The sequence below is a fragment of the Citrobacter sp. Ce129 genome, assembly GCF_030334545.1.
Lineage (GTDB): Bacteria > Pseudomonadota > Gammaproteobacteria > Enterobacterales > Enterobacteriaceae > Citrobacter > Citrobacter europaeus.
The window spans coordinates 115,344-230,686 of record NZ_JAOWDS010000059.1 but is presented as its reverse complement, the minus strand read 5'-3'; the positions used below and the strand labels follow the sequence as shown (position 1 = coordinate 230,686).

At 53.4% G+C, this 115,343-nt stretch carries 101 protein-coding genes and 1 riboswitch (1 of these 102 only partly in view); of the genes, 44 read left to right on the top strand and 57 right to left on the bottom strand.

What is annotated here, in order from left to right; translation table 11 throughout:
* Both OGV77_RS10685 and OGV77_RS10680 read left to right on the top strand, forming a co-directional pair.
* Window positions 1-1,268 carry the 3' portion of a glycoside-pentoside-hexuronide (GPH):cation symporter gene (locus OGV77_RS10685; RefSeq protein WP_047406163.1) on the top strand. Its footprint begins 139 nt before the window's first position, so only the last 1,268 of its 1,407 coding nucleotides appear in the window; its start codon lies beyond the left edge, outside the window; it ends in the stop codon at window positions 1,266-1,268.
* The gene (locus OGV77_RS10680) at window positions 1,268-2,218 is read left to right on the top strand and encodes a glycoside hydrolase family 43 protein (RefSeq protein WP_087051019.1); all 951 of its coding nucleotides are present in this window, start codon (window positions 1,268-1,270) and stop codon (window positions 2,216-2,218) included. The genes OGV77_RS10685 and OGV77_RS10680 overlap by 1 nt, the downstream gene beginning before the upstream one ends.
* Window positions 2,219-2,293: 75 nt before the next feature.
* On the opposite strand, the gene ampE is transcribed toward OGV77_RS10680, so the two are convergent.
* Both ampE and ampD read right to left on the bottom strand, forming a co-directional pair.
* Complete coding sequence (gene ampE, locus OGV77_RS10675) at window positions 2,294-3,148, bottom strand: beta-lactamase regulator AmpE (RefSeq protein WP_043018439.1); 855 nt, start codon at window positions 3,146-3,148, stop codon at window positions 2,294-2,296.
* Window positions 3,145-3,708, bottom strand: a complete 564-nt coding sequence (gene ampD / locus OGV77_RS10670) for a 1,6-anhydro-N-acetylmuramyl-L-alanine amidase AmpD (RefSeq protein WP_087051018.1) — start codon at window positions 3,706-3,708, stop codon at window positions 3,145-3,147. The genes ampE and ampD overlap by 4 nt, the downstream gene beginning before the upstream one ends.
* Window positions 3,709-3,795: 87 nt before the next feature.
* On the opposite strand from ampD, the gene nadC reads away from it, so the two are divergent.
* The 4 genes from nadC (at window position 3,796) to hofC (ending at window position 7,944) form a co-directional block, all read left to right on the top strand.
* Window positions 3,796-4,689, top strand: coding sequence for a carboxylating nicotinate-nucleotide diphosphorylase (gene nadC, locus OGV77_RS10665; protein ID WP_075146341.1), 894 nt, complete (start codon window positions 3,796-3,798; stop codon window positions 4,687-4,689).
* A 230-nt stretch (window positions 4,690-4,919) separates the two neighbouring features.
* A complete protein-coding gene (gene ppdD, locus OGV77_RS10660) occupies window positions 4,920-5,357 on the top strand; it encodes a prepilin peptidase-dependent pilin (protein WP_087051017.1) in 438 nt (145 codons plus the stop codon).
* Window positions 5,358-5,366: 9 nt separating this feature from the next.
* The gene (gspE, locus tag OGV77_RS10655; RefSeq protein ID WP_087052180.1) at window positions 5,367-6,752 is read left to right on the top strand and encodes a type II secretion system protein GspE; all 1,386 of its coding nucleotides are present in this window, start codon (window positions 5,367-5,369) and stop codon (window positions 6,750-6,752) included.
* Window positions 6,742-7,944, top strand: coding sequence for a protein transport protein HofC (gene hofC, locus OGV77_RS10650; RefSeq protein ID WP_087051015.1), 1,203 nt, complete (start codon window positions 6,742-6,744; stop codon window positions 7,942-7,944). The genes gspE and hofC overlap by 11 nt, the downstream gene beginning before the upstream one ends.
* A 57-nt stretch (window positions 7,945-8,001) precedes the next feature.
* On the opposite strand, the gene OGV77_RS10645 is transcribed toward hofC, so the two are convergent.
* Window positions 8,002-9,045, bottom strand: coding sequence for a GMP reductase (locus tag OGV77_RS10645; protein ID WP_047406183.1), 1,044 nt, complete (start codon window positions 9,043-9,045; stop codon window positions 8,002-8,004).
* Between the two features lie 225 nt (window positions 9,046-9,270).
* On the opposite strand from OGV77_RS10645, the gene coaE reads away from it, so the two are divergent.
* Genes coaE through yacG form a run of 3 tightly spaced genes read left to right on the top strand, consistent with a single transcriptional unit; the run spans window position 9,271 to window position 10,838 of the window.
* The gene (coaE, locus tag OGV77_RS10640) at window positions 9,271-9,891 is read left to right on the top strand and encodes a dephospho-CoA kinase (RefSeq protein ID WP_043018432.1); all 621 of its coding nucleotides are present in this window, start codon (window positions 9,271-9,273) and stop codon (window positions 9,889-9,891) included.
* The gene (gene zapD, locus OGV77_RS10635; protein ID WP_087051014.1) at window positions 9,891-10,634 is read left to right on the top strand and encodes a cell division protein ZapD; all 744 of its coding nucleotides are present in this window, start codon (window positions 9,891-9,893) and stop codon (window positions 10,632-10,634) included. Before coaE ends, zapD begins: the two co-directional genes overlap by 1 nt.
* A gap of 9 nt (window positions 10,635-10,643) precedes the next feature.
* Complete coding sequence (gene yacG, locus OGV77_RS10630; RefSeq protein ID WP_087051013.1) at window positions 10,644-10,838, top strand: DNA gyrase inhibitor YacG; 195 nt, start codon at window positions 10,644-10,646, stop codon at window positions 10,836-10,838.
* Between the two features lie 88 nt (window positions 10,839-10,926).
* On the opposite strand, the gene mutT is transcribed toward yacG, so the two are convergent.
* From mutT to leuO, 23 genes are all read right to left on the bottom strand, one after another.
* Window positions 10,927-11,316 carry an 8-oxo-dGTP diphosphatase MutT gene (gene mutT, locus OGV77_RS10625; RefSeq protein WP_043018429.1) on the bottom strand — a complete coding sequence of 130 codons (390 nt, stop codon included), beginning with the start codon at window positions 11,314-11,316 and terminating at the stop codon, window positions 10,927-10,929.
* Window positions 11,317-11,372: 56 nt separating this feature from the next.
* Entirely contained in the window at window positions 11,373-14,078 is a 2,706-nt protein-coding gene (gene secA, locus OGV77_RS10620; protein WP_043018428.1) for a preprotein translocase subunit SecA, read from the bottom strand.
* 60 nt (window positions 14,079-14,138) lie between these two features.
* A complete protein-coding gene (gene secM / locus OGV77_RS10615) occupies window positions 14,139-14,645 on the bottom strand; it encodes a secA translation cis-regulator SecM (protein ID WP_047406191.1) in 507 nt (168 codons plus the stop codon).
* Between the two features lie 403 nt (window positions 14,646-15,048).
* Complete coding sequence (lpxC, locus tag OGV77_RS10610; RefSeq protein WP_006686706.1) at window positions 15,049-15,966, bottom strand: UDP-3-O-acyl-N-acetylglucosamine deacetylase; 918 nt, start codon at window positions 15,964-15,966, stop codon at window positions 15,049-15,051.
* 100 nt (window positions 15,967-16,066) lie between these two features.
* Window positions 16,067-17,218, bottom strand: a complete 1,152-nt coding sequence (ftsZ, locus tag OGV77_RS10605) for a cell division protein FtsZ (protein ID WP_003018753.1) — start codon at window positions 17,216-17,218, stop codon at window positions 16,067-16,069.
* 62 nt (window positions 17,219-17,280) lie between these two features.
* A complete protein-coding gene (gene ftsA, locus OGV77_RS10600) occupies window positions 17,281-18,543 on the bottom strand; it encodes a cell division protein FtsA (RefSeq protein WP_003018755.1) in 1,263 nt (420 codons plus the stop codon).
* Window positions 18,540-19,373: a cell division protein FtsQ gene (gene ftsQ / locus OGV77_RS10595; RefSeq protein WP_003018758.1), complete on the bottom strand. Its 834-nt coding sequence runs from the start codon at window positions 19,371-19,373 to the stop codon at window positions 18,540-18,542. The genes ftsA and ftsQ overlap by 4 nt, the downstream gene beginning before the upstream one ends.
* A gap of 1 nt (window position 19,374) precedes the next feature.
* Window positions 19,375-20,295, bottom strand: coding sequence for a D-alanine--D-alanine ligase (locus tag OGV77_RS10590; RefSeq protein ID WP_043018426.1), 921 nt, complete (start codon window positions 20,293-20,295; stop codon window positions 19,375-19,377).
* Entirely contained in the window at window positions 20,288-21,763 is a 1,476-nt protein-coding gene (murC, locus tag OGV77_RS10585) for a UDP-N-acetylmuramate--L-alanine ligase (protein ID WP_043018425.1), read from the bottom strand. Before murC ends, OGV77_RS10590 begins: the two co-directional genes overlap by 8 nt.
* Window positions 21,764-21,814: 51 nt before the next feature.
* Window positions 21,815-22,882, bottom strand: a complete 1,068-nt coding sequence (gene murG / locus OGV77_RS10580; RefSeq protein ID WP_181634071.1) for an undecaprenyldiphospho-muramoylpentapeptide beta-N-acetylglucosaminyltransferase — start codon at window positions 22,880-22,882, stop codon at window positions 21,815-21,817.
* On the bottom strand, window positions 22,879-24,123 hold the full coding sequence (gene ftsW, locus OGV77_RS10575) for a cell division protein FtsW (RefSeq protein WP_019078372.1): 1,245 nt from the start codon (window positions 24,121-24,123) through the stop codon (window positions 22,879-22,881). Before ftsW ends, murG begins: the two co-directional genes overlap by 4 nt.
* A complete protein-coding gene (gene murD / locus OGV77_RS10570; protein ID WP_087051010.1) occupies window positions 24,123-25,439 on the bottom strand; it encodes a UDP-N-acetylmuramoyl-L-alanine--D-glutamate ligase in 1,317 nt (438 codons plus the stop codon). The genes ftsW and murD overlap by 1 nt, the downstream gene beginning before the upstream one ends.
* A gap of 2 nt (window positions 25,440-25,441) precedes the next feature.
* Entirely contained in the window at window positions 25,442-26,524 is a 1,083-nt protein-coding gene (gene mraY, locus OGV77_RS10565; RefSeq protein WP_016151694.1) for a phospho-N-acetylmuramoyl-pentapeptide-transferase, read from the bottom strand.
* The gene (murF, locus tag OGV77_RS10560; RefSeq protein WP_047406203.1) at window positions 26,518-27,876 is read right to left on the bottom strand and encodes a UDP-N-acetylmuramoyl-tripeptide--D-alanyl-D-alanine ligase; all 1,359 of its coding nucleotides are present in this window, start codon (window positions 27,874-27,876) and stop codon (window positions 26,518-26,520) included. Before murF ends, mraY begins: the two co-directional genes overlap by 7 nt.
* Window positions 27,873-29,360, bottom strand: coding sequence for a UDP-N-acetylmuramoyl-L-alanyl-D-glutamate--2,6-diaminopimelate ligase (gene murE, locus OGV77_RS10555; protein WP_043018421.1), 1,488 nt, complete (start codon window positions 29,358-29,360; stop codon window positions 27,873-27,875). The genes murF and murE overlap by 4 nt, the downstream gene beginning before the upstream one ends.
* A complete protein-coding gene (ftsI, locus tag OGV77_RS10550; protein ID WP_016151691.1) occupies window positions 29,347-31,113 on the bottom strand; it encodes a peptidoglycan glycosyltransferase FtsI in 1,767 nt (588 codons plus the stop codon). Before ftsI ends, murE begins: the two co-directional genes overlap by 14 nt.
* Window positions 31,114-31,128: 15 nt before the next feature.
* Window positions 31,129-31,494 carry a cell division protein FtsL gene (ftsL, locus tag OGV77_RS10545; protein ID WP_006686695.1) on the bottom strand — a complete coding sequence of 122 codons (366 nt, stop codon included), beginning with the start codon at window positions 31,492-31,494 and terminating at the stop codon, window positions 31,129-31,131.
* Complete coding sequence (rsmH, locus tag OGV77_RS10540) at window positions 31,491-32,432, bottom strand: 16S rRNA (cytosine(1402)-N(4))-methyltransferase RsmH (RefSeq protein WP_042312345.1); 942 nt, start codon at window positions 32,430-32,432, stop codon at window positions 31,491-31,493. The genes ftsL and rsmH overlap by 4 nt, the downstream gene beginning before the upstream one ends.
* Before the next feature lies 1 nt (window position 32,433).
* On the bottom strand, window positions 32,434-32,892 hold the full coding sequence (gene mraZ, locus OGV77_RS10535; RefSeq protein WP_005124560.1) for a division/cell wall cluster transcriptional repressor MraZ: 459 nt from the start codon (window positions 32,890-32,892) through the stop codon (window positions 32,434-32,436).
* A 612-nt stretch (window positions 32,893-33,504) separates the two neighbouring features.
* Window positions 33,505-34,509, bottom strand: coding sequence for a catabolite repressor/activator (cra, locus tag OGV77_RS10530; protein WP_016151689.1), 1,005 nt, complete (start codon window positions 34,507-34,509; stop codon window positions 33,505-33,507).
* A gap of 252 nt (window positions 34,510-34,761) precedes the next feature.
* The gene (ilvN, locus tag OGV77_RS10525) at window positions 34,762-35,253 is read right to left on the bottom strand and encodes an acetolactate synthase small subunit (RefSeq protein WP_003829566.1); all 492 of its coding nucleotides are present in this window, start codon (window positions 35,251-35,253) and stop codon (window positions 34,762-34,764) included.
* Window positions 35,254-35,255: 2 nt separating this feature from the next.
* Complete coding sequence (gene ilvI / locus OGV77_RS10520; protein WP_087051009.1) at window positions 35,256-36,980, bottom strand: acetolactate synthase 3 large subunit; 1,725 nt, start codon at window positions 36,978-36,980, stop codon at window positions 35,256-35,258.
* 318 nt (window positions 36,981-37,298) lie between these two features.
* The gene (leuO, locus tag OGV77_RS10515; RefSeq protein WP_043018419.1) at window positions 37,299-38,246 is read right to left on the bottom strand and encodes a transcriptional regulator LeuO; all 948 of its coding nucleotides are present in this window, start codon (window positions 38,244-38,246) and stop codon (window positions 37,299-37,301) included.
* Window positions 38,247-38,900: 654 nt separating this feature from the next.
* Here leuO and leuL point away from each other — a divergent pair.
* The 5 genes from leuL to leuD all read left to right on the top strand — a co-directional run bounded on the left by leuL (window position 38,901) and on the right by leuD (window position 43,759).
* Window positions 38,901-38,987 (top strand): leu operon leader peptide, encoded by an 87-nt coding sequence (gene leuL / locus OGV77_RS24735; RefSeq protein ID WP_100193950.1) that lies wholly within the window; start codon window positions 38,901-38,903, stop codon window positions 38,985-38,987.
* 90 nt (window positions 38,988-39,077) lie between these two features.
* Entirely contained in the window at window positions 39,078-40,649 is a 1,572-nt protein-coding gene (gene leuA, locus OGV77_RS10510) for a 2-isopropylmalate synthase (protein ID WP_003829569.1), read from the top strand.
* The gene (gene leuB / locus OGV77_RS10505) at window positions 40,649-41,740 is read left to right on the top strand and encodes a 3-isopropylmalate dehydrogenase (protein WP_016155686.1); all 1,092 of its coding nucleotides are present in this window, start codon (window positions 40,649-40,651) and stop codon (window positions 41,738-41,740) included. The genes leuA and leuB overlap by 1 nt, the downstream gene beginning before the upstream one ends.
* Window positions 41,741-41,742: 2 nt before the next feature.
* Entirely contained in the window at window positions 41,743-43,143 is a 1,401-nt protein-coding gene (leuC, locus tag OGV77_RS10500) for a 3-isopropylmalate dehydratase large subunit (protein ID WP_043018417.1), read from the top strand.
* A gap of 10 nt (window positions 43,144-43,153) precedes the next feature.
* Window positions 43,154-43,759, top strand: coding sequence for a 3-isopropylmalate dehydratase small subunit (leuD, locus tag OGV77_RS10495; protein ID WP_043018416.1), 606 nt, complete (start codon window positions 43,154-43,156; stop codon window positions 43,757-43,759).
* Between the two features lie 75 nt (window positions 43,760-43,834).
* On the opposite strand, the gene OGV77_RS10490 is transcribed toward leuD, so the two are convergent.
* Together OGV77_RS10490 and sgrT are read right to left on the bottom strand one after the other, a co-directional pair.
* Window positions 43,835-45,013, bottom strand: coding sequence for a sugar efflux transporter (locus tag OGV77_RS10490; RefSeq protein WP_043018415.1), 1,179 nt, complete (start codon window positions 45,011-45,013; stop codon window positions 43,835-43,837).
* 115 nt (window positions 45,014-45,128) lie between these two features.
* Window positions 45,129-45,251, bottom strand: coding sequence for a glucose uptake inhibitor SgrT (gene sgrT / locus OGV77_RS10485; protein ID WP_043018414.1), 123 nt, complete (start codon window positions 45,249-45,251; stop codon window positions 45,129-45,131).
* 99 nt (window positions 45,252-45,350) lie between these two features.
* Here sgrT and sgrR point away from each other — a divergent pair, with 99 nt between their 5' ends.
* The 4 genes from sgrR (at window position 45,351) to thiQ (ending at window position 50,456) form a co-directional block, all read left to right on the top strand.
* On the top strand, window positions 45,351-47,006 hold the full coding sequence (gene sgrR, locus OGV77_RS10480; protein WP_075145209.1) for an HTH-type transcriptional regulator SgrR: 1,656 nt from the start codon (window positions 45,351-45,353) through the stop codon (window positions 47,004-47,006).
* Between the two features lie 33 nt (window positions 47,007-47,039).
* A riboswitch (TPP riboswitch) is annotated at window positions 47,040-47,164 on the top strand.
* Window positions 47,165-47,195: 31 nt separating this feature from the next.
* A complete protein-coding gene (gene thiB / locus OGV77_RS10475) occupies window positions 47,196-48,179 on the top strand; it encodes a thiamine ABC transporter substrate binding subunit (RefSeq protein WP_075145210.1) in 984 nt (327 codons plus the stop codon).
* The gene (gene thiP, locus OGV77_RS10470) at window positions 48,155-49,765 is read left to right on the top strand and encodes a thiamine/thiamine pyrophosphate ABC transporter permease ThiP (protein ID WP_075145211.1); all 1,611 of its coding nucleotides are present in this window, start codon (window positions 48,155-48,157) and stop codon (window positions 49,763-49,765) included. The genes thiB and thiP overlap by 25 nt, the downstream gene beginning before the upstream one ends.
* Window positions 49,749-50,456 carry a thiamine ABC transporter ATP-binding protein ThiQ gene (gene thiQ / locus OGV77_RS10465; protein WP_087051008.1) on the top strand — a complete coding sequence of 236 codons (708 nt, stop codon included), beginning with the start codon at window positions 49,749-49,751 and terminating at the stop codon, window positions 50,454-50,456. The genes thiP and thiQ overlap by 17 nt, the downstream gene beginning before the upstream one ends.
* Window positions 50,457-50,494: 38 nt before the next feature.
* Here the strand turns inward: thiQ and OGV77_RS10460 are convergent, their stop codons facing one another.
* Complete coding sequence (locus OGV77_RS10460) at window positions 50,495-51,262, bottom strand: DedA family protein (RefSeq protein WP_087051007.1); 768 nt, start codon at window positions 51,260-51,262, stop codon at window positions 50,495-50,497.
* Between the two features lie 119 nt (window positions 51,263-51,381).
* On the bottom strand, window positions 51,382-52,227 hold the full coding sequence (gene araC, locus OGV77_RS10455; protein ID WP_006686679.1) for an arabinose operon transcriptional regulator AraC: 846 nt from the start codon (window positions 52,225-52,227) through the stop codon (window positions 51,382-51,384).
* A gap of 339 nt (window positions 52,228-52,566) precedes the next feature.
* Between araC and araB the strand changes: the two genes are divergently transcribed.
* From araB to araD, 3 genes are all read left to right on the top strand, one after another.
* On the top strand, window positions 52,567-54,276 hold the full coding sequence (gene araB / locus OGV77_RS10450; RefSeq protein ID WP_087051006.1) for a ribulokinase: 1,710 nt from the start codon (window positions 52,567-52,569) through the stop codon (window positions 54,274-54,276).
* Window positions 54,277-54,286: 10 nt separating this feature from the next.
* Window positions 54,287-55,789 carry an L-arabinose isomerase gene (gene araA, locus OGV77_RS10445; RefSeq protein WP_087051005.1) on the top strand — a complete coding sequence of 501 codons (1,503 nt, stop codon included), beginning with the start codon at window positions 54,287-54,289 and terminating at the stop codon, window positions 55,787-55,789.
* Window positions 55,790-55,893: 104 nt separating this feature from the next.
* Window positions 55,894-56,589: an L-ribulose-5-phosphate 4-epimerase gene (araD, locus tag OGV77_RS10440; RefSeq protein ID WP_043018406.1), complete on the top strand. Its 696-nt coding sequence runs from the start codon at window positions 55,894-55,896 to the stop codon at window positions 56,587-56,589.
* 42 nt (window positions 56,590-56,631) lie between these two features.
* On the opposite strand, the gene OGV77_RS10435 is transcribed toward araD, so the two are convergent.
* Entirely contained in the window at window positions 56,632-57,015 is a 384-nt protein-coding gene (locus OGV77_RS10435) for a DUF4751 family protein (RefSeq protein WP_043018405.1), read from the bottom strand.
* A 600-nt stretch (window positions 57,016-57,615) separates the two neighbouring features.
* Between OGV77_RS10435 and polB the strand changes: the two genes are divergently transcribed.
* The 3 genes from polB (at window position 57,616) to rluA (ending at window position 63,722) form a co-directional block, all read left to right on the top strand.
* Window positions 57,616-59,967 carry a DNA polymerase II gene (polB, locus tag OGV77_RS10430; protein ID WP_043018403.1) on the top strand — a complete coding sequence of 784 codons (2,352 nt, stop codon included), beginning with the start codon at window positions 57,616-57,618 and terminating at the stop codon, window positions 59,965-59,967.
* Window positions 59,968-60,144: 177 nt separating this feature from the next.
* Window positions 60,145-63,051, top strand: a complete 2,907-nt coding sequence (gene rapA, locus OGV77_RS10425) for an RNA polymerase-associated protein RapA (RefSeq protein WP_087051004.1) — start codon at window positions 60,145-60,147, stop codon at window positions 63,049-63,051.
* Window positions 63,052-63,062: 11 nt separating this feature from the next.
* On the top strand, window positions 63,063-63,722 hold the full coding sequence (gene rluA / locus OGV77_RS10420) for a bifunctional tRNA pseudouridine(32) synthase/23S rRNA pseudouridine(746) synthase RluA (RefSeq protein WP_042312382.1): 660 nt from the start codon (window positions 63,063-63,065) through the stop codon (window positions 63,720-63,722).
* A gap of 95 nt (window positions 63,723-63,817) precedes the next feature.
* Here the strand turns inward: rluA and djlA are convergent, their stop codons facing one another.
* Complete coding sequence (gene djlA / locus OGV77_RS10415; protein WP_043018400.1) at window positions 63,818-64,633, bottom strand: co-chaperone DjlA; 816 nt, start codon at window positions 64,631-64,633, stop codon at window positions 63,818-63,820.
* 379 nt (window positions 64,634-65,012) lie between these two features.
* On the opposite strand from djlA, the gene lptD reads away from it, so the two are divergent.
* The 6 genes from lptD to apaH are packed head-to-tail and all read left to right on the top strand — an operon-like array spanning window position 65,013 to window position 71,758.
* On the top strand, window positions 65,013-67,373 hold the full coding sequence (gene lptD, locus OGV77_RS10410) for an LPS assembly protein LptD (protein ID WP_043018399.1): 2,361 nt from the start codon (window positions 65,013-65,015) through the stop codon (window positions 67,371-67,373).
* Window positions 67,374-67,426: 53 nt separating this feature from the next.
* Window positions 67,427-68,713, top strand: a complete 1,287-nt coding sequence (gene surA, locus OGV77_RS10405; RefSeq protein ID WP_003829603.1) for a peptidylprolyl isomerase SurA — start codon at window positions 67,427-67,429, stop codon at window positions 68,711-68,713.
* Complete coding sequence (gene pdxA / locus OGV77_RS10400; RefSeq protein WP_087051003.1) at window positions 68,713-69,705, top strand: 4-hydroxythreonine-4-phosphate dehydrogenase PdxA; 993 nt, start codon at window positions 68,713-68,715, stop codon at window positions 69,703-69,705. Before surA ends, pdxA begins: the two co-directional genes overlap by 1 nt.
* A complete protein-coding gene (rsmA, locus tag OGV77_RS10395) occupies window positions 69,698-70,519 on the top strand; it encodes a 16S rRNA (adenine(1518)-N(6)/adenine(1519)-N(6))-dimethyltransferase RsmA (RefSeq protein WP_005124503.1) in 822 nt (273 codons plus the stop codon). Before pdxA ends, rsmA begins: the two co-directional genes overlap by 8 nt.
* A gap of 2 nt (window positions 70,520-70,521) precedes the next feature.
* Window positions 70,522-70,899, top strand: a complete 378-nt coding sequence (gene apaG, locus OGV77_RS10390) for a Co2+/Mg2+ efflux facilitator ApaG/CorD (RefSeq protein ID WP_003018867.1) — start codon at window positions 70,522-70,524, stop codon at window positions 70,897-70,899.
* Between the two features lie 10 nt (window positions 70,900-70,909).
* On the top strand, window positions 70,910-71,758 hold the full coding sequence (gene apaH, locus OGV77_RS10385; protein ID WP_043018397.1) for a bis(5'-nucleosyl)-tetraphosphatase (symmetrical) ApaH: 849 nt from the start codon (window positions 70,910-70,912) through the stop codon (window positions 71,756-71,758).
* A 66-nt stretch (window positions 71,759-71,824) separates the two neighbouring features.
* Here the strand turns inward: apaH and folA are convergent, their stop codons facing one another.
* The 9 genes from folA to OGV77_RS10340 all read right to left on the bottom strand — a co-directional run bounded on the left by folA (window position 71,825) and on the right by OGV77_RS10340 (window position 80,277).
* Window positions 71,825-72,304, bottom strand: a complete 480-nt coding sequence (gene folA, locus OGV77_RS10380; protein ID WP_003018873.1) for a type 3 dihydrofolate reductase — start codon at window positions 72,302-72,304, stop codon at window positions 71,825-71,827.
* Between the two features lie 321 nt (window positions 72,305-72,625).
* Entirely contained in the window at window positions 72,626-74,488 is a 1,863-nt protein-coding gene (kefC, locus tag OGV77_RS10375) for a glutathione-regulated potassium-efflux system protein KefC (RefSeq protein WP_043018396.1), read from the bottom strand.
* Window positions 74,481-75,011 carry a glutathione-regulated potassium-efflux system oxidoreductase KefF gene (gene kefF, locus OGV77_RS10370; protein WP_043018395.1) on the bottom strand — a complete coding sequence of 177 codons (531 nt, stop codon included), beginning with the start codon at window positions 75,009-75,011 and terminating at the stop codon, window positions 74,481-74,483. Before kefF ends, kefC begins: the two co-directional genes overlap by 8 nt.
* 103 nt (window positions 75,012-75,114) lie before the next feature.
* The gene (locus tag OGV77_RS10365) at window positions 75,115-75,348 is read right to left on the bottom strand and encodes a YgdI/YgdR family lipoprotein (protein WP_087051002.1); all 234 of its coding nucleotides are present in this window, start codon (window positions 75,346-75,348) and stop codon (window positions 75,115-75,117) included.
* A gap of 91 nt (window positions 75,349-75,439) precedes the next feature.
* Window positions 75,440-76,783 (bottom strand): MFS transporter, encoded by a 1,344-nt coding sequence (locus OGV77_RS10360; RefSeq protein ID WP_087051001.1) that lies wholly within the window; start codon window positions 76,781-76,783, stop codon window positions 75,440-75,442.
* Between the two features lie 147 nt (window positions 76,784-76,930).
* Complete coding sequence (gene fixX / locus OGV77_RS10355) at window positions 76,931-77,218, bottom strand: ferredoxin-like protein FixX (RefSeq protein WP_047406270.1); 288 nt, start codon at window positions 77,216-77,218, stop codon at window positions 76,931-76,933.
* Window positions 77,215-78,501 (bottom strand): FAD-dependent oxidoreductase, encoded by a 1,287-nt coding sequence (locus tag OGV77_RS10350; RefSeq protein WP_087051000.1) that lies wholly within the window; start codon window positions 78,499-78,501, stop codon window positions 77,215-77,217. The genes fixX and OGV77_RS10350 overlap by 4 nt, the downstream gene beginning before the upstream one ends.
* A gap of 48 nt (window positions 78,502-78,549) precedes the next feature.
* The gene (locus OGV77_RS10345; RefSeq protein WP_043018392.1) at window positions 78,550-79,491 is read right to left on the bottom strand and encodes an electron transfer flavoprotein subunit alpha/FixB family protein; all 942 of its coding nucleotides are present in this window, start codon (window positions 79,489-79,491) and stop codon (window positions 78,550-78,552) included.
* A 15-nt stretch (window positions 79,492-79,506) separates the two neighbouring features.
* The gene (locus tag OGV77_RS10340) at window positions 79,507-80,277 is read right to left on the bottom strand and encodes an electron transfer flavoprotein FixA (RefSeq protein ID WP_080625735.1); all 771 of its coding nucleotides are present in this window, start codon (window positions 80,275-80,277) and stop codon (window positions 79,507-79,509) included.
* Window positions 80,278-80,758: 481 nt separating this feature from the next.
* Here OGV77_RS10340 and caiT point away from each other — a divergent pair, with 481 nt between their 5' ends.
* From caiT to caiE, 6 genes are all read left to right on the top strand, one after another.
* Window positions 80,759-82,276, top strand: coding sequence for an L-carnitine/gamma-butyrobetaine antiporter (gene caiT / locus OGV77_RS10335; protein ID WP_043018390.1), 1,518 nt, complete (start codon window positions 80,759-80,761; stop codon window positions 82,274-82,276).
* Between the two features lie 34 nt (window positions 82,277-82,310).
* A complete protein-coding gene (gene caiA / locus OGV77_RS10330) occupies window positions 82,311-83,453 on the top strand; it encodes a crotonobetainyl-CoA dehydrogenase (protein ID WP_003018898.1) in 1,143 nt (380 codons plus the stop codon).
* A 123-nt stretch (window positions 83,454-83,576) separates the two neighbouring features.
* The gene (gene caiB, locus OGV77_RS10325; protein ID WP_087050999.1) at window positions 83,577-84,794 is read left to right on the top strand and encodes an L-carnitine CoA-transferase; all 1,218 of its coding nucleotides are present in this window, start codon (window positions 83,577-83,579) and stop codon (window positions 84,792-84,794) included.
* A 62-nt stretch (window positions 84,795-84,856) separates the two neighbouring features.
* Window positions 84,857-86,410 (top strand): crotonobetaine/carnitine-CoA ligase, encoded by a 1,554-nt coding sequence (gene caiC / locus OGV77_RS10320; RefSeq protein WP_075145221.1) that lies wholly within the window; start codon window positions 84,857-84,859, stop codon window positions 86,408-86,410.
* A 54-nt stretch (window positions 86,411-86,464) separates the two neighbouring features.
* Window positions 86,465-87,250, top strand: coding sequence for a crotonobetainyl-CoA hydratase (caiD, locus tag OGV77_RS10315; RefSeq protein ID WP_043018387.1), 786 nt, complete (start codon window positions 86,465-86,467; stop codon window positions 87,248-87,250).
* Window positions 87,251-87,305: 55 nt separating this feature from the next.
* Entirely contained in the window at window positions 87,306-87,902 is a 597-nt protein-coding gene (gene caiE / locus OGV77_RS10310) for a carnitine operon protein CaiE (protein WP_047406286.1), read from the top strand.
* 76 nt (window positions 87,903-87,978) lie between these two features.
* Here caiE and caiF read toward each other — a convergent pair whose 3' ends face one another.
* The 5 genes from caiF to OGV77_RS10285 all read right to left on the bottom strand — a co-directional run bounded on the left by caiF (window position 87,979) and on the right by OGV77_RS10285 (window position 95,459).
* Window positions 87,979-88,374 (bottom strand): carnitine metabolism transcriptional regulator CaiF, encoded by a 396-nt coding sequence (gene caiF / locus OGV77_RS10305; RefSeq protein ID WP_043018385.1) that lies wholly within the window; start codon window positions 88,372-88,374, stop codon window positions 87,979-87,981.
* Between the two features lie 273 nt (window positions 88,375-88,647).
* Window positions 88,648-91,875: a carbamoyl-phosphate synthase large subunit gene (gene carB, locus OGV77_RS10300; protein WP_047406289.1), complete on the bottom strand. Its 3,228-nt coding sequence runs from the start codon at window positions 91,873-91,875 to the stop codon at window positions 88,648-88,650.
* An 18-nt stretch (window positions 91,876-91,893) separates the two neighbouring features.
* Window positions 91,894-93,042: a glutamine-hydrolyzing carbamoyl-phosphate synthase small subunit gene (gene carA, locus OGV77_RS10295; protein WP_043018383.1), complete on the bottom strand. Its 1,149-nt coding sequence runs from the start codon at window positions 93,040-93,042 to the stop codon at window positions 91,894-91,896.
* A 454-nt stretch (window positions 93,043-93,496) separates the two neighbouring features.
* Window positions 93,497-94,318 carry a 4-hydroxy-tetrahydrodipicolinate reductase gene (gene dapB / locus OGV77_RS10290; RefSeq protein ID WP_087050998.1) on the bottom strand — a complete coding sequence of 274 codons (822 nt, stop codon included), beginning with the start codon at window positions 94,316-94,318 and terminating at the stop codon, window positions 93,497-93,499.
* A 133-nt stretch (window positions 94,319-94,451) separates the two neighbouring features.
* Window positions 94,452-95,459: a LacI family DNA-binding transcriptional regulator gene (locus tag OGV77_RS10285; protein WP_087050997.1), complete on the bottom strand. Its 1,008-nt coding sequence runs from the start codon at window positions 95,457-95,459 to the stop codon at window positions 94,452-94,454.
* Between the two features lie 188 nt (window positions 95,460-95,647).
* Here OGV77_RS10285 and OGV77_RS10280 point away from each other — a divergent pair, with 188 nt between their 5' ends.
* Genes OGV77_RS10280 through OGV77_RS10260 form a run of 5 tightly spaced genes read left to right on the top strand, consistent with a single transcriptional unit; the run spans window position 95,648 to window position 99,961 of the window.
* Complete coding sequence (locus OGV77_RS10280) at window positions 95,648-97,393, top strand: class I mannose-6-phosphate isomerase (RefSeq protein WP_043018380.1); 1,746 nt, start codon at window positions 95,648-95,650, stop codon at window positions 97,391-97,393.
* A 4-nt stretch (window positions 97,394-97,397) separates the two neighbouring features.
* On the top strand, window positions 97,398-97,826 hold the full coding sequence (locus OGV77_RS10275; RefSeq protein WP_075145223.1) for a PTS sugar transporter subunit IIA: 429 nt from the start codon (window positions 97,398-97,400) through the stop codon (window positions 97,824-97,826).
* 11 nt (window positions 97,827-97,837) lie between these two features.
* The gene (locus OGV77_RS10270) at window positions 97,838-98,332 is read left to right on the top strand and encodes a PTS sugar transporter subunit IIB (protein ID WP_003837349.1); all 495 of its coding nucleotides are present in this window, start codon (window positions 97,838-97,840) and stop codon (window positions 98,330-98,332) included.
* A gap of 10 nt (window positions 98,333-98,342) precedes the next feature.
* On the top strand, window positions 98,343-99,143 hold the full coding sequence (locus OGV77_RS10265) for a PTS mannose/fructose/sorbose/N-acetylgalactosamine transporter subunit IIC (protein ID WP_043018377.1): 801 nt from the start codon (window positions 98,343-98,345) through the stop codon (window positions 99,141-99,143).
* A complete protein-coding gene (locus tag OGV77_RS10260) occupies window positions 99,143-99,961 on the top strand; it encodes a PTS system mannose/fructose/sorbose family transporter subunit IID (RefSeq protein ID WP_043018376.1) in 819 nt (272 codons plus the stop codon). The genes OGV77_RS10265 and OGV77_RS10260 overlap by 1 nt, the downstream gene beginning before the upstream one ends.
* A 68-nt stretch (window positions 99,962-100,029) precedes the next feature.
* Here OGV77_RS10260 and OGV77_RS10255 read toward each other — a convergent pair whose 3' ends face one another.
* The 9 genes from OGV77_RS10255 to OGV77_RS10215 form a co-directional block, all read right to left on the bottom strand.
* Window positions 100,030-100,812: a glucose-6-phosphate isomerase family protein gene (locus OGV77_RS10255; RefSeq protein ID WP_043018375.1), complete on the bottom strand. Its 783-nt coding sequence runs from the start codon at window positions 100,810-100,812 to the stop codon at window positions 100,030-100,032.
* Complete coding sequence (locus OGV77_RS10250; protein WP_043018374.1) at window positions 100,805-101,368, bottom strand: glucose-6-phosphate isomerase family protein; 564 nt, start codon at window positions 101,366-101,368, stop codon at window positions 100,805-100,807. The genes OGV77_RS10255 and OGV77_RS10250 overlap by 8 nt, the downstream gene beginning before the upstream one ends.
* A gap of 97 nt (window positions 101,369-101,465) precedes the next feature.
* Window positions 101,466-102,380, bottom strand: coding sequence for a ribonucleoside hydrolase RihC (rihC, locus tag OGV77_RS10245; RefSeq protein WP_047406313.1), 915 nt, complete (start codon window positions 102,378-102,380; stop codon window positions 101,466-101,468).
* 66 nt (window positions 102,381-102,446) lie between these two features.
* Complete coding sequence (ispH, locus tag OGV77_RS10240; protein ID WP_087050996.1) at window positions 102,447-103,397, bottom strand: 4-hydroxy-3-methylbut-2-enyl diphosphate reductase; 951 nt, start codon at window positions 103,395-103,397, stop codon at window positions 102,447-102,449.
* Between the two features lies 1 nt (window position 103,398).
* Window positions 103,399-103,848 carry an FKBP-type peptidyl-prolyl cis-trans isomerase gene (fkpB, locus tag OGV77_RS10235; protein ID WP_003018929.1) on the bottom strand — a complete coding sequence of 150 codons (450 nt, stop codon included), beginning with the start codon at window positions 103,846-103,848 and terminating at the stop codon, window positions 103,399-103,401.
* A gap of 117 nt (window positions 103,849-103,965) precedes the next feature.
* The gene (gene lspA, locus OGV77_RS10230) at window positions 103,966-104,463 is read right to left on the bottom strand and encodes a signal peptidase II (protein WP_003018932.1); all 498 of its coding nucleotides are present in this window, start codon (window positions 104,461-104,463) and stop codon (window positions 103,966-103,968) included.
* On the bottom strand, window positions 104,463-107,279 hold the full coding sequence (gene ileS / locus OGV77_RS10225) for an isoleucine--tRNA ligase (protein ID WP_080625741.1): 2,817 nt from the start codon (window positions 107,277-107,279) through the stop codon (window positions 104,463-104,465). The genes lspA and ileS overlap by 1 nt, the downstream gene beginning before the upstream one ends.
* Before the next feature lie 37 nt (window positions 107,280-107,316).
* Window positions 107,317-108,255: a bifunctional riboflavin kinase/FAD synthetase gene (gene ribF / locus OGV77_RS10220; protein ID WP_003829725.1), complete on the bottom strand. Its 939-nt coding sequence runs from the start codon at window positions 108,253-108,255 to the stop codon at window positions 107,317-107,319.
* A gap of 7 nt (window positions 108,256-108,262) precedes the next feature.
* On the bottom strand, window positions 108,263-108,478 hold the full coding sequence (locus OGV77_RS10215) for a DUF2575 family protein (RefSeq protein ID WP_072033398.1): 216 nt from the start codon (window positions 108,476-108,478) through the stop codon (window positions 108,263-108,265).
* A gap of 105 nt (window positions 108,479-108,583) precedes the next feature.
* On the opposite strand from OGV77_RS10215, the gene rpsT reads away from it, so the two are divergent.
* The 3 genes from rpsT to OGV77_RS10200 all read left to right on the top strand — a co-directional run bounded on the left by rpsT (window position 108,584) and on the right by OGV77_RS10200 (window position 112,744).
* Window positions 108,584-108,847, top strand: coding sequence for a 30S ribosomal protein S20 (rpsT, locus tag OGV77_RS10210; protein WP_003018940.1), 264 nt, complete (start codon window positions 108,584-108,586; stop codon window positions 108,845-108,847).
* 448 nt (window positions 108,848-109,295) lie between these two features.
* Window positions 109,296-110,669, top strand: a complete 1,374-nt coding sequence (locus OGV77_RS10205) for an MFS transporter (RefSeq protein WP_043018369.1) — start codon at window positions 109,296-109,298, stop codon at window positions 110,667-110,669.
* Between the two features lie 35 nt (window positions 110,670-110,704).
* Window positions 110,705-112,744, top strand: coding sequence for a glycoside hydrolase family 31 protein (locus OGV77_RS10200; RefSeq protein WP_087050995.1), 2,040 nt, complete (start codon window positions 110,705-110,707; stop codon window positions 112,742-112,744).
* 54 nt (window positions 112,745-112,798) lie between these two features.
* On the opposite strand, the gene nhaR is transcribed toward OGV77_RS10200, so the two are convergent.
* Both nhaR and nhaA read right to left on the bottom strand, forming a co-directional pair.
* Window positions 112,799-113,692 carry a transcriptional activator NhaR gene (gene nhaR / locus OGV77_RS10195; RefSeq protein ID WP_043018367.1) on the bottom strand — a complete coding sequence of 298 codons (894 nt, stop codon included), beginning with the start codon at window positions 113,690-113,692 and terminating at the stop codon, window positions 112,799-112,801.
* 38 nt (window positions 113,693-113,730) lie between these two features.
* A complete protein-coding gene (gene nhaA, locus OGV77_RS10190) occupies window positions 113,731-114,897 on the bottom strand; it encodes a Na+/H+ antiporter NhaA (RefSeq protein ID WP_286502654.1) in 1,167 nt (388 codons plus the stop codon).
* Window positions 114,898-115,343: the final 446 nt, after the last annotated feature.

Sequence of the window (115,343 nt, the reverse complement as noted above, 5' to 3'; positions counted from 1 at the left end):
TCGGCGTATTACTGCTCTCAGTACGCGTTATCGATGCCGTTACTGACCCTATAATGGGCGCGATGGCCGACCGTACCCGCAGCAAATATGGTCGATTTCGTCCATGGCTTTTGTGGATGGCTTTCCCTTACGCATTATTCAGCGTACTTATGTTTACCACCCCTGAGTGGACATATAACAGCAAAGTTATCTATGCGTTCGTCACTTACTTCCTGCTCTCTATCACCTATACGGCAATCAACATTCCTTACTGCTCGCTCGGCAGCGTCATCACCAACGATCCAAAGGAACGCGTCGCCTGCCAGTCATATCGCTTTGTATTGGTCGGTATTGCAACCCTGCTGCTGTCCCTCACCCTATTGCCCATGGCGGACTGGTTTGGTGGAGAAGACAAAGCCAAAGGCTATCAGATGGCGATGGCGGTCCTTGCCTTCATCGGTATGTGTATGTTCCTGTTTTGCTTTGCAACTGTGCGTGAGCGCGTCCGTCCTGCGGTCCCGACTAACGACGACTTAAAAGCAGACCTGAAGGACGTGTGGAAGAACGATCAGTGGGTAAAAATTCTGCTGTTAACCTTGTGCAACGTCTGTCCGGGCTTTATTCGCATGGCCGCCACTATGTACTACGTGACCTGGGTTATGCAGCAAAGCACGCAGTTTGCCACGTTGTTTATCAGCCTTGGCGTTGTCGGCATGATGATCGGCAGCATGCTGGCAAAGGTGTTAACCGATCGCTGGTGCAAACTGAAAGTCTTCTTCTGGACCAATATCATCCTGGCGATTTTCTCCGGCGCATTTTACTTCTTCGATCCAAAAGCCACCATGATGATTATGGTGCTCTACTTCCTGCTCAACATTCTGCATCAGATCCCTTCCCCACTGCACTGGTCGCTGATGGCGGATGTCGATGACTACGGCGAGTGGAAAACCGGTAAACGCATCACCGGAATCAGCTTTTCCGGCAACCTGTTCTTCCTGAAACTGGGCCTGGCGATTGCCGGAGCGATGGTTGGCTTCCTGCTCTCCTGGTACGGCTACGACGCAGGGGCGAAAGTGCAAAGCGACTCCGCCATTAACGGTATTATGCTGCTGTTTACCATCATACCTGGCGTAGGCTACCTGATTACCGCAGGCGTGGTTCGTCTGCTGAAAGTTGATCGCGAGTTTATGCAGCAAATCCAGGCAGATTTAGAAAAGCGTCGCGCCAACTACCGTGAACTGAATGAATACCACGATATAAAAACGACTGAAACCGTAAGGAAAGCCTAATGAATCAGTGGCCTAATCCCTTTATTGAACAACGTGCCGACCCGTTTATTTTACGTGACGGTAGCCACTACTATTTCATTGCTTCAGTGCCCGAATACGATCGACTGGAGCTCCGTCGCGCTGACACGCTGGAAGGGCTGCGCACCGCCGTCCCGGTTGTCGTCTGGCGCAAACCAGAAAGCGGCCCCATGAGCCAACTCATCTGGGCGCCTGAGATCCATCATCTGGCTGGTAAATGGTACATCTATTTTGCCGCCACCCACACACAGGTGCTCGACAAGCTGGGGATGTTCCAGCACCGTATGTTTGCGCTCGAATGTGCGGACACCGATCCGCTGGCAGGCAAGTGGACAGAGAAAGGCCAGATTAAGACACAGTTTGATACCTTTGCGCTTGATGCCACCACCTTTCATCACCAGGGAAAACAGTGGTATCTGTGGGCGCAAAAATCTCCCGATATCGCCGGCAACTCCAATATCTATCTCGCTGAGCTGGAAAATCCATGGACGATTAAAGGCGATCCGGTCATGCTCAGCCATCCAGAGTATGACTGGGAATGCCGGGGTTTTTGGGTCAACGAAGGTCCGGCTGTCATGGTTCACGGCGACAAGCTGTTTATCAGCTATTCGGCCAGCGCCACCGATGAGAACTACTGTATGGGATTATTGTGGATTGACCTCAACGCCGATCCGTTCAACCCGCAGAACTGGCACAAATCACCACGCCCGGTCTTTTCCACCAGCTACGAAAACCGCCAGTACGGACCGGGACACAACAGCTTTACGCAAACGCCGGAAGGTGAGGATGTGCTGGTGTACCACGCGAGAAATTACACCGAAATTGAAGGCGATCCGTTGTACGATCCAAACCGCCACACTCGCCTGAAGCTCGTGCGCTGGGACGAAAACGGGATGCCTGATTTTGGCGTGCCGCCAGCGGATACGTATTGAGTCATTGCGCCGTTATCCGGCCTACATATGCGCCAGGCCGGATAAGGCGGTTATGCCGCTATCCGGCAACAATCGCTAGATCAGTGTTCCATAAATTGTCAGCAGCGCAATGACCACCACCACCACAAACGAAGTCTTCTTCGCCATTGAAACAGCCGCTTTTGGCGTTTCGACTTTATCGGTATGGGGTTCGCGCGCCAAAGAAAACTGCGCCAGGCGCGTAAGTACCTGGTATTGCGAAGTATGTAGATCGGCAAGCGATGCAAACCAGGCCGGCAGCGCTTTCTCGCCGTGTCCCAGCAGCGCATAGACTACGCCCGCCAGACGCACCGGGATCCAGTCCAGCACATGCAGGATCGCATCAATACCCGATTGCAAACGCTGGTGCGGGGTCTGATAGCGCGCCAGCCAGGACTGCCAGGCACGTAAAAAGGCGTAACCCACCAGCGTTACCGGTCCCCACGGGCCACCGACAATCAGCCAGAATAACGGCGCCAGATAAAAGCGAAAGTTGTTCCATAACAGCGCGTTCTGCAGTTCGCGCAGGAACTCACGCTCATCACAGTCCGGCGGAACACCATGGATAAGCGTCAGCTCGCTGGCCATCGCCTCACGGGCGTGAGCGTCATCGCGAGCCGCCGCGTTCAGATAGGCATGATAATGAAGACGCGTTTTGCCAGCCCCAATACACAGCAAGCCAATTAAGATCCACACCACCAGCAAGGGCACGTTAAACAGCAGTCCATGAAGTGCGCGCAGCAACAGAAACGTCACCCCCATCGCAATCAGGGCCATGCCTACGGTACGCATCATTGAGAAATGCTTCACCCGGCGGAAAAATGCTTCAACCCGGTGATCAAGCTGCCAGTGCTCACCCAGCTTAAACAGGCGTTCAACAATCAACACCAGTAATGTTGTAAACAGCGTCATGTCATCTCCTTTTGCGACGAGGGGGTGACCAGGGCGCGAAACCTTGCCCAGTCAAAAGAGGGCCCGGGATCGGTCTTACGCTCGGGCGCAATATTGCAATGTCCTGTCATATTGTTAGCAATAGCCGGATAACGCGTAATCAGGGCATTGGTCACGGCTGCAAGTTGCTGGTACTGCGCATCGGTATAGGCCAGCGTATCCGTCCCTTCCAGCTCAATACCAATTGAAAAATCATTACAGCGTTCGCGCCCTTGATAGTTCGACACGCCAGCATGCCAGGCGCGTTTATCAAAGGGGACATACTGCACGATTTCACCATCACGGCGAATTAAACAATGGGCCGACACGCGCAGATGGGCGATCCCGGCAAAATAAGGATGGGCATTAGGATCAATCGTGCCGGTAAACAGCGCATCAATCCACGGTCCGCCAAACTCGCCGGGCGGCAGGCTGATATTATGCACCACCAGCAGAGAAGGGTTTTCGTCATCCGGGCGGCAATCGTAATGAGGAGAGGGTACGCGTCGCGCCTCTGCCAGCCAGCCCTCGTCTAACAACATGCAGAATCTCCTTATTGGTGGTGCTCATATCAGGTTCAGGGTAGCATGTTTCCACCTTATGATTCGTTAGCAATTTGGAGTTTTATCATGCCGCCTCGCCGCTATAACCCTGACTATCGACGTGACGCGCTGTTGGAACGCATAAATCTGGATATCCCTGCCGCTGTAGCTCAGGCGCTGCGTGAAGATTTAGGCGGAGAAGTTGATGCCAATAACGATATCACCGCACAGCTTTTGCCCGAAGATATGCGCTCCCACGCCACCGTGATCACCCGCGAAGATGGCGTTTTTTGTGGAAAACGCTGGGTGGAGGAAGTCTTTATTCAACTGGCTGGCGATGATGTCAACATCACCTGGCATGTTGAAGATGGCGACAGCATCAAGGCCAATCAGCCGCTGTTTGAACTGGACGGCCCTTCCCGCGTGCTGCTGACCGGCGAACGTACCGCGCTTAATTTTGTGCAGACCCTTTCAGGTGTGGCGAGCGAAGTGCGTAAATACGTCGACCTGCTGGCGGGAACAAAAACCCAGTTGCTGGACACGCGTAAAACCCTGCCTGGGCTGCGCACCGCCCTGAAATACGCCGTATTGTGCGGCGGCGGCGCGAATCATCGCCTGGGGCTTTCTGACGCTTTCCTGATTAAAGAAAACCACATTATTGCTTCTGGCTCAGTACGTCAGGCCGTTGAAAAAGCCTTCTGGCTGCACCCGGATGTGCCGGTTGAAGTCGAAGTGGAAAGCCTGGATGAACTTGATGACGCGCTGAAAGCCGGGGCCGACATCATCATGCTCGATAATTTCGAAACTGACCAAATGCGTGAAGCGGTCAAACGCACCAACGGCCAGGCGCGTCTGGAAGTGTCGGGTAACGTCACCTATGAAACGCTGCGCGAATTTGCCGAAACCGGCGTGGATTTCATCTCTGTTGGCGCACTGACCAAGCATGTTCGCGCACTCGATCTCTCGATGCGTTTTCGCTAAATACTGATGGTTTAGCCCGGTAGTGATTTCGCTTATCGGGCCATTCTGCATGCCGGAGAAGGCGTTTTCGCCGCTATCCGGCAGTTTCTTCGAGCCTCTTCGCAAATACGTTGTTTGATTCTGTAATCTCGTAAAGATCCTCGGAACCCGCCTTCCCATTCTGTTTTTTGCCTCTCGCCGTGACCCCGACCGTTTGCCAAAGTAGCGCCAGCTAACTCAAGGAGCGAACGATGGACAAGCAACGCGGCTTCACGCTTATCGAACTCATGGTGGTCATTGGCATTATTGCCATCCTTAGCGCCATCGGCATTCCGGCCTATCAAAACTATCTGCGCAAAGCTGCGCTGACAGACATGCTGCAAACCTTTGTTCCCTATCGCACGGCGGTTGAGCTTTGTGCGCTGGAGCATGGCGGAACAGCAACCTGCGATGCCGGAACGAATGGCATCCCTTCTCCAGCCACTACCCGTTATGTCTCCGCCATGAGCGTTGAAAAAGGGGTGGTCAGCCTCAGCGGACAAGAAAGTCTGAACGGACTAACCATCACCATGACGCCAGGTTGGGACAATGCCAACGGCATTACTGGCTGGAGTCGTAACTGCGTCATCCTGAATGACAGCGCACTGCAACAAGCCTGTGAAGACGTTTTCCGTTTCGACACCAATTAAGGAAAAGAGATGAATACCACCCAACTTACGGCACTGTGCCAACGTTATCAGGGAATATTACTGGATGCAGACAATGAAGTGGTGCACATCGCCGTCGTGGATGCCCCGTCCCACGAACTTCTGGACGCGCTGCATTTTGCCACCACCCGACGTATAGACATTGTCTGCTGGACGCGTCAGCAAATGGAAGGCCACACGCATACGCCGCGGAACATGCTCCCGGCTGTAGTCACCAAAAGCAGCGCCAGCGCAGCAGACCTGCTGAATCAGACGTTTCATTCTGCTCTGGTGCAACGGGCTTCTGATATTCATATTGAGCCAGCGGAAAATCACTACCGAATCAGATTACGTGTAGATGGCGTACTGCATGCTTTACCGGAAGTCACAACTGAGATGGGCATCGCTATCACTGCAAGACTAAAAGTTTTAGGCAGTCTGGATATTGCCGAGCACAGACTTGCGCAAGACGGACAATTTACCGTTGAGATTTCTGGAGAGCCTGTCTCGTTTCGCATCGCCACCCTGCCCTGTCGCTATGGCGAAAAAGTAGTGCTGCGGCTACTGCATCAGGTCGATCAAACGCTGGAGATCGCCGCGCTAGGAATGCAGGACGCGCAACTGGGCGCATTTTCGCACGCGTTACAGCAGCCTCAGGGGTTGATTCTGGTCACCGGACCGACCGGGAGCGGTAAAACAGTCACGCTGTACAGTGCGCTGCAAACCCGAAACACCCCGGATATGAATCTTTGTAGCGTAGAAGATCCGGTAGAAATCCCGATCGCAGGTCTTAACCAGACGCAAATTCATCCTCGCGCCGGTCTCACTTTTCAGGGCGTATTACGCGCGCTGCTGCGCCAGGATCCCGACATTATCATGGTGGGTGAAATCCGCGATGGCGAAACGGCTGAAATAGCCCTAAAAGCCGCACAAACCGGTCATTTGGTTCTATCAACACTGCACACTAACTCCACCACTGAAACGCTGATACGCCTGCAGCAAATGGGGGTCGCACGCTGGATGATCGCCTCCGCGCTGACGCTCGTCATTGCGCAGCGGTTGGTGAGAAAATTGTGTCCCCATTGCCGACAACGGCTGGAAACGCCGATCGCGCTCCCGGAAGCGATATGGCCTGCGCCACTGCCACATTGGCAGGCCACTGGCTGTGAACATTGCTATCAAGGATTTTATGGTCGTACGGCATTGTTTGAAGTACTCCCCGTTACGCCGGCATTGCGCCAGAGCATCGCCAACGGTACGTCCGCAGAAGAAGTGGAGTCAGATGCAAAGCAATTGGGGATGAGTACGCTTTTCGAAACTGGTTGCCAGGCAGTCGAACAAGGGTTAACGACATTTGAAGAGCTGATACGCGTACTGGGCATGCCTCATGTCAGCTAAACAGCTTTGGCGCTGGCAAGGCATTAACAACGAAGGTCAACCGCTGGAAGGTGTATTGTGGGCCGATACCCGCCCCTCATTAATGCTTGCTCTCGAGCAACAGCGTATTACACCGCTACGTATAAACCGTATGCGCGTCAAAACCTCACACTGGAGCCGTGAACGAAGCGCCGAAACCATACACCAACTGGCAACATTACTAAAAGCCGGGTTAACGCTCTCGGCAGGCCTAACCCTGCTGGCTGAACAGCATCCCAGCCGTCAGTGGCAGGCGCTACTGCGCACGCTGGCTCACGATATGGAGCAGGGCATTTCTCTCTCCACCTCTCTGTCGCAATGGCACCACGTTTTTCCGCCTCTTTATCAGGCAATGATCCGCACCGGAGAGCTTACGGGGAAGCTGGACGACTGTTGCTTTGAACTCGCCCGTCAGCAGAAGAATCAACAGCAACTTGCCGATAAAGTAAAAAAAGCCCTGCGCTATCCGATTATCATTATCACGATGGCGGTAATGGTCGTGTTTGCGATGCTGCAATTTGTACTCCCTGAGTTTGCCGCCATTTACCGGACGTTTAACACTCCGCTACCAGCGCTCACTCAGTGGATTATTGCCATCGCGCACTTTAGCGGCCAATGGGGAGGGCTGATCGGAGCATTCAGCCTGGTCGCGGTTGCTGTATATTATTTGATAAAGCAGAAACCGTACTGGCTTATTCTGCGCCAGACATTACTGCTCGGTCTGCCGGTTATAGGGCCGATGGTGAGAGGCCAAAAACTCACGCAGATCTTCACCGTGCTGGCGTTAACGCAAAATGCAGGAATTCCCTTTTTGCAGGGTCTTGAGAGCGTGACTGAAACGCTGGACAACCCTTTCTGGTCACAGCGCTTAGCGCGGGCACACCACGACATCAGCGCCGGAAAACCGGTCTGGTTAGCGCTTAAAAATTGCGGTGAATTCAGCCCATTGTGTATACAACTGGTCAGAACAGGTGAAGCTTCCGGCTCACTGGATGCAATGTTGCGCAATCTCGCACATCACCACGGCGAGAAAACGTTGTCTCAGGCGGAGAATCTGGCCGCGCTGCTTGAGCCTGCGTTGCTGGTCATTACGGGGCTTATCATCGGTACGCTGGTCGTCGCGATGTATTTACCGATTTTCCATTTGGGAGATGCGATGAGCGGGGTGGGATAGATTCAAATGCCTGATGGCGGCGTAACGCCATCAGGCATTTCACAGAACGACCTGTTTTTACAGGCTATTGAAAACGCGGTTTTCTTGTTCCTGTACGCGAATAAACGTTGTACGTTTGGTCAGTTCTTTCAGACGAGAAGCACCAACATAGGTACAGGCAGAACGCAGGCCGCCGAGGATATCACGCGCGGTATTATCAACCGGGCCACGCAGAGGCAGCTTAACGGTTTTACCTTCCGCTGCACGGTATTGCGCAACACCACCAACGTGACGCGTCATGGCTGATTCAGAGCTCATTCCGTAGAACAGCATGAATTTCTCACCGTTCTCTTCGACAATTTTGCCGCCGCTTTCTTCATGACCGGCCAGCATGCCGCCGAGCATCACGAAGTCCGCGCCGCCGCCAAACGCTTTTGCCACGTCACCCGGCATTGTGCAGCCGCCGTCGCTGACAATCATGCCGCCCAGACCGTGGGCTGCATCGGCACATTCAATAACCGCAGAAAGCTGTGGATAGCCAACGCCGGTTTTTACACGCGTGGTACATACAGAACCCGGGCCGATGCCGACTTTAACAATGTCCGCGCCGGAAAGTACCAGCTCTTCACACATTTCGCCGGTGACCACATTGCCCGCACAAATTGTTTTTGTCGGCCATGCTTCACGCGCTTTCGACACAAACTGAACAAAATGCTCTGAGTAGCCATTTGCCACGTCAATGCAGATAAAGTTCAGCGCTGGGTTAAGCGCCAGAATCTGTTTGGTTTTTTCGAAATCTGCGTCAGAGGTACCGGTTGAAACCATCACGTGTTTGAGCACATCGGCAGAACTCTGCGCGATAAAGGCAGCCCAGTCTTCAACAGAATAGTGTTTGTGCACAGCGGTCAGGATGTCGAAGGATGCCAGTGCCGTTGCCATAGCAAACGTCCCGACAGTGTCCATGTTCGCCGCAATAATGGGGACGCCGGACCAGGTCTGACCTGAATGCTTAAAGGTAAATTGACGCTCCAGCTCAACATCGGAACGGCTTTTGAGAGTAGAACGCTTAGGGCGGATAAGAACGTCTTTGAAACCTAACTTCAGATCTTCTTCGATACGCATGTGCGGATTCCTGGGGTTAATGGCGAAAAATCGAAACTCACAACTCCAGTGACGCTATCATACGCACTAATCAATGCCGCGCAAGACTGCGAAATTCTCTTTTTTTACGCTACAATCCCATAAATTTACCTGGCGAATAGTAGGTTAATCCTGCAACAGCCTCGCCTTCGCACGCTTAACTTTTAACTGTTTGATAATCAAACTTAAACTCCAGGATCTGCATCTATGAGGTATACGGTAGCCTTAACCGGCGGCATTGGCAGTGGTAAAAGTACCGTTGCAAATGCGTTCGCTGACCTCGGAATAAACGTCATTGATGCAGATATTATTGCGCGCCAGGTGGTTGAACCCGGTACACCTGCCCTTAAGGCGATCGAAGAACATTTTGGTTCCGAGGTTATAGCCGCGGACGGATCGTTGCAGCGGCGCATTTTACGCGAACGCATTTTTTCCAATCCTGAGGAGAAAAGCTGGCTAAATGCCCTGCTTCATCCGCTTATTCAGCAGGAAACGCAGCGCCAGTTTCAGCAAGCGACCTCCCCTTATCTGTTGTGGGTTGTACCGTTGCTGGTAGAAAATTCGCTGTATAAAAAAGCCAACCGTGTACTCGTGGTGGATGTTACCCCCGAGACACAGCTCAGACGCACGATGCAGCGCGATGACGTCACGCGTGAGCATGTTGAACAAATTCTTGCTGCCCAGGCAACGCGTGAAGCGCGTCTGGCCGTGGCAGACGATGTTATTGATAATAATGGCGCACCGGAAGCCATCGCCTCGGATGTCGCCCGCCTGCACGCGCTCTATTTGCAATGCGCGTTGCAGTTTGTCTCACAGGAAAAACCGTAATGCACACCCAGGTCCTTTTTGAACACCCTCTCAATGAGAAGATGCGTACATGGCTGCGCATTGAGTTTTTAATCCAACAGCTCTCCGTTAATTTACCTATTACAGACCATGCAGGCGCACTGCATTTTTTCCGCAACATCGGCGATTTACTGGATGTCTTTGAACGCGGTGAAGTCCGCACCGAACTCCTCAAAGAGTTAGAGCGACAACAGCGAAAACTCCAGGCCTGGGTTGAAGTTCCCGGCGTAGATCAAAGCAGGATCGACGCATTGCGCCAGCAGTTAAAAAGCGCGGGCAGCGTTCTGATTTCGGCCCCGCGTATTGGACAGACACTACGCGAAGATCGTCTGATTGGCCTCGTGCGTCAGCGTTTAAGCATTCCTGGCGGGTGCTGTAGTTTCGATTTGCCAACCCTGCATATTTGGTTGCATTTACCACAGCCGCAACGCGACGCGCAGGTTGAAGCCTGGCTTGCCAGCCTGAATCCGCTCAATCAGGCGCTAGCACTGGTGCTGGATTTGATTCGCAACTCTGCGCCGTTCCGTAAGCAAACCAGCCTGAATGGTTTTTACCAGGACAACGGCGAAGATGCCGATCTGCTGCGCTTGCAGCTGCCGCTTGATTCGCAGCTTTATCCGCAAATTTCTGGTCATAAGAGCCGTTTTGCCATTCGCTTTATGCCGCTGGATAGCGAAAATGGCCAGGTGCCTGAGCGTCTCGATTTTGAGCTGGCGTGCTGTTAAGGAGTCAACATGTCTGAACAAACTATCGTCAACTGCCCAACCTGTGGCAAACCCGTGATATGGGCTGAAGTCAGTCCGTTTCGCCCATTCTGCAGCAAACGCTGCCAGTTAATCGATCTGGGTGAGTGGGCCGCGGAAGAGAAACGCATCCCAAGCTCTGGCGATCTGTCGGAAAGCGATGACTGGAGTGAAGAGCAGAAGTAATTGCGCTAAAACGGTTGGCCGGGCAAGCATTGCGCCCCGTTAATAATTTACCGGATGCGGCGTTGCCTTATCCGGCCTACGAACACCATTAGCCAGCAATCAGCTTTTCAATGACCGGCGCATTCGCCGGCGGAAAATCTTCCGCATTTAGAGCAGCTTGCGCAATCCACTGCGCTGGTTGCCCCTCTTTTCCCCATGGTTCGCCTTCCCAGCTTTCAACCAGCCAGAACCACAGAGTGATATGCCGGTCCGGAAACTGATAATCCAGCTTTTCGAACAGCGAGCTATGGGTCGGCGTAATGCCCACTTCTTCCTGTAACTCGCGAATCAGCGCCTGCTCTGGCGTTTCACCCGCTTCAATTTTTCCGCCGGGAAACTCCAGCTTATTTGCCATGTGGGCATCAGCCGCACGCTGAGTTATGAAAATTTCATGGTGCTGATTACGAATAATCCCGACGGCGATCTGCAATATTTTCATCTTCATCGTCCATAAAAAAGGCGCAGAATTCTGCGCCTTTTCAGTAAGTTATTTTATTAGCTCAGACGGCCATGGCACTGTTTATACTTTTTGCCAGAACCGCAAGGACACGGATCGTTACGACCCACTTTACGATCGCCGGTTTGTGCTGCCAGCTCTTCTGCCGCGGCAGAATCGTCACCTTTATGGCTCAACTGCTGCATCTGCGCTAAACGTTCAGCTTCTTCACGACGCTGCTGCTCCATCGCTTCTACTTCTTCAGGCATACGTACCTGAACTTTGCTCAGGGTGCTGATCACTTCGTACTTCAGTGATTCCAGCATTGATGCAAACATAGAGAAGGATTCACGCTTGTATTCCTGCTTCGGATCTTTTTGCGCATAACCACGCAGGTGAATACCCTGACGCAGGTAGTCCATCGCCGCAAGGTGCTCTTTCCACAGAGAGTCGAGAGTTTGCAGCATCACGCCTTTTTCGAAGTGACGCATCATCTCCGCGCCCACAACTTCTTCCTTACGCTGATAAACTTCGATAGCGTTTGCCAGAATACGTTCACGCAGCGTTTCTTCATGCAGCTCAGGCTCTTTATCCAGCCATTCTGAAATCGGCATGTCCAGATCGAAGTCGTTTTTCAGACGTTCCTGCAGACCCGGGATATCCCACATTTCTTCCAGAGACTGCGGCGGAATATAGGCATCAATCGTCGCTTTGAAGACATCTTCACGGATGCTGTTGATGGTCTCGCTAACGTCAGTTACGTCCAGCAGTTCGTTACGCTGGGTGTAGATTGCACGGCGCTGGTCGTTGGCAACGTCATCATATTCCAGCAGTTGCTTACGAATATCGAAGTTGCGGCTTTCCACTTTACGCTGCGCGTTTGCAATCGCTTTAGTTACCCACGGGTGTTCAATCGCTTCACCTGGCTTCATGCCCAGTTTACGCATCATGCCGGACACGCGGTCAGAGGCAAAAATACGCATCAGCGCATCTTCCATCGACAGATAGAAACGGGAAGAACCCGCATCACCCTGACGACCCGAACGACCACGCAGCTGGTTATCGATACGACGAGATTCGTGGCGCTCAGTACCGATAATATGTAAACCACCGGCGGCTAACACCGCATCATGGCGAACCTGCCACTCTGCTTTGATCTGCGCAATTTGTTCCGGAGTCGGGTTTTCCAGCTCGGCAACTTCCGCCTGCCAGCTACCGCCCAGCACGATATCGGTACCACGACCCGCCATGTTCGTCGCGATAGTCACGGCTGACGGATAACCCGCCTGAGCAACGATATCCGCTTCGCTGGCGTGGAACTTAGCGTTCAGGACGTTGTGCTTGATACCGGCTTTAGTTAATTCGTTAGAGACCACTTCCGATTTTTCAATGGAGATAGTACCCACCAGCACCGGCTGGCCATTTGCGGTACGTTCTTTAATATCTTCAATGATCGCCTGAATTTTTTCCGCTTCGGTCATGTACACCAGATCCGGTAAATCCTTACGGATCATCGGACGGTTGGTCGGCACAACCACGGTATCCAGTTTGTAGATGGAACTGAATTCAAAGGCTTCAGTGTCTGCTGTACCAGTCATACCGGCCAGTTTTTCGTACAAACGGAAGTAGTTCTGGAAGGTAATAGATGCCAGCGTCTGGTTCTCATTCTGGATATCTACGCCTTCTTTGGCTTCAACGGCCTGGTGCAGACCATCGGACCAGCGACGGCCCTGCATGGTACGACCGGTGTGTTCGTCGACGATGATCACTTCACCGTCTTTCACGATGTAGTCAACGTCGCGGGTAAACAGTACGTGTGCGCGCAGCGCGGCAGTCACGTGGTGCATCAGCATAATGTTGCCCGGAGAGTACAGCGACTCGCCTTCATCCATAATGCCTTCGTTAACCAACAGTTCTTCAATCAGCACCAAACCACGTTCAGTCAGGTTAACCTGGCGCGCTTTCTCATCAACGGAGAAGTGGCCCTCACCCTGGAACGTGTCGGAATCTTCCTTCTCCTGACGAATCAGGTGCGGGATGATTTTGTTCACTTTTTTATACATTTCCGAGCTGTCTTCAGCCGGACCGGAAATGATCAGCGGTGTACGCGCTTCATCGATCAGGATGGAGTCGACTTCATCGACCAGCGCATAGTGCAGTTTTCGCTGAACGCGCTCTTCCGGGCTAAACGCCATGTTGTCGCGCAGGTAGTCAAAGCCGTATTCGTTGTTGGTACCGTAAGTAATATCGGCATTGTAGGCTTCACGCTTGGCTGGCGCAGGCAGGCCAGACATGTTGATACCCACGGTCATGCCGAGGAATTCAAACAGCGGGCGGTTATTTTCGGCGTCACGCTGAGCGAGGTAGTCGTTCACGGTAACCACGTGTACGCCCTTCCCGCTTAATGCGTTCAGGTAGGCAGGCAGCGTGGCGGTCAGGGTTTTACCTTCACCTGTACGCATTTCCGCGATGCAGCGATCGTTCAGGACCATACCGCCCAGCAGCTGAACGTCGAAGTGGCGCATGCCGAACACACGCTTACTCGCTTCGCGGACCACCGCAAATGCTTCCGGGATCAGGCTCTCAACGCTGGCGCCTTTTTCCAGACGGGCGCGGAATTCAGCGGTCTTCGCTTTCAGCTCATCATCGGAGAGTTTTTCCATCTCCGGTTCCATTGCGTTGATGACATTGACCACTTTGCGCATACGACGCAGCGTACGCTCGTTACGGCTACCGAATACTTTTGTTAATAATTTGATTAGCATAATAAAATCTCAAACGCCCCGCATTGCGGAGTCAAAAATTAAAAGTTGGAAGGTTCTTTTTTAGCTGAGGCGTTGAGGGCCAGCGCGGATTCCCTGCAGCTGACTGATCCAGACCGGAACGCTAAACGCGGCCTGAGAGGTAAAATGGGCGTATGTCACGCGACTCACGGTCGCGGGCGGTCTGCCTTCTTGCGTCAGCATCGCGCTGAGCGTATTCAGTAACGCAAGATGGTGCGCCTGGATTGGCAACGGCTCTTCGGCAACGGGTAGCGCCTGAGGGGCCATAGCAAAAGAAAGATGGCGAATAACCGTACGAATAGCATGCTGATGCCAGTAGTCGACGGTAAAATTCGGGCGGCGATTGGTCGCTTCCAGCAAAGCAAGCTGGTTAAAGTTAACTTTCGCGCCTTGATCGTGATTGCTGGCGGTCGCCTTCGCAGGGGTATTTGGTTCAGCAGCATTACCGAGCGCGGGCAGGCCAAAACTAGCCGCGACCATCCCCAACAGGAGATGCGGCCAGAAGTACCGTCTGCCTAACTGTCGCCAGCGCGTCAGTATTCCACTCACGTTATTGCCACCTGATATACCCTGCGTTTGGGGTTACAAATGCAAAACCATTTTTGCGCACAAATATTACCATTAATGCGTTCGCACCACAGCAGTAATGACGCAAGTCGCGGGTAAATATGCTTAAGAAAGCAGCGATCGAACGGTATTTTAATCTACCTGTGGGAAAAGTCGCTTCAGAGAAGGTGGTTTGCAATCGGAAGATAAAAAAAACGACTGGCTCACCTGGCCGGAGAGAGTGCCAGATTAACCAGTCGAATTTATGCGACAGGTATACACTTCATCTTTCAAGCTGCCTCTTTGTTGGCTGCTTTCTCTCACCCCAGTCACGTACTAGTGTACGCTCCTGCGGATTCGTTCAGTTGCCGCCTTGATGCAACTTGAATGATTTTGTGTATAGTTATTATGCCAGTACGGTCGAAGGTGCTTTGAACGCCAGCGGCAGTTCTGCATCGTCCTGAAAGGTCACATATTCCCAGGCTTCCTGTTTTGCCAGGACCGCCTGCAACAGTTTGTTATTCAATGCATGACCGGATTTATACGCGGTAAATGCACCAATAATGTTATGACCACACATGAACAAGTCACCAATCGCGTCGAGCATTTTGTGACGAACGAATTCGTCTTCAAAACGCAGGCCGTCTTCGTTCAATACGCGATAATCGTCAACAACGATGGCACAATCGAAGCTGCCGCCCAAGCACAGGCCGCGGGACTGCAGATATTCGATATCACGCATGAAGCCGAAAGTACGCGCGCGGCTGATCTGGCGCATGAACGCATCCGCAGAGAAGTTCATCGCGTAGCGCTGCGTGCTGGAGTCGATTGCCGGATGGTTAAAGTCGATGGTGAAATCCAACGTGAAACCATTGTATGGCTTAAACTCAGCCCACTTATCGCCATCTTCGACACGAACGGTCTCTTTGATGCGAACAAATTTTTTGGCGCTGCTCAGTTCTTCAATACCTGCATCAAGCAGCAGATAAACGAACGGAGCGGCACTGCCATCCATAATCGGGATTTCCGGGGCGTTAACTTCAATAACGATGTTATCGATACCTAAGCCCGCCAGAGCAGCATTAAGGTGCTCTACGGTTGAAATCCGCACATCATGCTCATTGACCAGACACGTACAGAGCATGGTATCACGCACAGATTTGGCATCGGCCGGGAAATCTACCGGAGGATTCAAGTCGGTGCGACGATAGATGACCCCGGTGTTGGCCGGCGCAGGGCGTAATGTCAGGGTGACTTTTTTGCCGGTATGTAAACCGACGCCAGTCGCCTGAACGATACGTTTAAGAGTCCTTTGTTTGATCATCGTATAATCTCGCCAAATTACCTATCCAACCGAAGTGTACTATACATTCGGTGGGCCAGTTTAGCACAAAGAGCCACAATTCCCAAATTCCAGCTAATTCTTAATCAGCTTGCTTACGCAGGAATGCTGGGATATCCAGATAATCCGGCTCTTTCGTGGTTTGCGGCGTATTGTCGTTAACCACTTTCGCTACCGGTTTCTGCTCTTGCGTCAACGGCGCCATACCGTGCTGCTGGTAACGATCCATTACCGGCTGCTGTACCTGCTTGTTGGTCACCAGAGTGATTTCAGGACGCTTGTCCATACCAATTCCAGTCGCCACAACGGTCACGCGCAGTTCGTCGTTCATATCCGGATCCAGAGAGGTACCGATAACCACAGTCGCGTTATCCGATGCAAATGCACGGATCGTGTTACCCACGGTTTCAAACTCATCCAGACGCAGGTCGAAGCCCGCAGTAATGTTGACCAGCACACCACGCGCGCCGGACAGATCGATGTCTTCCAGCAGCGGAGAAGAGATAGCCATTTCAGCCGCTTCTTCTGCACGGTCTTCACCGCTTGCCACGCCGGAGCCCATCATCGCGTAGCCCATTTCGGACATCACGGTGCGCACGTCTGCAAAGTCGACGTTCATCAGACCCGGACGAGTAATCAGTTCAGCGATACCCTGAACCGCGCCTTTCAGCACGTCGTTCGCTGCGCCAAACGCATCCAGCAGGGAGATACCGCGACCCAGCACTTTCAGCAGCTTGTCGTTCGGGATAGTGATCAGAGAGTCCACATGTTTGGACAGCTCGGTGATACCCTGCTCTGCGAATGCCATACGCTTCTTGCCTTCAAAGTTGAAAGGCTTAGTCACGACGGCAACGGTCAGGATACCTAAATCTTTTGCTACTTCAGCCACCACTGGCGCTGCACCGGTACCGGTACCGCCACCCATGCCAGCTGCGATGAACACCATGTCTGCGCCGTCAAGCGCTGCACGCAGAGCTTCACGATCTTCGTCTGCCGCATTACGACCGACTTCCGGGTTTGCACCCGCGCCCAGACCTTTGGTGATGCCGCTACCAATCTGAATGGTCTGTCCAACCGCCGTTTTACGCAACGCCTGAGCGTCGGTATTCACAGCGAAGAATTCAACACCTTCGATGCGCTCACGCACCATGTGTTCAACGGCATTACCGCCGCCGCCGCCGACGCCGATGACTTTAATCACCGCGTCATTGGTAAGTTCCATAGGTTCAAACATAGTTTCTCTCTCCGTTGTGCCTGTCGCCTGAGACCGTGAATGTGCGTTGGTCTCTTTAAAAATTAAAACTCTTTTCGCAGCCAGCTATTGAGTCGTTTGATCCACGAGCCAACTGATGCCGTTACGCGTTTTTCAACTTCAGCTTCACCACTCAAATGGGATTCTTTCCCGTAGTGAAGCAGCCCCACCGCCGTGGAATAATACGGCTCCTGAGCATAATCCGTCAGACCGGTAATATTCAGCGGTGCGCCAATACGTACTTGCGTATGGAACACGCGCTGTGCGCAGGCCGCAAGACCTTCAATTTGCGCAGCACCGCCGGTTAACACAATCCCCGCCGCCAGATGATGTTTCACACCCTGCTGGCGAAGCTGTTCCTGTAATTGCAAAATTTCTTCGTTGACCAGGTTGAGCAGCTCGGTATAACGCGGCTCAATGACCTCTGCCAGGGTCTGACGTTGCAGGCTACGCGGTGGACGCCCCCCCACGCTTGGCACTTCAACGCTCTCGTCTTTACCGACGATGGAACCCAGCGCGCAACCATGGCGCACTTTGATAGCTTCTGCATCGCTCGGCGGCGTACCGAAGGCATACGCGATATCGCTGGTCACGACATTCCCTGCATAAGGGATCACTTTAGTGTGGCGCAACGCCCCGCCAGTATAAACGGCGATGTCCATTGTACCACCACCAATATCCACCACGCAGACACCCAGTTCACGTTCATCTTCCGTCAACACGGAATAACTGGCTGCCAACCCGGCAAAAATCAGTTGGTCAACTTTCAGGCCACAACGTTCAACGGCTTTGACAATATTCTTCGCCATGTCGTTGTGGCAGGTAATAAGATGGACTTTTGCCTGCATACGCACGCCGGAAAGACCGACCGGATTTTTGATACCTTCCTGGTAATCGATGGCGTATTCCTGCGGAATAACGTGCAGAACACGATGTTCATCGCGAACGCGTACGGATTTTGCCGTATGTACCACGTTCTCCACATCTTCCTGCGTCACTTCCTCTTCGGAAATGGGCACCATACCAATTTCATTCTGACAGCTAATATGCTTACCGGAAAGCGCCAGATACACAGAGGAGATCTGGCAATCTGCCATCAGTTCAGCCTGGTCAATGGCGCGTTGTACGCACTTCACCACTGACTCAAGGTCATTCACCCCGCCTTTATCCATACCTCGCGATGGGCAACTGCCCACGCCAATGATATTGACCATACCGTCGGGCAGAACTTCCCCTACTAAAGCGGCTACCTTCGCGGTGCCAATCTCCAGTCCAACTACCAGTTTTCTGTCCGTCGCCTTGATCATTGTTGTTCTGCCTGTGCCTGATTCTGTTGCTGATTAGATTCCTCAGGAGGCAAGGGAACCCAGCCTACTGCCGCTCCTGAGTCATAACGCAAATCAACGTAGCTAATCCGTTTGCCATCGGTTTGCGCCTGCTGCTGTAAAACCGGGTAGAGTTCCACAAAGCGAGCCAAACGTTTTATCGTATCGCCCCTGCCCAGATTGAGCTTAATATCGTTATTCAGCGTCAACTGCCAGGAACGACGCGCGGTCATCGCCGCTTCCTTCAGGGTGAATCTATCCTTAGCCAGCACCTGCCCCATATCACGGAACCCTTGCAACACTTCACTTGCGCTGCCTTCCGGTCCGTACAACATAGGTAATACCTGCTTATTGGCCCGACCGGTTGGGACGCTGAACGTATTTCCTTCTGCATCCACCATGTGTTGGTCATTCCAACGCGCTATTGGCACATATTCAACCAGATGAATCTTCAATTCATCAGGCCATTGCTTTCTGACGCTCGCCTGTTTAATCCAGGGGAGACGTTCAATCTGGCTCTGGATGATGTTCACATCCTGAGTCATAAAGGTACCCGGAGCACCCAGCGCCAGGATGGACTGACGGATATCGTCATTGCGCGTGTAATGCCGTTCGCCGGTTAACACCAGTTTTGACAATGGCAAACGCTGCGCATCTTCCATCCACCCCAACACTACCCAGCCGCTGACAAACACGGTGCACAGCACTGTCAGCAGGAACAGTATTCCTGCAAGACGCGTTCCATTATTGCGGCGTGAGGAGTTTACTTCTTCTTCATCACCGTTTCGCGTGTTCAGCGCAGCCTGCGACATATCAGTCCGCCAACTCCAGAATTCTTACCACCAACTGCGAGAAGCTCAGGCCTGCCTGACGTGCCGCCATCGGCACCAGGCTGTGGCTGGTCATACCCGGAGAGGTATTGGCTTCCAGCAGATAAAACTGGCCATCGCTGTCCAGCATGACGTCAATGCGACCCCAACCTTTACAGCCCAATGCGGTCCATGCTTTCAGGACTAATTCCTGCAAACGGGCCTCTTGTTCGGCTTCCAGACCTGCAGGGCAGAAATATTGTGTCTCATCAGAGAGATACTTCGCCTCATAATCATAGAAGGTTCCCGCGGGTTGGATACGTATTGACGGTAAAATTTCTTCGCCGAGTATCGCAACTGTAAATTCCGGGCCACTGAGCCATTTTTCAATCAGTACTTCTTCATCATGCTGAAAAGCCAATGCTAATGCACCCTGCAAAGCATTTTCTTCTTCAACTTTTGACATCCCTACGCTGGAGCCTTCACGGCTTGGCTTCACAATCAGCGGCAAACCTAACGCAGAAATTTTTGTAACTGCTTCATCGCTAAGACCTTTTTCGAACTCAGCGCGGGTCAATGCAACCCATGGCGCGACGGGTAAACCTGCGCCCTGCCACAGCAGCTTGCTGCGCAGTTTGTCCATCGAAATTGCGGAAGCCATGACGCCGCTGCCGGTATATGGCAGGCCAATTTGCTCCAGCATGCCCTGCAACGTGCCATCTTCCCCGCCACGACCATGCAACGCAATAAACACCTTCTGAAAACCCATAGATTTCAGAAGAGTGACATCGACCTCTTTAGGATCAACCGGATGGGCATCAACACCACCTTCGCGTAACCCTGCCAGTACGGCCGCGCCGGAATTCAGCGAAACTTCACGTTCTGCGGAGGTTCCCCCTAACAGGACCGCGATTTTATCAGCCATGTTGTTCTTCCTCCGGGTTTTGCGGCTTCAGTTTGATTTCAGCTAAGGAACGCGCGATTTTGCCGATATTTCCAGCGCCCTGCACCAAAATCAGATCGTTGCCGGTTAATACTGGTGCCAGCATTTCTGCCACCAGGGCCGGATCGGATACCAGAATCGGATCGATCTTACCGCGACCACGAATCGTACGGCACAGCGAGCGGCTGTCGGCCCCCGGAATCGCGGCTTCGCCCGCGGCGTACACGTCCAGCATCAACAGCGCATCGACCTGGGTCAGCACGTTGGCAAAGTCGTCATACAGATCGCGTGTACGCGTAAACCGGTGCGGTTGGAACAGCATGACCAGATTTTTGTCGGGCCAGCCCGCACGCGCGGCTTTAATCGTGGCGTCCACTTCCGTTGGGTGGTGACCATAATCATCGACCAGCATCGCGGTCCCGGTTTTACCGTTCACTGGCTCAAGCGGGAATTCGCCGAGGAAGTCGAAACGACGTCCGGTACCCTGGAAGCTCTCCAGCGCACGCAGAATAGCGTCGTCTTCAATACCTTCTTCCGTCGCAACCGCCACCGCAGCCGCGGCGTTCAGCGCATTGTGGCGGCCCGGCGCGTTTAACGTCACACGTAAATCGGCCATCCCCTGACGCACCAGCGTGAAGTGCCCTTGTGGGCCAATCTGCTGGTAATCTTCAACGCGCACATCGGCATCATCACTAAAACCATAGGTTGTGGTTTGACGACCAACTCGCGGTAACAGCTCGCGGATCACCGGATCGTCAACGCACATCACCGCACGACCATAAAACGGCAAGTTATGCAGGAAATTAATAAACGTCTGCTTTAAATTTTCGAAGTCGCCATGGTAGGTATCCATATGGTCGGCTTCGATATTGGTGACAATCGCCACCATCGGCTGCAAATGCAGGAACGATGCATCGCTTTCATCCGCTTCCGCAATCAAATAACGGCTATGTCCCAGGCGCGCGTGAACGCCCGCGGCCTTCACCAGACCGCCGTTGACAAAAGTGGGATCCAGGCCCGCTTCCGCATAAATGCTGGAGACCATTGCCGTGGTCGTGGTTTTACCATGCGTACCGGCAATAGCGATGCCGTGACGAAAACGCATTAACTCCGCCAGCATTTCCGCACGACGGATCACCGGAATGCGCGCTTCATGCGCCGCAACAATTTCCGGGTTATCCGCAGAAATGGCGCTGGAGACCACCACTACGCTCGCATCGCGCACATTTTCAGGGCGATGGTTGAAGAAAATCGTGGCGCCCAGATTCGTCAACTGCTGCGTCACCGGATTCGGCGCTAAGTCAGAACCGCTGATCTGATAACCTTCATTGGCCAAAACTTCGGCAATACCGCCCATACCAGCACCACCGATGCCGACAAAGTGGATGTGCCGAACGCGACGCATTTCGGGCACGATGGAACGCAGTTTTGCCAGTTGTTGTGTATTCATTCTTTAGCCATTAACTTCTTAGTTCATGCGATGCAAAAGGCATCACCACAATTACGCCCGGGCAGCCCGGCTCACTTCATTTGCCACGCGCTCAGTGGCATCCGGTATGGATGCGGCGCGCGCACGTTCTGCCATGGTTAATAAGGTTTCTCGCGACCACCCGGCAAGGGTGCTGGCGACGGCATCCACAGTAAACTGCGGCTGCTCGAGAATTTTGGCGGCGCCCGCTTTTTCCAGCGGCAGCGCATTCCAGTACTGCTGTCTGTCTTTATGCTGGAACGGCACAAACAGCGCGGGTAAACCTGCGGCGGCAATCTCGCTCACCGTCAGCGCCCCTGAGCGACAAACCACGACATCCGCCCACGCGTAGGCCGCTGCCATATCATCAATAAACTCAGTAACCTTGTGCTGCGGTTGTCCCGCGTCGGCATACGCCTGCTCGACGGTCTGCTGCGCGCCTTTGCCGCTCTGATGCCAGATAGTTACCGCATCGCCAAGCTTTGCGGCAACCTGCGGCATCGTCTGGTTCAAAACACGTGCGCCCTGCGATCCACCGACCACCAGCACGCGAACCGGACCTTCACGACCGGCCAGACGCGCTTCGGGCAACGGCAGCGCCAGCACGTCGGTGCGTACAGGGTTGCCCACCACTTCCGCATTTGGGAAAGCACCGGGAAAGGCCTGCATCACCTTCGTTGCAATCTTCGCCAGCCATTTATTGGTTAACCCCGCAATGCCGTTCTGTTCATGCAGTACAACCGGAATGCCTAATGACCAGGCAGCCAGTCCGCCAGGGCCGGACACATATCCACCCATTCCCAGCACCACATCAGGCTTAAACTGCTTCATGATGGCGCGCGCCTGACGCCAGGCGTTAAAAATACGCACGGGCGCGGCTAGCAGCGCGTTGACGCCTTTGCCACGCAATCCGGAGATGCGAATAAAGTCAATTTCAATGCCGTGTTTCGGCACCAAGTCCGCTTCCATACGATCGGCGGTGCCCAGCCAACGAACCTGCCAGCCCTGGGCCATTAAATGGTGCGCGACCGCCAGCCCCGGGAACACATGCCCGCCGGTACCGCCTGCCATCACCATTAACCGCTTCGGTTGACCACTCATCGTGCACCTCGTGTAAACGCCTGGGCTTTTTCCAGACGCGTTTCATAATCAATACGTAACAAAAACATGATGGCCGTCGACATAATCAACAAACTGGAACCACCATAACTGATCAGCGGCAACGTCAGACCTTTGGTTGGCAGCATACCCGCTGCAGCGCCGACGTTTACCAGTGCCTGGAAGCTAAACCAGATCCCAATGGAGCAGGCTAAAAAGCCTGAAAAACGGTGATCAATTTCCAGCGCCTTACGGCCAATCGACATCGCGCGAAAAGCGACGAAGAATACCATTAAAAGTGCCAATACCACACCGATATAACCCAGCTCTTCCCCAATAATGGCGAAGATGAAGTCGGTGTGCGCTTCCGGTAAATACTCGAGCTTTTGGACGGAATTACCTAAGCCTTGCCCCCAAACCTCACCGCGACCAAAAGCCATCAGCGATTGCGTCAGCTGGTAGCCACTGCCGAACGGATCTTCCCATGGGTTCCAGAAGGAGGTTACGCGGCGAATACGATACGGCTCAGCAAGGATCAGCAGCACAACCGCGGAAATCCCCATGCCGATGATGGCAATGAACTGCCACAGTTTCGCACCGGCGAGAAACAGCATCGCCAGGGTAGTGACAAACAGCACCACCACCGTACCCAGGTCAGGCTGTGCCAGCAGCAAAATAGCCAGCACCAGGATCACGCCCATTGGTTTTAAGAAGCCGCGCAGGTTGTTACGCACTTCATCAACTTTACGCACCAGGTAGTTGGCGAGATAACAGAACAGCGACAACTTGGTAAATTCCGCAGGCTGAATACGCAGCGGCCCCAGCGCAATCCAGCGCGACGCACCGTTAACGGAACTCCCCACCACCAGCACGATCAACAGCATGATGATCGAGGCTATCAGCATCGTCGTACTGTATTTTTGCCAGAACTCCATTGGCAGACGCAGCGTCACCATCGCCAGACAGAACGCGAGGAAGATGTACAGCGCGTCACGCTTGGCAAACAGGAAAGGATCGCCCGCCAGACGTTGCCCTACGGGCATCGATGCCGATGTCACCATCACAAAGCCGATCGCTGCCAGACCAAAGGTCAGCCACAGCAGCATGCGGTCATACATGATCAGGCTGTCCGCGTCTTTATCACGCGAAGCCATCACCCAGCCTTTAAGTGCCGCGAAGATCCACGCCAGGACACCCAGTCCCGGTAAGCGCGGCATTCTCAGACGAGGGAGAGATAAGCGCATCAACCCAACTCCTTCGCCAGGCGGGTAAAGACGTCACCGCGTTGCTCAAAGTTCTTGAACTGGTCGAGGCTGGCGCAGGCGGGCGACAGCAACACCATATCACCCGGTTTCACGCGCGGTGCGAGCAGGCGCATTGCCTGCTCCATGGTTTCAGTTTGTTCCGTAACGTCAGGTCGCAGAGCGGCAAGCTGCGCGCCATCACGACCAAAGCAGTACAGACGAATGTTGTCGCCGGTCAGGTAACGTTGCAGCGGCATAAAGTCAGCGGATTTCCCGTCGCCGCCCAGCAGCAGGTGCAAAGTACCATCAACATGCAGGCCATTCAGCGCGGCCTCAGTGCTGCCCACGTTGGTGGCTTTAGAATCGTTAATCCAGCGCACGCCGTTGTGCTCAAGCACGGTCTGAAAACGGTGCGCCAGACCGGTAAACGTGGTCAGCGCTTTCAGACTTGACGCCCGCGGCAGACCCGCAGCATCCGCCAGCGCCAACGCGGCCAGGGCATTGGTATAGTTATGCTGGCCGGAAAGCGTCATCTCTTTCACGTTGAGGACTTTTTCCCCCTTCACCCGCAGCCAGGTTTCGCCCTGCTGACGGTTCAGGTGGTAGTCACCCATGTTGACGCCAAAGCTCACGCAACGCTGATCCGCCCCGCGAATCGGCATGGTCAGCGCATCATCAGCGTTGACCACGCAGACTTTCGCGTTTTCATAGACGCGCAGTTTGGCCGCACGGTACTGCTGCAAGCCAAACGGATATCTGTCCATATGATCTTCGGTGACGTTCAAAATGGTGGCGGCTACGGCGTGTAAGCTGGAGGTTGTTTCCAGCTGGAAGCTCGACAGTTCCAGAACATACAGCTCACGTTCGTCGTCCAGCAGCATCAGCGCGGGCAGGCCGATATTACCGCCAACACCCACGTTCACACCGGCCGCTTTCGCCATCTCGCCTACCAACGTAGTAACAGTACTTTTCCCGTTGGAACCGGTGATCGCAACGATCGGCGCCTGCGCTTCGCGACAGAACAGCTCAATGTCGCCAACAATTTCAATTCCCGCATCGGCGGCGGCGCTCAGTGAAGGATGCGCCAGGGCGATACCAGGGCTGGCGACGATGAGATCGGCGGCCAGCAGCCAGTCATCATTCAGGCTGCCAACATGACGCTCAACCGCTTCCGGTAATTTGTCCAGACCAGGTGGCGTCGCGCGGGTATCCATTACGCGCGGCGTCACGCCACGCGCCAGGAAGAAATCCACGCAGGACAGCCCGGTCAAACCCAGACCGATAATGACGACTTTTTTACCCTGGTAATCAGCCATGATTAACGTACCTTCAGCGTTGCCAGGCCAATCAGCACCAGCATCAGCGAAATAATCCAGAAGCGCACAATTACGCGCGGTTCCGGCCAGCCTTTCAGTTCATAGTGATGGTGAATCGGCGCCATACGGAAGATGCGCTGTCCGCGCAGCTTAAAGGAACCAACCTGCAGAATGACTGACAGGGTTTCTACGACAAATACGCCGCCCATGATCACCAGCAGGAATTCCTGACGCAGCAGCACGGCAATAATGCCCAGCGCGCCGCCCAGCGCCAGCGATCCGACGTCGCCCATAAAGACCTGCGCCGGATAGGTGTTAAACCACAGGAAGCCTAAGCCCGCGCCGACAATCGCCGTACAGACGATCACCAGTTCGCCGGCATGACGTAAATATGGAATGTGCAGATAGTTGGCGAAGTTCATGTTACCGGTCGCCCAGGCCACCAGCGCAAAACCCGCGGCCACAAACACGGTCGGCATAATCGCCAGACCATCAAGGCCGTCGGTGAGGTTAACCGCGTTACCAGTCCCCACAATCACAAAGTACGCCAGCAGGACGTAGAACAGTCCCAGTTGCGGCATCACGTCTTTAAAGAATGGCACCACCAGCTCGGTGGCGGGGGTATCTTTACCGGCCAGATACAGCGCAAAAGCCACGCCCAGCGCAATCACCGACATCCAGAAGTATTTCCAGCGCGCGATCAGGCCTTTGGTGTCTTTGCGTACCACTTTACGGTAGTCATCGACAAAACCGATAATGCCGTAACCGACCAATACCACCAGCACACACCATACATATGGATTCGACGGGTATGCCCACAGCAGTACGGAGATAACAATCGCGGTGAGGATCATAATCCCGCCCATGGTCGGCGTACCGCGTTTACTGAAGTGTGATTCCGGACCGTCGTTACGTACGACCTGTCCAAAGGACATTTTTTGCAAGCGGGCGATCATGCGCGGGCCCATCCACAAAGAGATGAACAGCGCGGTCAGCAGGCTGACGATGGCGCGAAACGTCAGATAGGAAAAGACGTTAAAGCCGGAATAATATTTGACCAAATGTTCGGCCAGCCAAACTAACATGTTCCATTCTCCTGTAATGCGCGTACTACCTCTTCCATGGCGGCACTACGTGAACCCTTCACTAAAATCGTCATGATCTGATGTTCTGCAATCAGCGCCTTAAGATGCGCGGTCAGCGCGGTTTTATCCGCAAAATGCTCACCAACGCCGCTGGCATGGCTAATTGCCTGACTCAGTTTCCCTGTACTCAGCACACGGTCGATACCTGCAGCCTTTGCAGCCTCACCTACCTGTACGTGGCAGGCTTCGCTTTCCGCGCCAAGCTCTGCCATATCGCCAACCACCAGCACGCGGTAGCCGGGCATTTCGGACAGCACCTGTACCGCTGCGGTCATTGAGCCGACGTTAGCGTTGTAGGAGTCGTCCAGCAGCAGCTGATTTTCTGCCAGTTGAACCGGGAACAGACGCCCCGGCACCGCTTGCAGATCCTTCAGGCCCGCTTTGATCGCCTCTGGCGTCGCGCCTACCGCCATAGAGAGCGCAGCCGCCGCAAGGGCGTTAGCAATGTTGTGACGACCCGGCAGCGGCAGCAGAACATCAATGCTTCCGGTTGGCGTTTGCAGCGAAAACTCTGTGCCGTGTGAGGTCACATGAACGTTATCCGCCGAAAAGTCGCTGTTAGCCGCATTCGGCGAGAAGCGCCAGACTTTGCGATCGCCGATGATGCTTTGCCAGTTCAGCCAGTCGTTGTTGTCGGCATTCATAATGGCGATACCGTTCGCTGACAGGCCGGTAAAAATCTCACCTTTTGCCTTTGCAACACCGGCCAGAGAGCCGAAGCCTTCCAGATGCGCGGCGGCCAGGTTGTTCACCAGCGCCGCTTCCGGACGTGTCAGACCAACGGTCCAGGCGATTTCACCCTGATGATTGGCGCCGAGTTCAATTACGGCATAGTCGTAATCGTTGTTTAAGCGCAGCAGCGTCATCGGTACGCCGATGTCGTTGTTCAGGTTGCCCGCGGTATATAGGGTGTTGCCGCATTGACTCAGAATGGACGCCGTCATCTCTTTGACGGATGTTTTCCCGGAAGAGCCGGTCAGCGCAACAACGCGCGCCGGAACCTGGGCGCGAACCCACGCGGCCAGTTCACCAAACGCCAGACGCGTATCTTTAACAATCAGCTGCGGCAGATCGGTGTCCAACGGACGGCTGACCAGCAGCGCACCCGCCCCGCTCTCTTGCGCTTTGTCGGCAAAATCGTGGGCGTCAAAGCGTTCGCCTTTCAGCGCCACAAACAGGCAGCCCGGCGTCACTTTACGCGTATCGGTTGTCACCGCATCAAGGGTCAGATCGGCCCCTTTTAATTCGCCACGGAGGATCTCCGCCAGTTGGCTGAGCGTTACGCTAATCATGCGATTACCCCCAGCAGACGCGCTGCCGTGACGCGGTCAGAATAGTCGAGGCGCTGTGAACCAACGATCTGGTAGTCTTCATGACCTTTACCGGCCACCAGCACCACGTCATTTTCTTTCGCCTGCATAATGGCGTTTGTCACCGCTTCTGCGCGACCTTCCATTACCTTCGCCTGTCCGGCATCCAGCATCCCCGCCAGAATGTCGTTAATAATGGCGCGCGGCTCTTCAGTACGCGGGTTGTCATCGGTCACCACGACAACATCAGCAAACTCTTCAGCAATCGCGCCCATCAACGGGCGTTTACCTTTGTCGCGATCGCCGCCGCAACCAAAGACGCACCACAGTTTGCCAGCACAGTGCAGACGTGCCGCCTGCAGCGCTTTTTCCAGCGCATCTGGCGTATGGGCATAATCAACCACAACGGTGGTTTTACCCGGCGCGCTGAACACTTCCATACGCCCGCAAACCGGCTGCAATTGTGTCGCCGTTTTCAGTAAATCAGCTAACGGATATCCCAGCGCCAGCAGCGTCGCCAGCGCCAACAGCAGATTGCTGACGTTAAACGCGCCCATCAGGTGGCTTTCAATTTCGCCGTCACCCCATGAGGAGGTAAAACGAATCGTTGCCCCGCTGTCGTGATAATTCACGTCAACCGCTTTTAACCAACGACCGTGACAGTTCGGATTGATGTGGTCTTCCATCGAAACGGCAACCGCATCCGGGAGTTTGGCCAGCCAGCGACGACCGACTTCATCATCCGCGTTGACGATGGCCTGACCGCATTGGTGCGTGGAATACAGCAGCCATTTCGCGGCTTCGTAATGTTCCATATCGCCGTGGTAGTCAAGATGATCACGGCTTAAGTTAGTAAATACTGATGCGGCAAACTTCAGCGCCGCCACGCGATGCTGAACCAGACCGTGTGAAGACACTTCCATCGCGCCAACCGTTGCGCCCTGCGCAACCAGCCCCGCCAGCACATGCTGGACATCAACGGCTGAGCCGGTAGTATTTTCCGTCGGGATCACTTTGCCCAGCAGGCCATTGCCTACTGTTCCCATTACCGCGCTGGTTTCGCCAAGCAGTTGGCTCCACTGCGCCAGCAATTGGGTAGTGGTGGTTTTACCGTTGGTCCCGGTCACGCCGACCAGACGCATTTTTTCAGAAGGCTCGTGGTAAAAACGGCCTGCCAGTGCAGATAAACGTTCGTTAAGCTGGCTGAGATAGATAACCGGCACGCCGTGCATTTCACGGATTTCACCGTCAGTAGCTTCATCTTTTGCTTCTGCAATAATGGCAGCCACACCTTGCGCTATCGCCTGCGGGATATACCGACGCCCGTCCGCCTGATGACCCAATACTGCGACAAAGAGATCGCCCGATGCAGCCACACGGCTGTCAAGCGTCATCTCCCGCAGTGCTCGCTCCGGTGCACCCGGCACCCATGGAGCAAGAAGGTCGCGCAAATTACGATCTGCCACCTGTTGCCTCGCCTTGATTATTCACAAATTCATTTTTATCGCCCGTTGTCAGCGCATCCGGCTCGATGTTCATGGTGCGCAGTACGCCGCCCATGATGGCACCAAAGACCGGCGCGGAAACGGCGCCACCGTAGTATTTACCCGCCTGCGGATCGTTGATAACAACAACCAGCGCGAAGCGCGGCTGACTCGCAGGCGCAACGCCTGCGGTATAAGCAATGTATTTGTTGATGTAGCGGCCATCCGGGCCTACTTTTTTCGCCGTACCGGTTTTAATGGCGATACGATAGCCTTTAATCGCCGCCTTCACGCCGCCGCCGCCGGGCAGCGCCACGCTTTCCATCATGTGCACCACGGTACGCACGGTTGATTCCGGGAAGATACGCTCGCCAGGAACCGGAGGGTCAACTTTGGTGATCGACAGCGGACGATATACGCCATAGCTGCCGATCGTTGCATAGACTCGCGCTAACTGTAACGGCGTTACCATTAGCCCATAGCCGAAAGAGAAGGTGGCCCTCTCTATGTCAGACCACCGTTGTTTTTGAGGATATAAGCCACTGCGTTCTCCGACCAACCCCAAATTGGTCGCTTTTCCCAGCCCAAAACGTGAGTAAGTGTCTACTAACGCTGAGGACGGCATCGCTAACGCCAGCTTGGAAACACCGACGTTACTCGACTTCTGCAAAACCCCGGTGAGGGTCAATTCGCTATAACGCGCCACGTCTTTGATTTCGTGACCATTAATTCGGTAAGGGATGGTGTTAAGTACGGTATTTTCACGTACCACGCCACGCTGCAGCGCCGTCATCACCACCATCGGTTTGACGGTAGAACCCGGCTCAAACACGTCGGTAATGGTACGGTTACGCATCGCATCTTTCGGCGTACCGGTGAGATTATTCGGGTTGTAAGACGGACTGTTGGCCATTGCCAGCACTTCACCGGTGTTCACATCCACCAGTACCGCACTGCCTGACTCCGCCTTGTTAAACGCCACCGCGTTATTCAGTTCACGGTAAACCAGCGCCTGTAAACGCTCATCAATGCTTAGCGCAAGGTTATGCGCCGCCTGACTGTCGGTAGAGGAAATATCCTCAATGACGCGGCCATAACGGTCTTTACGTACAATACGTTCGCCCGGTTGCCCGGTGAGCCACTTGTCGAAGCTCTTCTCAACGCCTTCAATCCCCTGACTGTCGACGTTAGTAAAGCCGATGAGGTGAGCGGTCACTTCTCCGGAAGGATAGTAACGGCGGGATTCTTCGCGCAGATGAATACCTGGCAGCTTCAGTTTCTTGATGTAGTCAGCCATATCAGGGTTTACCTGACGCGCCAGATAGATAAAGCGCCCTTTCGGGTTGGCGTTAATGCGGGAAGCCAGTTGATCGAGCGGGAGGTTCAGGGCAGTCGACAACGCCCGCCAGCGTTCACCAACGCTCACGCCGCCTGCATCATGCACCTCTTTCGGGTCGGCCCAAATCGCCTTAACCGGAACGCTCACCGCCAGCGGACGACCCGAGCGGTCGGTAATCATCCCGCGTGACGTAGACACTTCCTGGACGCGCAGAGAACGCATGTCGCCCTGACGCACCAACATGTCCGGCGCGATGATTTGCAGCCAGGCAACGCGCCCGAGCAGAAAACCCAGTGCCAGCAAAATACAGCCGCACAGTAACGCAAAACGCCAACTGATAAAGTTGGCTTGTTCTTCCTGGCGTTTTGGTTTGTGCGTTTTTGCCGCTGCTTTCATGCGTCGCGTTTATCCTTATTTTTGTACTACGATATTTTCTTGTGAGGGATCAACATGCTGCATTTGCAGCTTTTCCGTTGCGATCCGTTCAACACGGCTATGGTCGCCGAGCGCGTTCTCCTCAAGGATCAAGTTACGCCATTCGATATCCAGCGCATCTCGCTCCAGAACCAGCTGCTCACGCTGCGCGGTCAGTAACCGCGTATGGTGTGCTGTTGTCACGACGGTAACCGCCGTCAAAATAATGCAAATGAACAGGCAGAGTGGCAGCTTCCCATACCGCAAAAGATCGTCACCGATCACGCCAGGCAAGGCATGGCGCTCGTTGCTTCCTATCGATCCTTTAACTTTGCTGAGGGCTTCTGTCACTCTGCTGATCATGCGTTCGTCCTCTCTGCAATACGCAGAACTGAACTACGGGCACGAGGATTTTCAGCTACCTCTTCTTCACCCGGCATCATCTTGCCTAGTGCTCTTAACTCACGGCCGCCCAGTTTTTTGATCTGCGCTTCGGTCATCGGTATTCCAGCCGGAACCTGAGGACCACGACTTTGTTCGCGCATAAAGCGTTTCACAATGCGATCTTCAAGCGAATGGAAACTGATTATCGAAAGGCGACCACCTGGTGCCAGCACGCTGAGCGAGCTTTTTAGCGCCTGCTCTATCTCCTCCAGTTCACTGTTCACCCAAATGCGCACCGCCTGGAAGGTACGGGTCGCGGGATGTTTGAATTTGTCTTTCACCGGCATTGCCGCCGCAATCACCTCTGCCAGCTCTTTAGTGCGGGTCATTGGTTCGATGCGGTTGCGCTCCACGATGGCGCGAGCAATGCGTTTGCCGAAGCGCTCTTCGCCAAAGGTTTTGATCACCCAGGCAATGTCTGCTTCATCGGCGGTTTGCAGCCATTCGGCCGCTGACTGACCGCGTGTCGGGTCCATTCGCATATCTAACGGACCGTCACGCATAAATGAGAATCCGCGCTCAGCATCGTCAAGCTGCGGAGAAGAAACCCCAAGATCGAGAAGAATCCCGTCGATCTTACCGGTCAGTCCGCGCTCGGCGACGTAGTCAGCCAGCGCAGAAAAAGGTCCATGGACGATGGAAAAACGGGGATCGGTAATCGTCTGTGCAACGGCAATAGCCTGCGGATCGCGATCGATGGCCAGTAAACGTCCCTCTTCGCCAAGCTGGGAGAGGATCAGACGTGAGTGACCACCGCGACCAAATGTCCCGTCAATGTAGATGCCGTCTGGACGAATATTCAGGCCGTTTACGGCTTCATCCAGCAACACCGTTGTATGTTTATAATTTTCCATCATTTTATAGAGACAAATCCTGCAATCGTTCCGACAGCGCGCCGGTAACAGACTGCTCAGCGTCGATATCTTCCTTGACCTGTTGATACCAGGTCGTTTCATCCCACAGCTCAAACTTATTGAACTGCCCAACCAGCATCACTTCTTTCGTTAACCCTGCGTGTTGCCGCAGAATGGGCGCTATCAATAAGCGACCAGCGCTATCCATCTGACATTCGCTGGCATGACCCAACAACAGGCGCTGTACGCGACGCTCAACTGGATTCATGCTAGACAGACGCGATAACTTCTGTTCGATGATTTCCCATTCAGGCAGGGGATACAGCAGCAGGCACGGGTGATGGATGTCAATGGTGCAAACCATTTGACCGGTAGCGCTCTCGAGCAGTTGATCCCGATAACGGGTAGGCACGGATAAGCGCCCTTTACTGTCGAGATTAACTAACGTTGCTCCCCGGAACATGCCAGCCTCACCCCCGATTACCACTTTATCCCACAAATTCCCACTTAAAGGAGTTTACGGAGCGGAGGAAAACCTTGTCAAGCAAGTCACGGCGCTTAGCGGAGCAAAAAACACATTGTTTACGGCTAATATCAGCGTTGAACAAATTCCGTACAGCAAACGAAGCAAATTAACGTCATGAATATTTGTAAGAAAAAAATCCAACAACTCATGATTGTTTAAAACAACTGAATATCATCAAAAGAAAATATAAAGTGTCAGTTTGCGACGCGAGCGGCATTTTAGGACAATATGCAGCGAGATAACAGTACCAGTTAATCAGTCTGTACGCCGCACAGGAGCGAGGTGAAGGTGAGATTGCCACAACGCAGCAGCAAAGTGTTTGTTAATTCGGCAAATCCCTACAAGCATGTAACAAAATAATACAACCGTAACGCGTCGTTACTTCTCAATAACCCCAAAATGGAGAGTTGCATTTTTAATTCGGCATAATTTAAGAATCAATTTCAGATAATTCTAAAGAATATTCTTAATTATAATGCGGTTATTTCTGAGAATGGAATAATTGATGACGTCAGAGGCTTATCCCGCCGACATCATCAATTGAGGCTCTTAGTTACGGCTAAGTATACCGCGACGGTACAGATTACGCCGTATACGCGTTAATCCTGGTTTTGGTTTTCGCGGCTCATCCAGGCTTGCCAGCACAATCTCCAGCACGCGCTCAGCAACATCGCGATGACGCTGCGCTACCGCCAGTACCGGGCACTGCAGGAAGTCGAGCAGTTCGTGGTCGCCAAACGTCGCAATCGCCAAATCAGACGGTAACTGCCCGTCGCGACGCAGGGTCACATCCATCACTCCCTGCAGCAGAGCAAACGACGTGGTAAACAGCGCCTGAGGCATTGGATGCGTTTCCAGCCATTTATCAAACAACTGCGCGGCCGCTTCACGTTCATAGCTGTTGGCATAGAGGAAATGCACTTCACGCGGATCGTCTTTCCATGCGGTACGGAAACCCTGTTCGCGCAAGAAACTGACGGATAATTCAGGGAGCGCCCCCAGATAGAGCACGGTTTCAGCAGGGAATTTACGTAACTCCTCCGCCAGCATTTGGGCATCATCCTGGTCTGCGCCCACCACGCTGGTGAAATGTTCGCGATCCAGCGCGCGGTCCAGCGCCACAATCGGGAATGAACTGTTCGCCCAGCGCTGATAGAACGGGTGTTCAGGCGGCAAGGAGGTCGACACAATAATGGCATCAACCTGGCGTTGTAAAAGATGCTCAATACAACGCATTTCGTTATCCGGCTGATCTTCAGAGCAGGCAATCAACAGTTGATACCCGCGCTGACGCGCCTGGCGCTCCAGATAGTTTGCGATCCGAGTATAGCTCGTGTTCTCGAGATCCGGGATCACAAGCCCAATAGAACGTGTGCGTCCAGCACGTAGCCCGGCCGCCACGGCGTTCGGGTGGTAATTATGCTCACGCACCACCGCCATGACTTTTTCGACCGTTTTGTCGCTTACGCGATATTGCTTTGCTTTGCCGTTAATAACGTAGCTTGCAGTCGTTCGCGAAACGCCGGCCAACCGAGCGATTTCATCCAGTTTCACAATTGCCCCTTGCGTAAAATGTACAAACCATAACCTTTTAGATGGCATGGGTTAAACTTCTTAACATCTAAGCGCAGAATAATGACTGCGGCAACCGCTTTTGTCTCTGGTTACTGCTGATTTCGCAAAAAAAAGCAACCGATAGCCAATGCTTCTCGCCCAGGCCGGATAAGCATTAGCACCATCCGGCAAGGTATTATTGCCTGATGCCGACGCTAGCGCGCCTCATCAGGCCTACGTTATCCCTGCACGTTAGCGCATAATTTTATCGCCGCGAGAAAGTCCCACCACGCCGGAACGGGCAACCTCCACAATTTTGGCGACTTCACGCAGGGTTGCCAGAAACGCATCCAGCTTATCGCTGGTGCCCGCCAGTTGTACGGTGTAGATCGACGGCGTAACGTCGATGATTTGCCCGCGGAAAATCTCCGTGTTACGTTTCACCTCTTCCCGGCCATAACCGCTGGCCTGGATTTTCACCAGCATGATTTCTCGTTCAACGTGCGCGCCCTGCCCCAGTTCGCTGACGCGCAGAACATCCACCAGCTTGTGAAGCTGCTTTTCGATCTGCTCCAGGACTTTCTCATCCCCAACCGTCTGAATCGTCATCCGCGATAAGGTCGGATCGTCAGTCGGCGCGACGGTCAGGCTTTCAATGTTGTATCCACGCTGGGCGAAGAGGCCAATCACACGCGACAATGCACCCGACTCGTTTTCCAGCAATACTGATAATATCCGGCGCATAATCAGGTCCTCTCCGTTTTGCTTAACCACATTTCATCCATCCCGCCCCCACGAATCTGCATCGGGTAGACATGCTCACTGCCATCGACGGTGACATCGACAAACACCAGACGATGGTTACGCACATGTTCCAGCGCTTCGCCTAGCTTGTTCTCCAGTTCATCTGGATGATTAATCTGGATACCAATATGCCCATAAGCCTCGGCAAGGCGTACAAAATCGGGCAGCGACTGCATGTAAGACTGGGAGTGGCGCCCGGAGTAGATCATGTCCTGCCATTGTTTGACCATGCCGAGATAGCGGTTGTTAAGGTTGAGCACCAGCACCGGCAGTTCATATTGCAGCGCCGTCGACAGCTCCTGGATATTCATCTGAATGCTGCCATCTCCGGTCACGCACACCACCGTTTCATCGGGCAGCGCCATTTTCACCCCCAACGCCGCGGGTAAACCGAATCCCATGGTGCCGAGGCCGCCTGAGTTAATCCAGCGGCGTGGTTTATCGAACGGATAGTAAAGTGCGGCAAACATCTGATGCTGACCAACATCAGAGGTCACATATGCCTCCCCTTTCGTCAGACGCCAGATGGTTTCTATTACCGCCTGTGGTTTAATACTTTCGCTTTGCGTGTCGTATTTCAGGCACTGACGGGCGCGCCATTGTTCAATCTGTTGCCACCAGTCACGGTTATCATCCAGCGGCTGCTGTGATTTTTCCTGCTCCAGCAACTCAAGCATCTGATCCAGCACCAGGCGAGCATCGCCCACAATCGGAATATCCGCCGTGACGGTTTTTGAAATGGAGGTCGGATCGATGTCGATATGCAGTACGGTCGCATTCGGGCAATATTTGGCCAGGTTATTGGTCGTTCGATCGTCGAAGCGAACGCCGACGGCAAAGATCACATCGGAATGATGCATGGTCATATTGGCTTCGTAAGTACCGTGCATGCCCAACATACCCAGCGCCTGGCGATGCGTGGCCGGAAACGCGCCTAACCCCATCAGCGAGGAAACAACCGGCAGATTCAGTGCTTCGGCAATCTGCCCCAGCTGTTGGTGGCAGGCGGCATTCACCGCGCCACCGCCCACATAGACCACCGGTTTCTTCGCCGCTACCAGCGTTTGCAGAGCACGTTTTATCTGACCTTTATGTCCGGTCGTTGTCGGATTATATGAACGCATACTTACAGACTCCGGCCAGCTGTAAGGCAGTTTTTTCGCCGGATTCAGAATATCTTTCGGCAAATCCACTACCACCGGTCCCGGACGACCGCTTGCCGCCAGCCAGAAGGCTTTTTTCAGCACCTGCGGGATGTCTTCCGTTTGTTTAACCAGGAAGCTGTGTTTTACCACCGGGCGGGATATGCCCACCATGTCGCACTCCTGAAAGGCATCGTAGCCAATCAGGGAGGTGGCAACCTGTCCGGAGAGGATCACCAGTGGAATGGAATCCATATATGCCGTTGCAATCCCGGTGATTGCATTGGTTGCCCCCGGTCCGGAAGTGACCAAAACAACGCCGACTTCCCCCGTGGCGCGCGCCAGGCCATCAGCCATATGTACCGCGGCCTGTTCATGACGGACCAGCACATGATCAACACCGCCGACCGTATGTAGCGCATCATAAATATCGAGGACGGCCCCCCCGGGATAACCGAATACCTGCTTCACACCCTGATCGATGAGCGATCGGACGACCATCTCGGCTCCAGACAACATCTCCATGGCTTGCCTCACTCTTATAATGAATTACGGTTTAACAACACATTAACCGCTGACGATGACGCATGGCAATTGACTCCGAAGGGGTGGCACTGGAGTAAATTAGAATAAAACGGAGGAAAGAATCGAATAAATGGAGAATTAAACCATCATAAGCAATTGATATGATAAATAATCGCTTAAAAAGGGAGACTTACAGCAATTACTCTATTTTTTTACAGGTCAGGGTATATATAAAAAGTAGAGTTCAGCATAAAATTTCAGACATAAAGAAAAAAGCAGAATAAACCAGATGTATCCCCCGATTTATTCTGCCAACTGCTACTGCTTGCAGACGGAGACCAACAGCTCTTCCATCCATTGATGTCCTTTATCGCGACCCGCAGCCTCATGCCATGAAAGATAACATGTGCGGCTATTCAATTTTAAAGGTAAAGGCAATATTTGCAGTTCTAAAGAATCGGCGAACTCTTCTGCCAACCAACGCGGCGCAATAGAAACCAGATGCGTTTGCGACACAATATTAAGCACGCTAATTAATGCCATTCCCTGATAAGCCACGCAGGATTGTTTATCCGGTGTGTCATACCACGGCTGGCTGAATGATGCGAAGCGATCGAGGGAAACCACGGCATGCTGTTCATTATAGAGATCGCTTTCCAGCAATGGGCCACTAATACGCGGATGCTTTTTACTCGCCACTAACACCATTTCGTCATTGAATAATGGAATACTGGAGAATTCTGGACGACGGAACTCTTCATAGCTAATAACAAACTCAGTTTCCTGATAACGTAATTGATGCTCAGTATTTTGATTGAGTGAAGATTTAAAAACGACATTAATATTCGGTGCGACTTGCTCAACTCGATTATAAATCAATGAAGTAAGAATATTATCCAACGGGCTACATACACAGAGATTGAAAACACGCTCACTGCTGGCAGGTTCAAAGCCGGAACCAGGCAGTTCATTCTGCACTAATTGCAATGCCTGGCGAACAGAGCCAAACAACTGAAAAGCTCTTGCTGTAGGCTGTATCCCGCGTCCATATCGAACAAAAAGCTCATCGTTAAACATGACCTTCAGGCGCGCGACCGCATTACTGACAGCGGGTTGCGACATCCCCAACGTATGCGCGGCACGGGTAATATTTTGTTCCTGCATCACCGCATCGAAAACGGTTAATAGATTGAGATCAACCATACGAAGCTGTGGCTTACCCATCTCTATAAGATTCGTTTTATCTATTATTTTTACTTCTGGCATATTTAACTCCACTGTCACTCTAAACTCCCTTTTCCCAGACGGAGTGAAGAAATAATCTCCGTTAATATGATTTACCATGCATATAAAATGAGAAAAAGAAAAAACATTAAAATTAGGAAAACATAAAGGCACAAACCTAAATGAACAAAAGACCAATGCGAGCGCAGTGTGGCAGAGGTCACTGCACGATGATTCATATGTTTAAATTTCAAAAACAATATAACCATAAGCACGACGAATACACAATCATACGTACCGTGAATATGTATTTAAGTTTTAATTAAATGTTTATATTATTAATACATTAAAAGTTAACATTAATTTATCAATTATGTGGCGTCAGGCTGGCTTAACACATTCAGAGTTGCTATAAGAACAGGCAAATCATAAAGATATAAAATCTCAATAGAGTAGTTTTCTTCGATTCATCGTTACAATAAATGCAAATAAATATGCTCAAATATGTCAAACCATGAAAAGTATGTTCAGCCATCAGCGGATTAATTTTATATACCCCGAAAAATTCAGCACAATTCGCTTAAGTTTTGCAGAAATTTCATCCCTTAATCAGAGCCTTCCCGAGGGATGGGGTTGACATCAGTCTTCATATCCAGTACCACTAAAAGCATATCGCATTCGCCTGGAGCTTGATTGATGACTTACATTGCTCGTTTCAACGGTCTACTACTACTAAACGCACCTTCGTTGCGCGGTAGACTGGTGGACGACATTCAGCATTAAGTCAGCTCCAGTTAAGACAAAAAACCCGCGCCGTTGCGCGGGTTTTTTTATGCTCGAAGCAAGGCGCCCTAAAGACCAAGGACCTAAACCATGAGCCAGCAAGTCATTATTTTCGATACCACCTTACGCGACGGTGAACAGGCGTTACAGGCGAGCCTGAGTGTGAAAGAAAAACTGCAGATTGCGCTGGCCCTCGAACGAATGGGCGTTGACGTGATGGAAGTCGGTTTCCCGGTCTCTTCACCGGGTGACTTTGAGTCCGTACAAACCATCGCTCGTCAGGTTAAGAACAGCCGCGTTTGTGCCTTAGCACGCTGCGTAGAAAAAGATATCGACGTTGCCGCAGAATCTCTGAAAGTCGCCGAGGCTTTTCGCATTCATACGTTTATCGCCACTTCGCCGATGCATATCGCGACGAAATTACGCAGCACGTTGGATGAAGTAATCGAGCGCGCTGTCTACATGGTTAAGCGTGCGCGTAATTATACGGATGACGTGGAGTTCTCATGCGAAGATGCTGGTCGAACCCCTATCGCCGACCTGGCCCGCGTGGTTGAAGCGGCGATTAATGCGGGTGCCAAAACCATTAATATCCCCGATACCGTTGGCTACACTATGCCTTTCGAATTTGGGGCAATCATTTCTGGTCTGTATGAACGCGTACCGAATATCGATAAAGCCATCATCTCCGTACATACCCATGATGACTTAGGCCTGGGCGTCGGCAACGCGCTGGCAGCCGTCCACGCCGGTGCTCGCCAGGTGGAAGGTGCGATGAACGGCATCGGCGAACGCGCCGGTAACTGCTCACTGGAAGAAGTGATCATGGCGATCAAAGTGCGCAAAGATATCCTGAACGTACAGACTCGTATTAATCACCAGGAAATCTGGCGCACCAGCCAGTTAGTCAGCCAAATCTGCAACATGCCTATTCCGGCCAACAAAGCCATTGTCGGTAGTGGGGCGTTTGCCCACTCCTCCGGCATCCATCAGGACGGCGTGCTGAAAAATCGTGAAAACTACGAAATCATGACGCCTGAATCCATCGGCCTGAACCAGGTGCAGCTGAACCTGACTTCCCGTTCCGGACGCGCCGCGGTGAAACACCGTATGGACGAGATGGGATATAAAGAGAATGAATACAGCCTGGACAACCTGTACGACGCGTTCCTGAAGCTGGCGGATAAAAAAGGTCAGGTATTTGATTACGACCTGGAAGCACTGGCCTTTATTAATAAACAGCAGGAAGAGCCGGAGCATTTCCGTCTGGATTACTTCAGCGTACAGTCCGGCTCAAATGACATTGCCACCGCCTCCGTCAAGCTGGCCTGCGGTGAAGAAGTCAAAGCCGAAGCGGCGAACGGTAACGGTCCGGTCGATGCCATTTATCAGGCCATCAACCGTGTGACTGAATACAACATCGAACTGGTGAAATACAGCCTGACCGCCAAAGGGCACGGTAAAGATGCGCTGGGTCAGGTAGATATCGTGGCCAACTATAACGGTCGTCGTTTCCACGGCGTCGGTCTGGCTACGGATATCGTCGAATCTTCTGCTAAAGCGATGGTTCATGTGCTGAATAACATCTGGCGCGCCGAAGAAGTCGAAAAAGAATTGCAACGCAAAGCTCAGAACAACGAGAACAACAAGGAAACCGTGTGATGTCGAAGAATTATCATATTGCTGTTTTGCCGGGTGACGGTATTGGCCCGGAAGTGATGGCGCAAGCCCTGAAGGTACTGGACGCAATCCGCAACCGTTTTAACATGCGTATTACCACCAGCCACTACGACGTGGGTGGTGCCGCTATTGATAACCACGGTCAGCCGCTCCCGCCTGCAACGGTTGAAGGCTGTGAGCAAGCTGACGCCATTCTGTTTGGCTCCGTTGGCGGCCCGAAATGGGAAAATCTGCCGCCAAACCAGCAGCCTGAACGCGGCGCGCTGCTGCCATTACGTAAGCATTTCAAATTATTCAGCAACCTGCGCCCGGCTAAGCTGTACCAGGGTCTGGAAGCATTTTGCCCTCTGCGGGCAGATATCGCCGCGAACGGTTTCGACATCCTGTGCGTGCGCGAACTGACCGGCGGGATCTACTTCGGTCAGCCAAAAGGCCGCGAAGGCAGCGGTCAACATGAAAAAGCATTTGATACCGAGGTTTATCACCGTTTTGAGATCGAGCGTATTGCGCGTATCGCGTTTGAATCCGCTCGCCAGCGCCGCCGCAAAGTCACGTCGATTGATAAAGCCAACGTACTGCAAACATCGATTCTTTGGCGCCAAATCGTCAATGAAATTGCGAATGAATATCCAGACGTTGAACTGGCACATATGTACATCGACAACGCGACAATGCAGTTGATTAAAGATCCGTCCCAGTTCGACGTGCTGTTGTGCTCCAACCTCTTTGGCGACATCCTGTCTGACGAATGCGCCATGATCACCGGATCAATGGGTATGTTACCGTCCGCCAGCCTGAATGAGCAGGGCTTTGGTCTGTACGAACCCGCAGGCGGTTCCGCCCCGGATATCGCCGGGAAAAACATTGCCAACCCTATCGCCCAAATCCTGTCGCTGGCGCTGCTGTTGCGCTACAGCCTGGATGCCAATGATGCGGCCACCGCTATTGAGAGCGCCATCAATCGCGCATTAGAAGAAGGCATTCGCACCGGTGACTTAGCCCGTGGCGCTGCCGCAGTCGGTACTGATGAAATGGGTGACATCATTGCCCGTTACGTCGCAGAAGGGGTGTAATCATGGCTAAAACGTTATACGAAAAATTGTTTGATGCGCACGTTGTCTTTGAAGCGCAAAACGAAACCCCGCTGTTGTATATCGACAGGCATCTGGTGCATGAAGTGACCTCTCCGCAGGCGTTTGATGGCCTGCGCGCGCATGGACGTCAGGTGCGCCAGCCCGGTAAAACCTTCGCCACCATGGACCACAACGTCTCCACGCAGACCAAAGACATTAACGCCTCCGGCGAAATGGCGCGTATTCAGATGCAGGAATTGATCAAAAACTGCAATGAATTTGGCGTCGAACTGTACGACCTGAACCATCCGTATCAGGGTATCGTCCACGTGATGGGACCTGAGCAAGGCGTAACGTTGCCGGGTATGACCATCGTCTGCGGCGATTCCCACACCGCCACACACGGCGCATTTGGCGCACTGGCCTTTGGTATTGGCACCTCTGAGGTTGAACACGTTCTGGCAACGCAGACCCTGAAACAGGGGCGCGCCAAAACCATGAAGATTGAAGTCAACGGTCAAGCAGCGCCTGGCATTACCGCTAAAGATATCGTACTGGCGATTATCGGTAAAACCGGTAGCGCAGGCGGTACCGGACACGTAGTTGAGTTTTGTGGCGAAGCCATCCGCGCGCTGAGCATGGAAGGCCGCATGACCCTGTGCAACATGGCCATTGAAATGGGCGCCAAAGCGGGTCTGGTCGCACCGGATGAAACGACCTTTAACTATGTGCAGGGTCGTTTACACGCACCGAAAGGCGAGGATTTCGCCCACGCGGTAGAGTACTGGAAAACGCTGAAAACCGACGACAACGCAACGTTTGATACCGTCGTTACTCTGCAGGCAGAAGAGATCGCGCCGCAGGTCACCTGGGGTACGAACCCGGGCCAGGTCATCTCGGTGAACGATAATATTCCCGATCCGGCTTCATTTGCCGATCCCGTTGAGCGCGCATCGGCTGAAAAAGCGCTGGCGTATATGGGGCTGAAACCGGGCATTCCGTTAACTGAAGTGGCTATCGATAAAGTGTTCATCGGTTCCTGCACCAACTCGCGTATTGAAGATTTACGTGCCGCGGCGGAAATCGCCAAAGGACGTAAAGTCGCGCCTGGCGTTCAGGCGCTGGTAGTGCCGGGTTCTGGTCCGGTGAAAGCGCAGGCGGAAGCGGAAGGTCTGGACAAGATCTTCATCGAAGCAGGATTTGAATGGCGTTTGCCTGGCTGTTCCATGTGCCTGGCCATGAACAATGACCGCCTGAACCCTGGCGAGCGTTGCGCATCCACCAGCAACCGTAACTTTGAAGGTCGTCAGGGCCGCGGTGGTCGTACGCACTTAGTCAGTCCGGCCATGGCTGCCGCTGCCGCCGTCACCGGTCATTTTGCCGACATTCGCAGCATCAAATAAGGAAACTACCATGGCAGAGAAATTTACCCAGCATACCGGCCTGGTTGTCCCACTGGATGCCGCCAACGTTGATACCGACGCAATTATTCCTAAACAGTTTTTGCAGAAGGTTACGCGCACCGGTTTTGGCGCTCATCTGTTTAACGACTGGCGTTTCCTGGACGAAAAGGGGCAACAGCCTAATCCAGAGTTTGTGCTGAACTTCCCGGAATATAAAGGCGCCTCAATTCTGCTGGCACGGGAAAACTTTGGCTGCGGCTCTTCACGTGAACATGCGCCATGGGCGCTGACCGATTACGGCTTTAAAGTGGTGATCGCGCCAAGCTTCGCCGACATCTTCTACGGCAACAGTTTCAATAACCAACTGTTGCCGGTGACCCTGAGCGACGCGCAGGTAGATGAATTGTTCGCGCTGGTTTTAGCCAACCCGGGGATTAAATTTGAAGTGGATCTCCAGGCGCAGGTGGTGAAAGCAGGCGATAAGTCCTACAGCTTTAAAATCGACGACTTCCGCCGCCACTGCATGCTGAATGGTCTGGACAGCATCGGGCTGACGCTGCAGCATGAAGCGGCCATCACCGAGTATGAAGACAAGCAGCCAGCGTTTATGCGCTAGTCATTGCGATACCGGATGCGCTGCGCTTACCCGGCCTACGGATTTCTGTAGGCCGGGTAAGACGTTTACGCCAGTTTAGACGTCCTTCACCCGCCCGGTCATCACCAGCGTAACGACAGAAATTGCCGCAATCACCCAATAGACGGCAAAGTGGCCGTAGCTTTGCGCAACAGCTCCCTGAATCACTCCCGCCAGGATGACTCCCGTTGAAATACTGTTGGTAAATAGTGTGGTCGCTGACCCCGCTCGTCCGGGCATCAAATCCTGAAACCACAGCATGCCTATCCCGGCGATAATACCGATAAATACCGCGTTAAACAGTTGCAGCACCAGCAGCGCCGTACGGCTGTGAAAGAAGATTAAACCCAGATAAAACAGCACGCCCGCCGCAACTGCCGCGATCATCATTCGCCGTTTACCAAAGCGCTTCACGTAATAGCCCGCCAGAATCATCGCCGGAATTTCTAGCCCAGCCGCCGTTCCCATCAGGATCCCGGCCAGCTTGTCCGGCAAGCCCAGCTCAAGGCTTATCCACAGCGGCATATCGATGATGTACATGGTATTGCAGGTCCACATCAGCGTGGAGGCAATAAACAGCATGCGCACATTTTTGTCCTGCCAACCGCCAGTGTGTTCGAGCGGCACATCTACAGGCTGCTCCACCCGCGCGACGGACGGCAGTATCAGCGCAATCAGCACCAGGCTAATGGCAAAAATCCCTGCGGCAATGGAAAACATCGCCGTAAAGCCGTAATTCAGGGCCAGCATGAAGGCCAGCGGCGGTCCAATCACCCATGCCAGTGAAAGCTGCGCACGCATCACCGAGCTAAACATCACCACTTCACGCGCGGAGTTATCAGCATATTCTCGCGCCAGCGCAAACAGCTGCGGCATCGCGGTATTCGCCAGCGAGGCCAGCAGCACACCGCAGGTGATCAGCGTAAGATAGTGGCGATTAAACGCAAACAGCAGCGCGTTGCCAATTGCCATCAGGCAACAGAACATGATCAGCTTGCGCCGATCGCCCTGGCTGTCGGATCGTTTCGCGAGCCCCAGGCTGACAACGATCCCGACAATCGCATTGACGGTGTAAAACAGCCCGACCCAAAATGGCTGCGCCCCGACTTCACGGCTCAGGAACAGGCTCAGCGTGGGGGCCTGTAATGCCCCCGCCACGCCCATCATAAAAGCGACCAGCATAAATGCCGCGTAAACGCCGTTGAGGCGCCGTCCCATGGTCATAATCCAGAGCATATCTTTCCTTTTAAGCGCAGCTGAAACGAAAAAAGCCAGCAGAAAAAATCTGCTGGCGGGTGATTTTACACCAATACTCAGTCACACATGATGTCTGCAATTCCCAATTCAGGAGTCAGGCTGTCACCTCCCACTGCATCAGCTCTTCGAGCATCTTTAAGCGCTGCGGTGCGCTCAGGCAAGCCAACCAGGACGATTTTTCCGTCGCGGTAAAGTACTCCAACCAGAACTGACGCATAGATGACCCCTTCGTTGTCTCATCGCTTCATCGGAATTTATTATTGGCTTAATATAGGGATTATAAAATTGCTGAGTTTTCCGCAGGAGTTCCCCTTTTATGTCTTCTGGTCGTTTGCAACAACAGTTCATCCGTCTGTGGCAATGCTGCGACGGCAAAACGCAAGACACGACGCTTAACGAGCTGGCGGAGCTTCTGAGCTGCTCGCGCCGCCATATGCGTACGCTGCTTAATACCATGCAGGAACGCGGCTGGTTAACGTGGGAAGCCGAAGTTGGACGAGGTAAACGCTCGCGCCTGACATTCCTCTATACCGGGTTGGCGCTCCAGCAGCAGCGGGCAGAAGACCTGCTGGAACAGGATCGCATCGATCAACTGGTGCAACTGGTCGGTGACAAAACGGCCGTACGGCAGATGCTGGTTTCCCACCTCGGCCGCAGTTTTCGCCAGGGTCGACACATCATGCGCGTTCTCTATTATCGTCCCATGCACAACCTGCTTCCGGGTACGGCATTGCGCCGCTCCGAAACCCATATCGCCCGGCAAATCTTCAGCGCCCTAATACGGGTAAATGAGGAAAATGGGGAACTGGAAGCGGACATCGCCCATCACTGGCAGCAGATTTCACCTTTACACTGGCGATTTTTCCTGCGCCCGGGGATCCATTTCCATCATGGCCGCGAACTGGAAATGGAAGATGTCATCGCCTCGCTGACGCGCATTAACGCTCTGCCGTTGTACTCACACATCACGCAAATCGTCTCGCCCACGGCCTGGACGTTGGATATCCATCTGTCCCAGCCTGACCGCTGGCTTCCCTGGTTATTGGGGCAAGTCCCCGCCATGATCCTGCCGCGAGAATGGGAAACGTTAAATAACTTCTCCAGTCACCCGATTGGCACTGGTCCATATGCGGTGATTCGCAATACCAATAACCAACTGAAGATTCACGCATTTGATGATTACTTTGGCTACCGGGCGCTGATCGACGAAGTTAACGTTTGGGTGCTGCCCGACATCGGCGAAGAGCCTGGCGGCGGGTTGACGCTAAAAGGCCCCACGGAGGATGAAAAGGCGATCGAGAGCCGGCTCGAAGAAGGCTGCTACTACCTGCTGTTTGATACGCGCACCCACCGTGGCGCTAATCAAGAGGTCCGCGAGTGGGCTAGCCGCGTTCTCTCGCCAACCCATTTAATCTGCCACGCCGACGAACAGTACCAACGACTGTGGTTCCCCGCCTACGGTTTGCTTCCCCGCTGGCACCATGCCAGACCCGGCCATGGTGAAAAACCAGCCGGACTGGAAACGCTGACTCTCACTTACTATCGCGATCACATCGAACACCGGATTATCGCGCAGATCATGAAAACGCTGCTGGCGGAACATCAGGTACAGTTGAATATTCAGGAGATCGACTACGATCAATGGCATGCGGGTGAAATAGTCAGTGATATCTGGCTCAACAGCGCCAACTTTACCCTACCGCTGGACTTCTCGTTGTTCGCGCATCTCTGCGAAGTCCCATTACTGCAAAACTGTATCTCGCGGGACTGGGAAAACGATGCCGCCCGCTGGCGAACCGGTGAAATGAGCCTGGCGGCATGGTGCCAACAGATGCTCGCCACAAAGGCCATTGTGCCGTTGATCCACCACTGGCTGATCATTCAGGGCCAGCGCAGTATGCGCGGGCTACGCATGAATACTCTAGGCTGGTTTGATTTTAAATCGGCGTGGTTTGCACCGCCGGATCCTTAATTGCTGCTGAGCAACAAAATCATTACACTAACGCCGTTCTCAACGGGGTGCTAAATAAAAAACATACACAAAATCATTCGATCTGCGTATGGGCTGAGAGATACCCGTCGAACCTGATCCGGATAATGCCGGCGAAGGGATTTGAGTCAGTTCCTCAAGTCCTTTGCCACCCAACTCTTGAGGTGCAAAGTGTTTAAAAAATGTCTTCCGCTTTTACTGCTGTGCGCAGCGCCTGCCTTCGCTAAACCTGTACTGACCGTCTACACCTACGACTCGTTCGCAGCTGACTGGGGCCCAGGCCCGACAATCAAAAAAGCCTTTGAAGCTGACTGCAACTGCGAGCTGAAACTGGTCGCGCTGGAAGATGGCGTCTCACTGCTTAACCGCCTGCGCATGGAAGGAAAAAACAGCAAAGCCGACATCGTGCTGGGTCTGGATAACAACCTTCTGGAAGCCGCAACGCAAACCAAATTGTTCGCCAAAAGCGGTGTGCCAGGTGACGCCGTTAACGTGCCCGGCGGCTGGAAAAACGATACCTTCGTTCCGTTTGACTACGGCTATTTCGCCTTCGTTTACGATAAGAACAAGCTGAAGAATCCGCCCAAAAGTCTGAAAGAACTGGTAGAAAGCGACCAGAAATGGCGCGTCATTTATCAGGATCCGCGCACCAGCACGCCTGGTCTGGGTCTGCTGCTATGGATGCAGAAAGTCTATGGCGATAAAGCGCCAGAGGCGTGGCAGAAACTGGCAGCCAAAACCGTCACCGTCACCAAGGGCTGGAGCGAAGCCTACGGCCTGTTCCTGAAAGGTGAAAGCGATCTGGTGCTCAGTTATACCACCTCTCCGGCCTATCACATCATCGCCGAGAAAAAAGACAACTACGCCGCAGCCGACTTTAGCGAGGGCCATTATTTGCAGGTGGAAGTCGCCGCTCGTACCGCGGCCAGCAAGCAGCCGGAACTGGCCGAGAAATTCCTGAAGTTTATGGTGTCTCCGGCATTTCAGAATGCGATTCCGACCGGCAACTGGATGTATCCGGTAACGCAGGTCGCCCTGCCGCCAGGATTCGAGCAACTGAATAAACCAGCCACCGCGCTGGAATTTACGCCGCAGCAGGTTGCAGCTCAACGCCAGGTATGGATTAGCGAATGGCAACGCGCCGTCAGCCGTTAATTCCCGGCTGGCTGGTTCCAGGGCTTACCGCCGCCACGCTGATGGTGGCCGTTGCCCTGGCCGCGTTTCTGGCACTGTGGTTTAACGCCCCGCAGGGAGAATGGCTCTCGCTGTGGCAGGACGACTACCTGTGGCACGTGGTGCGCTTTTCTTTCTGGCAGGCTTTTTTATCCGCAGTGCTGTCGGTCATCCCGGCGATTTTCCTGGCAAGAGCGCTCTATCGTCGTCGTTTTCCTGGACGTCTGGCGCTGCTGCGCCTGTGCGCGATGACGTTAATCCTGCCAGTGCTGGTGGCGGTCTTCGGTATTCTTAGCGTCTATGGTCGTCAGGGCTGGCTGGCCTCGCTCTGGCATACATTGGGGCTGGAATGGACCTTTTCGCCATACGGTTTACAGGGCATTCTGCTGGCGCACGTCTTTTTCAATCTGCCGATGGCCAGTCGTCTGCTGTTGCAATCACTGGAAAATATTCCCGGCGAACAACGACAGTTAGCCGCTCAGTTGGGTATGCGCGGCTGGCATTTCTTCCGCTTTGTTGAATGGCCATGGCTACGCCGTCAGATCCTTCCCGTGGCGGCGCTCATCTTTATGCTCTGTTTCGCCAGCTTCGCCACCGTTTTGTCGCTGGGCGGCGGACCGCAGGCCACCACCATCGAGCTGGCGATTTATCAGGCGCTTAACTTTGATTACGATCCCGGTCGTGCAGCCATGCTGGCGTTGATCCAGATGGTTTGTTGTTTAGCGCTGGTACTGCTCAGCCAACGTCTGAGCCGCGCTATTGCTCCCGGCACCACGCTGGTTCAGGGCTGGCGCGATCCCGACGATCGTTTGCACAGCCGCCTGACAGACGCTCTGCTGATTATTCTGGCCCTGCTGCTGTTGTTGCCGCCGCTGCTGGCGGTGATTGTCGATGGCTTTAACCGCCATATGCTGGATGTTCTTAGGCAACCTGTACTGTGGCAGGCGCTGGGAACCTCGCTGCGCATTGCGCTGGCGGCAGGAGCGTTGTGCATTGTACTCACCATGATGCTGTTATGGAGCAGCCGTGAACTACGTGCCCGACAGCAGGTGCTGGCAGGTCAAATGCTGGAGCTGAGCGGCATGATGATCCTCGCCATGCCGGGTATCGTGCTAGCTACCGGCTTCTTTCTGCTGCTCAATAATACTATTGGGCTCCCCGAATCTGCCGACGGCATTGTCATTTTTACCAATGCGCTGATGGCGATCCCTTACGCGCTGAAAGTGCTGGAAAACCCAATGCGTGACGTCACTGCGCGCTACAGTATGTTGTGCCAGTCGTTGGGAATAGAGGGATGGTCGCGGCTGAAAGTGGTTGAACTGCGCGCCCTGAAGCGTCCGCTAGCGCAGGCGATGGCTTTTGCCTGCGTGCTGTCGATTGGCGATTTTGGCGTGGTGGCGTTATTTGGTAATGAGGATTTCCGCACCCTGCCGTTTTATTTATATCAGCAGATTGGCTCTTATCGCAGTCAGGATGGCGCGGTTACGGCGTTATTACTGCTGATCCTGTGCTTTACGCTGTTTACCGTTATTGAAAAATTGCCGGGTCGAAATGTTAAAACTGATTGATATCACATGGCTTTATCACCATTTGCCCATGCGCTTTACGCTGTCGGTCACGCGCGGCGAGCAGGTAGCGGTGCTCGGGCCCAGCGGCGCCGGGAAAAGTACGTTGCTGAATCTGATTGCCGGCTTTCTCACGCCAGCCAGCGGCACGATGATGATTGAAGGTGAAGATCACACCGCCACGCCGCCCTCACGCCGCCCCGTTTCCATGCTGTTTCAGGAAAATAACCTGTTCAGCCACCTGAGCGTGCAGCAAAACATTGGCCTGGGCCTTAACCCGGGATTAAAGCTGAACGCGCTTCAGCGGGAGAAAATGCGCCACATCGCCCAGCAAATGGGGATCGACTCTCTGCTGGAGCGCCTCCCCGGCGAGCTTTCCGGCGGACAGCGACAACGCGTGGCGTTGGCGCGTTGCCTGGTGCGAGAACAACCCATTTTGCTGCTTGATGAACCGTTCTCTGCGCTCGATCCTGCGCTGCGCCAGGAGATGTTAACGCTGGTCGCCGAGGTCTGTCGCGAGAAACAGCTTACATTGCTGATGGTTTCTCACAGCGTAGAAGATGCGGCGCGAATTGCGCCCCGATCGGTTGTGGTCGCCGATGGACGCATTGCGTGGCAAGGCAAAACAGACGAGCTACTAAGCGGTCAAGCCAGTGCCTCAGCGCTGTTAGGCATCAACCCTCATATTTCGTAGGCCGGATAAGGCGAAGCCGCCATCCGGCAAAGGAATCGCTAGTAACCCACAACTTTGCGCAGAATATCGATATACACCGGCATCAGCGGATGACGCAGTAACGCCACCAGCGCGACCACGCCGATCCCGAGCGTCAACGGCGCCAGATACAGCAAACGGCTGCGGGGGAACCAGGCGGTTAGGCGATCGACAGCCGCTTTGCCACTGCGCCACAGCCGCCAGCACAGCCAACCGCCCACCCATAGCAGCAGCGCCGTCCCCAGCAGCAACCATTTGAAATCTCCGCTCTGCATATCAGAAGGAATATCGATTGCCGCTCCCGCCAAAATACCCGGCAGGAAATAGAACGGCGGCCACAGGATGCAGCCAATAATGTTCGGGACGATAAATTTAGCGACAGGCAGATCCAGCATGCCCGCCACCATCGGCACCAGTGGACGCGTCGGCCCGACAAAACGGCCCACCAGAATAGTAAACATGCTGTGCTGATGCAGCGCGTGCTCGGTTTTATCCAGCAGCGCCTTGTTCTTTTTCATGAACGACCAACGGTGCAGCGGCTTTTTAAAGCGCCAACCCAACCAGAAGGAGATCCAGTCCCCCAACAGGCAACCAATGATGCCCGCAAGCCAGGCATGCCAGAAGTTCAGTTCGCCGCTGCCAATCAGCGCCCCCAGCCCCGCCATCATCACGGTCCCGGGCAGAATCAGGCCAACCAGCGCCAGCGACTCCAAAAAGGCCACCAGAAGTACGGCGATCAGAGAGTACAGGGCGGACTGGAGAATAAAGTGTTCCAGCAATGCTTGCATAATGTGTCCGTCAGATTTACGAAGCAGGGATTTTGATAACCCTTCTCAACTTCGTCAAGCCATCAATTGTCTGAATAGATTGCCAGTTATGACAACTTTCAGGACACATCATTCACTTTTTATTCACATCCAGCACGGAACTCGCTCGGGCTGGCGCCGGTACATTTTTTGAAAACACGAGAAAAATAGAGCTGATCGTCAAAGCCAACATTGCGCCCGACGGTGGCGATCGGCATACGTGTGGTACTCAGCAATAGCTTTGCCTGGCTGATGCGCTGATCCTCACGCCAGCTTAATACGCTAATTCCAAGCTGTTGGCGGAAGAGATGCGACAAGCGGGAAGGCGACAGGCAGACATGCTGCGCGACGCTGGCGATGTCAAAATTACTGTCCGCCAGGTGATCGCTGATGTACTGGCAGGCATCGCGTACGCGGTTGTCCATGGGCGGGTGCAGCGATTCGTTAATAGCTTCCATCCGTCGCAGCAATAACTGCTCCAGTAAATTAATCGCTAACAGTTCGGAATAGCGGCCTTCTCCCTGTCCGGCGTTGATTATCTGCCCAAACAGTTCATTAAAATGCGGCTGATGCGCTTCATCCGGACGAAAGAAACCGGTCTGGGCAAAAATGGCCGGCCAGGCCAGCCACTCCTGCCAGTAAGCGCGCGGGCGAAAGTAAACCCACTGGTGATACCATTCGCTGGCGTCAGGATGACGTCCATAATGGTGAATTTCTCCAGGTGGAAACAGCAAAATATCACCAGGCCGGCAGACAAACTGCTTGCCCTGATTATTAATAACCCCTTCGCCACGGATGGTGAGATTGAGGATATAACCCTTCATCCCCAGCGGTCTGTCGATAAAAAAATCCAGGTACCCGTTTGCCTCAATGGGGGTTAATCCGGCCACCAAATGCGCGTTAAACGAATAGCCTGGCAGCAAGGGATCGTTTTGCGTTTCAGCCATAATTTCAATACTCCCTATATTCTGCTAAGAAACAATTTGTCCATATAACGCCAGACATCATCGGCATCGCCCCTGCGTGCCGCAGTGTTTGCGGTAATGGACCATCAACCCCGCTTGTGAAAAGCAATTTGTAAAAAACATGTACTGGGCCAACGTCAAAATCAGCTAACAAAAGTGTCTATAACTACGGCAGAAATGTCCACATTGATTATTTGCACAGCGTCACACTTTGTGATCCCACAGCATTTTAGTCCATAAGATTAGCGGATCCTGCCTGACGGTTTTTATCCCCACTCACTACTGTTTATCCATACCCGTATTTTTGGATGGAGTAAGACGATGGCGATTGCAATTGGCCTCGATTTTGGCAGTGATTCAGTACGCGCATTGGCAGTGGAATGTGCCACCGGTGAAGAAATCGCCACCAGCGTAGAGTGGTACCCACGTTGGCAGCAAGGGCAGTATTGCGACGGCCCGAACAACCAGTTTCGCCATCATCCGCGCGACTACATTGAATCCATGGAAGCGGCGCTGAAAACCGTACTGGCCGAACTGAGCGCGGAACAACGCGCGGAAGTGGTCGGCATTGGCGTTGACAGTACCGGTTCAACCCCGGCCCCCATCGATGCCGACGGCAACGTACTGGCGCTGCGTCCGGAGTTCGCGGAAAACCCAAATGCAATGTTTGTTCTGTGGAAAGATCACACCTCAGTAGAAGAAGCTGAAGAAATCACCCGCCTGTGCCACACGCCGGGCAAGAGCGATTACTCCCGCTATATCGGCGGTATTTATTCCAGCGAATGGTTCTGGGCCAAAATCCTGCATGTGACTCGCCAGGACCACGCGGTTGCCGAAGCTGCGGTCTCGTGGATTGAGCTGTGCGACTGGGTTCCGGCCCTGCTCTCCAACACCGTACGCCCGCAGGATATTCGCCGCGGTCGCTGCAGCGCCGGGCATAAATCCCTGTGGCATGAAAGCTGGGGCGGTCTGCCGCCAGCCAGCTTCTTTGACGAACTTGACCCCATCCTCAACCGCCATCTGCAATACCCAATGTTTACCGATACCTTCACGGCCGACCTGCCGGTTGGCACCCTGTGCACCGAGTGGGCACAGCGTCTGGGGTTAGCGGAAAGCGTGGTGATTGCCGGCGGCGCTTTTGACTGCCATATGGGGGCGGTCGGCGCGGGCGCACAGCCCAATACGCTGGTGAAAGTCATCGGCACGTCGACCTGCGACATTCTGATTGCCGACAAGCACAGCGTCGGCGAGCGCGCGGTGAAAGGCATTTGCGGCCAGGTTGATGGCAGCGTGGTGCCGCATTTTATTGGCCTCGAGGCGGGTCAGTCTGCATTCGGCGATATTTATGCCTGGTTTAGCCGCGTGCTGAGCTGGCCGCTGGAACAGCTTGCCGCGCAACACCCGGAGCTGCAGTCCCAGATTAAAGCCAGCCAAAAACAGCTGCTGCCAGCGCTAACCGAAGCCTGGGCGAAAAATCCATCGCTTGATCATCTGCCGGTAGTGCTCGACTGGTTCAACGGTCGCCGTACGCCCAATGCCAATCAGCGTCTGAAAGGCGTAATTACCGATCTGAATCTGGCAACCGACGCGCCGGCGCTGTTCGGTGGTCTGATTGCCGCCACGGCCTTTGGCGCACGCGCCATCATGGAATGCTTCACCGAACAAGGCATTGCGGTTAACAACGTCATGGCGCTTGGCGGTATCGCGCGTAAAAACCCGGTCATCATGCAGGCCTGCTGTGACGTGCTAAACCGTCCGCTGCAGATTGTCGCTTCAGACCAGTGCTGTGCGCTCGGTGCGGCAATCTTCGCCGCCGTTGCCGCGCAGGTCCATGCAGACATTCCAGCCGCGCAGCAACAAATGGCGAGCGCCGTGGAAAACACGCTGCAACCTCGCCCAGAGCAGGCTCAACGTTTTGAACAGCTTTACCGCCGCTATCAGCAATGGGCAGTAAGCGCTGAACAACAGTACCTTCCGACTGCCGCTCCGGCGCAACAAGCCCCGGTAGACCTGGCAACCCTGACACATTAAGGACACGACAATGACGATTTTTGATAACTATGAAGTGTGGTTTGTGATTGGTAGCCAGCATCTGTATGGCCCGGAAACACTGCGTCAGGTAACCCAACATGCCGAGCACGTTGTTAACGCACTGAATACTGAAGCTAAACTGCCCTGCAAACTGGTATTAAAACCGCTGGGTACTTCACCTGACGAAATTACCGCTATCTGTCGTGATGCCAACTATGACGATCGCTGCGCAGGCCTGGTGGTCTGGCTGCATACCTTCTCCCCTGCAAAAATGTGGATTAATGGTCTGACTATCCTCAACAAACCGCTGATGCAGTTCCACACCCAGTTCAACGCCGCCCTGCCGTGGGACAGCATTGATATGGACTTTATGAACCTGAACCAGACCGCACACGGCGGCCGTGAGTTCGGCTTCATCGGGGCGCGTATGCGTCAGCAGCATGCCGTGGTCACTGGTCACTGGCAGGATAAACAAGCGCACGAGCGTATTGGCTCCTGGATGCGCCAGGCCGTGTCCAAACAGGATACCCGCCATCTGAAAGTCTGCCGTTTTGGCGACAATATGCGCGAAGTTGCGGTCACTGACGGCGATAAAGTTGCGGCACAGATCAAATTCGGTTTCTCGGTAAATACCTGGGCCGTGGGCGATCTGGTGCAGGTAGTGAACGCAATTAGCGACGGCGAAATCAACGCGCTGATCGACGAGTACGAAAGCACCTACACCATGACGGCGGCGACGCAAGTCAATGGTGAAAAACGTCAGAACGTACTGGAAGCCGCCCGTATTGAACTGGGGATGAAACGCTTCCTGGAACAGGGCGGATTCCACGCCTTTACGACGACATTTGAAGATTTGCACGGCCTGAAACAACTCCCGGGTCTGGCCGTACAGCGTCTGATGCAACAAGGCTACGGCTTTGCGGGCGAAGGCGACTGGAAAACCGCCGCTCTGCTTCGCATCATGAAGGTGATGTCAACCGGTCTGCAGGGCGGCACCTCATTTATGGAGGATTACACCTACCACTTCGAGAAAGGCAACGATCTGGTGCTCGGTTCGCACATGCTGGAAGTGTGCCCGACCATCGCGGTGGAAGAGAAACCGATCCTCGACGTACAGCATCTCGGCATTGGTGGTAAAGACGATCCTGCCCGTCTGATCTTCAACACTAAAACTGGCCCGGCAGTGGTTGCCAGCCTGATCGATCTCGGCGATCGTTATCGCCTGCTGGTTAACTGCATCGACACGGTGCAAACGCCGCACTCCCTGCCGAAACTGCCGGTGGCTAACGCATTGTGGAAGGCCCAGCCGGATCTGCCAACCGCATCTGAAGCCTGGATCCTCGCCGGTGGCGCGCACCACACCGTCTTCAGCCACGCGCTGGATCTGAACGATATGCGCCAGTTCGCTGAAATGCACGATATCGAGATCGCAGTGATCGATAACGATACCCGTCTGCCGGCCTTTAAGGACGCACTGCGCTGGAACGAAGTGTATTACGGCTTCAAACGTTAACAACTGCCGGTTGGCGGCGTAGACACCTTATCCGGCCTACAGGATGTGCGATTTGTAGGCCGGATAAGCGTAGCGCCATCCGGCAAGATTCATCGGAGAGCATCATGTTAGAAGATCTCAAACGTCAGGTACTGGAAGCCAATCTGGCGTTACCTAAGCACAATCTGGTCACCCTGACCTGGGGGAACGTCAGCGCTGTCGATCGCGATCGCGGCGTGTTTGTGATCAAACCTTCCGGGGTCGATTACAGCGTAATGACCGCAGAAGATATGGTCGTCGTCAGTATCGCTACCGGTGAAGTTGTAGAAGGTACGAAGAAACCCTCATCCGATACCCCGACGCACCGTCTGCTGTATCAGGCATTCCCAACCATTGGCGGTATTGTTCATACTCATTCACGCCATGCAACCATCTGGGCGCAGGCCGGTCAGTCGATTCCGGCCACGGGTACCACCCATGCGGATTATTTCTACGGTTCTATTCCCTGCACGCGGAAAATGACCGAGGACGAAATCAACGGCGAATATGAGTGGGAAACCGGTAACGTGATCGTTGAAACCTTTGAGAAACAAGGCATTGACGCTTCGCAGATGCCTGGCGTGCTGGTGCATTCTCACGGTCCGTTTGCCTGGGGAAAAAATGCCGAGGATGCGGTGCATAACGCCATTGTGCTGGAAGAAGTCGCCTATATGGGGATCTTCTGCCGTCAACTCGCGCCACAGTTGCCGGATATGCAACAAACCCTGCTGGATAAACACTACCTGCGCAAACACGGCGCAAAAGCCTACTATGGGCAGTGAAATTAATACAAGCGCGCCCGGAAAGAGTGGCGCGCTTTCTTTTTATTCCGTTATATATTCTGCAAACGAACTGCGATACATACAGTTATTAGCACAAACGTATTTAATCACGTTATCATAATGTCCCAGAGTATCCTCCCCATCCAGTGAATGAAAGAAAATATAATCTGCAATTGTTGATTGCCAGCGTTGTCCGTTCAATAAGTAATTAATAACCGTATCACGATGCCCATTTATTCTGTCATGTCCTTGCCAGTGAAAAAAAGCATTCCCTCGTTCAATAACCTCAGTACGCCAGATTTGCCCTGACCACGTTCTATACTCAATGTATCGACTTACCGACTTAATTGTAGGATTAGATAACTGAGTATTCACGAAGAGATAGTGATCATATCCTACCTGTAACGCCTGAGTATAAACATTCATAATACCTCTCCATCATACAACACACCCAAGCTATTGATATAAAACACTCGAGCTATCAGATGAATAAAATTATATTAAGCGATAAAAATCAAATTATACAGAGAGATATTCCCGACGAAATCGAACTGAAAATCCGTTTTTATCCAGACAATAGCAAGCCATATAAATATATTATATTCAACCTGATAACCCGAATGTTTCGATTAAAATAGTTACACTAACCATGAATAAAAACAAATAAAAATAGGGACAATTTTCTCTGAACCGAGGGATAAGTAACAAAACTGGATGAGCACAATTCCGAAAATGACACAAAAATCCTGATGCGGACTTCCAACTTATGAAAAATACATAACCACAAAGAAATAGTAAATACAAATAGCCATGACAGGCCAATAAAATAATTCAAAGGAAAATATTCAAGAGCGGCATTCATTTATTCAATACCAAACCCGACCCTGTAACACTTTACTGCAGAGGGAGTTTTGCCTTTACTGTTGCGGCAACTTCCTGCAACGTTCATTTTTAACTGTACAAAATAACAGTACAATCATGTAAACCAGGCTATAATAATGCCTGGTTTTTTAATGGATACGTAGCGTGGCGCAGGCAGGCTTTATTTTAACCCGGCACTGGCGGGACACCCCGCAGGGAACTGAGGTCTCATTCTGGCTGGCTACAGACGACGGGCCACTGCAAGTCACGCTCGCGCCTCAGGAGTCGGTGGCGTTTATTCCTGGCAGTCAGGTTCCTCGCGTAACATCATTATTACGCACTGAAAACGGCTATCGCCTGACGCCGCTTCAGTTGCAAGACTTCCACCGCCAGTCCGTTTCCGGCCTGTATTGCCGCTCACATCGCCAGCTTATGCGCCTGGAAAAACTGCTGCGCGAAAACGCGGTTACTGTCTATGAGGCTGACGTGCGCCCGCCGGAGCGGTATCTGATGGAGCGCTTTATCACGTCCCCTGTTTGGGTTGAAGGCGACAGACATAATGGCACGCTGGTTAATGCCCGGCTGAAGCCGAACCCGGATTATCGACCGCCGCTGAAATGGGTATCGCTGGATATCGAAACCACGCGCCACGGCGAACTCTACTGTATCGGTCTTGAAGGTTGTGGGCAGCGTATTGTCTACATGCTCGGCCCGGAAAACGGCGACGCCTCAGCGCTGGATTTTGAACTCGAGTACGTCGCAAGCCGCCCGCTGTTGCTGGAAAAACTTAACGACTGGATTGCCCGTCACGATCCCGATGTGATAATCGGCTGGAACGTCGTGCAATTCGATTTACGCGTCCTGCAAAAGCATGCCGAACGTTACCGTATTCCTCTGCGTTTTGGTCGTGATCATAGCGAGCTGGAGTGGCGCGAGCATGGCTTCAAAAACGGCGTGTTTTTCGCACAGGCTAAAGGCCGCCTGATTATCGACGGCATCGAGGCGCTCAAATCCGCATTCTGGAATTTCTCGTCATTTTCGCTGGAGACGGTGTCGCAGGAGCTGCTGGGCGAAGGGAAGTCAATTGATAATCCCTGGGACAGGATGGACGAAATCGATCGCCGGTTTGCCCAGGATAAGCCCGCGCTCGCCACCTATAATCTCAAAGACTGTGAACTGGTCACGCGTATTTTTCATAAAACCGAGATCATGCCATTCCTACTGGAACGATCGACGGTCAATGGCCTGCCGGTCGACCGGCACGGCGGCTCCGTTGCCGCCTTCGGCCATCTCTACCTGCCGCGAATGCATCGGGCGGGTTACGTGGCACCAAATCTGGGGGAGGTTCCCGCGCACGCCAGCCCCGGCGGCTACGTAATGGACTCACGCCCGGGTTTGTACGACTCCGTGCTGGTACTGGATTACAAAAGTCTGTACCCGTCAATTATTCGTACATTTTTGATCGATCCGGTGGGACTTATTGAAGGGATGGCGCATCCGGATCCGGAGCACAGCACCGAAGGATTCCTTGACGCCTGGTTCTCACGCGAAAAACATTGCCTGCCGGAAATCGTTACCCAGATCTGGCATGGGCGCGATGAAGCCAAACGCCATGGCAATAAGCCGCTCTCGCAGGCGCTGAAAATCATCATGAACGCATTTTACGGCGTGCTTGGCACCACCGCCTGCCGTTTTTTCGACCCGAGGCTGGCTTCGTCTATCACCATGCGCGGTCACGCGATCATGCGTCAGACCAAAGCGCTGATTGAAGCTCAGGGTTACGACGTTATCTATGGCGATACCGACTCGACCTTTGTCTGGCTTAAAAAGGCGCACTCAGAAGAGGATGCCGCCCGGATTGGCCGTGAGCTGGTGAGCTATGTCAACGACTGGTGGGCGCAGTCGCTAAAGCAACAAAACCTGACCAGCGCGCTGGAACTGGAATTTGAAACCCACTTTTGTCGCTTTCTGATGCCAACCATTCGCGGTGCAGATACCGGCAGCAAAAAACGCTACGCCGGGATGATTCAGGCGGGCGCTGAGCAGCGCATGGTGTTTAAGGGGCTGGAAACGGTACGAACCGACTGGACACCGCTGGCCCAGCAGTTTCAGCAGGAGTTATACCTGCGAATTTTTCGTAACCAGCCCTATCAGGAGTTCGTTCGCGAGACTATCGACCGTCTGATGGCGGGTGAACTGGATGAACAACTGGTGTACCGTAAGCGTCTGCGCCGCCCGTTGAGCGAATACCAGCGCAATGTTCCGCCACACGTGCGCGCTGCGCGGCTAGCCGATGAGCAGAATGTCAAACTGGGGCGTCCACCTCAGTATCAGAATCGCGGTACGATTAAATATGTCTGGACGATTAATGGCCCAGAACCTGTTGATTATCAGCAGTCTGCTCTCGATTATGAGCATTATCTGACCCGTCAGATCCAGCCGGTCGCCGAGGGAATTCTTCCCTTTATCGATGATAATTTTGCTACACTACTCACAGGACAACTGGGGTTATTTTGACGCGTGACGAAACCGCCGCCATCCAGTACCATAGCGCCCTTTCCATTCCTGGACCCATTTAACACCACTACCACTGATTTATTAGCCTGGTAGCGGGGTCGTATGCTCTCAATAACGGGGACTAGCCCGGAAAATGACGAGTATTGCCTGCAATTAAAGATATAGAGCCGAACATATATGCCTTTTACACTTGGTCAACGCTGGATCAGCGATACAGAAAGCGAATTGGGACTTGGTACTGTTGTCGCCATGGATGCGCGAACCGTCACTTTACTTTTCTCATCGACGGGCGAAAACCGTCTGTATGCGCGCAGTGATTCCCCCGTGACCCGCGTGATGTTCAATCCTGGTGATACGATAACGAGCCATGAAGGCTGGCAACTGCATGTCGATGAAGTAAAAGAAGAAAACGGCCTGCTTGCCTATATCGGAACCCGCCTTGATACCGAAGAAACCGGTGTCATGCTGCGTGAAGTGCTGCTCGACAGCAAACTGGTATTCAGCAAACCGCAGGATCGCCTGTTTGCCGGTCAGATTGACCGTATGGATCGCTTTGCGCTGCGCTATCGCGCGCGTAAATTTCAGAGCGAGCAGTACCGTATGCCATGGAGTGGTTTGCGTGGTCAACGTACCAGCCTTATCCCCCACCAGCTCAACATTGCCCATGATGTTGGCCGCCGCCATGCTCCTCGCGTTCTGCTGGCTGATGAAGTTGGTTTAGGTAAAACCATTGAAGCCGGGATGATATTGCATCAACAGCTACTTTCCGGCGCTGCAGAACGCGTGCTAATCATCGTCCCGGAGACGCTACAGCACCAGTGGCTGGTCGAAATGCTGCGCCGTTTCAACCTGCGCTTTGCGCTGTTCGATGATGAGCGTTATGCAGAGGCGCAGCACGACGCCTACAACCCGTTTGAAACCGAACAGTTGGTTATCTGTTCGCTGGACTTTGCCCGTCGCAGTAAACAGCGTCTGGAGCACCTGTGTGACGCCGAATGGGATCTGCTGATCGTCGATGAAGCCCACCACCTGGTGTGGAGCGAAGACGCGCCCAGCCGTGAATATATGGCCGTTGAACAACTGGCAGAGCGCGTGCCGGGTATCCTGTTGCTGACCGCAACGCCTGAACAGCTGGGCCTGGAAAGCCACTTTGCGCGCCTGCGCCTGCTGGATCCAAACCGTTTCCACGATTTCGCCCAGTTTGTTGAAGAACAGAAAAACTACCGTCCGGTCGCCGACGCCGTCGCCATGCTGCTGGCTGGCAACAAGCTGAGCAACAATGAGCTGAACATGTTAGGCGACATGATTGGCGAACAGGATATTGAGCCGTTATTGCAGGCGGCAAACAGCGACAGCGAAGACGCCCAGAGCGCACGTCAGGAGCTGGTTTCGATGCTGATGGACCGCCACGGCACCAGCCGCGTGCTGTTCCGTAATACCCGTAACGGTGTGAAAGGCTTTCCGAAACGCGAACTGCATACCATCAAATTACCGTTGCCAACCCAATACCAGACGGCGATTAAAGTCTCCGGCATTATGGGCGCGCGTAAGAGTGCGGAAGACCGGGCGCGCGACATGCTCTACCCGGAACAGATTTATCAGGAGTTCGAAGGCGACACCGGCACCTGGTGGAACTTTGACCCACGCGTGGAATGGCTGATGGGCTACCTGACCAGCCACCGCTCGCAAAAAGTACTGGTCATCTGCGCGAAAGCCACCACCGCGCTTCAACTGGAGCAGGTACTGCGCGAGCGTGAAGGTATCCGCGCCGCCGTGTTCCATGAAGGGATGTCGATCATTGAACGTGACCGCGCGGCGGCCTGGTTTAGCGAAGAAGATAGCGGCGCCCAGGTGATGCTGTGCTCTGAAATCGGCTCCGAGGGACGTAACTTCCAGTTCGCCAGCAATCTGGTGATGTTTGATCTGCCGTTCAACCCGGACCTGCTGGAACAGCGTATTGGCCGTCTGGACCGTATTGGTCAGGCGCATGATATCCAGATCCACGTTCCATACCTGGAAAAAACCGCGCAATCCGTGCTGGTGCGCTGGTACCACGAAGGTCTGGATGCGTTCGAACACACCTGTCCGACCGGACGCACCATCTATGACACAGTCTATAACAATCTAATCGGCTACCTGGCTGAGCCAGAAAACACCGATGGCTTTGACGATCTGATCAAGACCTGCCGCGAACAGCATGACGCGCTGAAAGCACAGCTGGAGCAAGGGCGCGATCGCCTGCTGGAGATCCATTCGAACGGCGGCGAAAAAGCTCAACGGCTTGCTGAAAGTATTGAAGAGCAGGACGACGATACCAGTCTGATCGCCTTCGCGATGAACCTGTTTGATATCGTTGGTATTAATCAGGATGACCGTGGCGACAATTTGATCGTGCTCACACCGTCCGATCATATGCTGGTGCCAGATTTCCCTGGGCTGCCGGAAGATGGTTGCACCATTACGTTTGAGCGCGATGTCGCTCTGTCGCGTGAAGACGCGCAGTTTATTACCTGGGAACATCCGTTGATCCGTAATGGTCTGGATCTGATCCTCTCCGGCGACACCGGTAGCAGCACCATTTCGTTGTTGAAAAACAAAGCGTTACCGGTCGGTACTCTGCTGGTTGAACTGGTCTACGTTGTGGAAGCGCAAGCGCCGAAACAGCTGCAGTTAAACCGTTTCCTGCCGCCAACGCCGGTACGTATGCTGCTGGACAAAAACGGCAATAACCTTGCCGCGCAGGTTGAATTCGAAACCTTTAACCGTCAGCTCAGCGCCGTTAACCGCCATACCGGTAGCAAACTGGTCAACGCCGTCCAGCAGGATGTTCATGCCATTCTGCAGCTCGGCGAAGCGCTGGTGGAAAAATCGGCCCGCGCGTTGATCGACGCGGCGCGTAAAGAAGCGGACGAGAAGCTGACGGCAGAACTCTCCCGTCTGGAAGCGCTGCGCGCCGTTAACCCGAATATCCGTGATGACGAACTCAGCGCAATTGAAAGCAACCGTCAACAGGTGATGGAAAGCCTGGATCAGGCAGGCTGGCGTCTGGATGCCCTGCGCCTGATCGTCGTGACGCATCAGTAACGGAGCCATACATGGGGATGGAAAACTATAATCCGCCGCAGGAACCCTGGCTGGTTATCCTGTATCAGGATGAGCACATTATGGTGGTCAACAAACCGAGCGGCTTGTTGTCCGTGCCGGGCCGTCTGGATGAGCACAAAGACAGCGTGATGACGCGCATTCAGCGCGATTATCCGCAAGCTGAATCCGTACATCGTCTGGATATGGCCACCAGCGGCGTGATTGTAGTGGCGCTAACGAAAGCGGCAGAGCGCGAACTAAAGCGCCAGTTTCGCGAACGTGAGCCGAAGAAACAGTATGTTGCGCGCGTGTGGGGGCATCCCGCTCCTGCCGAGGGACTGGTTGATTTACCGCTGATTTGCGACTGGCCGAACCGGCCAAAGCAGAAAGTGTGTTATGAGACCGGAAAATCGGCGCAGACCGAGTATGAGGTGGTGGAGTTCGCGGCGGATAATACCGCCCGGGTTGTGCTCAAACCCATTACCGGACGCTCCCACCAGCTGCGTGTGCATATGCTGGCATTAGGGCATCCGATCCTGGGCGACCGCTTCTACGCCCCGCCACAAGCCCTGGCGTTAGCACCGCGCCTGCTGCTGCACGCAGAGATGTTAACCATCACGCATCCCGAATACGGCAACAGTATGACGTTTAAAGTCCCGGCGGATTTTTAAATTCTGAGCCAATTTATGCCGGGGGCGCTTCGCTTGCCCGGCCTACATTCATTAACGTAGGTCGGATAAGGCGCTAGCCGCATCCGGCAATTCAATCACTTGAATCCTTTTTGATCCTTAATCAGCTCGTACGCCTTCTGAATTTCCTGCGCTTTTTGCTTCGCCATTTCCATCATTTCTGGCGGCAGGCCTTTCGCCACCAGTTTGTCCGGATGGTGCTCGCTCATCAGCTTACGGTATGCGCGCTTAATGGTGGTCGCATCATCGGTCGCTTTCACTCCCAGTACATTACAGGCATCTTCCAGCGTCGGGCCGCGTTGCGCTTGCTGCCAACCGCCGCCACCGGACTGCTGTTGATACCCGCCGCCAAACTGCGCGCCGCCCTGCATCATGCGCAGGAACTGATCAAATTGGGTACGTGAGATCCCCAACTCTTCAGCAATCACATACAGCACTTCACGCTCGTTAGGATGCAACGACCCATCGGCAAATGCCGCCTGGATCTGAATCTCCAGAAACATGCGGATCAGATCGAATCGACCAAAACAGACGCTGCGAAACTGACGCATCTTTTCACGTAAGGGGTAATTGTCTGATTTTCCCACCCGGAAGGCGTGTTGCGCGGCGGTGCGCGAATCTCCGTGCAAATTCATCCGATCCATCAATTGGCTGGCGATATGAATATCGGCTTCCGTGACGCGACCTTTGGATTTGGTCAGATGCCCCATCACCTCAAAGGTGGTGGCAAAAAACAGCGCCTGGCGTTCACGTTGGTTGGCAAACCACGCCATTTTGCGCATGCGGGCTTTGTCGAACATGTGGCCAACTAACAGGCCCAGAACCACACCCCAGAAGCCGCCGCCCATCATTAAGGCCACGGCTACACCAATTATCTTTCCCCAATACTGCATAGACTCCCCAAACCTTTATGCTCTCAGCCAGGCTATGTCCCACAATATAAGGTGCTTTTACCGATTTGCGGCTGCGGTCAATTGTGGGACATCGCCTATAATTTGCATTATCATACCTGTCATTCAATGCCGTGCCTAACACCACAAACGCTATACCCGTTGGATTTCGAGTTGCAGCAAGGCGGCAACGTAGTGAGTCCCCTGTAGCTTACTCATGTAAGTGACTGGGGTGAACGAGGAAGACAACGACGATGCAGCTTGAAAGGTGGCGGGTATAAAATGGGCAGGATTAATACTAGCGAAGTGAAGATGAGATAAGTTAGGCTGTGACCGTTTGTCACGCGCGACGCTACTGATGATGGAACAATAAATACAACGTATGAAAAAACGTATTCCCACTCTTCTGGCCACCATGATTGCCAGCGCCCTCTATAGCCATCAGGGCCTGGCAGCCGATCTCGCCTCACAGTGTATGCTGGGCGTGCCAAGCTATGACCGTCCTCTGGTACAGGGCGAGACCAATGAATTACCCGTCACCATCAATGCCGACAACGCCAAAGGGAATTACCCGGATGACGCGGTGTTTACCGGCAACGTGGACATCGCACAGGGTAATAGCCGCCTGCAGGCAGACGAAGTGCAGCTTCACCAGAAGCAAGCCGATGGCCAGCCGGAGCCAGTACGTACCGTCGATGCGCTGGGCAATGTCCATTATGATGATAATCAGGTTATTCTGAAGGGGCCGAAGGGTTGGTCTAACCTGAATACCAAAGATACCAACATCTGGGAAGGTGATTACCAGATGGTAGGCCGTCAGGGGCGCGGAAAAGCCGACCTGATGAAGCAGCGTGGGGAAAACCGCTATACCATTCTGGAAAACGGTAGCTTCACCTCCTGTCTGCCAGGTTCCGATACCTGGAGCGTTGTCGGTAGCGAAGTCATTCATGACCGTGAAGAACAGGTCGCGGAGATCTGGAACGCCCGCTTTAAACTGGGTCCGGTTCCGATCTTTTACAGTCCTTATTTACAGTTGCCCGTTGGTGATAAGCGCCGTTCCGGTTTCCTGATCCCGAACGCAAAATATTCTACCAAGAACTATTTTGAGTTCTACCTGCCGTACTACTGGAACATTGCGCCCAATATGGACGCCACTATCACGCCGCATTATATGCACCGTCGTGGCGGGATCATGTGGGAGAACGAATTCCGCTACCTCACTCAGGCTGGTGCGGGCCTGATGGAGTTCGATTATCTGAACTCCGATAAAGTGTACGAGGATGAACATCCGAAAGATGACAATTCACGTCGCTGGCTGTTTTACTGGCAACACGCCGGTGTAATGGACCAGGTGTGGCGTTTCAACGTCGACTACACCAAAGTCAGCGACTCCAGCTACTTTAATGATTTCGATAACAAATACGGTTCCAGTACCGACGGCTACGCCACGCAAAAATTCAGCGTTGGCTACGCGGTACAGAACTTTGACGCCACGGTTTCGACCAAGCAGTTCCAGGTCTTTGACGATCAGAATACAAGTAGTTATTCCGCTGAGCCGCAGTTAGATGTCAACTTCTACCAAAATGACGTTGGTCCGTTTGATACCCGCATTTATGGCCAGGCGGTGCATTTCGTTAACACCAATGACGACATGCCGGAAGCCACACGTGTTCACCTGGAACCGACTATCAACCTGCCGTTATCGAATAACTGGGGAAGTATCAATACCGAAGCGAAACTGCTGGCAACGCACTATCAGCAGACCAACCTGGATTGGTACAACAATAACCCGAGTAACGTTAACAAGCTCGATGATTCAGCCAACCGCGTCATGCCGCAGTTTAAAGTTGATGGCAAGATGGTGTTCGAGCGTGACATGCAAATGCTGGCGCCGGGTTATACCCAGACGCTGGAGCCACGCGCTCAGTACCTGTACGTCCCGTATCGCGACCAAAGTCATATCTATAACTATGACTCGTCCCTGCTGCAAGCTGACTATAGCGGCCTGTTCCGTGACCGTACCTATGGCGGCCTGGACCGTATCGCTTCCGCCAATCAGGTGACGACCGGGGTCACATCTCGCGTTTATGATGACGCAGCCGTTGAACGTTTTAATATTTCTGTGGGTCAAATCTACTATTTCACCGAGTCTCGCACCGGCGATGACAACATTAAATGGGAGAATGACGACAAAACAGGTTCACTGGTATGGGCGGGCGACACCTACTGGCGCATCTCCGATCGTTGGGGTTTACGCAGTGGGATCCAGTACGACACGCGTCTGGACAGCGTCGCAACCAGCAGCAGCAGTATCGAATACCGTCGCGACGAAAACCGTATGCTGCAACTGAACTACCGTTACGCCAGTTCGGAGTATATCCAGGCCACTCTGCCGTCTTACTACTCCACGGCAGAGCAGTATAAAAACGGGATTTCGCAGGTGGGCGCAGTGGCAAGCTTCCCGATCGCCGATCGCTGGTCGATTGTCGGAGCTTACTACTTCGACACCAACGTGAACAAAGAAGCGGACTCCATGCTGGGCCTACAGTACAACTCCTGCTGTTACGCCATTCGCTTCGGCTACGAACGTAAGCTGAACGGTTGGGATGACACTCAGAAACATGCAGTTTATGACAACACGATCGGCTTTAATATCGAACTGCGCGGCCTGAGCTCCAACTACGGTCTCGGCACCAACCAAATGTTGCGTTCGAACATTTTGCCGTATCAAAGCTCTTTATGATCTGATTGATTTACAACGTAATCCGCATTGCGGTTAATTGAAATGGAAAAAGTATGAAGAACTGGAAAACGCTGCTTCTCGGTATCGCCATGATCGCGAATACCAGTTTCGCTGCCCCACAGGTAGTCGATAAAGTCGCAGCCGTCGTCAATAACGGCGTCGTTCTGGAAAGCGACGTCGATGGCTTAATGCAGTCAGTAAAACTTAATGCAGGTCAGGCTGGTCAGCAGTTACCGGACGATGCCACGCTGCGTCATCAGATCCTGGAACGTTTGATCATGGATCAAATCCTCCTGCAGATGGGTCAGAAGATGGGTGTGAAAATCTCTGACGAGCAGTTGGATCAGGCTATCGCCAATATCGCCAAGCAGAACAACATGACGCTGGATCAGATGCGCAGCCGTCTGGCACAGGATGGCTTAAGTTATTCGACCTATCGTAGCCAGATCCGCAAAGAGATGACCATCTCTGAAGTGCGTAATAACGAAGTTCGCCGTCGCGTCACTATCCTGCCTCAGGAAGTGGATGCCCTGGCACAGCAGGTCGGCAACCAGAACGATGCCAGCACCGAGCTGAACCTGAGCCACATTCTGATCCCATTACCGGAAAACCCAACCTCCGACCAGGTTAACGCGGCTGAAAGCCAGGCGCGCTCGGTTGTTGATGAAGCGCGTAACGGTAGCGATTTCGGCAAACTGGCCATCACTTACTCAGCCGACCAACAGGCGCTGAAAGGCGGCCAGATGGGTTGGGGACGTATTCAGGAGCTGCCGGGTATCTTCGCCCAGGCGTTAAGTACCGCGAAAAAAGGCGATATCATCGGCCCAATTCGTTCAGGTGTCGGCTTCCACATCCTGAAAGTGAACGACATGCGTGGCCAAAGCCAGAGCATCTCCGTGACTGAAGTTCACGCCCGCCACATTCTGCTTAAGCCGTCGCCGATCATGACCGATCAACAGGCGCGTCTGAAGCTGGAACAAATCGCGGCAGATATTAAGAGCGGTAAAACTACCTTCGCGGCAGCGGCTAAAGAGTTTTCTCAGGATCCCGGTTCTGCTAACCAGGGCGGCGATCTGGGCTGGGCTGCAGCGGACATTTTCGACCCTGCTTTCCGCGATGCGCTGACCAAACTTAATAAAGGCCAGATGAGCGCCCCGGTGCACTCCTCTTTCGGTTGGCATTTGATCGAACTGCTGGACACGCGTAACGTTGATAAAACTGACGCGGCGCAGAAAGACAGAGCTTACCGTATGCTGATGAACCGTAAATTCTCGGAAGAAGCAGCAACCTGGATGCAGGAACAGCGCGCCAGCGCCTACGTTAAAGTTCTGAGCAACTAATGACTCGTACTCAACGCGTTGTTATCACTCCCGGCGAACCCGCCGGGATTGGCCCGGACCTGGTAGTTCAGCTCGCCCAGCGCGAGTGGCCTGTAGAACTCGTTGTCTGTGCGGATGCAGCACTCCTCAGTGACCGGGCAGCGATGCTCGGTTTACCGCTTTCACTCCTCCCATACTCTCCAGATATCCCAGCCAAACCGCAATCAGCAGGCACATTGACGCTGTTACCGATTGCGCTGCGGGCACCTGTTGTCGCGGGTCAGTTGACGGTAGAGAACGGGCAATATGTAGTGGATACGCTGGCTCGCGCCTGCGATGGTTGTCTGCAAGGTGAGTTTGCGGCGCTGATCACCGGTCCGGTTCACAAGGGTGTAATCAATGACGCAGGCGTCCCGTTTACCGGGCATACCGAGTTTTTTGAAGAGCGCTCACAGGCAAAGAAAGTCGTCATGATGCTGGCGACGGAAGAGCTGCGCGTTGCCCTGGCAACCACGCATTTGCCGCTCAGAGCCGTTGCCGACGCCATTACGCCCGCCCTGCTTCAGGAAGTGATCGGCATTTTGCATCATGATTTGCGCACCAAATTCGGCATTGCCGATCCGCATATCCTGGTGTGCGGTCTAAACCCGCATGCTGGTGAAGGCGGTCATATGGGAACGGAAGAGATAGACACCCTCATTCCGGTACTCGATGAACTGCGTGCGCAAGGGATGAAATTAAACGGTCCGCTGCCCGCAGATACGCTGTTTCAGCCCAAATATCTCGACCACGCGGATGCCGTGCTGGCAATGTACCACGATCAGGGCCTCCCCGTGCTAAAATACCAGGGATTTGGTCGCGGTGTGAATATCACGCTGGGCCTGCCCTTTATTCGCACATCCGTCGATCACGGCACCGCACTTGAACTTGCGGGTCGTGGGCAAGCAGATGTCGGCAGTTTTATTACGGCGCTTAATCTCGCCATCAAAATGATTGTTAATACTAATGAATAATCGAGTCCATCAGGGCCACTTAGCCCGTAAACGTTTCGGGCAAAACTTCCTCAACGATCAATTTGTGATCGAAAGTATTGTCTCTGCTATCAACCCGCAGAAAGGTCAGGCTATGGTCGAAATCGGCCCGGGCCTGGCAGCATTGACCGAACCCGTTGGCGAACGCCTGGACAAGCTCACGGTCATTGAGCTGGACCGCGATCTCGCCGCGCGCCTGCAAACACACCCGTTTTTAGGGCCAAAGCTGACGATTTATCAGCAAGATGCCATGACCATGAACTTTGGTGAACTGGCACAAACGATGGGTCAGCCGCTGCGCGTATTCGGCAACCTGCCGTACAACATCTCCACGCCGCTGATGTTCCATCTTTTTACCTATACTGATGCCATTGCCGACATGCATTTCATGTTGCAAAAAGAGGTGGTCAATCGTCTGGTTGCAGGGCCAAACAGTAAAGCGTATGGTCGATTAAGCGTCATGGCGCAGTATTACTGCAATGTGATCCCGGTACTTGAAGTGCCGCCATCTGCATTTACGCCTGCGCCTAAAGTCGATTCCGCCGTCGTGCGTCTGGTCCCTCACGCGACAATGCCGTACCCGGTTAAAGATGTCCGTGTGCTGAGCCGTATTACCACCGAAGCGTTTAATCAGCGCCGTAAAACGGTGCGTAACAGCCTCGGTAACCTGTTTAGCGTTGAAGTACTGACAGAGCTGGGCATTGATCCGGCGATGCGAGCGGAAAATATCTCTGTCGCGCAATACTGCCGGATGGCTAACTATCTGTCAGAAAACGCGCCATCGAAGGAGAGTTAAACATGATCAATTCGCCCCGAGTGTGCATTCAGGTACAAAGCGTCTACATTGAGGCACAATCCTCACCTGATGATGAACGTTACGTTTTTGCTTATACCGTGACTATCCGCAATTTGGGGCGAGCGCCTGTGCAGCTGTTGGGGCGTTATTGGCTGATCACCAATGGTCATGGTCGCGAAACCGAAGTTCAGGGCGAAGGTGTGGTTGGCGTTCAGCCCCACATCGAACCTGGCGAAGAGTACCAGTACACCAGCGGTGCAGTGATTGAAACGCCGCTGGGCACCATGCAGGGTCATTACGAAATGATTGATGAGCAAGGAATCGCCTTTACCATCGACATTCCCGTGTTCCGACTCGCCGTTCCTACACTCATTCATTAAAACAATAGCTATGGCAACATACCTCATTGGCGACGTTCACGGTTGTTACGATGAACTGGTAGCCTTGCTGCACCAGGTAGACTTTAATCCAGAACAAGACACCTTATGGCTCACCGGCGATCTGGTCGCCCGTGGGCCAGGGTCGTTAGACGTTTTACGCTACGTTAAATCGCTGGGCGACAGCGTACGGTTAGTCCTCGGCAATCACGATTTACACCTGCTGGCCGTGTTTGCCGGCATCAGTCGGAATAAACCAAAAGATCGGCTTACGCCACTGCTTGAAGCACCGGATGCTGATGCATTGCTTAACTGGCTCCGCCGCCAACCGCTGTTGCAGGTAGATGAAGAGAAGAAACTGGTGATGGCGCACGCAGGGATTACTCCACAGTGGGACCTGCAGACGGCGAAGGACTGTGCTCGCGATGTTGAAGCCGTATTGTCGAGCGATTCGTATCCCTTCTTCCTGGATGCGATGTATGGCGACATGCCAAACAACTGGACCCCGGAACTGACCGGTCTGGCCCGCCTGCGTTTTATTACCAATGCGTTTACCCGCATGCGTTACTGCTTTCCCAATGGTCAGTTGGATATGTACAGCAAAGAGTCGCCAGAAGATGCGCCAGCCCCGCTGAAGCCGTGGTTTGCCATTCCAGGCCCTGTCAGTGAAGCCTATAGCATTGCTTTCGGGCACTGGGCATCGCTGGAGGGCAAAGGCACGCCAGAAGGTATTTACGCGCTGGATACGGGGTGTTGCTGGGGAGGCGATCTCACCTGTCTGCGTTGGGAAGACAAACAGTACTTCGTGCAGCCATCAAATCGCCATTTGAATCTGGATCCCGGCGAGGCGGTCAACGCCTGATAGTCGTCTGCCGGATGCGGTGCTCGCACCTTATCCGGCCTACGAATCTGCCATCAGGCACCCAAATTAACGACGCTCCAGAATCTCGAAGCAATAGCTGTGGGAGTTTTGCGCGTCGGCATCGTGGAATTCACTGAACACCGATTCCCAGTCATCCGGTTCGTAGTCCGGGAAATGCGTATCCCCTTCAACTTCCGCATCGATGTGCGTCAGATACAGTTTCTGCGCTTTCGGCAGGAACTGCTCATACACACGTCCACCACCAATCACCATAATTTCAGGTTCATCGCCGCAGGCCGCAATCGCTTCATCAACAGACTTCACCCACTGCACGCGATCGTCGGTGCCTGGCTTGCTGCTGATGACGATATTTTTACGCCCAGGCAACGGTCGCCCGATGGATTCCCAGGTGTGGCGTCCCATGACAACCGGCTTATTTAAGGTATTACGTTTAAACCAGGCGAGATCGGCAGGTAGGTTCCACGGCATGGCGTTTTCCATACCGATGACGCGATCTACCGCTAACGCCGCAATCAGACTGATCATTGAATGTTTCCCGGATACAAAAAAATTGTCGCCACTATACACTAAATCATTCGGGTTGCATCACGGCGGCAACTGAGTAAGCCCCAGGAGCTTACATCAGTAAGTGACTGGGGTGACGAAGGCAGCCAACAAAGAGGCAGCCTGAATGATGACGTGTATATACGGAAAGCATAATCTTTCGTCAACTGGCGGAAAGAGGATGAGCATGAAAATTTTCCGTTCTGCTGGCGAACCGACCTATTTAAGGTGGTACGCCAGCATTACAGTAGTTCAAAAACAGCCAATTAGCAGTAAAGTTTGCAGAACATCACATTTTTTACCCTATGCTGACGGTTTCACTTCCGGCTCATCGGCGACGTCGCCCGTATGCTTACCTTCATCCGTGCCTTGCCAGCCATGGCGTTGAATCAACGATAAGTGCTGACGATCTTCCGCAATAATTTCACTCAGCATTGCGCTGGTGCGTTTATAAACCGCCGCGCGGGAAGTCGCGTCATTTTCCCCTTTCACCATCTCCTCAACCATCAGCGTATTGAAGCGGCGGAATACGTCGGCCCGCTCTCGCGCTTCATAGCGGCCAAGCCCGAGCCCTTCCAGTGCCAGGCGTCCGGTCTTCAGTGCGCCTTCAAAGGTTTCACGTTCCGGCATATCCACGCCCGCCTGGCGCAGCCGGATGTAATGATCCACGTCGCGCGCACGGGCAATAATTTGCAGATGCGGGAAATGCTCCTTCACCATTTCGGTCAGTTGCAGGCTGGTTTGCGGATCGTCAATAGCGTTAATAATGACTTCGGCTTTAGCCGCCCCGGCAGACTCCAGCAGATCCATCCGGGTCGCATCGCCATAGAATACCTTCATGCCGAATTTACGCAGCGTTTCGATATGGTCCGGGTCATGGTCAAGAACCACCATTTTGACCCCACTCGACAGCAACAGACGACCGGTTATCTGGCCAAAACGCCCGAACCCGGCGATGATCACCCGCGGCTGTTCCTCGTCAATTTCATCGGCCTCCCGCTCTTCACCGGTCGCCGATTTTTCCAGACGCGTCAAAATCACCAGTAAAATCGGCGTGGCCGCCATCGACAGCGCCACCGCCAGCGTGAGAGATTTCGCCCAGTCAGGGTCAAGCACGTTTGCCATTTGCGCCGCGCCAAACACCACGAAAGCAAACTCACTGCCCTGCCCTAATAAAACGGCAAACCATCTGCGCTGCTTGTTCGGTACCTGTAAGGGTTTCGCTATCAGCCACAGCATGACGGTTTTGATAACCAGGAAACCGACCAGCAGGATGATAATACGCAAGGGATTATCAATCAGCGTACCAAAGTCGATAGACATCCCCACGCCGATAAAGAACAGTCCCAGCAACAACCCTTTAAACGGCTCAATATCGCTTTCCAGCGCGTGGCGATACTCAGAGCTCGCCAGCAGCACACCGGCCAGGAATGCCCCCATCGCCATCGACAGTCCAACCTCTTCCAACAGCAGACCGAAGCCAAACACGAGGAACAGCGCAACGGCACTGAACACTTCCCGCAGGCCCGAGCGGGCGACAAAACGTAAGGCCGGACGTGTCACATAACGCCCCAACACCACCACCAATACCAGCGCGCCCGCCACCTTAAGGGCAGACAATGCAAACGCCCCAAGCGTTGTTGATGCGCCGCTCGCCGCCAGTAATGGGATCATCGCGACCAGTGGAATAGCGGCGATATCCTGGAACAGCAGCACGGCAAATGCGCTACGCCCCAGTTGCGACACCATCAGGTTACGTTCATTCATCGCCTGCATAGCGATGGCCGTGGAGGAAAGCGCCAGCGTCATGCCGATCAGTTCCGCTACCTGCCAGCGCAGGCCAAGGAACATACAGAACAAACCAATCAGACCACCGCAAACCACCATCTGCAGCGCGCCGCCGCCGAACACCGAGGCTCTCAGTTTCCACAAACGTTGCGGATCCAGCTCCAGGCCGATAACAAACAGCATCAGCACCACGCCGATCTCCGCAAAATGCAGGATTGATTCGGCGTCCGTCACCAGCCTCAGACCCCAGGGTCCGATAATACATCCGGCGATAAGATACCCCAGCACCGACCCCAGCCCCAGCCGCACGGCGATGGGGACAATCAGTGCCGCCGAGCCGAGATAAATCAGCGCCTGTATCAGCGTATGGCTATCCATGATGAACCTCCTGCCACTCCAGCAGACGTTGTTTGTAATGACGCGCCTGCGCCTGCAGGGTTTCATCATCGCAGATAAACGTACAGTGCATCGCAAACGGCGGCAGCCATTTGAGGCCACAATAAAGCGCCGTTGCCTGTAAGGGCTGGGAGAGCACATCAAATCCAGGATGGGAGCCAATATCAAAGTGGTTTTCACCGCCGCCGGTGGTCACTGCCCATAGCAAATGCTTGCCGTGGAGCGCAGTTCCACCGTGACCGTACGCCCAACCGTGCGAAAGGACCTTATCCATCCAAAGCTTGAGTAACGGAGGTGTGCTATACCACTGCATCGGATGCTGCCAGATGATCAAATCAGCGCGCGACAGCGCATCCTGTTCGGCGGCAATATCGATATTGAAGTCGGGGTAGAGCTGGTAGAGCGAGCGGATCTCCACGCCCTCCAGCGTCCTTGCCTGTTCAAGCATCCGCTTATTCGCATGCGAGTGCTGCGGATAGGGATGCGCATAAATGATGAGGATCATGATTAGCCTGTTTCACTGCATTATTGTAATAACAGTGAGTTTAGTCAGTTAATCCACAGGCTAACAGTCAATATTATTGAGTAGATAAATGGAAAAATCTGAGTTAGTTGTCCAGCTCGCTCATATCTTTAACCTGGTCGCGGTTAATCTGCTCCGTCTTACCTGTTTGCGCATTTTTGTACGATACCAGGCCGGTATCATCATCGACTTGCGGTTTGCCGTCAGTGACGATGGTTTTGCCATCGGTGGTTTTAACCGCCTGGTTTGAGGAACAACCGGCTACGGTAAACAGTGCTGCTGCGGTAAAAAAGGACGTGATCAGGATATGTTTTTGCATGGTGTTCTCCCTGCTTTTCAGTTGTTTTCAATAAAATACCCAATTAACTGTAGGCTAACTGACTGAGTTGCAGGAAAAATACAGAACACTCCTAATAACCTGCCCTGGTCACGGGCTTACTGCGAATCGTCATTTGACTGGTTTGCGCCAGCGTCAACCCTCGCGTTTCCGGCGCGAAAGCAATCGACACCAGCAGGCCAATCAGCGAAATTCCCGCCCCCATCAGCATGACATTACTGATGCCGTATTTGCTAATGAATACCGGCAGGGCCCAGGTTGAAACAATAGTACCAATGCGGCTTAACGACATTATCACCCCGACGGCAGACGCGCGAATATCGGTAGGAAACAGTTCGTTCGGGTATAGCCACTGCAGGTTTCCTGGTCCCCCCGAGAAAAACGCGTATACGGCAAACGCCAGCACCACCAGCCACGCCCCCATATCAGGGATTAACCCCAGCACGGCCAGCGCCAGCGTCATCATAATAAAGCTGCCAATCAACAGCGGTCGGCGGCCCGCGCTATTGAGCCAGAACATGGGAGGAATGCACCCCAGCATAAAGCACAGGCTTATCACCACATTGCCCAACGCGGCGCTTTTCCCGGCACCAAGCCCCAGCAACCCAACAATCTGCGGACCGAAGGTATAGATGGCGAACATCGGGATCACCTGACAGGTCCAGATAACGGCGACAAACAGAACAAACGGGAAATGACGGCGATTAAACAGCTGTAAGAAGCGCGTCTCCTGCGGCGCTTCTTCGTCGAACACCACCGGTTCGCCGAACAGTTTGATCATCATCTCCTCGCACTCTTTCACCCGCCCTTTACGCAGCAGCCAGCGCGGGGATTCAGGAAGATCGAAACGTCCAATCAGGATCAAAATGCAAGGGATCACCGCGCTGCCCAACATCCAGCGCCATCCACCCTCAACATCATACAAACAGTAACCGACCAGGTCGGCACAGGTGGCGCCGACATACCACATCGCGGCGATAAAACCGATGGAAAAAGCGCGCTGGCGGGTATTGGAGAACTCGGTAATCATCGAGGTAGCGATCGGGTAATCAGCACCAATCACAATGCCGATTAGCACGCGCATCACCAACAGCTCAACGGGCGAGGAGACAAACATGGTTGCCGCCGATATCACGCCAATGGCGATAATATCGATGATGAACATTTTGCGCCGCCCGACCTTATCGGAAATGTAGCCAAACAGCGACGTCCCCACAAACAGACCGGCGAGCGTGCCAGCGCCCAGCAGACCAATCCACTGTGCGTCCAGTTTCAATGCTGGCGTGAGCTGTTCCAGCGCCACGCCAATCATCACCAGCACATAACCATCCAGAAACGGCCCACCGCTTCCCCACAGCATTATCCGGCGGTGAATAGAGGTAAATTTGATGTCATCAAAGTTCCTGGGCTGCTGCATAGCGACTTCCTGTTTCAACACGGGCAAAGCGTCATCTGTAGGCCGGATAAGGCGTTTACGCCGCCATCCGGCATTGGCGCCACATGATTGCCGGATGGCGATGCTACCGCATCTTATCCGGCCTACGGGGGCACAACCTCGTACTTATTAGCCGTAGCGAAATTCCACGCCAAAGGTTCCGCGCGGGTATTCCCACTTTTCCAGCGCGGTATCAAGTCCAAGAATGCGGCACGTTCCGCACTCCAGGCACCCGGCGTAATCAAAACGCACACTGCCGTCGTCCTGCTTTTTATACAGTCCAGCCGGACAGGCCTTAATCAGCACTTCCAGCGCCTGTTTATCAGGTTCGGTTTTGAGAATGATATGCGGGCTGTCTTCATCCACATTGAACTTATTGACGCCCAGTTTGACGTCCACATTGACGGGAGATGTCATAATACGGTCACTCCTTTCAGGCCATCTTTCATCAGGTTGATGAAGCCCACTTTCTTCGCATGGCGCAGGATTTTTTTGCGCATTGGCACCGGAGCGGAACCATCCACGGTGAACAGGTCGCGCGCGATACTGACCGCCATTTCAGGATAGGCGGTAAACATGCGTGGGTTATCAAGGAAAGCGGGAAGCTTCTGATACATGCGCATATCGCGCATCGGACCCTCGTCGAGATGCTGACGATATTCGCCCAACGACTGCTTGCTAAAATCATCGCGCTTCATTGCGGAGAGCACCGTTTTCGCCGCCGCTTCGCCTGCTGATATGGCGAGATCCATACCGCGGATGGTAAAGCCGAGGTTCATACACATTCCTGCAGCATCACCAGCAATCAGGACACCGTCACCCACCAGTTCTGGCTGCATATTGATACCGGCTTCCGGAACAACATGCGCGGCATATTCCACCAGCTTGCCACCAGCGATCAGCGGGGCTACTGCCGGATGCTGTTTGAAATCTTCCAGCATTTGCGGGACCGATTTTTTCGCGTCTTTCAGATGATGAAGGCCACAGACCAGTCCCAGAGAAAGGGTCGTTTCATTCGTATAAAGAAAGCCACCGCCCATCAATCCATCGGTTGGCGAACCGGCAAAAAGGCAGGCTGCGCCTTCGTTCCCCTGTAACTGGAAACGATCTTCAATTACCGATTTTGGCAGTTCGATCAGCTCTTTTACGCCGACGGCAACATGCGATGCCTCCACGCGCTTTGCCATACCCAGCTTTTCAGCCAGCAGAGAATTCACCCCGTCGGCGAGGATTACGACTTTGGCTTCCAGAATATCGCCGTCGGCTTCCACGCCCACGACTTTACCCTCGCGCTGCACAACGTTATCCACGCGAATACCGGTGATGAGCTGAGCGCCCGCCTCTTCGGCCTGCTCCATCAGCCAGGCGTCAAATTTACTGCGTAAGACGGAATAAGAAACCTGCGACGATGCGGCCTCTTCACCATTGCAGTAATCGATGATCATCGCCCCTTTGTCGGTCATAAAGGCGAGTTTTTCGTGGGTGATGATGCGTTCAATGGGAGCCTGCTCAGCAAAACCGGGAATGATGCGCTCCAGGCTATGCGCATACATGCGCCCACCGGTGACATTCTTCGCGCCAGCAGAATTGCCGCGCTCGATAACCAGCACCTGTGCGCCTTCCCGAGCCAGCACCAGCGCCGCAACCGAACCCGCCAGACCTGCACCCACGATGATGGCATCAAAGATATCTTCGGACATACGTACTCCTGTCAGCGGCAGGATACCTTCGCATCCTGCCCGAATGGTTTAACGCGCTAAGGCAGCCGTCAGCGCAGGCAGGATCTTCAGCGCATCGCCAACGATGCCATAATCTGCATACTGGAAAATCGGTGCATTTTTGTCTTTGTTGATGGCGAAAATCGTCTGTGCGCCGTTGGCGCCGACCATATGTTGGATCTGCCCGGAGATCCCCACGGCCAGATACAGTTCAGGCTTAAGCATCAGGTTGGAGATGCCGACGTAGCGTTCATGCTCCATCCACTTCTCGTTTTCCGCCACCGGGCGGGAACATGCCAGCTCAGCGCCAATCGTCTGGCACAGCGCTTCTGCCAGCGAGATATTTTCTTTACTGCCGATACCGCGCCCCACGCTGACCACCAGACGGGCTTTGTCGAGATCGACGCTGTTGCTCTGACGCGCCTGAGTGGCTGTACGCGTCACGGCAATGGCCGGAGCCTGCCACTGCACGGTGTGCACCTCGCCGCTGCGGGCGGTATCCGGTTGCTGCGCATCAAATGTTCCGCTGCTGAGCGTGATCACGGCAAACGGTGAGGCGATTGTTTCTGCTCCCATCGCCAGGCCGCCGTAGACCATATGTTTGACCGCCGCTTTTCCGTCCTGCACTGCAACTGCGCTGGCGTCATTTGAGACCGCAGCCGACAAGCGAAAGCCCAGCTTTGCCGCTAGCAGCTTGCCCCGACGCGTATTCGGCAGCAGCACCGCGCCGTCCTCGCTGTGCTGACGAATGGTCTCGGCCATCACATCGGCGTAGTCTTCAACCATACGGTCTTCGGGTTTGCCGCTGAGCAGCCAGACATGTTCCGCGCCTAAATGGCATGCCGTCGCGCCGTCCTCATCGCTGAGCACAAACGTGTTAACTTTTTCACCTAAAGCCTGCGCACCATTCATCAGTTCCGGCAGACGAGAAGGGGTATCGCTGAATACCCAGATACTGGAAAATTTGTTCATAACATCCCCTGATAATTAAATGATTTTGCGAAGATTCTCGACAAACGCGGCAATCTGTTCTTCACCGTCGCCTTCAATGACAACGCGCTGACGCTCGCGCTGCTTCGGCGCAGCAACCTGTTGTTCGGAATACGCCTGCGCGCTGTTCAACCCAATGTCTGCAGGCGACCAGACCTGAACCGGTTTTTTCGCTGCGCCAAGGATGGCTTTCATAGAAGGGATTTGTGGGGTGTTGATATCCGTAGAAACTGCGATCACCGCCGGGAGCGGGATGCTTAGCGTTTCAACTTCATCTTCCAGTTCACGCTCTACCGTCAACGTGCTGTCGGTAAGAGAGAGGATTTTACTCACGCCGTTAATCGCCGGAACGTTCAGCGCTTCGCCCACCAGCAGACCAACCTGCTGAGCATAAAGATCGGAAGAACCGTCACCGCAAATAAGCAGATCGAAACCTGACTTTTTCGCGGCGGCAGCCAGCGCGCTGGCCGTTTGTTGCGGCAGCGCCTGCTCGAATTGATCGTCGATAACAACAATCAGTTCATCCGGGCCACGGGAGAGCACATCTTTGCGCCCTTTTGCATTAGTCAGCGCTTTGCCGCCAACGCTCATGGCGACAACCTGGGCCTCTCCTGCCAGTTGTTTCAACTGACAGGCCGTTTCGATCGCATTCAGATCGTATTGGCTGATTTTGCCATCTGCTTTGCTGAAATCGAGAGAACCATCAGCATTATTAATCACAATATCCTGTTCATCAGGTACGCATTTGTAGCAAGTAATTATCTTCATTGCATCTCCAGAAATCATGAAGGAAACGTATTTATATCGGCGGTGTTAAATACAGATATCACGCTCTTTAATTCGGAAATAAAACATTAATCACCAATATTGAAAATGTCACACATTGAAATTCGTAACTTTCAATAGTGTTACATGCCTCACCAATATTGAAAGAATCATGTCAAACACGAAAATTTTCAATATTGTTTACTGGTTCAACAATATTGAACGCCAGTCACTTAAAAAAGTTAAAAAATCAACACTAAGCATATAATTAATAAAGAAAAAACAAGAAAACACCAACAAAATAGCCAGCATAAAAAAGTGTGACCGCGATAACGGAATAGCCGGAAATGAATACCCATTATGAGTTACTCACTGAGGCGCTCCCAGAGGTTAAAAAGTTATCAACAAATCATTAATAATAAATAAACAAACGATCATGCACGGGTACGCTAAATAAATTTCGTTTTCACACTGGAATTCACTTATGAAAAATGAAAAGAGAAAATCGGGAATTGAACCGAAGGTTTTTTTTCCGCCATTAATAATAGTCGGAATACTTTGTTGGCTAACAGTAAGAGATCTGGACGCGGCTAACGTCGTTATTAATGCGGTATTCAGTTATGTCACCAACGTCTGGGGTTGGGCATTTGAATGGTATATGGTCGTCATGCTCTTCGGCTGGTTCTGGTTGGTCTTTGGCCCGTATTCGAAAAAGAAATTAGGCGACGAAAAACCCGAGTTTAGTACCGCCAGCTGGATTTTTATGATGTTCGCTTCCTGTACATCCGCCGCGGTGCTGTTCTGGGGTTCCATCGAGATCTACTACTACATCTCCACCCCGCCGTTTGCCCTCGCCCCTAACTCCACGGGCGCAAAGGAACTGGGCCTGGCGTACAGCCTGTTCCACTGGGGACCTCTGCCGTGGGCAACCTATAGCTTCCTCTCCGTAGCCTTCGCCTACTTCTTCTTTGTGCGCAAGATGGACGTCATCCGCCCCAGCTCCACGCTGGTGCCGCTAGTGGGCGAAAAGCATGCGAAAGGGCTGTTCGGTACGATCGTCGATAACTTCTACCTGGTGGCGCTGATCTTTGCGATGGGTACCAGCCTCGGTCTGGCGACGCCGCTGGTCACCGAGTGTATGCAATGGCTGTTCGGTATTCCGCATACGCTGCAACTCGACGCCATCATCATTACCTGCTGGATCATATTGAACGCTATTTGCGTGGCCTGCGGCCTGCAAAAGGGAGTCAAAATCGCCAGCGACGTGCGTAGCTACCTGAGCTTCCTGATGCTGGGCTGGGTGTTTATCGTCAGCGGCGCCAGCTTCATCATGAACTACTTCACCGACTCGGTCGGCATGCTGCTGATGTATCTGCCGCGCATGCTGTTCTACACCGATGCCATCGGCAAAGGCGGTTTCCCGCAGGGCTGGACCGTCTTCTACTGGGCGTGGTGGGTCATCTACGCCATCCAGATGAGTATCTTCCTGGCGCGTATTTCTCGCGGTCGTACCGTACGTGAACTGTGCTTCGGGATGGTACTGGGCCTGACTGCTTCGACCTGGATCCTGTGGACTGTCCTTGGCAGCAACACGCTGCTGCTGATGGATAAAAACATTCTCAACATCCCGCAGCTGATTGAACAACACGGCGTGGCGCGCGCCATTATCGAAACCTGGGCAGCTTTACCGCTTAGCACCGCCACCATGTGGGGCTTCTTCATCCTCTGCTTCATTGCCACCGTAACGCTGATTAACGCCTGCTCTTACACCCTGGCGATGTCCACCTGTCGCGAAGTTCGCGATGGTGAAGAGCCGCCGCTGCTGGTACGCATCGGCTGGTCCATTCTGGTCGGCATCATCGGTATCGTTCTGCTGGCGCTGGGCGGGCTGAAGCCCATTCAGACCGCGATTATCGCCGGAGGATGCCCGCTGTTCTTCGTCAACATTATGGTGACGCTGTCCTTTATTAAAGACGCCAAAGTGCACTGGAAAGACAAGTAATTCTAATTAACCCAATTGATCAAGAGGCTGAAAGATGGATTTCAACTTAAATGACGAGCAGGAACTGTTTGTCGCCGGTATTCGTGAACTGATGGCCAGTGAGAACTGGGAAGCTTATTTTGCCGAGTGCGATCGCGACAGCGTCTACCCTGAGCGTTTTGTAAAAGCGCTGGCGGATATGGGCATTGATAGCCTGTTGATTCCGGAAGAACACGGTGGACTGGAAGCGGGTTTTGTCACCGTCGCCGCCGTCTGGATGGAGCTCGGACGCCTGGGCGCACCAACCTACGTGCTGTACCAGTTGCCGGGCGGTTTTAACACGTTCCTGCGTGAAGGGACCCAGGAGCAAATCGATAAAATCATGGCGTTCCAGGGTACCGGTAAGCAGATGTGGAACTCTGCCATCACCGAACCGGGAGCGGGATCGGATGTTGGTAGCCTGAAAACCACTTATACACGTAAAAATGGTAAGGTTTATCTTAATGGCAGTAAGTGCTTTATCACCAGCAGCGCCTATACCCCGTACATCGTGGTGATGGCGAGGGATGGCGCATCGCCGGATAAACCTGTTTACACCGAGTGGTTCGTTGACATGAGCAAAGCGGGTATCAAGGTCAACAAGCTGGAGAAACTCGGTCTGCGCATGGACAGCTGCTGTGAAATCACCTTTGACGACGTTGAACTGGACGAGAAAGACATGTTCGGTCGGGAAGGTAATGGCTTCAACCGCGTGAAAGAAGAGTTTGACCATGAACGCTTCCTCGTCGCACTGACCAACTACGGTACGGCAATGTGCGCTTTTGAAGACGCCGCGCGTTACGCCAATCAGCGCGTGCAGTTTGGCGAAACGATCGGCCGTTTCCAGCTGATTCAGGAGAAGTTCGCGCACATGGCTATCAAACTGAATTCCATGAAAAACATGCTGCTGGAAGCCGCATGGAAAGCGGATAACGGCACCATTACTTCAGGCGATGCGGCAATGTGCAAATACTTCTGCGCCAATGCCGCGTTTGAAGTGGTCGATACCGCCATGCAGGTGTTGGGCGGAGTAGGTATCGCGGGCAACCATCGCATCACGCGCTTCTGGCGCGACCTGCGCGTTGACCGTGTTTCTGGTGGTTCTGACGAAATGCAGATCCTGACGTTGGGTCGTGCGGTACTCAAGCAATACCGCTAGAACGACGCAACCTGTAGGCCTGATAAGACGCTTTAGCGTCGCCATCAGGCAATCAATGCCGGATGGCGGCGCGAGCGCCTTATCCGGCCTACATGGACACCCATAAATGCCAGGAGAAAAATTATGCATCATTTACCCATGCCAGCCTTTGGCCCACTTGCCGGGGTACGCGTCGTTTTTTCAGGGATCGAAATTGCCGGTCCGTTCGCCGGACAAATGTTCGCCGAATGGGGCGCGGAGGTTATCTGGATTGAAAACGTCGCATGGGCGGACACTATCCGCGTACAGCCTAACTATCCGCAGCTCTCACGCCGTAACTTGCACGCCCTGTCGCTGAATATTTTCAAAGATGAAGGCCGGGAAGCGTTTCTGAAGCTCATGGAAACCACCGATATTTTCATTGAAGCCAGTAAAGGCCCAGCCTTTGCCCGCCGCGGTATTACCGATGAAGTGCTGTGGGAACATAACCCGAAGCTGGTTATCGCCCACCTTTCCGGCTTTGGCCAGTATGGTACCGAGGAGTACACCAATCTTCCGGCGTATAACACCATCGCGCAGGCGTTTAGCGGCTATCTGATCCAAAACGGCGACGTTGATCAGCCAATGCCCGCCTTCCCTTACACCGCCGATTACTTCTCCGGGATGACCGCAACGACGGCTGCGCTGGCGGCCCTGCACAAAGTACGCGAAACGGGTAAAGGCGAAAGCATTGATATCGCCATGTACGAAGTAATGCTGCGCATGGGGCAATACTTCATGATGGACTACTTCAACGGCGGCGAAATTTGCCCACGCATGACCAAAGGCAAAGACCCGTATTACGCTGGCTGCGGCCTGTATAAATGCGCCGATGGCTATATCGTCATGGAGCTGGTCGGCATCACGCAAATCAACGAGTGCTTCAAGGATATTGGCCTCGCCCACATTCTTGGCACACCGGAAGTCCCGGAAGGTACCCAGCTTATTCATCGCGTGGAATGCCCATACGGCCCGCTCGTGGAAGAGAAACTGGACGCCTGGCTGGCAACGCACACCATCGCCGAAGTCCAGGCACGCTTTGCTGAGCTGAACATCGCCTGCGCGAAGGTGCTGACCATTCCGGAACTGGAAGGCAACCCGCAGTACGTTGCCCGTGAATCCATTACTCAGTGGCAGACGATGGACGGTCGCACCTGCAAAGGGCCGAACATCATGCCGAAATTTAAAAACAACCCGGGGAAAATCTGGCGTGGCATGCCATCACACGGCATGGATACCGCCGCCATTCTGAAAAACATCGGTTATAGCGAAGCAGACATAAATGAGCTGGTCGGCAAAGGCCTGGCCAGAGTTGAGGAATAAACGCGACGCGCTGACCCGCTCGTTGGTTGGCGCTCACGCCTGATTTCAGTGGATAAAGCAATATGGATATCGTTGGCGGACAAAACTTACGTCAGATGTGGGACGACCTGGCCGGGGTGTACGGAAATAAAACGGCGTTAATTTTCGAATCCTGCGAAGGAATCGTTCGGCAGTTTAGCTATGCCTCGCTCAATGAAGAGATTAACCGCACGGCAAACCTTTTCCATTCCTTAGGGATCCGCAAGGGCGATAAGGTCGCATTGCATCTGGATAACTGTCCGGAATTCATCTTTTGCTGGTTTGGGCTGGCAAAAATTGGCGCCATTATGGTGCCGATTAATGCCCGCTTACTGGGCGAAGAAAGCGCCTGGATCCTGCAAAACAGCCAGGTGAGCATGCTGGTCACCAGCGCCCAGTTTTATCCTATGTACCGCCAGATACGGCTGGAAAATACCACTCCGCTGAATCATATCTGTCTGATTGGCGAGCAGCTTCCGGTTGACGACGGCGTGAGCCACTTTACCCAACTGCAAGCCAGCCAGTCGACCACGCTGTGCTATACGCCCGCGTTATCCACTGACGATACGGCGGAAATTCTGTTTACCTCAGGCACCACCTCGCGGCCTAAAGGGGTGGTGATTACCCACTACAACCTGCGTTTTGCAGGCTACTACACTTCCTGGCAAATCGCTCTGCGCGATGATGACGTCTATATGACGGTGATGCCCGCTTTTCATATCGACTGCCAGTGTACGGCGGCTATGGCGGCATTCTCCGCAGGCAGCACCTTTGTGCTGTTGGAGAAGTACAGCGCCAGAGCGTTCTGGGATCAGGTGCGTAGATATCAGGCGACGGTCACCGAATGCATTCCGATGATGATTAGAACGCTGATGGTACAACCTGCCGCGCCAACCGACAGACAGCATCACCTGCGCGAAGTCATGTTCTATCTCAATTTATCTGCACAGGAAAAAGACGCCTTTACCGAACGCTTTGGCGTCAGGCTGCTGACCTCCTACGGCATGACTGAAACCATCGTCGGTATTATTGGCGACCGTCCCGGAGACAAGCGGCGCTGGCCCTCTATTGGTCGCGTAGGTTTTAGCTATGAAGCCGAAATCCGTGACGATCACAACCGTCCCCTGCCCGCCGGAGAAATTGGCGAAATCTGCATTAAAGGCGTGCCGGGCAAAACAATCTTCAAAGAGTACTACGCCCAGCCGGAGGCTACCGCCAAAGCGCTGGAACCTGAGGGCTGGTTACATACCGGAGATTCAGGTTACCAGGATGCAGACGGCTTTTTTTATTTCGTCGACAGGCGCTGCAACATGATTAAACGCGGCGGGGAAAATGTCTCCTGCGTCGAACTGGAAAATATTATTTCTGCGCATCCGAAAATTCAGGACATTGTGGTGGTTGGTATTAAAGACTCGATCCGTGATGAAGCCATCAAAGCATTTATCGTCCTTAATGAGGGTGAAACATTAAGCGAAGCCGAGTTCTTCAGCTTCTGTGAAAACAATATGGCGAAATTCAAGGTTCCCTCTTTTATGGAGATCAGAGCCGACCTGCCGCGTAATTGTTCAGGAAAAATAATCAAAAAAAATCTGAAATAAGCCTTCCGGCCGGAATTCCTCCTGCCGGGAAACCTATTTATCTGGAGATGAACTATGAGTGAATCATTACATCTGACCCGTAACGGCTCGATCCTGGAAATTACCCTCGACCGGCCTAAAGCCAATGCCATCGACGCGAAAACCAGCTTTGCCATGGGGGAAGCTTTTCTTAATTTTCGTGACGACCCGGAATTACGCGTAGCGATTATCACCGGCGGTGGTGAGAAATTCTTTTCTGCAGGCTGGGATTTAAAAGCGGCGGCTGAAGGTGAAGCGCCGGATGCCGATTTTGGCCCAGGCGGCTTCGCCGGTTTAACCGAAATTTTCGACCTCGATAAACCAGTCATCGCCGCGGTAAACGGTTATGCGTTTGGCGGTGGTTTTGAGCTGGCGCTGGCGGCGGATTTTATCGTCTGCGCGGAAAATGCCAGCTTCGCGCTGCCGGAGGCAAAGCTCGGGATCGTGCCTGACAGCGGCGGCGTACTGCGTCTGCCTAAACTGTTGCCACCGGCTATTGTCAACGAAATGGTGATGACCGGCAGGCGAATGAGCGCCGAAGAAGCGCTGCGTTGGGGTATCGTCAACCGCGTTGTCAGCCAGAGCGAACTGATGGATAGCGCACGCGAACTGGCGCAGCAGCTGGTAAATAGCGCCCCGCTCGCTATTGCCGCATTGAAAGAGATTTACCGTGCGACCAGCGAAATGCCGGTGGAAGAAGGCTACCGTTACATCCGCAGCGGCGTGCTAAAGCACTATCCGTCGGTGCTGCACTCGGAAGATGCGCTCGAAGGGCCGCAGGCGTTTGCCGAAAAACGCGATCCGGTATGGAAAGGTCGTTAATGTGCCAATGCCGGATAGCGCTTCGCTTATCCGGCCATAAAACCGAGATAAAACGATGAGCTACTACGCCTTTGAGGGTTTGATTCCGGTGGTACATCCGGATGCTTTTGTCCATCCCAGCGCCGTGCTGATTGGCGATGTCATTGTGGGGGCTGGAGTTTATATTGGTCCGCACGCGTCATTGCGCGGAGACTATGGACGCTTGATCCTGGAGGCAGGCGCTAATCTGCAGGATGGCTGCATCATGCATGGCTACTGCGACACAGATACCGTCGTGCATGAAAATGGACACATCGGCCATGGCGCGATCCTGCACGGTTGCGTGGTGGGCAGAGATGCGCTGATCGGTATGAACAGCGTCATTATGGACGGCGCGGTGATTGGCGAAGAGAGCATTGTCGCCGCCATGAGCTTTGTCAAAGCCGGATTTCAGGGGGAGGCAAGGCAGATGCTGGTTGGCTCACCGGTTCGCGTTCTACGCGAAGTCACAGACCAGGAACTTCACTGGAAACGGCTGAACACGAAAGAGTATCAGGACCTTGCTATCCGCTGCCAGACAGGCCTACACGAAACGCAGCCTTTAACGCGGGTCGAAGAAAACCGGCCGCGCCTGAAAGGCACGACAGACGTGAAACCAAAATCAGCACAGTAATTGATGCCGGATGCGCTCACGCTTATCCGGCCTGTGAGTCAATCACCGTTTATGCCGCCATCAGGCAAACTGACAATTAGCGACGCATACTCTTGGAGAGCATCATCTGCCATTTCTGCTCACGGTTGAGCTCTGTTGGAGGAACCGCTGACAGGCGCGGCGTTTTCGCCATGCTCACCTTTTTTTCCTGCAAATTGTGATTCAATCGTCTGTAGAGGTGAGAATCAATACTGATGACTTTCACCAGACGCTGGCACTGGCAACCACGGCCCGCAATCTGATTAGGGATCATCTTAACTTCACAAACAATTTCTCCCACTTCCGACAGAATATAAGAGAGCGTATTAATTGCTTTGCAGTGTTCAATATCAAAATGGCGGGAAATTTCCTTTGCGGTGATCCAACGATCCTCAGCCATCATCCAGTCAGCGATTAACAAATAAAGCGGTCTTTCAACATATTTTTCACACATAAGCACACCATTTCACAAATTAAAAATCTGGCTACGGCCTGTCCAAATTAATAAAAACTAAGCCATATTAAAATTGTGGATATAAAAGATAGTATGCGACTTGAATGTTGATTAGTGTGAGCAACATCGTGCTTATTACATTGAAAATGTGGTTATGAAAGCGCATTTGGCCAGGAATGACCTTACACGAGATTAAAAAAGGGTTTCTTTACAGAAACCCTTTCAAAATTATATTGCTGGTCCGGTTAACGCAATTATCACCGGACCCTTTTTTTATGCCTTTTTGATCTGCGCGTGCATTTCCTGAACCGAGGTCACCTTCTCGGTAGCGTCAGCATTTAGCGCCATCGCCGTCGCGAAACCACCGTTCAGGGTAGTGTCATAATGCACCTTATACTGCAGTGCGCTACGGCGAATCAGCTTGGAGTCTTCAATCGCCTGACGACCTTCGGTGGTGTTGATGATGTAAGTATATTCGCCATTCTTGATACGGTCCTGAATGTGCGGACGGCCTTCATGCACCTTGTTCACCAGACGTGGATTGATACCCGCTTCGCCCAGCACAATCGCGGTCCCGTGCGTCGCATCAAGCTCGAAGCCAAACTTCAGCAGCTTCGCCGCCAGGTCAACCACGCGCTCTTTATCGCCTTCGCGAACGGAGAGCAGCGCACGACCCTGCTTTTTCATGGTGGAGCTACTGCCCAGTTGTGCCTTGGCGAACGCTTCCGCGAAGGTGCGGCCCACGCCCATCACTTCCCCGGTAGAGCGCATTTCTGGCCCTAACAGCGGGTCAACGCCTGGGAATTTGTTGAACGGCAGCACCACTTCTTTCACCGAGTAGTAAGGCGGGATAACTTCTTTAGTTACGCCCTGCTGTGCCAGCGTTTTCCCGGCCATCACGCGCGCCGCGACTTTTGCCAGCGGTACGCCAGTTGCCTTGGAGACGAACGGAACGGTACGCGCCGCACGCGGGTTCACTTCAATCAGATAAACTTCGTTATTCTTCACGGCAAACTGGACGTTCATCAGACCGCGAACCTGCAGCTCGAAGGCCAGTTTCTGCACCTGCTGGCGCATCACATCCTGAATTTCCTGGCTCAGGGTGTACGCTGGCAGAGAACATGCGGAGTCGCCAGAGTGCACGCCCGCCTGTTCGATGTGCTCCATGATGCCGCCAATCAGCACCATTTCGCCGTCGCAGATAGCATCCACGTCCACTTCAACCGCATCATCAAGGAAACGGTCCAGCAGCACCGGCGCATCATTAGAAACGCTGACCGCAGTCTGGAAGTAGCGACGCAGGTCGGCTTCGTCGTAGACGATTTCCATCGCGCGGCCGCCAAGTACGTAGGACGGGCGCACCACCAACGGGTAACCAATCTCTTTCGCCTTCTCAACGGCCATCTCAATGGCGGTTACGGTAGCGTTCGCCGGTTGTTTCAGCTTCAGACGGTCAACCGCCTGCTGGAAACGCTCGCGGTCTTCCGCGCGGTCGATGGCATCTGGGCTGGTGCCGATAACCGGTACGCCCGCCGCTTCCAGCGCGCGCGCCAGCTTCAGCGGGGTCTGGCCGCCGTACTGTACGATGACGCCTTTCGGCTTCTCGATGCGCACGATTTCCAGTACGTCTTCAAGCGTGACCGGCTCGAAGTACAGGCGGTCAGAAGTGTCGTAGTCGGTAGAAACCGTTTCCGGGTTACAGTTGACCATAATGGTCTCGTAACCGTCTTCACGCAGCGCCAGCGAGGCGTGTACGCAGCAGTAATCGAACTCAATACCCTGGCCGATACGGTTTGGACCACCGCCCAGTACCATAATCTTGTCGCGGTCGACGGACGGATTCGCTTCACACTCATCTTCATAAGTGGAGTACATGTAGGCGGTATCGGTGGCAAATTCTGCCGCACAGGTATCCACACGCTTGTAGACCGGGTGCAGATTAAATTGGTCACGCAGCTTGCGGATTTCCGCTTCGCGTACGCCGGCCAGTTTCGCCAGACGCGCATCAGCGAAGCCTTTACGCTTCAGTACGCGCAGGAAGTCAGCGTCGAGGCCGTTAATGCCAAGGTCGGTGACTTTTTCTTCCAGACGCACCAGCTCTTCAATCTGCACCAGGAACCAGCGGTCGATGTTGGTCAGGTTGAACACGCCATCGATGGACAGGCCCGCACGGAAGGCATCGGCGATGTACCAGATACGCTCAGCGCCCGCGTCTTTCAGCTCGCGGCGGATTTTGGTCAATGCTTCCGGATCGTCGAGGCTTACTTTCGGGTCGAAGCCGGTCGCGCCCACTTCCAGACCGCGCAGCGCTTTCTGCAGCGATTCCTGCTGGGTGCGGCCAATCGCCATCACTTCACCGACAGATTTCATCTGCGTGGTCAGACGGTCGTTAGCGCCAACGAATTTCTCGAAGTTGAAGCGTGGAATTTTGGTCACAACGTAGTCGATGGACGGCTCAAATGAAGCCGGAGTACGGCCGCCGGTGATGTCGTTCATCAGTTCGTCGAGGGTATAGCCCACCGCCAGCTTGGCGGCGACTTTCGCAATCGGGAAACCGGTGGCTTTAGATGCCAGCGCAGAAGAACGGGATACACGCGGGTTCATCTCGATGACAATCAGGCGACCGTTTTTCGGGTTTACCGCAAACTGGACGTTAGAACCGCCGGTTTCCACGCCGATTTCACGCAGTACCGCCATCGAGGCGTTACGCATGATTTGATATTCTTTGTCGGTCAGCGTCTGGGCAGGTGCTACGGTGATGGAGTCACCGGTATGGATACCCATCGCGTCAAAGTTTTCGATGGAGCAGACGATGATGCAGTTGTCGTTTTTATCACGCACCACTTCCATCTCATACTCTTTCCAGCCAATCAGCGATTCATCAATCAGCAGCTCGTTGGTTGGGGAAAGATCCAGACCACGTTCGCAGATTTCTTCGAACTCTTCGCGGTTGTAGGCGATACCGCCGCCGGTGCCGCCCATGGTGAAGCTAGGGCGGATAATGCACGGGAAGCCAACGTCAGCGGCAACCGCCAGCGCTTCTTCCATGGTGTGGGCGATGCCTGAACGCGCGGTATCAAGACCAATTTTTTTCATCGCGATGTCGAAGCGACGACGGTCTTCCGCTTTATCAATGGCATCTGCCGTCGCGCCAATCATGGTCACGCCGAACTCAGCCAGTACGCCCTGACGTTCCAGTTCCAGCGCGCAGTTTAGCGCCGTCTGACCGCCCATGGTTGGCAGCACCGCGTCCGGGCGCTCTTTTTCGATGATTTTACGCACCACTTCCCAGTGAATCGGCTCGATGTAGGTGGCATCGGCCATTTCCGGGTCGGTCATGATGGTTGCCGGGTTGGAGTTCACCAGAATAACGCGGTAACCCTCTTCACGCAGCGCTTTACACGCCTGCGCGCCGGAGTAGTCAAACTCACACGCCTGACCGATAACAATCGGACCCGCGCCGAGGATCAGGATGCTTTTTATGTCTGTACGTTTTGGCATTGTCTTCTCAGCTCCTGATTATTTAGCGGTCTTACGGTATTGCTCTACAAGTTCGATGAAGTGATCGAACAGCGGTGCGGCATCGTGCGGGCCAGGGCTCGCTTCAGGGTGACCCTGGAAGCTGAACGCCGGTTTGTCGGTACGATGAATCCCCTGCAGGGTGCCGTCGAACAGTGACTTGTGGGTCACGCGCAGGTTGGCAGGCATGGAAGCCTCATCGACCGCAAAACCGTGGTTCTGCGCGGTGATCATCACGGTGTTGTTATCAATATCTTTTACCGGATGGTTGCCGCCGTGGTGGCCAAACTTCATCTTAATGGTCTTCGCACCGCTCGCCAGCGCCAGCAGCTGATGGCCGAGGCAGATGCCAAATACCGGAATATCGGTTTCGAGGAATTTCTGAATCGCGGTAATCGCGTAGTCGCAAGGCGCCGGGTCGCCAGGGCCGTTGGACAGGAAAATGCCGTCTGGATTCATCGCCAGCACGTCTTCTGCGGAGGTCTTCGCCGGAACCACCGTCAGGCGGCATCCGCGGTCCGCTAACATACGCAGAATGTTACGTTTGGCGCCGAAATCGTAAGCCACAACGTGGAACGGCAGTTCATCGGCGGATTTAGCTTCCGGCAGGTCACCGGCCAGCGTCCAGCTCCCCTGCGTCCAGCTATAAGGCTCCGCGGTGGTCACTTCTTTCGCCAGATCCATACCGTTCAGACCCGGGAAGGCTTTCGCTTTTTCCAGTGCCAGCGCCGCATCCGGGTTATCGCCCGCGATGATGCAGCCGTTTTGTGCGCCCTTTTCACGCAGCAAACGCGTCAGCTTACGGGTATCGATATCGGCAATCGCCACAATGTTATGGCGTTTGAGGTAAGAAGAGAGGTCTTCAGTATCGCGGAAGTTGCTGGCAATCAGCGGCAGGTCGCGGATGACCAGGCCTTGCGCATGTACCTGAGAAGATTCTGCATCGGCTTCGTTGGTGCCGACATTACCGATATGAGGATAAGTAAGAGTGACGATTTGGCGGGAATAGGAAGGATCAGTGAGGATTTCTTGATAACCGGTCATTGAAGTATTGAAAACGACTTCCCCAACCGCCGAACCTGTTGCCCCTATGGCCCGACCGTGAAACTGGGTTCCGTCTTCCAGAACCAATAGCGCTGACTTAATCAAAACACCCTCCAGAGAATATTCACTCACTTTATTTGCATATTAATTCATTAACACCTCATGAATCAATGCAAATTTGCTTACCTATGGATTTCTGGCAAACGGCGGCATTCTAGAGATAGCCCACGTAAAAGTCTACCCAAAAGGGCATTTTTTATTATTATTTTACGCCACTGGGATAAATCACACGATTTAACAGGCAAAAAGATCAGCTAACTCGGGGTGGAAAACGCTTGCGGCAGGCAAAGAGTGTAAAACATGAAATATGATAGAAAAAAGTGGACCATTTGGTCAAAATTTACATTGAGATAACAGAATCACCCAACAAAATACAGACAAATGCTAGATTAAAAGAAAAAACATACTCAAAAGCAAAAAATAAAAGGGCAATAAAATATTGCCCTATGTAATCAAGTAATTATGATTACAATAACCACATCACGAAGGGTAATAAAAGCTATAAATTGCGTAAATCAAGCACATCTTTCATATCAAAAAGACCATTTGACTTTGATTTCAGCCAAATCGCCGATCGCACTGCGCCATTGGCAAAGGTCATACGGCTGGACGCTTTATGCGTGATCTCTATACGCTCGCCAATATCGGCAAACATCGCGGTATGCTCACCGACGATATCCCCCGCCCGCACCGTGGCAAAACCGATCGTGCCCGGTACGCGCTCACCGGTGTAACCTTCACGCGAATAGACCGCGCACTCTTTTAAATCTTTATCCAGCGCCCCGGCAATCGCCTCGCCCATCGCCAGCGCAGTGCCTGACGGCGCATCCACTTTATGGCGGTGGTGGGCTTCAATAATCTCAATATCGGTGTAATCACCCATCACTTTCGCCGCCTTCTCCAGCAGCTTAAGCATGACATTGACGCCAACGCTAAAGTTCGCGGCGAAAACGATAGCAATCTCCTGCGCGGCATCGCGAATAGCTTGTTTACCTGCGTCATCAAAGCCGGTGGTGCCAATCACCATCCCTTTACCGTGCTGGCGGCAAAACGCCAGATGCGCCAGCGTGCCTTCCGGGCGGGTAAAATCGATGAAAACATCGAAATTATCTTTCACTGCTTCAAGGCTACTTTGTACGGTAACGCCCGTTTTCCCGGCTCCCGCTAACTCTCCAGCATCGCTTCCCAGTAAGGAAGATCCTTCGCGCTCCAGCGCCGCGCCGAGCTGTACGCCATCCATGCCGAGAGTGGCCTGAATCAACTGACGCCCCATGCGTCCTCCGGCTCCCGCGATGGCAACGCGGATTTGTGCATCATGCATAGCTATTCTCTTTTGTTAATTTTACGTAAATCGTTTTCAGATTAACCAGCGCAACGCTGCGCCGCCAGCCGAAAACGTCGATAATTAGAATTTAATGATAAACAGGCAGAGATATCAGTAAAAGGCATGACGATCAGCTAAAACCACATGATTCTCTGACCACCAGCGCAGGCGGCAGAATAATACGTTTCGGTGGTTCGTCATTTCCCTGAATGCGACTGTAAAGTAGCTCTCCAGCCTTGCGACCTATCTCTTTTGCCGCCACCGACACGGTGGTGAGCGCAGGTTGTACCAGCGCCGCTTCGGTGATGTCATCGAACCCCACCAGCGCAAAATCGCGTCCTGGTTCACGCCCCATCTTACGCAATGCCTGCATGACCCCAAGCGCCACGATATCCTGATAGCAAACGGCGGCGGTAATTTGCGGGAAACGCAGAAGAAGAGACTCCGCCACTTTTGCGCCGTCAATTTGGCTGGCCTGCGTCGCCACTATCCATTGCGGATTCGGCGATATTCCATGCTCCAGCAATGTGCTGGTGAATCCGCCGATACGCTGCGCCCGGCTGCCGGAACTTGGGCTCCCGCCAATAAACGCAATATTCTTGTGCCCCATTTTGACTAAATGGGTGGTCGCCATTTGCGTACCGAGAAAGTTATCGGTGCCCACAAAATCAAAATCAGGATCGCTAAGGGGACGGACCACCATGATGGCGGGAATATTGCGCCTTTTCAGCGCTTCAAAGAAGGATGTCGGCGTTTCGCGCGCCGCGCAGAGCACCATGCCGCAGGCATTATTGCTCATCAACGAATCAACAAATTTTTGCTGCCGCTTTCCTGACTCTTCGCTGTTTGCCAGAAACAACAGCAGGTCATGCCGTTCCATCTCGTGGCTTAGCCCTGCCGTCATCTCACCGTAAAAAGGGTTAGTGATATCGTGTAACAACAATCCGACCTGATTACTGCTCCGGTTACGCAGGTTGGCGGCAGTTTGGTTATAAACGTACCCAGCATCATCCAGCGCTTTGAGCACCCGGTCACGCGTGGCCTGAGAAATGCGCCCCCGGTTACGCAACACCATTGAAACGGTTGCCGTGGAGACTCCCGCGCGTTCAGCTACCTGCGCCAACGTGACTGTTGTCATGACTTCTCCTGATTTATTACGAAGGTTAATCGAATAACCGAAATCTTGTATTTTTACCTGTGATTCACATCACGCTAACGCGTATTTCACCGCACTGGATTCTGATTATGGCGGGTTAATCGCGTTAACCACACTATGAAAACAAGGTTAATCGATTAATCTTAAATAAGCCAACACGGAGAAAGAAAATGCGTACAACCTATAATAAATACCCTGAGGTTAACGTTCAGGGCTATGACAACCACGCCTGGCAGGGTTGGTCGTCAATCCATTCTGTGCTTAACACCAGGGTTTCTGGCGCAGCCAAAACCGTATTGATCGTGGATTGCTATCCAGGCGTGCGGCTTGACGAGCTGGAGCAACAGCTTATCAGGACGTTTGATACCGCTCTGGTACTGAATATTGAATCCGCTCGTCGCGATGAGCAGGCCCTGCATGATTTACTGGCACGTAACCTGACCGACGATCGCGTATTCGGCGTGCTTTCCTGTCATCACCTGGATGAATTTTTTGATAGCGACAAACTCAGCCAGCTCCGCCAACAGATTGATGCCGTTAGTGAAGGACTGGTCGTGGTATACGGCTCTGGCGCTGCATTGGCGCACCCGGGTGACGTGCTGGTTTATGCTGACCTTCCGCGCTGGGAAATTCAGCAACGCATGCGCCATAACGGGCTGGGTAACTGGGGGGCAGAAAACCAGGATGAAGATATTCTTCGTCGTTACAAACGTGCTTTTTTCATTGAATGGCGGGTCTTCGACAAACACAAAACGCCGTTACTCAAACGCGCCGATTATTTGCTCGATACCACGGTAGAAAATAGTCCTGCGATGGTCAGCGGCGACGCGCTACGCGCCGGTCTGCAACAAACCACCCAACAACCGTTTCGCGTTGCCCCTTTCTTTGACCCCGGCGTCTGGGGCGGGCAATGGATGAAACAACGCTTCGATCTCGATCCCTCAGCCCCCAATTACGCGTGGTGTTTTGATTGTGTGCCCGAGGAAAACAGCCTGTTACTGCGTTTTGGCAACGTGCGGATCGAGATCCCCTCTCAGGATCTGGTGCTGACCTGTCCCCGCCCCCTGTTAGGCGAAAAAGTCCATGCGCGCTTTGGCGCGGAATTCCCGATCCGTTTTGACTTTCTTGACACCATTGGCGGTCAGAATTTGAGCTTTCAGGTTCATCCGCTCACCGAATACATTCAGCAGCAGTTTGGCATGCACTACACCCAGGATGAGAGCTATTACATTCTCGAAGCCGAGCCGGACGCCGTGGTATATCTCGGCACCAAAACCGGGATCGCGCCGCAGGATATGCTCGACGATCTGCGTGCCGCGGGTCGTGGTGAAAAAACGTTTGATGATGAACGATTCGTGAATCAGATCCCTGCGCATAAACACGATCACTTCCTGATCCCCGCCGGAACCGTTCACTGTTCGGGAGCAGGCACCATGGTGCTGGAGATCAGCGCAACGCCGTATATTTTCACCTTCAAACTGTGGGACTGGGGTCGCTTAGGGTTAGACGGCTTACCGCGCCCGGTACATCTGGATCACGGTCAGCAGGTTATTGACTGGCAGCGTGACACGCAATGGGTGCACGACAACCTGGTCAACCGTATTGAACCCCTCGCTGAAGGAGAAGGTTGGCGAGAAGAAAGAACCGGAATGCACGAACGCGAATTTATCGAAACGCGTCGCCACTGGTTTACGGCACCGGTCACTCACCATACCCATGGCGGCGTAAACGTCCTGAACCTGGTCGAAGGCGCGCAGGCCGTTGTCGAAAGCCCGAGCGGCGCATTTGCCCCGTTTGTCGTCAACTATGCAGAGACCTTTATCATCCCAGCCGCCGTTGGAGAGTATCGCATTTCGCCGTTTGGCAAAGGCATCGGACAACAGCTCGCCACGATTAAGGCCTGGGTCAGAGGATAAGCGCATGATTAACGTTATTGTTGCCACCCATGGTCCCCTGGCGGACGCGCTTCTCGCCAGCGGTCGTATGGTTTACGGAGAATTACCACATGTTTATCCCGTCACGCTGAGCGAACAGGCAGGTATCGAAGGGTTTAAGCAGACGTTCTCTCAGGTTCTCGCCAGTGCCGGGAAAGACGCTGACGGCGTTCTGGTGCTGTGTGACATGCAAAGCGGTACGCCGTGGAATGTCGCCTGCCATCATGCGTTTTCTGCACAAACGGTTCCTCCCGTTGCCGTGGTAGCGGGAGTTAATTTCCCGATGCTGTTACAAAGCGAGGAGATCTGCCATTTAACGGACGTTCACGCCGCAGCCGTCGAGCTGTTGGCGTTGACGGTACCCACGCTGATTAAAGCCGCCCCGGTTTTATCCGTTCAGTCCGACGATTTTTAAAGGAAACCACTATGAGTATTTCTTTTGTACGTATCGATGACCGCGTAATCCATGGGCAGCTCGTGACACGTTGGGCCAAAGAGCTGCCCTGTGACGGGATTGTCGCGATAGACGACGCCGTCGCGGCCGACCCTCTGCTCTCTTCGGTGATGAAAGGCGCCGTGCAGGACACCAAAGTCTGGTTGTTTGATACGGCCACCGCGATTGAAAAACTGCCGAAAGTCATTGCCAGCGAGAAGCGTTATTTCGTCATTGGCAAATCCCCCGTGACGCTCAAACGCATTGAAGAAGCCGGTATCAGCCTGAAAAATGCCAACGGCAAGATTAATGTGGGTCCAATGAGTGCCCGTGCTGATACCACCACCATCGGCCCGAATCAGTCGGTCAACGGGGATGAAATTGCCGCCTTTGACTGGCTGACGCAGCATGGGCACCTGGTTGAGTTTCGCCTGGTTCCTGATGCCAGTTGCTACAGCTGGCAGGACGCACGTCAGAAGCTGAAATAAGGAGCGCACGATGATTATCGAAGCTACGTTGATTGGCATACTTTGCTATCTCGGCGCCCTCAGCAGCCCCTGGCTGCTGGGACTGACCGGCGGCTGGTACCTGATCACCCGCCCGCTGATTTCCGGAATGCTGGTCGGGATTATCCTCGGCGACATTAAAACCGGGATCATGATTGGCGTTGCGGTTCAGGCGGTGTATATCGCGATGGTTACACCCGGCGGTTCGATGCCCGCCGACCTCAACTTTGTGGCTTATCCGGCAATTGCTTTAGGGATCCTTTCCGGAAAAGGCCCCGAGGTCGCGGTTGCGCTGGCAGCCACCATCGGTATCGCCGGAACCATTTTGTTTAACGCGATGATGGTACTGAACTCCTTCTGGAATCACCGGGCAGATGTGGCGCTGGAACGGGGCGACGAACGCGGCATTTACCTGAACAGCGCCATCTGGCCACAGGTGACAAACTGTGTCCTGCGCTTTGTACCGACCTTTATTGCAGTCTACTTCGGGGCACAATACATCAGCGGTTTTATGGACAGTTTACCGAAAATTGTTCTGTCGACGATGAACGTACTGGGCGGCATTTTACCCGCCGTCGGGATCGCGATTTTGCTCAAGCAGATCATCAAAAACTACACCATGCTGATCTACTTCCTCGTCGGTTTTGTCTGCATCGTCTTTTTAAAACTCAACATGGTCGCGCTGGTGATCGTCGGTTCGCTGCTGGCGTTGATCCATTACAACTACAAACCGGAACCGCCGCAGGCCGCGAATGCAAAGTCGGTAGCCGATGATGATGAGGATGAATTCTGATGGAAGAACGTACACTTACACGTAAAGATCTTCGCCGCTGCTGGCGCGCATGGATGATGCACAACTTGTCATCGATGAGCTTTGAACGTCTGGAATCTTTTGGCTTTTGCCTGAGTATGCTCCCGGTGGCGAAAAAGCTCTATCCCGACGCAGCCCAGCGTACTGAGATGCTGCGCCGCCACGCCTCGTTCTATAATACGGAACCCCAGATAGGCGCGATCGTAAATGGCATGGTGCTGGGGCTGGAAGAGAAAAAAGCGAACGGTGAGCCGATCGATGGGGAGACCATCAATACCCTGAAGGTTGGTCTGATGGGCCCTATTGCCGGGATCGGCGATTCAATGATCCCTGGCATGTTGATCCCTATCTTGCTCAGCATCGGTATGGCCCTGGCGGCCGGCGGTAACATTCTGGGGCCGCTGTTTTATACCGTTGCCTGGCTGGCTATCATCATTCCCGGTTCGTGGTTCCTGTTCCTGAAAGGCTACAAGATGGGTTCCGGCTCGGTGGAAATGCTGGTGAGCAGCAAGTCTGCCCGTCTGCGTGAAGCGTTATCGCTGCTGGGCGTGTTTGTTATGGGAGGCGTGGCGGCAAGCTACGTTAAGCTGGGTACCGGGCTGGAATTTATTACCAAAGATGGAGTGAATATCCACGTTCAACAAATGCTGGACGGTATCTTCCCACAGTTACTGCCGCTGATTGTGGTGCTTGGCACCTGGTATCTGATGGCCAAACGTGGTGTGTCGCCAGTGAAGGCGATGATTTTACTGTTGATACTGGCCGCCATCGGCGTCGCCACGGGCCTGTTTGCAGGGTAGCCTGTCATTTGCCGGATGGCGCATCCGCTTATCCGGCAATATCAGTACCGGGGCTATGCCCCGGCTCTTTATGGATGAAAGTTTTGCCACAACTCAGAGTGCTTATCCGGGCGCGAGATAAATTGAAAACGCGCCGGGTCCTCGATGAATTGCTGGTAAACAGGTGCGGAAGTAATCGAAAGCTCGGTATATTGTCGGGGCGTTACGGCCTGCAGTCGTCCAGGAGTGTAACGCGGATTATGCTGCCAGATAACGTTGTTTCCCTGCAGTAACGGATACCACGCCAACCCTTTATGCGCACGAACGGCCTCGTACTCAAAACCATATTCACGATCGCACCACGCGCCAAAAGTTAACGGTACATTCGGGTCTGCGGATATGGTCGCATGTCCCCAACCGGGTGGTACCAGCACTTTCTCACCGGGTTCAGCGATCACAGCGAAACAGCGGCCCGGGTCGTCCTCAACATACTCCTGCATATAGATTATCGCTTTTCCCTGCCAGATTTCGTAAAGCTCCGGCGGGGACCAGCCGCTGTGCTGACTGATACGATGAATATGTCCCTGACTACGCACCGGCTCTTCCCCCAGTCGTCCCGCCGCATAGGTCACCACGCCAAACAACAGCATCCGCTTTTTCAATTCTTCGCGATCCTGCATTCGCGCCACATCCATCGCAATGGCATACACCTCTTGCGGCCCTTCACAGTATGGATCGCGCAGCGAGGCACGGATGTCATCGAGTTGACGAATTTCCGGCATCGGCCCGGTAACCTCATCCCCATAGCTAAAACCAAGCGGGCAATGATGAACCGTCATATCGAGGCCGTAAGAATGCGCTAAGTCAGCCATTCTGTACCTCCTTCGCCTGAACCCTCTTATTTTCTTCAAAGACTCTTATTCTGAAGCCCCTGGCAAGCGCCGCATAATCATGTCCCGCAATCCCCGGCCATACGGCGAGCGCCGACAGCACCTCTTCCCCGGTGTTGATTAACCGATGTGCGGTAAAGCCAGGGATAATATGGACGGATCCGGCGAATACCTTTTCCAGCCTCGCGTCGCCCTGTTCAGTTTGCAACAGCAGCAAACCGGTGCCACGCAAGCCAAAATAGACTTCCCCCTGTTCGCGGCGCGCATGGAAATGCCCACGGGTCATAAAATATTCGCAGCCGACCCGGCCAGGATAAAGATGAGTAACGCCGGTGTAGAGTTCACCATCTGCGGGAGATGTATCCAGCATCTCAACGTCATACACGACCTGCTCGCCAGCCAGTTGCTGACGGGCGTTTTCATCGGCAAAAACGTGAGTAAGATCCTGAATACGGGTGGATTTGCGCAACAACGGGCCATCGGCCAAAGCGCCGCTTGCCCACGCCACCTGCGGTGGCTGGATAAAAGAAAGGTTCATATGTGTCTCCGGCCCGAGGAGAACAACAGGGTAAGATTAGCAGATTAATCGATTAACCTGCTAATTCTGTTTGCATATTGCGGGCCGGATCACAGCCTCATGGCGCCAGCGCCAGCACCTCTGCCACCCACTGCTGGAACCCCTCAACGTCAAGGCCCAGCGCGACCTGGGCATTTGCCGAATGACCCAAACGCCCTTCAATATCCACCACCGTCGTACCCGAGGTATATTCGCCCTGGGTTTCAACCGCCACGAAGCACGGCTGCAGGGTAAACAGTTCCGGGCGCACCAGCCAGGCAATAGCGCACAGGTCGTGCATTCGCAGCCCCGTATTCATGCTGCCGCTACGGTAATGGCTAAACAACGCGTGCAGCATTTTTCCCGTCTGGTTAAGCTGAGGCAACGTCGCCAGATAGTCTGGGGCGAGCATGGCCTGATTAGTGACATCCAACCCACACATCACAATCTCCAGCCCGCTCTGGAAAACTTTCGCGGCAGCCTCGGGATCGATAGCAATATTAAACTCGGCGTTTGGCGTGAAGTTCCCGCGCCCGGCTGACCCCCCCATAATCACCAGACGCTGAATGTTGAATACGCATTCAGGATAATGGGTCAGCAGCAGCGCAATGTTGGTCAGCGGGCCAATCGCCACCAGCGTCACGGGCTGCGGGGCATGCATCAGTGCATCGCGAATCGCCTGGAAGGCGGGTTTTGCCATCACCTGGCGATCGTGCTCGACAAACTCATACCCTTCCATACCGGACTCGCCGTGTACGGAAGCGGCATCACGCAGCGGTCGCACCAGCGGCATCGATGCTCCCTGCGCCAGCGGAACATCCGCATTCCAGAAGTGCAGCAGTTGCAACGCATTACGGGTGGTTTTTTCCACCGACACATTGCCTGCTACCGTGGTCATTAGTTGCAGATCCAGCTCAGGGGCAAACAGCGCGGCGGCAATAGCGGCGGCATCATCAATGCCGGGATCGGTATCAAGAATGATCGGTAAGCGCATGGTTTCTCCATAAAAAAATGCCAGACGTTAAGTCTGGCATCTTCTCATAATCGTAACCGGAAAGACTTACTCTACTTCACGAACATCCACACGCAGCTCTTTCGGTACTTCGAAAACAATGTTTTCTTCACGGCCTTCCAGCGGAATAGCTTCTCCACCGCCAAGCTCTTGCAGACGAGCAATCACGTTTTGCACCAGGATATCCGGCGCCGAGGCTCCGGCCGTCACGCCTACGCACGTAGCTTCTTTCACCCACGCTTCCTGGATGTCGGTCGCATCGTCAATCAAATACGCTGCTTTCCCCATTCGCTGGGCCAGTTCAGCCAGACGGTTGGAGTTAGAGGAGTTTTTCGAGCCGACCACCAGCACAACATCAGCCTGTTCCGCCAGCGCGCGAACCGCTTCCTGACGGTTGGTGGTGGCATAACAGATATCGTCTTTGCGCGGCCCGACAATTTTCGGGAAGCGTTGGCGCAGCGCGTCAATGACGTCAGAGGTGTCGTCGACGGAGAGCGTGGTCTGCGTCATGAAGGATAATTTGCCTTCATTTTTCACATTCAGTTTCAGTACATCTTCCGGTGATTCAACCAGATACATTCCCCCTTGCGGGTTGCTGTACTGCCCCATCGTGCCTTCGACTTCCGGGTGCCCGGCGTGACCAATCAGAATTGACTCTTCACCGCGACGGCTGGCGCGCGCCACTTCCATATGCACTTTGGTGACTAACGGACAGGTGGCGTCGAAAACCGTGAGGTCACGGCCTTTGGCCTCGTTACGTACCGCCTGAGATACGCCATGAGCGGAGAAAATCAGGATCGCACCATCCGGCACTTCGCTGATTTGCTCGATAAAAATAGCGCCGCGCTCGCGCAGGCTATCCACCACATAGCGGTTATGCACCACTTCATGACGGACATAAATCGGCGCGCCGTAAATAGCCAGCGCGTTTTCCACAATGCTGATAGCGCGGTCTACACCAGCGCAAAAACCGCGCGGGTTGGCCAACAGGATCTGCATTTTACGCCTCCAGTGCCGGTTCGACTTCCAGCACTTCAATATCAAAATGAACGGTATGCCCGGCCAGCGGATGGTTGAAATCAACCGTGATCGAGTCACCGTTGATTTCGCGGATCACGCCAGGCATCTCACTGCCGTCCATTGCGGTAAAGAGCATGATAGCGCCAATTTCTGGCTCACCCGCGTCCATAAATTCCCGACGCGAGAAATACTGAATTAAGTCCGGGCTTGACACGCCAAAGGCGGCATCCGGTTCCAGAGCAAAAGTGGTTTTATCACCTTCTTTTAACCCCAGCAGGTGTTGTTCCAGTCCTTCAGACAGAGAACCGTCGCCCAGGCGAAACAGCGCAGGCTTGCCGTTATTGCGGGTTGACTCTGCGGTGGAGCCATCGTCGAGCTTAAGGGTGAAGTGCACCAGCACCGCACTGTTACTCTGTACTGATTTAGACATGCAGGTTGCTCTTTAAAATTGCTGCCGCCTGTTTGCCCGGTGGCGCTACGCTTACCGGGCCTACAAGCATCGCAGTATATTGTAAGCCGGATTAGCATAGCGCCATCCGGCATTTTTTTATGCGGCTTTTTTCTCTTTCGACGGCAGGAAGCCTTCGAGAACAATCAATGCCGCCCCGATACAGATAGCTGTATCGGCCAGATTGAATGTCGCGAAATGCCAGTCGCCGACGTAAAAGTCAATCATATCAACCACGAAGCCGTGCCACAGGCGGTCGAACAGGTTGCCCAGCGCACCGCCAATGATTAATGCATACGCGATGTTGTTTAGCTTCTGCGTTGCCTTCGAGCGATACATCATCACCATCAGGATAACGCAGATACCAATAGCGATACCGGCAAAGAACCAACGTTGCCAGCCGCCGCTGTCAGCTAAGAAGCTAAACGCCGCACCATAGTTACGCGCGTAGTGCAGATTAAGCGACGGAAACAGCGACACCGTATCCCCCAGAGCAAAGTTCTGGAGGATCAGGTATTTGCTGCCTAAATCGATAATCAGCACGACTACCACCAGCCACAGCCAGCGTAGTCCTGTTGAACAAAGAGGCTTACTCATCAGGCAAACTTACGTTGTTCGCCATCACCGGCGATGTTGCTGACACAGCGTCCGCAGATTTCTGCGTGTTCCGCCACCTGGCCGACGTCGGTAGTGTAATGCCAGCAGCGCGGGCATTTCTCACCTTCGGCTTTGCCGAGAACGATTTTCAGACCTTTGAGCAGTTCGCTCTGCTGAGCATCAGCAGGAGCCGCTGCATAATCCGCAACCGTCGCACCGGAGGTCAGCAGAACAAAACGCAACTCTTCGCCCAGCGCGGTCAGTTTCGCCGCCAGTTCTGGTTCAGCGTACAGGGTCACTGCCGCCTCCAGAGAACCACCGACTTTCTTATCCGCACGCGCCTGCTCGATGACCTTGTTCACTTCGCCGCGCACTTTCAGCAGCTCGTCCCAGTAGGCGTCATTCATCGCTTCGGTTTCACCTAAACCAAACAGACCTTCGTACCATTCCCCGGTAAAGACGTACTTCTCACGATCGCCCGGCAGGTAGCCCCAGATTTCATCGGCGGTGAAGGACATGATCGGCGCCATCCAGCGAACCAGCGCTTCTGCAATATGGAACAGCGCAGTCTGGCAGCTACGACGCGCCACACTGTCCGCTTTCGCGGTGTACTGACGGTCTTTGATGATGTCGAGGTAGAACGAACCCATTTCTACAGAGCAGAAGCGCATCAGACGCTGTACCACTTCGTGGAAGTCATAGGCTTCGTAAGCTTTCAGGATCTCTTCCTGCGCCGCTTGCGCACAACCTACCGCCCACCTGTCCAGTACCACCATCTCTTCCGGTTTCACCATATCTTTTACCGGATCGAACCCGTTCAGGTTCGCCAGCAGGAAGCGCGCGGTGTTACGGATACGACGATAGCTGTCGGCAGCACGTTTCAGGATTTCGTCAGAAACGGCCATTTCACCGGTATAGTCGGTTGAAGCGACCCACAGACGCAAAATATCCGCGCCCAGTTTGTTCATCACATCCTGCGGAGAAACAGTGTTACCGATAGACTTGGACATCTTACGGCCCTGACCATCAACGGTGAAACCGTGGGTCAGTACCTGGCGATAAGGTGCTTTGCCTTTCATGGCGGTGGAGATCATCAGAGAGGACATGAACCAGCCGCGGTGCTGGTCAGAGCCTTCCAGATACATATCAGCCGCATGGCCTGCAAACTCAGGGCGCACGTCCACGACGGATGAGTGGGTTGAACCAGAGTCGAACCACACGTCTAGCGTATCCGGGACTTTGACATACTGGTCAGCTTCGTCGCCGAGGATATCTTTCGGATCGAGATCCCACCACGCCTGAATGCCGTCAACTTCAACGCGTTTGGCGACTTCTTCCATCAGTTCGACAGCGCGCGGATGCAGCTCTTCGGTGTCTTTGTGAACAAACAGAGACATCGGCACACCCCACGTACGCTGACGGGAGATACACCAGTCAGGACGGTTGGCAACCATCGATTCAATACGCGCCTGACCCCAGTCAGGGATCCACTGCACGCCTTTGATCTCTTTCAGCGACTGCGCACGCAGACCTTTCTGATCCATGCTGACGAACCACTGCGGCGTCGCGCGGAAGATGATCGGCGACTTGTGGCGCCAGCAGCACGGATAGCTATGCTGCATCTTCTCAACGTGCAGTAGCGCGCCTTTTTCACTCAGCAGCGCAACAATTTTGTCGTTAGCTTTAAAGACGTTCACACCGTCCAGTTCCGGATAGGTACCAGCCAGGTATGCGCCGTCCGGGCCAACCGGGTTAGCGATTTCCAGACCGTATTTCTGGCTGATGACGTAGTCATCCGGACCGTGACCGCCAGCGGTATGGACCGCACCGGTACCCGCATCCAGCGTAACGTGATCGCCAAGAATTGCCGGCACGTCAAAGCCCATAAACGGATGGGTAAAGCGCAGCAGTTCCAGCTCAGCGCCTTTCACCGTGCCAAGAACAGTGTATTCAGTCACGCCAATACGCTGCATGACGCTTTCAACCAGATCCTTCGCCAGAATCACGGCCTGCCCGTCAATCTGCACCAGCGCATAGTCAAAATCAGGCGCCAGAGAAATTGCGCGGTTCGCGGGTAACGTCCACGGGGTGGTGGTCCAGATAACCAGCGAGATCGGGCCGTTGACGTCAGAAACACCAAATTTCGCTTTCACCGCGTCCTGATCGGCAGCGTGGAACGCCACGTCGATGGACGGGGAGGTTTTGTCATAATACTCAACTTCCGCTTCCGCCAGCGCGGAACGGCAGTCAACGCACCAGTGCACCGGCTTCGCACCTTTGTGCAGGTGACCGTTGCCGATGATTTTACCCAGCGCGCGAATGATGTTGGCTTCAGTTTTGAAGTCCATGGTCAGGTACGGATGTGACCAGTCGCCCAGCACGCCAAGACGGATAAAGTCTTTACGCTGACCGTCAACCTGCGTAGCAGCGTATTCACGGCATTTAGCGCGAAACTCCGCGGCGGTGAACTTCTCGCCCGGTTTGCCGTATTCCTGCTCTACTTTCAGCTCGATTGGCAGACCGTGGCAGTCCCAGCCCGGAACGTAGGGCGAGTCATAGCCCGTGAGTCCTTTGGACTTCACGATAATGTCTTTCAGAATCTTGTTAACCGAGTGACCAATATGAATGCTGCCATTCGCATAAGGAGGGCCATCATGCAGAATGAAGGTTTTTTTGCCTTTTTTGGCCGCACGAATGATGCCGTACAGGTCATCATCAGTCCAACGCGCCAGCATTCCCGGTTCACGCTTGGCGAGATCGCCGCGCATCGGGAACCCTGTTTCCGGCAAATTCAGGGTTGATTTATAGTCACTCATCAGATTCTCGGTTCCGTATTTAAAACTCGTATAGGCATTAAGCCGGTTTTGTAAGCCCAAAAAATTCGCGGGCAGTCAACTCATCACGCGCAATCTGCGCTTTTAGTTCATCCAGCGAGGCAAATCGCTGTTCGCTGCGTATTTTTTTACGCAGCACTACATCTATATGGCGACCATACAGGTCCATTACAACGTCCAATAGATGCACTTCCAACTGTTGGCGTACCCCTGCTACCGTCGGGCGGGTGCCGATATTGGCGACGCCGGGCAACGGTTTGTCACCCAGTCCCATCACTTCAACCGCATAAACCCCTTTCACTGGAGAAACCTGGCGACGAAGCGGTAAATTTGCCGTCGGAAAACCGATGGTGCGCCCTAACTCATCACCGTGAACGACGCGTCCTGAGATAGTAAAAGGATGCCCAAGCAGGCTTTCGGCCAGTTGCAGGTTATCTTCTGCCAGCGCCTGACGTACCGCGGTGCTGCTAATGCGCACACCGCCTTCACAGAAGGTTTGGGTGCTGGTGATATCAAAACCATACTCAGCGCCCGCTTCCTGTAATAACAAGAAATCGCCCGCACGGCTAGCGCCAAAACGGAAATCATCGCCAACGGCAAGAAATTGTACACCAAGGCGCTTAACCAGCAGATCGCTGATGAAGGTCTGCGCCGTTAATGCCGCGAAACGCCTGTCAAAACGCACGCACAGCACGTAATCAACGCCGCACTCTGCCAGATAACGCAGTTTTTCCCGCAGGCGGGTGAGGCGCGCAGGTGACTTGTCCGTCGCAAACAGCTCAAGCGGCTGCGGCTCGAAAATCATCACCATCACCGGTAAATTGCGTTTGCGTCCTTCTTCCCGTAAGCCCTGCAGCAACGCGCGGTGGCCACGGTGCACGCCGTCGAAATTACCAATAGTCAGCACACACCCATGCGGGGCCTGACTGAGATTATGTATGCCTCGTATCAGCTTCATGTCTGGCTCAAAACAGTGAAAATCGTGAAAGTATACCCTGTACCGCGGTCAACGTTAACCGGCGATTGTTTCTACGAAACAGAAAGAGGATTGTTTTCATTGTTATGAAACAAATTGCAGACCTTCTGCGGCACGCTAATGCAATTTTTCTCGTGGAAAAGCTGTATTCACGCCACGCAAGCTGGTAGAATCCTGCGCCATCACTACGCAACGAGTGCTGCAATTTAAACGGCGCTTATTTGCACAAATCCATTGACAAAAGAAGGCTAAAAGGGCATATTCCTCGGCCTTTGAATTGTCCATATAGAACACATTTGGGAGTTGGACCTTGGCTAATATCAAATCAGCTAAGAAGCGCGCCGTTCAGTCTGAAAAGGCCCGCAAGCACAACGCTAGCCGTCGCTCTATGATGCGTACTTTCATCAAGAAAGTATACGCAGCTATCGAAGCTGGCGACAAAGCTACTGCACTGAAAGCATTTAACGAAATGCAACCAATCGTGGACCGTCAGGCTGCTAAAGGTCTGATCCACAAAAACAAAGCTGCACGTCATAAAGCAAACCTGACTGCACAGATCAACAAACTGGCTTAATCGCCTGCTTGTTGTCGCTTTGTGAAAAAACCCGCGCAAGCGGGTTTTTTTATGTCTGTCGTTTGCAGCCCGCTTCGACAGCCCCCTCATTTGCTGAACTTGTTCATCCCCACTCCTGCCCGTTTCTCCTGTCAGCCAGCCGTCCCACCAGAGACATGAAAATTATTTTCTTTCACTGTTTAACTTTTTTAATTTCATTGTAGGGGAAATTGTGACCACCATAACAAATGACATAATAACTTAGTCAAAAACGAATAAACGCAATCCTGAAGTAAGATTTGATAATTGATCGCGATGCCTGGGTTAACTATTTTTCACAAAACCAATTAACCACTATTTCAATCCAAAGGTGAACGTTTCCTGGCAACAAAAAATAAAAAACACCCTACTGCTTAGAAAGTAAAAGCTGTTTTTCTGGGCGTATCGCACCAATATCGGAGTTATCATTATGAGTTCTGTTATTGAGGATACCCAGTCTTGCGGGTCAGCATCATTATCTTTACTGCAGCGTATTAGCTACGGCTCTTTGGATGTGGCGGGTAATCTGCTGTACTGTTTCGGTTCAACCTACATCTTATATTTCTACACCGATGTTGCGGGTATCAGCCTCGCCGTAGCCGGGGTTATCCTACTGCTGGCGCGTATTGTAGACGGCATAGACGCCCCCATCTGGGGGATCATCATCGATAAAACGCGTTCGCGTTACGGTAAATGCCGCCCCTGGTTTTTATGGTTACCGCTGCCTTTTGGTGTATTTAGCGCGCTGTCATTTTGGTCTCCTGATATCAGTATGACAGGAAAAGCCATCTATGCAGCAATATCCTACATGATCGCCAGCATTCTATTTACCGGACTTAACACACCTCTCAGCGCAATATTACCCTTGATGACCCTGTCCCCTAAGGAGCGTCTGGTATTAAATTCCTGGAGAATGACCGGCGGGCAAATTGGGGTGTTATTAATGAATGCCACTGCGTTGCCCCTGGTTGCATTTTTAGGTAATGGAAACGACCATGCAGGTTTTATTTATACGGCAATTTTGTTTGCCGTCATATCCTGTTCGTTAACGCTTTTCGCCTTTAAAAATATCCGCGAAATGGATGCGGATAAAATTCAGCAAGAACCCAGATTGCCGATGAAAAAAAGCTTCGCGGCGATGAAAGGTAACTGGCCATGGATCTTAATGGTGCTGGCAAATTTGATCTTCTGGATTGCCCTACAACAGCGCTCCACGACCATTGTCTACTATCTGACCTACAACCTCGACCGCAAAGATCTGGTTCCACTGATTAACAGCCTGGCGACAATTCAGATCCTGTTTATCATCGCCATTCCTTTCTTTAGCAAATACCTCGCTAAAACCTGGATATGGGTAGGTGGTCTGCTGGTCGCCACGCTTGGCGGCGTCATGATGTGGCTGGCTGCGGACAACATTCCTTTCCTCATCGCCGCCTGGGTTCTTGGCAATATAGGCAGCGGTATCGCCTGTTCAATGCCGTTTGCCATGCTGGGCTTCGCCGTCGACTTCGGCGCATGGAAGACGGGTATCAAGGCTACCGGCATTCTTATCGCCTTCGGCAGTACTTTTTGCATCAAGATGGGCAGTGGTTTGGGTACTGCATTCGCCGCCTGGATCATGAACAGTTTTGGCTATGTTCCGAACCACGCCCAGAATGCTGCAGGTCTGGAGGGAATTACCTGGGCCTTTATCTGGGCGCCCGCCCTGCTCTTCGCTCTCGCGGCGATCCCGCTGCTTTTCTTCCGTAAATACGAAGCGATGGAAGAGAAGATTCGCCACGATCTGGAAACTATCAACCAATAACTTACCTTCACCCTCGAAATACGGGAGGCACCACCATGCCATTTGTGCAACATGATCCGCGTCGTCTGGTCTGGCAGCAAAACGATCGCTATTTGTGGATTGAACCCTGGGGCGAGAACAGTCTGCGCGTACGCAGCGGTCGTCATCTCGCGGTAATGAGAAATGAAGACTGGGCATTGAATGAGCCCGTCGCAGAAAGCCTCTGCCACATAGTTTATGAGCACCACCAGGCGACGCTGACCAACGGTAAAATCACCGCTATCATCAATCAAAAAGGACAGGTCTCCTTTTACCGCCATCCGCACAAGCCTCTGTTACAGGAGTTCTGGCGTCTGCGGGGTGAAATCGGCGAGGACGAGTCTTCACACGGGCAGTACGTCAGCGCGCTAAACCTGGAGGGACGCGAGTTCCGCCCTATTCCGGGAGGAAAATATTCGATTAAAGCCCGCTTCGAAGCCGCCGAAGGGGAAAAAATCTATGGCATGGGCCAGTATCAGCAGGCCAATTTGGATCTCAAAGGATGCGTTCTGGAACTGGCACAGCGTAACTCCCAGGCCTCTGTACCGTTTATGCTCTCAAGCCTGGGCTACGGATTTTTATGGAACAACCCGGCAGTGGGTCGCGTAACGTTCGCTCACAACGTAACCGAATGGGAAGCTCAGGTCAGCGAACAACTGGACTACTGGATCACCGCTGGCGATACCCCTGCGGAAATCAGCCAGGCTTACGCGCTCGCTACCGGCACACCGCCGATGATGCCGGATTACGCCATGGGCTTCTGGCAGTGTAAACTCCGCTATCGAACCCAGGAAGAGCTGCTGGCGGTCGCCCGCGAATATAAACAACGCAACCTGCCCATCTCGGTTATCGTTATTGATTTCTTCCACTGGCCTAACCAGGGTGACTGGATGTTTGACCCGCGCGACTGGCCCGATCCCGACGCCATGATCGCCGAACTAAAATCACTGGGTATTGAGCTGATGGTCTCCGTCTGGCCGACGGTGGATAATCGCACCGAGAGCTATCGGGAGATGCGCGAAAACGGCTGGCTGGTGCAAACGGAACGCGGATTGCCGATCAATATGGATTTCCTCGGCAACACGACGTTTTTTGACGCCACCCATCCTGGTGCGCGCGATTACGTCTGGGGTAAAGCTAAGCGCAACTATTACGATAAAGGCGTAACGCTCTTCTGGCTAGATGAAGCCGAACCTGAATTCAGCGTTTACGATTACGACAACTATCGCTATTACGCCGGGCCGGTACTGGAAGTGGGTAATATCTACCCACGAATGTACGCCAAAACTTTTTTTGATGGTATGAAAGCCGATGGCGAAGACCAGGTTATAAACCTGCTGCGCTGCGCCTGGGCCGGCAGCCAGAAATATGGCGCGCTGGTCTGGTCCGGTGATATTCACTCTTCGTTTCGATCGCTACGCAATCAGTTTGCCGCCGGACTCAATATGGGGATCGCGGGGATACCGTGGTGGACAACGGATATCGGTGGTTTTCATGGCGGTAATATTCACGACCCCAAATTCCATGAGTTGCTGATTCGCTGGTTCCAGTGGGGCGTCTTTAGCCCGGTGATGCGCCTGCACGGCAACCGCGATCCGCAGATTTTACCAGAACATCCTTACCGTGATGGTATTGCCCAGTGTCCGACCGGTGCGGCGAACGAAGTGTGGAGCTATGGTGAAGAGGTGTGCGAAGTGTTGACCGGCTGTCTGACGTTGCGTGAAAAGTTAAAGCCGTACATCAAAGCGGTAATGGCGGAAACGCACGAACGCAATGCGCCGGTAATGCGCACCCTGTTTTTTGAATTCCCAGAACAGACAACAAGTTGGGAGATTACCGATCAATACTGTTTTGGCCCCGACCTGCTGATTGCGCCGGTCATGCATGAAGGTATGCGCGAGCGTGACGTTTGGCTACCAGAAGGGGAAACATGGACGGATCTTGCGACCGGCGAAAGTTATTCTGGAGGGCAAACGCTGCGCTATGCCGCACCACTGAACAGAATACCGGTATTTATCCGCGAAGATGGTCAGTACCGGGGTTTGTTAAGGCTGTAGATTGATTCCGGCTGCGGGCAACCACCGCAGCCGGAAGGATTATGACGTTCTGGCTTACTGCAGCTTAAATAATGCCGAGTAGTCCGCATTGCAAATACGCTGCACCGCCGGATGCTGGATCATTCTTTCCGCAAATATGGCGTGATACTCCTCCATCACATTCTCTACGCGTCCAATTTCAACAATAGAATCATCGGCATAGAAATTGTGCGAATAGAGCGTAGGCGCAACAAATATAGCGTTGTGCGTTGCGCCAAACGCTTTCATCAGCGCGGCGTCGTCAAACTCGCCGAGGATTTCAACGTTCAGTCCTTGTGAGTTAATCCAGTTCAGCAGCTTACGCCCGAGCATCGAACGACGCCCGGGGATTAACAATCGACGCTCTTCCAGACAAGCCGGGAATGGTTTCTCAGGCAGCGGCTGGGTGCACCAAAAACTCACGCTGCATTCGCCAATCCGCACAGAGAATAACCCTTCCTGCTGCGTTGAATCGATCGGGCAGTCGGAGATGATCATATCCAGCTTATGTTGGCTCAGCTGATCAAGCAGCATCTCGTGCGTTGATTCAAAACAGCGCAAATGGATTTGTTCATCTTCAACAACTGCGGCATCCAGCACGCTGCTGACCAGCTGTTTGGACAACGCATCTGCCACACCGACATCGAACAGTAAATTCGACTCTTTGCGGTAGTTCACGATATCCAGCATTTCCTGGCTTAACGTGAACATCTTATCCGCATAACGAAAAACTAATTCGCCTAATTCGCTTGGCTCCAGCCCACGCCCCTTGCGCTTGAACAGCTTTCCCTGCAAACGTTCCTCAAGCGCTTTAATCTGTCCGGTAATGGTTTGCGGCGTCAGATAAAGCGCTTCTGCAGCGCCAACCACCGAACCTTCTTTATAGACATGCCAAAAGTAGTACAGGTGGTTGTAGTTTATATGAGACATACTCACTCCCTGAAAATTGTCACAAAAGGGTTATCCCGTCAGGCTGACGCGTTCAACCGGGTGCGTAACCAGCAGAAACCTATTACCGCCGACAGCAAGGAACCGATCAGGATCCCCAGTTTCGCCCAGTTAATCAGCTCAGGATCGACGTTCCCAAACGCCAGGCTGGCGATGAAAATTGACATCGTAAAGCCAATGCCGCACAGAATGCCGACCGCCATAATTTGCTGGAAGTTCGTTCCCTCCGGCAATTGCGCCACCTTAAGGCGTAACGCCAGCCAGCAAAACAGGCTGATACCCAGCGGTTTGCCGATCAACAGGCCGGCAATGATCCCCAGCGGTAACACCGAGGTCAGTCCATCAACAGTAACGCCCTGCAATGAAACGCCCGCGTTAGCGAAGGCAAACAGCGGCAGGATCAGGTATGCCACCCACGGGTGCAGAACATGCTCCAGTCGCTTCGCCGGTGAACGCCCGTGTTTTTCCTTCAACGGAATGAAGAAGCCGACGATCACGCCCGCCAGCGTCGCATGCACGCCTGACTTCAGTACGGCCGTCCACAACACTACGCCAACCAGAATATAAATACCGGTGCGTCTTACACCGCACAGATTCAATGCCGCCAGAACGAGGATCGCGCACGCGGCTACGCCCAGCGACAACAGCGAGAGATCGCTGGTATAGAACAGCGCGATGATGACGATAGCGCCGAGGTCATCGATAATCGCCAGCGCCATCAGGAAAATTTTCAACGCCAGTGGAACACGACTGCCCAACAGCGCCAGCACGCCTAATGCAAAAGCGATATCCGTTGCCGACGGGATAGCCCACCCCTCACGGGTGACAGGGTCGGCATAGTTGAATGCCAGATACAGCAGCGCCGGGACAATCATGCCCCCGATTGCGGCAATGATCGGAAACGCCGCCTGACGCAGGCTGGCCAGTGAACCTTGCATCAACTCGCGCTTCACTTCCAGACCAATCAACAGGAAAAACACCGCCATCAACGCGTCGTTGATCCACAGCAGCATATTTTTGTTGATCTCAAGCGCGCCAACCCTTAGTTGAACGGGCGTTTCCAGAAAGGCGTGGTACCATCCACTGGTCACCCCGATATTTGCCATCAGCATAGCGACCACGGCAGCGATGATCAGAATGATGCCCCCCGAGGCGTCACTACTAAAAAAACGATGCAGATGTTTCACTTTTATTCTCTCTATTGGGTGAATACTTCGTAAATACTATCTTACACCCTCAAAAAGCTCGTTAAAATTAGATTATTCATGATGAATAGGTCGGTTTTTACGATGATATCTTCATTGCTCAGGCAACGTGCCTGGCAGGACAATGCGCGAGATCATGCTTCAAATCTCACCTGGCCTTGGCCATGAGTTTGTGAAGCTCTGCGTCGTTTCAACAGAACATCAACCTATTCTTGATATCGACTATTTATTAATAATATTTAATATCGGTCATTTGCCATAGAGAGTATAGGCAAGTTGGCACAATCAATAACGACAACTAAAAGCACAGCAATTGCTTTTTATTACAACTTCCACTAAAAACAGAATATTAGCTACGCTCAACTCCCGCCATAAACCGTGATTAAACGCTCTATATTAAAATAATTCATAGTGCAGACAATTCTCAT

Coding starts and splice junctions, on each gene's coding strand:
- OGV77_RS10680 (WP_087051019.1), top strand. CDS start 1,268: ATGAATCAGTGGCCTAATCCCTTTATTGAACAACGTGCCGACCCGTTT.
- ampE (WP_043018439.1), bottom strand. CDS start 3,148: ATGACGCTGTTTACAACATTACTGGTGTTGATTGTTGAACGCCTGTTT.
- ampD (WP_087051018.1), bottom strand. CDS start 3,708: ATGTTGTTAGACGAGGGCTGGCTGGCAGAGGCGCGACGCGTACCCTCT.
- nadC (WP_075146341.1), top strand. CDS start 3,796: ATGCCGCCTCGCCGCTATAACCCTGACTATCGACGTGACGCGCTGTTG.
- ppdD (WP_087051017.1), top strand. CDS start 4,920: ATGGACAAGCAACGCGGCTTCACGCTTATCGAACTCATGGTGGTCATT.
- gspE (WP_087052180.1), top strand. CDS start 5,367: ATGAATACCACCCAACTTACGGCACTGTGCCAACGTTATCAGGGAATA.
- hofC (WP_087051015.1), top strand. CDS start 6,742: ATGTCAGCTAAACAGCTTTGGCGCTGGCAAGGCATTAACAACGAAGGT.
- OGV77_RS10645 (WP_047406183.1), bottom strand. CDS start 9,045: ATGCGTATCGAAGAAGATCTGAAGTTAGGTTTCAAAGACGTTCTTATC.
- coaE (WP_043018432.1), top strand. CDS start 9,271: ATGAGGTATACGGTAGCCTTAACCGGCGGCATTGGCAGTGGTAAAAGT.
- zapD (WP_087051014.1), top strand. CDS start 9,891: ATGCACACCCAGGTCCTTTTTGAACACCCTCTCAATGAGAAGATGCGT.
- yacG (WP_087051013.1), top strand. CDS start 10,644: ATGTCTGAACAAACTATCGTCAACTGCCCAACCTGTGGCAAACCCGTG.
- mutT (WP_043018429.1), bottom strand. CDS start 11,316: ATGAAAATATTGCAGATCGCCGTCGGGATTATTCGTAATCAGCACCAT.
- secA (WP_043018428.1), bottom strand. CDS start 14,078: ATGCTAATCAAATTATTAACAAAAGTATTCGGTAGCCGTAACGAGCGT.
- lpxC (WP_006686706.1), bottom strand. CDS start 15,966: ATGATCAAACAAAGGACTCTTAAACGTATCGTTCAGGCGACTGGCGTC.
- ftsZ (WP_003018753.1), bottom strand. CDS start 17,218: ATGTTTGAACCTATGGAACTTACCAATGACGCGGTGATTAAAGTCATC.
- ftsA (WP_003018755.1), bottom strand. CDS start 18,543: ATGATCAAGGCGACGGACAGAAAACTGGTAGTTGGACTGGAGATTGGC.
- ftsQ (WP_003018758.1), bottom strand. CDS start 19,373: ATGTCGCAGGCTGCGCTGAACACGCGAAACGGTGATGAAGAAGAAGTA.
- OGV77_RS10590 (WP_043018426.1), bottom strand. CDS start 20,295: ATGGCTGATAAAATCGCGGTCCTGTTAGGGGGAACCTCCGCAGAACGT.
- murC (WP_043018425.1), bottom strand. CDS start 21,763: ATGAATACACAACAACTGGCAAAACTGCGTTCCATCGTGCCCGAAATG.
- murG (WP_181634071.1), bottom strand. CDS start 22,882: ATGAGTGGTCAACCGAAGCGGTTAATGGTGATGGCAGGCGGTACCGGC.
- ftsW (WP_019078372.1), bottom strand. CDS start 24,123: ATGCGCTTATCTCTCCCTCGTCTGAGAATGCCGCGCTTACCGGGACTG.
- murD (WP_087051010.1), bottom strand. CDS start 25,439: ATGGCTGATTACCAGGGTAAAAAAGTCGTCATTATCGGTCTGGGTTTG.
- mraY (WP_016151694.1), bottom strand. CDS start 26,524: ATGTTAGTTTGGCTGGCCGAACATTTGGTCAAATATTATTCCGGCTTT.
- murF (WP_047406203.1), bottom strand. CDS start 27,876: ATGATTAGCGTAACGCTCAGCCAACTGGCGGAGATCCTCCGTGGCGAA.
- ftsI (WP_016151691.1), bottom strand. CDS start 31,113: ATGAAAGCAGCGGCAAAAACGCACAAACCAAAACGCCAGGAAGAACAA.
- ftsL (WP_006686695.1), bottom strand. CDS start 31,494: ATGATCAGCAGAGTGACAGAAGCCCTCAGCAAAGTTAAAGGATCGATA.
- rsmH (WP_042312345.1), bottom strand. CDS start 32,432: ATGATGGAAAATTATAAACATACAACGGTGTTGCTGGATGAAGCCGTA.
- mraZ (WP_005124560.1), bottom strand. CDS start 32,892: ATGTTCCGGGGAGCAACGTTAGTTAATCTCGACAGTAAAGGGCGCTTA.
- ilvN (WP_003829566.1), bottom strand. CDS start 35,253: ATGCGCCGGATATTATCAGTATTGCTGGAAAACGAGTCGGGTGCATTG.
- ilvI (WP_087051009.1), bottom strand. CDS start 36,980: ATGGAGATGTTGTCTGGAGCCGAGATGGTCGTCCGATCGCTCATCGAT.
- leuO (WP_043018419.1), bottom strand. CDS start 38,246: ATGCCAGAAGTAAAAATAATAGATAAAACGAATCTTATAGAGATGGGT.
- leuL (WP_100193950.1), top strand. CDS start 38,901: ATGACTTACATTGCTCGTTTCAACGGTCTACTACTACTAAACGCACCT.
- leuA (WP_003829569.1), top strand. CDS start 39,078: ATGAGCCAGCAAGTCATTATTTTCGATACCACCTTACGCGACGGTGAA.
- leuB (WP_016155686.1), top strand. CDS start 40,649: ATGTCGAAGAATTATCATATTGCTGTTTTGCCGGGTGACGGTATTGGC.
- leuC (WP_043018417.1), top strand. CDS start 41,743: ATGGCTAAAACGTTATACGAAAAATTGTTTGATGCGCACGTTGTCTTT.
- leuD (WP_043018416.1), top strand. CDS start 43,154: ATGGCAGAGAAATTTACCCAGCATACCGGCCTGGTTGTCCCACTGGAT.
- OGV77_RS10490 (WP_043018415.1), bottom strand. CDS start 45,013: ATGCTCTGGATTATGACCATGGGACGGCGCCTCAACGGCGTTTACGCG.
- sgrT (WP_043018414.1), bottom strand. CDS start 45,251: ATGCGTCAGTTCTGGTTGGAGTACTTTACCGCGACGGAAAAATCGTCC.
- sgrR (WP_075145209.1), top strand. CDS start 45,351: ATGTCTTCTGGTCGTTTGCAACAACAGTTCATCCGTCTGTGGCAATGC.
- thiP (WP_075145211.1), top strand. CDS start 48,155: ATGGCAACGCGCCGTCAGCCGTTAATTCCCGGCTGGCTGGTTCCAGGG.
- thiQ (WP_087051008.1), top strand. CDS start 49,749: ATGTTAAAACTGATTGATATCACATGGCTTTATCACCATTTGCCCATG.
- OGV77_RS10460 (WP_087051007.1), bottom strand. CDS start 51,262: ATGCAAGCATTGCTGGAACACTTTATTCTCCAGTCCGCCCTGTACTCT.
- araC (WP_006686679.1), bottom strand. CDS start 52,227: ATGGCTGAAACGCAAAACGATCCCTTGCTGCCAGGCTATTCGTTTAAC.
- araB (WP_087051006.1), top strand. CDS start 52,567: ATGGCGATTGCAATTGGCCTCGATTTTGGCAGTGATTCAGTACGCGCA.
- araA (WP_087051005.1), top strand. CDS start 54,287: ATGACGATTTTTGATAACTATGAAGTGTGGTTTGTGATTGGTAGCCAG.
- araD (WP_043018406.1), top strand. CDS start 55,894: ATGTTAGAAGATCTCAAACGTCAGGTACTGGAAGCCAATCTGGCGTTA.
- OGV77_RS10435 (WP_043018405.1), bottom strand. CDS start 57,015: ATGAATGTTTATACTCAGGCGTTACAGGTAGGATATGATCACTATCTC.
- rapA (WP_087051004.1), top strand. CDS start 60,145: ATGCCTTTTACACTTGGTCAACGCTGGATCAGCGATACAGAAAGCGAA.
- rluA (WP_042312382.1), top strand. CDS start 63,063: ATGGGGATGGAAAACTATAATCCGCCGCAGGAACCCTGGCTGGTTATC.
- djlA (WP_043018400.1), bottom strand. CDS start 64,633: ATGCAGTATTGGGGAAAGATAATTGGTGTAGCCGTGGCCTTAATGATG.
- lptD (WP_043018399.1), top strand. CDS start 65,013: ATGAAAAAACGTATTCCCACTCTTCTGGCCACCATGATTGCCAGCGCC.
- surA (WP_003829603.1), top strand. CDS start 67,427: ATGAAGAACTGGAAAACGCTGCTTCTCGGTATCGCCATGATCGCGAAT.
- pdxA (WP_087051003.1), top strand. CDS start 68,713: ATGACTCGTACTCAACGCGTTGTTATCACTCCCGGCGAACCCGCCGGG.
- rsmA (WP_005124503.1), top strand. CDS start 69,698: ATGAATAATCGAGTCCATCAGGGCCACTTAGCCCGTAAACGTTTCGGG.
- apaG (WP_003018867.1), top strand. CDS start 70,522: ATGATCAATTCGCCCCGAGTGTGCATTCAGGTACAAAGCGTCTACATT.
- apaH (WP_043018397.1), top strand. CDS start 70,910: ATGGCAACATACCTCATTGGCGACGTTCACGGTTGTTACGATGAACTG.
- folA (WP_003018873.1), bottom strand. CDS start 72,304: ATGATCAGTCTGATTGCGGCGTTAGCGGTAGATCGCGTCATCGGTATG.
- kefC (WP_043018396.1), bottom strand. CDS start 74,488: ATGGATAGCCATACGCTGATACAGGCGCTGATTTATCTCGGCTCGGCG.
- kefF (WP_043018395.1), bottom strand. CDS start 75,011: ATGATCCTCATCATTTATGCGCATCCCTATCCGCAGCACTCGCATGCG.
- OGV77_RS10365 (WP_087051002.1), bottom strand. CDS start 75,348: ATGCAAAAACATATCCTGATCACGTCCTTTTTTACCGCAGCAGCACTG.
- OGV77_RS10360 (WP_087051001.1), bottom strand. CDS start 76,783: ATGCAGCAGCCCAGGAACTTTGATGACATCAAATTTACCTCTATTCAC.
- fixX (WP_047406270.1), bottom strand. CDS start 77,218: ATGACATCTCCCGTCAATGTGGACGTCAAACTGGGCGTCAATAAGTTC.
- OGV77_RS10350 (WP_087051000.1), bottom strand. CDS start 78,501: ATGTCCGAAGATATCTTTGATGCCATCATCGTGGGTGCAGGTCTGGCG.
- OGV77_RS10345 (WP_043018392.1), bottom strand. CDS start 79,491: ATGAACAAATTTTCCAGTATCTGGGTATTCAGCGATACCCCTTCTCGT.
- OGV77_RS10340 (WP_080625735.1), bottom strand. CDS start 80,277: ATGAAGATAATTACTTGCTACAAATGCGTACCTGATGAACAGGATATT.
- caiT (WP_043018390.1), top strand. CDS start 80,759: ATGAAAAATGAAAAGAGAAAATCGGGAATTGAACCGAAGGTTTTTTTT.
- caiA (WP_003018898.1), top strand. CDS start 82,311: ATGGATTTCAACTTAAATGACGAGCAGGAACTGTTTGTCGCCGGTATT.
- caiB (WP_087050999.1), top strand. CDS start 83,577: ATGCATCATTTACCCATGCCAGCCTTTGGCCCACTTGCCGGGGTACGC.
- caiC (WP_075145221.1), top strand. CDS start 84,857: ATGGATATCGTTGGCGGACAAAACTTACGTCAGATGTGGGACGACCTG.
- caiD (WP_043018387.1), top strand. CDS start 86,465: ATGAGTGAATCATTACATCTGACCCGTAACGGCTCGATCCTGGAAATT.
- caiE (WP_047406286.1), top strand. CDS start 87,306: ATGAGCTACTACGCCTTTGAGGGTTTGATTCCGGTGGTACATCCGGAT.
- caiF (WP_043018385.1), bottom strand. CDS start 88,374: ATGTGTGAAAAATATGTTGAAAGACCGCTTTATTTGTTAATCGCTGAC.
- carB (WP_047406289.1), bottom strand. CDS start 91,875: ATGCCAAAACGTACAGACATAAAAAGCATCCTGATCCTCGGCGCGGGT.
- dapB (WP_087050998.1), bottom strand. CDS start 94,318: ATGCATGATGCACAAATCCGCGTTGCCATCGCGGGAGCCGGAGGACGC.
- OGV77_RS10285 (WP_087050997.1), bottom strand. CDS start 95,459: ATGACAACAGTCACGTTGGCGCAGGTAGCTGAACGCGCGGGAGTCTCC.
- OGV77_RS10280 (WP_043018380.1), top strand. CDS start 95,648: ATGCGTACAACCTATAATAAATACCCTGAGGTTAACGTTCAGGGCTAT.
- OGV77_RS10275 (WP_075145223.1), top strand. CDS start 97,398: ATGATTAACGTTATTGTTGCCACCCATGGTCCCCTGGCGGACGCGCTT.
- OGV77_RS10270 (WP_003837349.1), top strand. CDS start 97,838: ATGAGTATTTCTTTTGTACGTATCGATGACCGCGTAATCCATGGGCAG.
- OGV77_RS10265 (WP_043018377.1), top strand. CDS start 98,343: ATGATTATCGAAGCTACGTTGATTGGCATACTTTGCTATCTCGGCGCC.
- OGV77_RS10260 (WP_043018376.1), top strand. CDS start 99,143: ATGGAAGAACGTACACTTACACGTAAAGATCTTCGCCGCTGCTGGCGC.
- OGV77_RS10255 (WP_043018375.1), bottom strand. CDS start 100,812: ATGGCTGACTTAGCGCATTCTTACGGCCTCGATATGACGGTTCATCAT.
- OGV77_RS10250 (WP_043018374.1), bottom strand. CDS start 101,368: ATGAACCTTTCTTTTATCCAGCCACCGCAGGTGGCGTGGGCAAGCGGC.
- rihC (WP_047406313.1), bottom strand. CDS start 102,380: ATGCGCTTACCGATCATTCTTGATACCGATCCCGGCATTGATGATGCC.
- ispH (WP_087050996.1), bottom strand. CDS start 103,397: ATGCAGATCCTGTTGGCCAACCCGCGCGGTTTTTGCGCTGGTGTAGAC.
- fkpB (WP_003018929.1), bottom strand. CDS start 103,848: ATGTCTAAATCAGTACAGAGTAACAGTGCGGTGCTGGTGCACTTCACC.
- lspA (WP_003018932.1), bottom strand. CDS start 104,463: ATGAGTAAGCCTCTTTGTTCAACAGGACTACGCTGGCTGTGGCTGGTG.
- ileS (WP_080625741.1), bottom strand. CDS start 107,279: ATGAGTGACTATAAATCAACCCTGAATTTGCCGGAAACAGGGTTCCCG.
- ribF (WP_003829725.1), bottom strand. CDS start 108,255: ATGAAGCTGATACGAGGCATACATAATCTCAGTCAGGCCCCGCATGGG.
- OGV77_RS10205 (WP_043018369.1), top strand. CDS start 109,296: ATGAGTTCTGTTATTGAGGATACCCAGTCTTGCGGGTCAGCATCATTA.
- OGV77_RS10200 (WP_087050995.1), top strand. CDS start 110,705: ATGCCATTTGTGCAACATGATCCGCGTCGTCTGGTCTGGCAGCAAAAC.
- nhaR (WP_043018367.1), bottom strand. CDS start 113,692: ATGTCTCATATAAACTACAACCACCTGTACTACTTTTGGCATGTCTAT.